Origin of the sequence: Neorhizobium sp. NPDC001467 (assembly GCF_050275975.1) — a bacterium.
Taxonomy (GTDB): Bacteria; Pseudomonadota; Alphaproteobacteria; order Rhizobiales; family Rhizobiaceae; genus Neorhizobium.
In genome coordinates, this window is sequence record NZ_JBNNPS010000007.1 from 1 (window position 1) to 115,343 (window position 115,343).

Consider the following 115,343-nt stretch of genomic DNA (forward strand, 5'->3'; position numbering starts at 1 on the left):
GATTGCGGACTACTTGTTTCATGCCATTGAAGACGCAGGATGCAGTTTCAGATCCGTCTGCCCGAAGTCGCGCCCTTTGAACAGCAGTGGTGCCTTGCTGATCGCCGCCACCGCATAAGAAAAGCAGTCACCCATGTTGAGGCTGGCGGAATGTCGGCCTTTGCCATACCGTTCCAGCGCCAACTCTGCTGCACGGTAATGGTCTGCATCAAACGCCACGGCAGTGATGTTCGGGGCGCTCAAGAGACGGCTGACAATATTGCCGGGATTGGAAAACCGCTTGGCGGTCAGCACGGTTCTCGTTTCGAACACTGTCGGCCAGCCAATAACGATTGACGGCTCTTGCCGCAGCACGGCCTTGAACGTTTCGGCCTCCGGTTCTTCGAGCATGATCGAGACGAGCACCGAGGTATCGAGGGCGATCACTTGGGCAATCCATTCTCGTCATAAAGATCGTCGTGAGCGGATGTCGTGCCGGACGGAACGGTGCGCCTTCCTTCGGCGGCGAGCTCCCATACGGCATCGAGAGGATGGATATGGCTTTGCTGGCGAAGCTCGACATCGTATCGCTCGAGCGCGATTTCGACGAGCTTGTTGATTGGCTGGCCTGTGCGGCGTGCCAGTGCATGGGCCAAGTCCCTGGCCTTTGTGCTACGCACGGAGAGTTGCGGTTCAGACATCGTTTTCCCTTGTCAGATCTGTGCTCGAACATAGCTATTTGTGGGTCAGATGGCAAGAAATGCGCGTCAGATGGCTCACTTCCGATAATGAATACTTATCGATGGTTAGCGCGCCAAGTGCCAGTCATACCATGTGAGGAACCGCAATATCCATGTAGAGTTCCTTTAGCAAATCATTTACCATGATTTCAATGGCTTACGATCTCGCAGAAATCAGCATGAGCGCCCTGATGCGGCCAGCTTTCGAAGCCGGTATCGTGTTCACGCGCCTAGACGAGCGCATCGCCCGCTCGCCGGTCGGTCAGGGGTGGATCGAACGCACCCATTTCGCCGATGCCTGCGCCTCGCTGTGGATCGACGGCGAACTCGTCCATCTCGAAGAGCTGGTGCTCCACGACGCCATCCGCGATATCCGCACCCCGACCCATGAGCTGACAATCGCCCGCGACGTGCTGCGCACTCGTCGGCGGATCGCCGGCCAGTCCCCTGAGTGGGCGCTCTCTGCCGACGGCATCCGCTCGCTGCGGAAAACTTCGGAGATCGGCGCAGGCGGTGCGGACGAGGCTACAACGAACGGAGTTATTCGGCCAGCGATCGCAATCGACGCGGAAGGGGAGGGGGATGACACCGACGAAGCCCAAGATCTCCCCGGCGTCGACTATGCTGCAATCGATGCGCTGCTCGCGCGCTCTGACGCTGCGATTGAACGAGCCAAAAGGCCCGGCCGGGCTCCGGCCGATCCGCTTGTCTACGATCTCGATTGGGACGAGGATGCCAGGCTGGACGAGTGGCGCGGCGTGTTGCGACAGGCAGAAAACTTGCCAGCAGTGCTGCAGGCAATCATCGCCCTCGATGCCTGGAACGAATTGTCCGTGCTGCAACATGCGCCGTGGCTAGGCCGGCTGTTGGCCGCTTCGATCCTGCGGGAAGCTGGCATCACCACCGGCGCGCATCTGGCCGCCATCAACCTTGGCCTGAAAACCATTCCGGTGGATCGACGCCGGCATCGCGATCGCGAAACCCGGCTGCTGGCCATCGCCCACGGTCTGCTTTCGGCCGCCGAGACCGGACTGAAGGAACATGACCGGCTGACGCTGGCGAAAGCGATGATGGATCGTAAGCTGGAAGGGCGCCGGACATCGTCAAAACTGCCGGAGCTGGTCGCGCTGGTGATGGCAAAGCCATTGGTGTCGGCCGGGATGGTGGCGAAGACGCTCGAGGTGACGCCGCAGGCGGCGAGGCGGATTGTTTTGGAGCTGGGCCTGCGGGAGATGACTGGGAGGGGGAGGTTTCGGGCGTGGGGGATACTCTAACCTGCCAGAGAGTCTCGAAGCCGTATGTTCTTTCCAAAACGAGCTGGCGCAAATAGCTTTCGGACGCGATAGTGACACTTGAGTAAAACGAAAGGGGAGGCATGGCGTCTACTTTACCAGCGGTAAAATTCGTGTGCTCCGGATGTGGGGCTACTATTCACACAGTCCTTGAGGAGGTGCCGGCCTACGACCTCATGGCGGATCGCGAATCAGACGCGCAGGGTTTTGTTGAACAAGCCGTTGAGTGCTCCGAGTGTGATCGACAGCTTTCCGTTGGGATCAGAAATACGGGCGCAGGTTTGGTAGCCGCACTCCAGGATGAAAACACACCGGTTGAAGTGATCGATGATTCCACTCAGCGTCCAGATGACGAATGGGATACTGAAGCCTATCAGCGCGAAAACCTGCCAAATGACCCTGGGCAGATCTTTAAGTTTGCGACCTACGACATCGACTTTATTGCCGGCGAGGTGGAGAGCGGAGGCCATGGATCGGTTGCTGCGCTGAACCGCATGTTGCTGGTCCAATACTTTTCCGCGATCGAGGCGTATCTTAGCGACCGCCTGATCCGCCTGGTGCTCGACAATCCCAAATCCTTGGCAGCACTCGTTATCGGCAACAAGGAATGGGCCGGCGAAAAGATTGGTGTCGTTGAGCTTGCATCAAATGCACATGCTTTTCGCGACTGGGTGCACACGCGCTTGCGCGAGCTGATGTACCACAACTTCGTGAAGATCGATCAATACTATCGAAGTGCGCTCGGCTCTACGATATTTCCCGATGAAGCGACGAAAAAAGTACTTATGGAGTTCGTTCCTATACGGCATGATTGCGTCCACCGTTACGGTCGCGATCACGACGGTCGAGAGCGTACAATAAGTAAAGTAGATCTTGATAAGCTGGGTAGCGCCCTTGAAAACATGGTCGCCCACCTTGAGGGATTGTTTGTCCGGCGGCGCACAAACGGGTGAGGCATTGTTGGGTGCCTGCATGGCAAACTCCGGGATAGGTGACTGCGCGAGGCCAAGATGTGGGGGCGGAGAAATGTCCATTCATACCGTGATCGTCGATGGCCCCCTTGCATTGCGGATGCAACGGCTCACTGCTGCACGCGAAAGCGCGATCGGGCGCCAGATACTAACGCTTCCCCTTCTAGCTGCTCGGCTCGCGGGCGGCTTCATAGCTCCAGCTTCACAAGAAAACTTGTATCCCGCGATACGAGCGGCTCTTGCCGCTGGGATGTACGAAGACATCGGACAGGTCTCCGACCTGCCCGGAATGCCATCTGCTGTACTCACCTCACTCCGAAGCTGGTGGGACGCCGGCATCCTAACTGAAATTGCGGACAACCCCCGCCTTCGTGACTTCACTAAGCTGGAACGGCGTGTGAGAGAGGCATTGCCTGCGGGTACACTTGCCCCGCCAGACCTCGTTGACGCGGCACTGAAGCGCCTGCACCACGCTCAAAAACTCTTGGGTTCCGTCACGCTTCAAGAGATCCCCGACATCAAGCCCATCTGGCGCCAGCTCATTGTACAGCTCTGCGATGTTGTTCCAGTGCGATGGGTCGCTCCGGCTCATTGCCAGCGGAACTGGTTCGCGGGAACGGTGGAAGCTTTGCCGGCCGGCCGCAGCCAGATCACCGTCGCCGATCTCTGCGCCGATCCGCGAAGCGAGGTGCGAGAGGCGCTGCGCTGGGCGCGGGCGCTCATTGCGGAAGACGGCATATCTCCGAGTGAAATCGCGATCACGGCCACTTCGCCGAATACGTGGGACGATACATTTTTGGTGCTTGCGCGCGAGGCTGGGCTTCCACTGCATTTTAGCCATGGCGTCCCCGCCTTGGCGACACGCGAGGGACAGAGCTGTGCCGCGTTGGCTGATGTTCTACTGAGGGGCCTCTCGCAAGAACGCGTGCGCCTCTTGTTCGCCCGGGTTTCTCCAGCTCGTCAGAATATCCCTCTCGACTGGGCCAAGGGTTTAAGGCGAAGCGCTGCTCTCTCGACCGCGCAGCACTGGCGGCACGCCCTCAGGCAAGCACGGGCCGAGCGGGCCGATGGAGATGCTGCCGAAAATGCGTTGTTACCGGTTATCGAGCTTCTCGCTCGCGGGCTCCTCGAGGCGGATCGAGCGGGACGACTTCTGTTGCATGGGCCGGCGCTCACCTTGTGGCAGGATGCCCTACGCATGGCGCCTCCCCAAGCAGTGGAGCTCTCGCTCCAGGCACTCCGAGTCGATGACGGGAAAGAGCCCGGCAGCAGCGTCGTGTGGGGACCGGCTCGTCATCTAGCCGGCGCCTCTCGCAAGCATGTCCGGCTTCTTGGCCTCGAGGCAAACGCCTGGCCGCGCCAGGCGATCGAAGATCCGTTGCTGCCGCAGCATCTACTCGGGAAGGTTAGGCTTCCATCAGCTGATATAGCCGACGAGGACCGAAGGATGCACAACCTCCTCGTATGTCAGTCTGACGGTTATGCGCTCTCACGCGGACACAGAAGTGCGACGGGTGCGCTGCAAGCCGCGAGCACGCTATGGCGCCGCGATCAGGAGCGGATCGTGAGCCGGAGCGGCATCCCTAGGCATGCCTTCAGCGAAAGCGATCGCCTGTATGCAAGACCTCCCGATGCAGGCAAGCAACTGCAGGTTCGGTCCAGCCGCGCCTGTTGGCGGGCTTGGCAGGACAGCGAGCGGCATACCATGCACGACGGGCTGGTTCGGGCCAACCATCCTTTGATCCTGGATGCACTCGCGGAGGTGCAATCCACGACGTCCATAGATCGCCTCCTTTGCAATCCGCTCGGGTTTGTCTGGGAGTACGCGCTTCACTGGCGTGAGCCCAATCTGGACCCCCAGCCGCTGGCGCTTGACCATCGCGCGTTTGGAGAACTCGTCCACGCCCTCATTGGAGGCGTTCTCCGCAACGGTGCGCCGAGGAATACCGATGAGATCGAGATCGGTCTAGCGGATGAAGCCAGGCGATTGGGCGATTCGTGGCCAATCGCACGTGCTGTCCCACCGGGTCTGCTATGGCGCCATACCATGACAGTGGCCCGCGAACGCGCATCCCGCGGGTTGAGGGATGCTCTAGGAGAACCTCGTGGCACGAGTTGGACCGAACTTACATTCGGCGAGCCCATCGCCGAGCCTCATCCTTGGACGACGCTTTCGCCCGTCTCTGTGGGAGCGACCGGTGTTGCATTTCGCGGCAGAATCGATCGGCTCGACGAGGACGGGTCTCGAGGTACGGCTATCATAACCGACTACAAGGCAGGTGCGGCGCCCGAGCGGAAGAAGACTATCGTTTTCAATCGAGGAACAGAGCTCCAACGCGTTTTCTATGCCCTGGCCGCCAGATCGTTGCTGCCGGAGGTTCGGAACGTCGAGTCTCGGCTGACCTATCTCAGACATGAGCCCGCCCGCACATTGAGCTTGGTCCACGACGAACTCGCAGCTGCAATTGAGGAAGCGATCACCTTCACAGCCGCTGGTGTCGAACTTCAGAAGACCGGGCAGATTGCGCCGGGTCCCCAGCCAGAGTTTTTCGACCCGATTTCGATCGCGCTTCCATCCGACCTAGAAGTCTATCGTCGTACCAAACAACGTCCCTTCGCGCAGGTGAATAGCCCGCTATCAAAGCTTTGGAGCAGCCCGTGACCGCTGACCTAGATGCTCGTAGACGCGCGTTGACAGACTTCAAATCCAACATCCTGGTCGAGGCAGCCGCCGGCACCGGCAAGACGTCCTTGATGGCTGCCCGTGTTGCGATGATGATAGCGAGCGGGATTGAACCCTCCAAGATCGCCGCGATCACCTTCACCGAACCAGCGGCAAGCGACCTTGAAGCGCGAATTCGTTGGACGATTGCGGAGCTCCGGGCCGGAAAGATCCCGCCGGCGCTCGCGAAAATACTTACTCAGCCGCTTGACGCGGATGCGCTTGCTCGTCTCGAGGCCGCGGTTCCGCGACTCGATGAGATCACGGCGACGACGATCCACGGCTTCTGCCAAGGCATCATCCGCTCGCACGGGCTCGCCGCGGGTCTGGATCCCGGATCCAGAGTGGTTGATGCGACGGTCGCCGAGGCCCTCTTCGACGAAGTGCTCGCCGAGTGGCTGAAGGACAAACTGGCGGACAGCGCCGACGAAGATGGAGCGATCGCTATTCTGGCCAAAGACGACCCGCTTGGCGTTGTCGAGCGCGTTCGCGAGCTTGCCATATTGCGCCGCGACCATCGTACCGCGAGCGCTCCTGCACCTGATTTTTCATCCCGGCCGGACCGGACATTCAACGAAGCCGTCGTGGCGTTTTCCCGCTGGCACGCCGCCGGTCCAGCCGAGGCTGGCACAGCGGATTTGATCAATGACCTGGAGCATCTCGCCGCATTCTATGACGAGACCCTGGCGAATACCGCTTTCCCAGAGCTTTGGCGCTTGACGCAGCCTCCACGCATCGAAGCAATGTTGCCGCGGTCCATCGATCTACAGCCCTATCGCAGAATGGCCGCCTGGAAGAGTGTCCTCGGAGCCGCCGAGGGCCAGCGTCGCGGTAACGAAGCGTCCGCCCGCTACGAGCAGGTAACCGCGGCATATCGAACCATGATTGGGTCGATTGCCCAGAGGCTTGTGCACGAACTTGCTGCAACCTTGAGCGAAGTGATCGACGCGTATGACCTCCGCAAGCGTGATGCTGCGGTGCTGGATTTCGATGACCTTCTGCTTCAGGCGCGCCTTCTTGTCTGCGAGCATACGGAAATCCGCGCATGGCTCGCGTGTCGCTACTCGCATCTCCTCGTCGATGAATTTCAGGACACTGACCCGCTGCAGGCCGAGATCCTGTTTTTCATCGCGGCAACCGCGCCTCCCACCCGCTGGGAACAGGTTCAGCTTCGGCCCGGCGCGCTGTTTCTGGTCGGCGATCCCAAACAGGCCATCTATCGGTTTCGCGGGGCCGACATCGAAGCTTATGCGGTGGCAAAGTCGGTGATCGCAAAATCAACGAATGGCTGCCTGCTTGCCGTTACAGCCAATTTTCGGTCCCGGGCGGAAGTGCTCGAACATGTCAACGAGGTTTTTCAGGAGGTGCTTGCTCAGCCGGGACAGCCCGGCTTCGTAGCCTTGACGGCCACGATGAGCCCGCCGCCGCTGCCAATTCCAGCCGCGGCGAAGCTCACGATCGACGTACCGCGCGATGTCCGCGCAGAGGAGCAGCGCGAGGCGGAGGCGGAGGCAGTGGCCCAGCTTTGCGCACGCCTGATAGGGGCACTTACGATCACCAGGGCAGACGGCACGGAGCGGCGCCTTCGCGCAGGCGACATTGCCTTGCTCGCGCCCACCCATACCGATTTATGGCGTTACGAGCGCGCCCTTGAAGAACACCGGATCTCCGTTGCATCTCAGGCTGGTAACGCACTTTTCCGGCGGCAGGAATTGCAAGATCTTCTGGCTCTGGTCCGAACCTTGGCCGATCCCCTGGACACACTCGCGTTTGGCGCCCTCATGCGCGGCCCTGTTGTTGGACTGAGCGATGAAGAGTTGCTCGACATTACCGCGGCGCTCAAGCCTGACGCGGACGGGCGCCGCCGATTTCAGTTGCGGACGGTGGCTGACGATGTTGTACACTCCCTCGCTCGTGAGGTACTCGTCAAACTCCAGGGTCTGCACCGTCTCGCGGCGGAACTCACGCCCATGCAATTGCTGGCGTACGCGATCGAACGTTTGAACCTCCGGGTGGTGATGGCAGCGCGTCATGGCCAGCGCAACGCCCGAGCACTGACGAACCTCGATGCAATTGTCGAGCTCGCCAGGCCTTACGGAGTCGCTGGCTTGCGAGCGTTTGCGCTCGACCTCCAGCGGGGGTGGGAGCGAAAACGCCGCCACCCTGAGGGACGGGTGGATGTCTCTGGAGACGCGGTCGAAATTGTCACGATGCACAGCGCCAAGGGGCTTGAATGGCCTGTCGTCATCACGGTGAATTCGTCAACTCGTTTCAAGCCTCAGGACCAGTTCGTCTATCGCCAATCAGACGATACCCTTCACTGGATCATCGGCGGCATTGAGCCGCCGGACTTGGCAGCCGCCCGCAGCGAGGAAGAGTTTCGTGAAGCGAGGCAGCGTGAACGGCTGTGGTATGTCGCGATGACGCGTGCCCGCGATCTGCTCGTCATCCCCGATCTGCCAGGAGCCTCGTCGCGCTCGTGGTCCCGGGTCATGGATTTGGGACAGAAGCGCCTGAGTGAGCTTCGAACGGACATGCTGCCTGCGTCCGAAGTGACCAATGCTGATGTCCTCGTCAACGAGCAGACCGACGCGATTTTTCTCGCCGAGCGCGAGCGCATCGATGCGGCCTCGGAGCCCATCCTCTGGGATCGCCCAAGCGAGCGCGATCCAGACCGCAGCGCAGACACAACCGACAGCTTTGTCGTCGACATTACGACCGACGGCCAGCGGATCGTCGGCGCAGGCGCCCTCCGCGGCAACGTTCTTCACAAGCTTATGGAGGAGTTTCTCAACGGCGAACTGTTTGATGGCGAGGACGAGATCATTCGGCGCGCGGCCCAACTGCTTGACCAGCTGCAAGCAGTTGTGGATGACGATCCCAACGAACGCAGGCCGGATCCCTTGGAGATGGGGAGAACGGCACTGCGGACATTGCGCATGCCCGACCTTGAGCCGTTCATCGAGCGGCTCGTGCCCGAAATTCCGCTATGGGCAGCAGCCCCGCCACGCTATCTGGCCGGCCGCGCGGATGCCGCCTGGATCGACGGTGATCGCATCGCCCTGGTCATAGACTGGAAATCGGATGTGAATCCGGATGCGACTGCGCAGGGTGCACACGCGGCACAGCTCCGTGACTATCTGAGCGTGACCGGCGCTGAACGCGGGGCCATCGTTTACATGTCGGCTGGCCATGTCTCCTGGGTCGAACCATGAGTCCCCTGATCACCAGACAGGATTGAGTATCGGGGAAGAGGAGCAAACGATCACCCGGCTAGATCCACGCGTCATCGCGACATAGAGGTTTCGAGCGTTGAGGGCACCAGCGTTAAGAACAACGGAGACATCGGCTTCAAGGCCCTTGAGTAGCAAGGTGCTGCCGACCGAGCGTCGGGCAAGCGGCCGCCCAACCAACCGCGACTGCTCGCGGATCGCAACGGTCGCCTCCCGGAAGGATGGTCCCCCTGGGGAGGCGGCGAGCTGCAGGGCGCGCTGTACTGCGGCAAGCACCGCCGGACGATAACACCGCACCCCGCCCGCCCTGTTGATAGACACCAAAAGGTCTGCAACCGCGCTGAGCGTTCGCTCCTGCTCGAACACAACGGCCGCCTGTTCCATGTCGGACAAGGCACGGCCAAGGCTGCCCGCCCGGGCGGCAGCGATCGACCGCACAAGGTCATCGGCTGAAAAATTGCTCATCAGGTTTTCAGCAAATCCAGCAGCCACGGCCAGCGCTTCCGGGCGGCAGGGATCAAGCGTAGCTCCAAACTCCGTGAGGTCGCGCAAGTCTACGGCTTCTACAGTGACGGCACCGTCGACCTGACGTGCGAACCGGCGCTGCCCGGTCGGGTCGGTGCTGTCGCCGATAATCAGCACCTTTGCGTCGCTCGGGACTTGTACGCCGGCGGCCGCGAGACGAAGCGCATCATCGCGCCGACCATCGAGCTCAATCCACTGAACGGCAGCGGGTGCCATTCGCAGATCGATCGGCTTGCCGCTAGCGAGCTGGGGTCGGAGAGAGAGCAACCAACTCCCCAATTCGGCGGCTCCGGCATTGTTCCACCGCCATGGAGTAGTTAGTTCCCCTACCGCCGGAAAGAACGCCAGAACCTCTGAATTCCAGTCCGCTAGACGGTCGGCCCCGAAGCCGAAGATGGATTGGAAAGGGTCTCCGACGATCGCCGTTGGCAGGCTCTGGGCGAGCCAGGTCACGAGCGCGTGCTGCCGGATCGAGCAGTCCTGGTACTCGTCGACGAACAGCCTTTCATAGCTGGCGGCCAGGATGTCGTGCACGTGCCCGCCTGCGACGAGCCGTGCCGCTGCATCTCGGATGGCCTCATAATTCGGCCGGGCACCGGTTATGATCCGCGGATCGTGCCCCGCGCGCTGCGGAAATGTTGAAATCAGTCGGATGGCAAAACCATCCAACGTGGCTGCTCGATAAGAGCTGGGTTTCACTCCGACCTTTTCGAGCCGCCCACGCAGGGCTGCAACACCGGCATTCGTGTGCGTCAAGACCAAAACCGGTTTCGCGCCGCTATGCCGCGCAAGCGCGTCCGTAATGAGTTGCGTCTTCCCACAGCCAGCAGGCGCTACGACAAGTCCCCGCCCGATTGCATTCAGGTCGATTTCACCGGCTGCCATCTTCAATCCAATCCAACACGCCATCCATCACGCTCGTCAGACTGGCATTGGCGGCAGCATAAGAAGGTCCGACGATGGTCCGTCCAGCGATCTCCATGGTTGTAATGGTCTTAAGCCAGCCGAACCGCGCCGCAGCGTTCCCCAGGAGCGTTCGGCTGGCGGCATCGAAGCCATTAATCAAAGCGTCGGTTTCAAGAACAATCAAAGACGTCGAGCTGTTCGAAATCGTCTTAATATGCGCGTCGATGAGTGCACGATCTTTTGCTTCGACCGCAAGCTCAAGAAGTTGCGCGACGGATGCGTCTGACAAGGCAGAAAACAGCTCCTGCTCCAGCGCCCGCCCGCCGGCCCAGGCGAAAACCTGCCCTCCGCCGGCGAGGAAGGCTGCTTCCGCGGCTGCAGGCGCGGCTTTGTCACTATCACGCAGGATGGCGACGCGGTATCCAAGGGACTGCAACGCGTTGGCGCGGCTGAACGTCTCATCGCCATTGCCGTTGACCAGCGTGGCGCCGCAGGCGGCGAGAGATAATTCACCTGTTCCGGTAAAATGTTGATCCAGCCCGCGCATAAGGCCGATCTCGCTTCCGCCTTCACACACAACGATAGAGGTGGCGAGGAGGGCATGGGCGTGAGTCCGGATGGTCCCCTGGACGTCGCCTGCGTCACTGGCACGGGTCACGGTGTGTTCGTGATCCTTGTGTCGGACAATGTGCAGCTGGTGAGCGCTTAGTTCGGTGACGGTCGTTGGTGAATGGCTGGTCGCGAACACCTGCATCGGAGGAACTTCTTCCTTCGCACCGAGCGCCCCGAGCAAGCGGATGATGCGGTGCGGCTCAAGACCGTATTCCAGTTCATCGATCAGGAAGGTCGTTGCCTTCTCTGCAGCTTTCCGCTGCAAAGCGGCGATCAAAAGACGTGACGATCCCAGGCCGAGCGACCTCAGTGGAATACCGCTCTCGTCGTGCAGCGAGATCGACCCGCCCGTAAAGTTGATCGAACCGGCGTCGATAAGGGCCTGCACCGCCGCACCGACAGGAACGCCCATCTCACCTGCAGCGGCGGTGACGATCTTCAGCGACCCTTCCAACTCCTTGAGTTTCTCCTGATCAAAAGCATCACGCATCTCGCGCGCCAGCCGGGTCAGTTCGCTCGATGTATCTGCCTTGCCTTCCGTGATTTTGCTCAACACCGAGCCACGCCGCCACGTTAGGTGTGAGTCGCCCGCCCCACCAAGCCGCGCTGGGGCGATCCGGGTGCGATCGGCCCAACTGAGGTTACGCATTCGTCCCGCTGCCTGCGCGCGCGGCGACACGAGCGTCCATTCCGGCTCGAGGTCGCTCTGCACGGTGAGTTGCAGGGTTAGAGCCGTTTCCAACCCGGCACCTGGCTCCGCCTCCACGGTTCCTGTCACGGCGCTGAAGCCCACCAGGAAGTCACCATACGCATCGATATTCTTGAGCGGATCATCAAGCGCACCAAGGGTAATAGAAATGCGGATAGGCTGATCGAAGTCGACCTCATGGAAGTCCGCATCGGTGAAAGTCAATGATCGCCTCGCGCCGAGGCATAAGTCGATCGCGTCGAGAATGGTGGACTTCCCGCTATCGCCCGGGCCGACCAGACAGTTTACCCCTGGTCCTGGTAGCCACCGGAGCTTTCTAATCGCGCGAAAATTCGCGATCTCCAGGATTCGAACTACGCTCATGGAGTCCCCCTCATCAACAGCGCTTTCCTCTCTACCCTGCCCTCCGCACGGGCTGATTTCCGCGTCTAGCGCCCCGCGCCAGTCATGGCGGAAGCAAGCGCACTTCAGGCGCTTGATTCCGCTCCGAGTTGCCTCAAGGTACACGCACTCCGGGTGATTGGCGACGACAAGCCTTAGAGCTTGAACCTGTCAAGCTCTGTCGCGAAACTCGGTGCGGATTTCTACCGTATATCAATCGTACCGGTCGCCTTCGCTGTGGTCGGCATAGGGTTGGACCCGGAGGCCGCGCTGGGCAGTCATCGGCCGCATCCGAGCCAAGATTGCATCGGTCGTCATCGCCTCGATTATGTGATCTCGGTGCGCGTCGCAAATGCCGAACTGCTGTGCGACAATCTCATCGAGCTTTTGCTGCACTTCATTGTACTTCACTTGCAAATCGCCAGTAGTAAGCGTCCTGATTGCGTTTGATACGGCGTCCAAATTGACAGGCACGGCATACTCCAAGATATCGCTTCGGCGCAGTTCGGCGTCGGGATTCGCCTCGATTTGACGCGATAACTGGAAGGACACGAACGTTCTGAGATCGGCATCCGGGATCACGAGCTGAAAGAACATGTCGGAGGAACGAATCCGATCACCATCTTCTACGATTTGAACTAGAACGACAGGGTCTTCGGAAACTCCATTCAGGTCGATGTTGAGTGCAGCCGGATTGCCGCTCAGGATTAAATCGTTGATCGTAAGCGCCTTGGCCTTTCCCGCGGCGATCAGAGCGTCGATCTCGCGATAGCGGTTCGCCAGATCACTGTCGGCGTCAAGCACTGCCTGGCCGGCCGCTCTAAGTTCATCCATCCGCTCAGCCGTTCTGTGTGGAGGAATAGGCAGAAGGGGTATCGTCCGCTTGTACCAATGGCAGCCTAGATCCTCGATGATGGAGGAACGCAAAACGCGAGCAGCGTAGAACTGAACAATCCTACTCATCAAAAAGCTGTTGAGGGGGAATGCCTCGGTCAACTCGACTACATAGGCGGTATTCTGGAATCCTTGTCCTTCCGCAATTGGCGCAGCTGTCGGAAGCTGTGAGATCTCTCTTAGCGCAAAGGTATTTTGATAAGATAGGTAATCGGAATAGGTATAGATGTAGCGGGTTGTTTCTCGCCGCGCGGTCAACGACCATCGACCGAGGGGCTCACCAAGGAGGCCTTGGGGGAAAATATTCTGACCCTTGAAAAGAGCGAGCGTATCGCCAGCAACAGGTTCGCCGAGCGCGGTCTGACCGCCAAGCTTCACGCCATAGTTAAATAGAAGCTCAGGGCGATATGAATATCCTTCCGAGGTCGGACGGTCCTGTTGCACGTCGACTACTCGACCTCTGTCGCGTTTTACCCAAACGACCCGAACGATTTCGCCTAGTCTCGGCAATTCTCGCATGGCCAATAATGCGTCCTCGTCGCCCGCGCCGAGTTTCGTCAGTATCGCATCCGATCCATCGTCGTTGGCCCTTAACGCCTGCATCCATACGGGCAAGTCTTGATCGGCAGTCTGGACCATACCGGGGGTTGCCTGACCAGAAACAGTTGCATCAGAATTGAAGGCGGTGCCTTCAGTTGCCGAGGCCTCGTCAGTGTTGTCAGCATTGTCCGGGATTTCAGCCAGTACGCCTTTGAGCGATCGGGGCACATATGCCAGTCGGTCAAGCTTGTCTCGGCGAACTGTCGTTCTTTTTGCCAGGTCGAAGTCAATCACATCGTTGACCAGTGCGGATGTGTCGAGCTGAAGCATCTCGACTTCGTCGTTGGGCGAAGGATCGGCTCGCTCGACGACCATGATGACCGTCGGCCTCTTAATGCCGCGGAATGTAGATTTACCAAGGCCTTCAAGGTCTGCTATCAAAGTTATCCGGAACTTTTCGAGCACGCGACGGAGCAATGTTGCGTAGGCCGCTTCACTCATCCCAATTGGCACGATAAATACTAGGCGCCCGCCTGGTTTCACCCACTGTCGGAGCGCGCGGTAGATGAAATAGATAGAGGTATCCGTGTTTTTATACGAGACTTCGGAATAGGTTGAACCATAGTTCGTCGAACTATTGCGCTCGGCGCGAATATAGGGAGGGTTCATTACAACGAGGTCGTAGTCCGACTTGACGGTGCGTTCAAAACCGGGGGGGATCAAGGTATGACTTCTCCCGCTCCGTTCATGGGTAAGGCGGAATGTCATGCCGATTTGGGCTGCTTCGCCGGCCGAGTGGCCCTCCGCGAAGGTGAAGCCCATCGGATCAAGTGATGACCATCCACCGTACAGAGGTACGGCCGGCAGGATTGCACGCGCAAATTCTCGTGTCTCTTCGATTGTCTTGTCGCGCACAACGTCGATCAGGTGCCAGAACACCTGAATCTGCGCAAGCGCGATCGAGAATGTTGAGATATCCAAGCCATGGAGTTTCCCGATAACCTGGCGCACATTGTCAGCCGTGATGGCGCCGGCTTTCTGCAGATGATCCAATCTCTGCACAAGCGCTTCCACCAAAAAGGTCCCGGTCCCGCAGGCAGGGTCGAGAATAGATTGGGCATCTTGCCATCCGCCAGCCTTGAGCATGAAGCGTGCGATCTCGGGACGCGTATAAACCTCACCCAACCGGCGGCGCTGCGAAACATCGAGATATTGGTCATACACCCCAGAAAGGATATCGCCGCGAACTGATTCGAAATTCCATCGCGAGAGAATGTAGGCAGCGCGTTCAAGTGCCTTCGAAAGAACCGGGTCGTCGCGACGAATCGCCCAATCGAGCAAATTGGCATCGAAGATCGAATGAAAAATATCTCGAGCGTGGCGATATGACTGCCGGAGCAACTCCTGCATTGGCAAACCGAAATGATCGGCGAACTTCCAAAACACCTCTATACCGCCATTGGAAATATAGCGCGTTCTGAAGAGCCCGTAATCCTCGCAGAAACGGATCGTCAGCATGCGTGACAGTATGAGCGATCCGGTCTCGTAAGCGAGCGATTGGAGAAGGCGATTGTTGGGCTTGTCCTTGTCCTTCTCGACTTTCAGAAGACTGGCGTTGGCGATGCCCTGCCGCGCCGCGTATTGTTGAAGGAGATCGTGCTCGAGGCGCAATGCATAAAGAAAAGGCTCAAGCTCAATCATCAGAACTTCGCGGCGCGGCTCATACTCTACGACGAGATCGTCTGACAGAAGTGCCCGTTGTCGAGCGGATAGAAAGTGTTCGAAATCGATGGGACGTTGTGGGTTGGACCAGTCGAAACGAGCAGGTCCGTAGTCGGCTTGCATCGGACCCAGCGCAGCAGTCGCTTTTTGAAGATCGCTGATGCCGCGCAGCTCGATGATCTCAAGCACCGCTTCGCGTAATAATTCTGACGCTTCGCGCACAGTAGCAGCGAATTGCCTGCGACCATCCCCTGCTGCGTCCAAATATGCAAAAGGTGTCTTATTCTGACGAAAATTTTGAAGTTCAGCTTCCAGCTTCAGCTCGGCGACGGACAAAACACCAAAGCAACTTGCAAAGACTTCAGGTTCTTCGAGGTCGGACCATCGCCACGTTTCTACGATTTCTGCATCATGCAATTGGCGCATCGCCAACGCGGCAGCAAATGCCTCTCGGTCAGCAATATCGATACGGACGACGACGCGCTGGTCGATCAAGAAAAACCAACGCGTACCAGATTGGATGTAAGAACGTTTTTCTCTCAACACCGAACGGCAATTTGTCTCAATCTGCTCATCAGTCTTCACCTCGAAGACTGCATAGGCATAATCTCCGCCTCGCAGCGGCTTACCATCTGCTGTTCTATATACCACGAGGTCAGGCCGCCGCCGCGAACCATCGAACTTTGAGTCGATGACCACCTGTTTGGTGTCAAGACCAATATCGAAGGTACTCCTTGTCAGGAGATCCCGGATATAGGCGTAAAGATCGGGCTCGTCGGCCTCATTGGCGACGATCTCTTTGATCTTCTTTTTCAACGCTGCAGATGACCCCAATATACTTCCCCTACCACCTCGGTTCCTGACTTCAAGCGCGGACACGAATCCCGCTGTTCGTCCAAGAACTTAATCTCGTAGTATGCAATCTACGTTTGGTAAAGAGATCGAGGCCGATCCCGCGGCTTCAAAGAACAAGATTGCCTTCGAGGCCAGAGTAGCTCCGTTATTGTGCTACCCCGAGGTCGTCCTTAGCGTTTCTTTTGAGAGCCAGGTGGATCAAGAAACATTGGAAAGAAGCTTCGCTGCTGCTTCAATCTCAGAACATCAGTTGGGACGATTGTGTTTGCCGCCCGCCGTGCACCGCCGGCTTCAGTTACAATCTCCAGGTCGGGATTACTCATAACACTCGTGTGGATGTCGTCCATGTGAGCTGGCGTCATGTTGTAGATGCCACGATAGAAATCACTAACCTGAATGGCGTCACCATACTCGTTCACAAGTCTCGGTATATCGTCATGCAACTGGTCGCGCGCCCGCGCCCGGTCGGCGTCCTCGAAAAGATACAGGCCACTTGAAGGATCGGATACGGTATAGGAGAGCATCCTTAAACCAGATCGTCCGAAATGGGCCTGCATAGTGCTGTTGCGATGCAAGACGTTATTGTACTCCTGCCTTGCCCGATAATTGTTGGCAAAATGGATCAGCCAATACCGCCAACCCTTCGGATTGTTTATCGAGAACGGGCTGACGAAGGCGGCGCAATCGTGGAAAGATTCAAAGACGACCTTTTCCGCCGAACCGAGCCAGCTGTGGTTACTCATTTGCGCTCCCAGCGCATCAAAGGCTTCCGGCGTTAGATTAAGGTGAGCAAGCTGCTTCCTGTAGCGCGATGCATCACCTTTCCGCAGGAAGGCGATGAGCGATTCAATCATGAATGTGTAGAAGATCTCGGGAGCTCGAAACGACCGCATGATGTCAGTCAGCGTCGAGCTATGCACTTGTGAATGCCCGCACTGATCCAGATTAAAAAGGACGTTTGGATAACTGCCTCGGTCGAGGAGGGCTTTAACCTCCGGATAGGCGTCCTCGAAAGGTCTATTGAGAAAGACGACCTGAATATGGAGTTTAGGTTGAGTTTCCTTGATCGAAGCCAAGACCGGCGAAACTTGGCTTTTGAGAAATTCTACGACTTCGGGATCTTCATCGTTCAAAATCAGCAAGCACTCGATCGAGAGCTCGGCCATTTTGTCAGCAGCCCGCTGGATATTAAACGCGGTTGTCGCGGTCGCCAATGCTTCAAGGAATATGAGAGGGGAGCCTGGGCTGCCATCTTCGTAGCGGCCACCACCGGCAAAGCCATCTACGATGGCCACACGAAATTTCGATTGTTGCGGCAGCCGGCATCGAACCCAAAGGTAGCGGTCGAAATACTCCCGTAGAATCTTGTGCTTTTGTTTTGTGTGATCCTCAAGCTTAGCCCCTTTCGCAAACGTATAAGGCTTAGCAACCATTGAGAATCTCCTGTGATGTGATCAAATCGAACTGGCAGCCGAAGGCATCTCATCCCATACGCGGTCACGATAGATTCTACCATTCGCCTTTTTAGACCTACGTTTGTTATCCTTACCCCATGTACCCCACTGCTTGAAGAAAAACGCGGTTTCAGATTCTTGGCACTGCTCGTAGATCTCATCGATCCATGCCTCGCGTATGGGGCGCGCAGAGCGGCCGCTTTCTCCTCCTACGATCGCCCAGTGGATGCCTCTAAGATCGACATCGCCCACGCTACCGATTAGGGGCTCAAACGATATAAACCTTATAGCCGCAGGCACGCGTCGCAGGGCATCGATCCGGCCGGCAGCATCAGCATTCTCAACACTGGTGCCCAACCAAACATTCGGCAGGATTTCAAAGCTGCCTTCCGAAAGAAGCTCGGACATTCGTTCGGGTCTCTTGGTCAGGATCTGATAGTGATGGTGAGGCGTTTGCCTCATTATCTCCCAGACTTCGGAAATGAAATCCACCTCAACGCCTTCATGAAAGAGGTCGCTCATTGAGTTCACGAAGATCTTGCGCGGCCTTTTCCACTTCAGCGGGATCTTAAGCGCCTCCCGGTCCTCGCGAACAATCCCTTTCCACACGACGCGCTGCCCGGATTTTCTCGTTAGGCCCGCATATTTCTCGATCTTCATTGCATCAAGACGGCGCGCCATTTCCATAGCGTAGCAGTTTGTACATCCAGCGCTTACGATTGTGCAGCCCGCGACTGGGTTCCATGTGGCGTCGGTCCACTCGATCTGGGTTTCGGCCATGTGTTGCGACACTTTCCTGTTGCTTGGTTTCTGCGGGATCCGGCCCTATGGTACAAAATTATAGTTAACACATTAGATCTTTGCTAAGAACAAAAAAGGAACATTGCATTTGATGATCTGCCAATCGGCGACCGGCAGCTCATGCACAGTCGACACGAAGGTAGATAGGCGATGAGATCGGATGTCTCGCCAAAACTTAGTTTTTCGTAGTGGGTCGAGGGTTCGATCCCTTTCAAGGCGAACTGATCGGAGGTCGTGCCGACGGTCCAGCCCATCGAGCACCGAGACGACGGAAGCAACCGGAGCCAAAGGCAATTCAAGCTCGGCGTCCAATTGAAAACAGTTGCCTCATACTCACGACGTGACCAGCAAATCACCACATCCGAACTGGTACACCGCAATTGATCGCATTTTCCTGCGGACAACCACCGCCTCGATTTGCGCCTGCGCTCAGGACGCTATCAATGTAAGCTGTTGATTTCCTGCATAATGTAGAGAGCTGGAAAATGCGAAAACTTGACGAGAAGGCACGGCTCCTCCAGGCAGCCCCGCTCCGCATCGGCATTTCGACGCGCGCGTTGTTCGACCTTGAGGAAGAACACGCCGTGTTTGTGCGTGACGGAGTTTGGGCCTATTCCGACCTGCAATTGCAACGCGAGGGATTACCGATCGGCAAAGGGACCGGCTTCGACGTCATCGAGCGCCTTCTGCGGCTGAATATCGACGGCGAACGGCCCTTTGTCGAAGTCGTCCTGTTGTCGAGAAACTCGCCCGATCTTTCGCTCCGCGCCTTCAACTCGATCCAGTCCTATGGCCTCGGGATCAAGACCGGCAGCTTCACAAGCGGAAGGCCGATTGGCCCCTATGTGTCTGCATGGGCGATCGATCTTTTTCTCTCGAACGAAGACGATGATGTGCGAGCAGCAGTCGAAGCGGGGGCGGCGGCGGCAAGGCTCGGATCGCCGCCCGCCAATCGCATCGAAATCGCCGAGGACGAGGTCCGGATCGCCTTCGACGGCGACGCCGTGGTCTTCAGCGCGGAGTCCGATCAAATCTATAAAGACCAAGACCTAGCGGCATTCTTAGCACACGAGAAAGACAATGCTACCAGCCCAATGTCCGGTGGTCCATTTGGTAATTTCCTTAAGAAGCTTTCGCTCCTGCGCGAAATCTATATGGATGGAAACGGCTTCAGCAAGGTGAGGATTGCCATTGTCACGGCACGAAACGCTCCTGCGCATGCGCGTGTGGTGCACACGCTACGCGCTTGGGGAACGCCCGCTGACGAGGCTCACTTTGTCGGCACATTCGAGAAGGCTCCGATCCTGAAAGCATGTGGCGCTCATATCTTCTTCGACGATCAGGAAAAGCATGTTCTCGGCGCTTCCGCGGTTGTGCCGGCGGGTCATGTCCCTGGCCCACACCAGGCAGATACCCCGATCATCCCTGCTGCATAAGCACTCCAGCAAAAACGGGCTCCCACCGAGGTGCAAGCCCGTTCCTGGAAGCGTGATTGTAGGTCATGGGATCGTGCTTTGCCACGGTGGGACGTTGCCCTAGCAGGACAGCGCGAAACCGCTGCAGTCAGAAATCCCAGTCCTCGTCCTCGGTCGCCACTGCCTTGCCGATGACATAGGACGACCCGGAGCCCGAGAAGAAGTCGTGGTTCTCGTCGGCATTGGGCGAGAGCGCCGAGAGGATCGCCGCATTGACCTTGCAGGCCTCGGGTGGGAACAGCGCCTCGTAACCGAGATTCATCAGCGCTTTGTTGGCGTTGTAATGCAGGAACTTCTTCACGTCCTCTGTCAGGCCGACGCCGTCATAGAGCGCTTCCGTATACTTGGCTTCGTTGTCGTAGAGCTCCATGAGCAGATCGAAAGCGAAATCCTTGATCTCCTGGCGCCGCGCCTCCGGCAACCGCTCTACGGCGCGCTGGAACTTGTAGCCGATGTAATAGCCATGCACCGCCTCGTCGCGAATGATCAGCCGGATCATGTCGGCGGTGTTGGTGAGCTTGGCGCGGCTCGACCAGAACATCGGCAGATAGAAGCCTGAATAGAAGAGAAAGCTTTCCAGGAAGACGCTCGCAACCTTCTTCTTCAGCGGATCGCCGGAGGCATATTGCTCCATGATCAGCGCCGACTTGCGCTGCAAAAACTCGTTTTCTTCCGACCAGCGATAGGCATCGTCGACATCGGGCGTCGAGCACAGCGTCGAGAAGATCGAGGAATAGGAGCGTGCGTGCACGGCTTCCATGAAGGAGATGTTGGAAAGCACCGCCTCCTCATGCGGTGTTGCCGAGTCCGCCATCAACTTCACCGAGCCGACGCCGTTCTGGATCGTGTCGAGGAGTGTCAGCCCGGTGAAGACGCGAATGGTCAGCTGCTGCTCCTCCGGTTTCAGGGTGGCCCAGGAGGGGATGTCGTTCGACAACGGCACCTTTTCGGGGAGCCAGAAGTTTCCTGTCAGGCGGTTCCAGACCTCGAGATCCTTGTCGTCCTCGATGCGGTTCCAGTTGATGGCGCGCACGGCGGCAACCGTCGAGGTATTGGTCTTCACTTGAATGTTCATCTTGGTCACCGGGATCAGAGGGCGCAGGAGACGCAGCCCTGCACTTCCGTGCCGGTCAGCGCCATCTGGCGAAGGCGGATGTAGTAGATGGTCTTGATGCCCTTCTTCCACGCATAGATCTGCGCCTTGTTGATATCGCGCGTCGTCGCGGTATCGCGGAAGAACAGCGTCAGCGACAGGCCCTGATCGACATGCTGGGTCGCCGCCGCATAGGTGTCGATGATCTTCTCAGGCCCGATCTCGTAGGCATCCTGATAGTAATCGAGATTGTCGTTGGTCATGAAGGCGGCCGGATAATAGACGCGGCCGATCTTGCCTTCCTTGCGGATCTCGATCTTGGAAACGATCGGGTGGATCGAGGAGGTCGAATGGTTGATGTAGGAGATCGAACCTGTCGGTGGGACAGCCTGCAGGTTCTGGTTATAGAGACCGCTTTCCATGACAGCCTGCTTCAGCGCCCGCCAGTCCTCCTGCGTCGGGATATGGATGCCCGCGGTTTCGAACAGTTCGGCGACGCGCGCCGTCGCGGGCGTCCACTCGGCTTCGGTGTATTTGTCGAAATACTCACCAGATGCATATTTCGAGTTCTCGAACCCCTTGAAGCTCTGGCCGCGCTCGACCGCCAGCCGGTTCGAGGCGCGGATGGCGTGATAGGTCACCGTGTAGAAATACATGTTGGTGAAATCGATGCCCTCATCGGAGCCGTAGTAGATGCGTTCGCGGGCGAGATAGCCGTGAAGGTTCATCTGGCCGAGACCGATCGCATGGCTGTCCTCGTTTCCCTTGGCCACTGAGGGAACCGAAGTGATGTTGCTCATGTCGGAAACGGCCGTCAGCGCCCGGATCGAGGTTTCGATCGTCTTGCCAAAATCCGCAGAATCCATCGCCGCGGCGATGTTCAGCGAGCCGAGATTACAGGAGATATCCTTGCCCATGCGATCGTAGGACAGATCGGCCGCATAGGTGCTGGCATCGCTGACCTGCAGGATCTCCGAGCATAGGTTGCTCATGGTGATACGCCCGGCAATCGGGTTCGCCCTGTTCACCGTGTCCTCGAACATGATGTAGGGATAGCCACTCTCGAACTGGATCTCGGCAATCACCTGGAAGAAGTCGCGTGCCTTGATCTTCTTCTTCCGGATGCGGCTGTCGGCCACCATTTCGCGATATTTCTCGGTGACCGAGATCTCGCTGAAGGCGACGCCATAGACGCGTTCGACGTCGTAGGGCGAGAACAGGTACATGTCCTCGTTGTTCTTAGCGAGTTCGAAGGTGATGTCAGGGACGACGACGCCAAGCGACAGCGTCTTGATGCGGATCTTCTCGTCGGCATTCTCGCGCTTGGTATCGAGGAAGCGCATGATGTCGGGATGGTGGGCATTGAGGTAGACCGCTCCCGCGCCCTGCCGCGCGCCAAGCTGGTTGGCGTAGGAGAAGCTGTCCTCGAGCAGCTTCATTACGGGAATGACGCCTGAGGACTGGTTCTCGATCTGTTTGATCGGCGCGCCGGCTTCTCGCAGGTTCGTCAGAGACAGGGCGACCCCGCCGCCGCGCTTGGAAAGCTGCAGCGACGAATTGATGCCCCGCGCGATACTCTCCATGTTGTCCTCGATCCTGAGCAGGAAGCATGAGACGAGTTCGCCGCGCTGCTTCTTGCCGGCATTGAGGAAGGTCGGCGTCGCCGGCTGGAAGCGGCCGGAAATAATCTCGTCGACCATATCGCGGGCCAGTGCTTCACTGCCCTGCGCCAGCGCCAGCGCCACCATGCAGATACGATCCTCGTAGCGCTCCAGGTAGCGCTTTCCATCGAAGGTCTTCAGCGTGTAGCTGGTGTAATATTTGAACGCCCCGAGGAAGGTCGGGAAGCGGAATTTCTTGGCATAGGCGTGGTCAAACAGGTCGCGGACGAAATTGAACGAATACTGGTCCAATACCTCCCTCTCGTAATAGCCCTCGGTCACCAGATAATCGAGCTTCTCCCTGAGATTATGGAAGAACACCGTGTTCTGGTTGACGTGCTGCAGGAAATACTGCTTCGCTGCCTGCCGATCCTTGTCGAGCTGGATCCTTCCGTCCTCGTCATAGAGGTTCAGCATCGCGTTCAGTGCGTGGTAGTCGAGCGTTGCGTCCGCCACCTTCGTATCCGCCGCCTTCACCGGGCGTTCGAGAACTGCCGTGTCCAAAATCGTTCCAATCCGTGTGTGACATTGGCGACATCCTCGTCCGTGCCCAGAAGCTCGAACCTGTAGAGGTATGGCACCTGGCATTTCTTCGAGATGATGTCGCCGGCAAGCCCGAAGGTCTCGCCGAAGTTGCTGTTGCCCGCGGCGATCACGCCGCGAAGGTTCGAACGGTTCGCCGCATCGTTCAAGAAGCGGATGACCTGTTTGGGAACGGCCCCCTTGCCACCCTCGCCGCTATAGGTCGGGACGACAAGCACATAGGGCGACCCTGCCTGCAGGGTCTCGCCGGTGATGGGGATGCGCCGGGCGGGAAGGCCGAGTTTCTCGACGAAGCGATGGGTGTTCTCCGACCGGCTGGAAAAATAGACGATCTCGCCCATCGCAGTAGCCGATCAGGCGAGCGCGCTGATCATGTCGGGGCGGAAGCCGGCCCAATGCTGCTCGCCGGCGATGACGACCGGAACCTGGCGGTAGCCGAGGCCCTGCACGAGCTCGTAGGCAGCGCTATCGGTGGAAACGTCGATGATCGTGTAGTCGATGCCCTGACGGTCGAGGGCTCGGGTGGTCGCGGTGCACTGGACGCAGGCAGGCTTGCTGTAGACGGTAATGCTCATTGGGAATACCTCGTGACTGGAAGGCAGGGGATGTCGGTCGGGCGTCCGCCGACGCCCGCACGAAAGATCAGGAATGGAATGGCGCGCACCTACAGGGCGCGGATCGGCGCTACTCGCGCTTGCGATGAACTGAATGACTGGTCATGGACTTCACCCCGAAGTTTGCTCATGCGGGGGATCAAGGGCGGCGTGAACGCGCGACATTGCGCGTATCGACGCGACCAACCGGACACCCCGCCCGTGGACGTTACGCTCTGAGGCAGGTCTCCTGGCTCGCGGGTCGTCGCATCCATCCTCGCCTTCCCGAAGCATGAGGCTCCAGTGGCTTTTTCGAACAGATGCTCGCCGCTTACAGTTGCGGGGGCAGCTCCGGCATTGCTGCGCCCCTCATGGACGCCGCACCGTATTCCCGTCTTAGCTCCGATCCTTGCGAATCGAGAGAACCTCGAACACTAGATATAGTATACGTGGTGAAAATTCCGTCAACGAATATGAACGCAGACCACGAAAATGAATGGGGATTACGCCCACGAGAAGGTTGCCAGAATAGGGGGCCCAACAGTCAGGCCGATATTCTGGATGAGGTCGCGAGAAACCCGGCAATAAAGTCGATGGTGTCGTCGCCATCCCTCAAGCCAAGATGGATGCTTTTCTGGATCCCGCTCTGACCGATGCGGACGGGACGGACGCCGAGTGTTGCGGCCTCCCGGCGCACTAGCCAGTTCGGAATAGCGCTGACCCCGCGGCCAGCTGCCACCAGTTGAAGCATCATTTCCGTGGTCTCGACATTGCGGTGGTGGCGCGGGCGGCAATTTGCGGGCACCAAAAATTGCGTGAACACATCCAGCCGTTCTGGCGCAACAGGATAGGTGAAGAGCGTCTCATCGAGCAGGTCTGCCGGTTCCGCATGGCGCTTGAGTGCCAGCGGATGATCTGCTGGCACGGCAAGCACCAGCTCGTAATCGAACACAGGGAGATAATGAATGCCGGGTGTCTCGATCGGATCCGGTGTGATCAGGATATCGATTTCGTAACCCGTCAGCGCCGCGACACCGCCGAAGGCAAATGATGTCGTCAATTCGAGGTCCACGTCCGGCCATTCCGTGAGATATGGCTTCGTGACACCCATCAGCCATTGATGGCAGGGATGGCACTCCATGCCGATCTTGAGCGAACCCCGCTGGCCGTGGCGGTAATCCGACAGGACATCTTCGGCCCGTTCGATCTGTGGCAGAACGCGCTGCGCCAACCTCACGATGTAGCGGCCGGCTTCGGTGAGACGAAGGTTGCGGCCGTCCTTTTCCCACATCGCCACGCCATAGCGTTCTTCCATCTTGCGGATCGTGTGGCTGAGAGCGGACTGGGAGACGTTCAGCCGCTCCGCCGCAGCCGTCAGGCTGCCCAGGCGGTCGACTTCACGCAGGATCGACAGATGCTGCCTGTCCAACATGGTTATGCCCGCCCGTTCTCAAAAGGAATTGCTTCTTCGGTGACGCTGTCGCGCACCGGAATCGGACGGTGGTCTTTGTCCACAGCAACCATGGTGAAATGTCCGGTCGCTGTGATGTTTCTTTCGCCCGTCAGAAGGTTCTCGGACCAGAGTTTCGTTTCGATCGACATGGAACTGCGGCCCACATGCTCGACGCGTGCCTCCGCCTCAACGATCTCACCAATCGCGATAGCTCTTGCGAAATCGATACGTTCGGATGAGGCCAGCACCACCAGCTTGCCGCAGTAGCGGGACGCTGCGACGAAAGCGGCTTTGGTCATATAGGCGATGGCTTCACCTCCGAACATCCGGCCGACGCTGTTTGCCTGATCCGGAAAGATGATCTCGACCATCGCAACAACGTCGCTCGCATCCGATCTCTCTTCAGAAAGGAGTTCGGGCAAGACATAACCTGCGGCATCCTCGCCCTCCGGTATAGCAACCATATGGAACATGCCGCGCGTACAGCTGTGCCGCTGACGGCCGACGATAGTCTCGGCCGCCATTTCGACCTCGACTGTCAGGGACCGACGGCCTGCCTTCACCGGTCGCGCCGCGAACTCGATGATATGCCCTATGCGGGCCGGTTGCTTGAAATCGATGCGCTCACAGGAGGCGGTCACGAATGGCGCCCGTCCGAACCGCGTTGCTGCGATGAAGGCAACGCGATCCATAAGCGCAAGCCCGGTTCCCCCGAAGAGGATGCCGTGGTGGTTGGTGTCTCCGGGAAAGACGATATCGATGAGGCGGGTTATCGAGCCGTGCTGAGCAAGCTTTCCTATCGTCGCGTTTTCTGTCATCGGTACTGCCATCAGGTTGCGGCAGGGAAATGACATGACGCAGAGGCGACGGTCCAGAAATGCCGTTCGCAAAAGCGGCACACCGGGACACCCCGCCCGTGGACGTTATCTATCGCGGCAGGTCTCCTGGCTTACGGGTCTTCGCTCCGGTCCGTCTTCCCGAGGCAGGCCTCAGTGACAGGTTTGGACTTTCGCTCACCGCTTACAGTTGCGGGGGCAGCTTCGGCTTCAGGCTCCGATCGAAGCCTTCACCGAATTCCCTCTTAGCTCCGATGCATTCGCGCACCGCAGAACCACGATGACACACCAATGTCGGATGCCGCCGAAACGGTCAAGGCATGGATCGTCGATCTTGTCGGCATCCGCATGCTTTCTGACCCGCGCGCATTTCGCAAAGCTTTCAAAGCAAGGAGAACGGCTTTCGAACTGCCGTAAATCATGAACGCGGCTCATGCTTCAATGAGATAAAACCATTATTTCTCGTTGCATCGCTCGGGCATAAAGCATTCAGCGCTTTTGATAATAGCCAACCCGAAGAAGGCTGGCTGAAAAAATCATACGGCGACATGTCCCGGTACCGGAAAGACAGGAACTGTTCTGCGCCGGGAATGAAGAAAGACGGACCGCGATGAACGACGATTTCAGATTTTCCATCAAGAGCATTCGTTTTGACGAGGATTACCATCCCTCGGTCAATACCCGTGCTACAACCAATTTTGCCAACCTGGCCCGCGGGGAGAACCGCCGGGAAAATCTCCGAAATGCGCTGAAGATGATCGACAACCGCTTCAACGCCCTTGCGCATTGGGACAACCCGAAAGGCGATCGATACTCTGTAGAACTCGAAATCATTTCGGTTGAGATGAGCCTTGGCGATAACGGCATCAACGATGTCTTTCCTCTGATCGAGATATTGAAAACGAGCATTATTGATCGCCAGACAAACGAGCGTATCGAAGGCATCGTTGGCAACAACTTCTCGTCCTACGTCCGGGATTACGACTTCAGCGTGGTGCTGCCCGAATACAACAAAGGACGCCCCGCATTCGGCGCGCCCGACAATTTTGGTGTGCTCCATGGAAACCTGTTCAAATGTTTCGTGAACTCGCAGTCTTACAGGGAACATTTTCATAAACCTCCGGTCATCTGCCTGAGTGCCTCAAGCAGCAAAACATATCGTCGGACTGGAAATCAGCACCCGGTATTGGGCGTCGAATATCACCAGGACGAGCTGTCGGCGACAGATCTCTACTTTCAGAAAATGGGTCTGCAGGTTCGCTTTTTCATGCCGCCCAACAGCGTTGCGCCTTTTGCGTTCTATTTCCTCGGCGATCTGCTCGACGATTACACCAATCTCGAACTCATCAGCACCATCAGCACGATGGAGACTTTTCAGAAGATTTACCGGCCCGAAATCTACAACGCTAATTCCGCGGCAGCGGCCTGTTATCGCCCGAGTCTCCAGCACCAGGACTACTCACTGACGCGTATCGTCTACGATCGCGAAGAGCGTAGCCGGCTGGCTGTCGAGCAGGGAAGGTTCGCTGAGGAGCACTTCATCAAACCGTACCAGACCGTTCTTGAGCAATGGTCTACCAGCCACTCCCATTGAAGTACTAGAAGCATAAGGTTGCCTGACATGAAGAGACTGTTGCCCACGTCAACCGCCGGCAGCTTGCCCAAACCCTCGTGGCTCGCGCAGCCCGAAAAGCTGTGGTCGCCATGGAAGTTGCAGGATGAGGAATTGGCCGAGGGCAAGCAGGATGCGCTGCGTCTGTCCCTCGACGACCAGCGACAGGCAGGTATCGACATCGTCAGCGATGGTGAGCAGACACGCCAGCATTTTGTCACGACATTCATCGAGCATCTCGGCGGGGTCGATTTCGAAAAACGCGAGACCGTCAGAATTCGGGATCGCTATGATGCGAGTGTCCCGACAGTTGTCGGCGCTGTATCTCGCCAGAAGCCCGTTTTTGTCGACGACGCCAAGTTCCTGCGTCAGCAGACCAAGCAGCCGATCAAATGGGCCTTGCCGGGTCCGATGACCATGATCGATACGCTCTTTGACGACCACTACAAGAGCCGGGAGAAGCTTGCTTGGGAGTTCGCCAAAATTCTCAATGAGGAAGCGCGGGAACTGGAAGCCGCCGGGGTCGATATCATCCAGTTCGATGAGCCCGCCTTCAACGTCTTCTTCGATGAGGTGAATGAGTGGGGTGTTGCCACCCTGGAAAGAGCGATCGAGGGGCTCAAATGCGAGACCGCCGTGCATATCTGCTACGGTTACGGCATCAAGGCCAATACGGACTGGAAAAAGACACTCGGCTCCGAATGGCGGCAATATGAGAAAAATTTTCCGCAACTGCAGAAATCCAGCATCGGCATGATCTCGCTCGAATGCCACAATTCCCATGTTCCAATGGATTTGATGGAGCTTGTCCGGGGTAAAAAAGTCATGGTCGGAGCCATCGACGTGGCAAGCGACAGGATCGAAACGCCGGAGGAAGTCGCTGCCACGCTGCGCAAGGCACTGCAATTTGTCGATGCCGACAAACTTTGCCCCTGCACCAATTGCGGCATGGCGCCTCTGTCCCGTCGGGTGGCGAGGGGCAAGCTGAACGCGTTGAGCGCAGGCGCGGAAATTGTCCGAAAAGAACTCGTCGCCCAGGCTTGCTGACCTGGTCAGCCCCAGTAGCGTCGGCCTCATGTCGCCACTACCGGATGGCTAACCGGTTCCTGCCGCAAGCCCTTCATCGCCTTGGATAAGATCATTAGATCGGCGCCATCTCGGTTCGCGCGTCACCGAACATGTCTGGAGGCTGACATGAATATCATGACCCATCGGTTGGATGTTGTCGAAAAAGCCGCCTTTCGAAACGGCATGTCGCGCCTCGGCACGTCGGTCAGCGTCGTCACCACCAAATCTGCCGGCATGCGATACGGTTTTACAGCCTCTGCGGTCTGCAGTGTCAGCGATACGCCGCCGACACTGCTCGTCTGCATCAACCGCGCAAGCTCCTGTTTCCATGCATTCGAGAACGCACGCAATTTCTGCGTCAATACGTTGATGCCGGGGCATGAAGACATTTCCGACGTATTCGGCGGAAGGACGCCTGCTGCCGACCGGTTCGTGCTTGGCGAATGGAGGGAGGGGCTTTCAGGTGTCCCGGTCCTGGCCAATGCGTCGGTCAGTTTCGAATGCGAATTCACCAGTGCCGTAGACGAGGCAACCCACCGCATCATCTTTGGGCGCGTCATTGACATTCGTGAGAACGAAAAGCAGGCAACCTTGCTCTATTGCATGCGTCGTTATCTCAACGGCTGAAGAAATTCCGTGGCGTTGGTCGCGTGCGCATATTTGCGTCATCAATATCCAGGAATTAGTGGCGTCACCGGCTTTGTGCATTTCCCCGATAATGGGTAGGTTCGCATCTCTTCAGGGTCCGGTATAATGCATTCGGCCAACGTGATAATATCCCTCATTGTCTGTTTCGGAGAGCCATAGCAACTATTGGTCCAACCGTTTTCTTGGGTCATCGAGACGGCTAGCACGGATACTAATTGGGAGTTCGGGAGAGGTCGTTGAGTAATTTTCCGGTCATTGCGACGGTTCTTTCGATGGTCCTTGGGCTGTCTGTTACGCGCCTTCTGCTTGGCCTCGTGACGATCTTCCGGATCCGGAGGACATCGCCGGTTGACTGGGTTCCGCTCGTGTGGGCACTGGTGCTATTCGTCACTCAGCTCGAATACTGGTGGTCGATCAACCAGCTGCCAACGATCAAGCCGACCTACTCCTTCCCAGAGTTTGCATTTCTGATCCTTCTTACACTAATGCTATTCTTGTCGACAGCATTGCTGCTGCCAAGCCGGGGTGAAGACGAGCAGCAGGGACTTCGGAGTTATTTCGAGAAAGACGGCAGGTTCGGCGTTTTGGCATTCGCCGCGTTCCTGACTCTGGGCTTCGTGGTCAACCTCTTCTTCTTCAACAGCCCGATTGCGTCGGAGTGGGCGTACAGTGACGTCGTCATGATCGTCGGATCGCTTGCTACGTTCGCCGCCAGATCCAGGCGCGTCTACGCCGCGCTGACACTGCTTTATCTGCCGTTCGCGATGTTCGATACAGCTGTGTCTCTCGCATCTTGACGGATGCGACTGGCGAGGGCGTCTTGGATTTCGCAGCAACCATCCAAACATAATCAAACTAAAAGTTGACATTCATGCGCATCGCACTATCTCTGGTTTATCGATCTTTTGCTTGTTGAGCTTTGCTTGTTGCGCGTCTGGCACCGCGTCCTGAACGATTTTCCCTCTCAAAACATCGCTACAGACTTCCCGCGAAACCGTCGGTTCCGCGGTCGATCAACATTGCTTTGAAAGGGTTCATCATGACCACAGGCACAGTAAAATGGTTTAATTCCACAAAAGGCTTCGGCTTCATCCAGCCTGACAATGGCGGCGCCGATGCGTTCGTCCATATCTCCGCTGTCGAGCGCGCCGGTATGCGCGAAATCGTCGAAGGCCAGAAGCTTGGCTACGACATGGAGCGCGATATGAAGTCGGGCAAAATGTCGGCCTGCAATCTGCAAGCTGCCTAATCGAACAAGCCTCTGCCTGCCGGTGACCACGGATGTACTGGCACCAGGCAAGCGGGGGCGTTCAAGGCCGGACACGCGTCCGGCCTTTTGTTTTCTCAGAGAGATCTGGAGGCCAAAAATGGCTCAGACATATTCAAAGCTTCGCCAGCAGGCGGAGATCGCGTTTCAGAAAACGCAAGCCTCCATTCCTGGCGACGATCAATTTTCCAAGAGCGATACCGAGGCAGACAGATTGCGTGCCAAGACGGCGAGGCTTCGTCATGCTCGGCTTGAGCGGGACGGCGTCGACTCCGGCCAGCCCTCGTTTCACTGATTTTGGCTCCCTTAGGAACAGAACGGATTCCCGATGCAAAATCTTCAACAGTTCGCCATGAGCTCCAATGGAGATCGCTGGTTTCTGGGCAAACGCGCCGGCGACGGCGAGGCGATCGTTCTTCACCGCGCCAATCCATCTTCAGGCGGCCATGAGACGGAAACGCTTGTCGCAGACTTCCTGAACATTCGGCCATTCGGTCCGGAGCGGGAAGCGCTCATCGAACTGCTCGGTGTTGGCGACGACGCGGGTGATCCCAAGCAGGAGAGCTACACGTCCTCGTCACAGTAGGGGTTCCGCTTTCTCAAGCGGGCGGGTTTAACAAGTCAAAGCAATGAACCCGTCGGTCATTTCTTCGGCCCGGATGTCGGCTTTGGTTGATAGAGACGCCGTTTCACGTTCGGGCGAAGAGCGTTGCGAACATCCTTGTCCGTCATTGACTGGTCGAACCATTCCGGATCGAAGTAGCCACCGCACCACCGGAGTGTTTCGGCATATTCGGGATCTCCACGGTCCGCGATGATCTCCAGAAACCGCTCATATCCAGACACGCCACCAACATCCTCGGGCGGTCGCGCCCTGGCGCCGGCAACGCAGCTACCGTGTTTGGGCGCAGAAGCGAGCGTAAAGAAATCCTCGATCGCGACGGTATGCCGCCAGCCATCTCCGAAATCATAGTGGTAACTGAAGACCGCACCTTGCTCGAAGTCCAGCAAGCGAACCTCTGTCTGATCGAAGACGCGAGGATCGTCATCGGTGGCATCCTCCGTGAGGATCTCGACGTCGCCATACCGCAGGCCGCCGATCCGGAATTCATAAAGATGATAGTTCCACCAGTTGAAGGCGGCCTGGATTCCAAGATGCAGATGCTCCAGGTCCCAATGAACCGGCAGGACCAGACGGCGCCAGACGTCCGGCTCGATCTCGTCGATGGAAACTCTGATCTGCACGGCGTTTGCGGGCTTGAACATCGCCCAAAAAACAAGATTGGCGGAAAGCCGTCAAGATAGACAGCTGCACTCGAAGGCGTAGTCGATCTTTCGACCGACACTAGACGGGCAAGGTTTCCGGCTCAGCTCGGCTGATGATTCAAAGTGAAGCGACGTGGAAAACGTCCAGCTTCCACCGCCGCAAATCCGCTAAGCCACCATATCCAACATTGCCGCCGAGACCGCGTCCGGCTGATGGGGTTTCCCCATGAAACGGCTCCCTGGGGGGATCTCGTCTGATTTCACGCTGTGCAGGCCGGATGTCACGATGATCTTCACGGCCGGCCATCGAATATGTGTTTCTGCCGCAAGCATGAGGCCGTTCATTTTTCCCGGCATGTCGATATCGGTGAACAGCAACTGGATGTCTGAGTGGCTTTCCAAGAGCAGCATCGCCTCGTGCGCATTCGGCGCCTCGAGTACGTGAAATCCCCTATCGGACAGGTCGTCAGCGATTTCCATACGAATTAAGGGTTCGTCTTCAACAATCAATATAGAGATGGGGATGTTCATCAGTCGCCTTCAATATGTGCGAGGCCAGCTACAGCGACTGACAACATCGAAATGGTCTGGAGGAACAATTGTTCCTGATTACCACGAAATAAATGTAGAGACCCGATTGCCAAACGCCTGCCAAGACGCGAGAACGTGCTAAAGGGTTAGTTATGTCGGTCGCCGAACGCAACAACATTCGTCTTCAAGGAGCCGGCGACCGCACTATGGTGTTCGCTCATGGGTTCGGCTGCGACCAGAACATGTGGCGATACGTAGAGCCGGCCTTCCGGAATCGGTTCAAGACGGTTCTCTTCGATCATGTGGGAGCCGGCCATTCTGATCTGGCCGCCTACGATGCGGCGAAGTACGCCTCTCTGTCAGGATACGCCGAGGACGTTGTCCAGATCGGGCGTGAGCTCGATCTTCAGAATGCTGTGTTCGTCGGCCATTCCGTCAGTGCGATGATTGGAGCGCTGGCATTGAAACAGGCGCCGGAGATGTTCGCCGACCTGATTATGGTCTGCCCGTCCCCGCGATACATCGATGACGGCGACTACGTCGGCGGTTTCGCCGCCGACGAGATCGAAGAACTTCTGACATCGCTGGCTGACAACCATATGGGTTGGTCCTCAGCAATGGCCCCGGCTATCATGGGCAATCCTGACCGACCGGAACTCGGCGAGGAGTTGACAAACAGCTTTTGCCGCACCGATCCTGAAATCGCCAGGCAATTTGCGCGGGCAACCTTCACGTCCGACAATCGGGCCGACCTGCCGAGCGTGAAAGCCAGGACGCTGATCCTGCAATCGAGCGACGACATCATCGCGTCCGAGCAAGTCGGCGAATACGTACACAAATCGATACCGGGCAGCCGGATTGTCTATTTGAAGGCGAGCGGCCACTGCCCGAATTTGAGCGCACCTGATGAAGTCATATCCGCGGTTGCCAAGTTTGTCTGACGCCGAACCCTCCGACGATCTGGAAGACCTCTTTGAGAACGCGCCTTGCGGCTATCTCTCCATGCGTCCGGACGGACGGGTCGCCAAGGTCAATCGCACCTTGTGCGGATGGCTCGACAAACAGCCCGAAGAGATCGTTGGGAAGCGTTTTCGCGATCTCCTCAACGTTCCCGGTCGAATCTTCTACGAGACCCACTTCGCCCCGTTGCTTCGCATGCAGGGATTTTTCAACGAAGTCGCCCTCGACCTAAAAACATCGGACGGGAGCACCATTGCAACCATTGCGAACGCATCCGAACGGCGAGGGGATAAGGATGAACCCCTGTTCACCCGGCTGACGATATTCAAGGCGACGGAAAGACGACGGTACGAACGCGATCTCGTCGATGCCCAGTCTACGGAACGCGAGGCGCGGCTGCGGCTTGAGGAAAACAACGCTGATCTGACGGCCGATGTTGCTGAGCAGGTTGCCAGTCGTCTGCTTGAGAAGCAGAACGCCGATTTGCGAGAGCAGTTCATCGCCGTGCTTGGCCACGACTTGCGCAACCCGTTGGCGGCAATCAATGCCGGCAGACGGATGATAGAAAAGACGCACCTCGACTCCAAGACAGCGCGAATTACCCGCCTCATGGGGGAGAGTGTCACACGGATGAGCGGGCTCATCGACAATCTGATGGATTTTGCACGCGGTCGTCTGGGGGGCGGTATTGGGGTAGAAATCAGACACGGCGATCGGATAGAGCCTACCCTTACCCAGGTCGTGAACGAGATCAGAGCTAGCCATCCGGACAGAGAGATTGAGCTGCGGTTCGATGTGCCCCAACCCGTGGACGTCGACCACGCGAGGGTCGCCCAGATGTTTTCCAACCTGCTCGGCAACGCGATCGCGCATGGATCGAAGGACCGTCCCATTGTTGTCGACGCCGGCATCGTCGATGGCGTGTTCCATTTGGCAGTTTCTAATGGCGGTGAGCCCATACCGCTTGCGGCCATGGAGCGCCTGTTCCAGCCTTTCTATCGCGGCGACGTCAGCCCTAGTTCGCAAGGATTGGGGCTCGGGCTCTACATTGCCTCACAGATTGCAGAAGCTCACGGCGGTCAGCTTCATGTAAAATCTGACGATGTGGAAACGAAGTTCAGTTTCAAGCTCCCGATTGCCTGAGTTTACCTGACATTCACACCGCCAATAAGCGCGGAAGGCTCGGTCGGCCGCCGCCAAACCAGCGCTCTGGCCCGGATGAGAATGTCCGTTCGGGTAACGTGCCGGGCTGATATGCCTCGACGAAGGCAGCGTGAACAATAGCAACGGTGCGGACCTATCCCAAGACCACGCGATGCTGATATTTCAGGAGGTTAGCTCCATTCACAGAGCAATGCAGCGGTTCGATTCCGCTCAAGAGCTTACGATCGCCGGCCGTTCTAGATCGCGTTCGCTCGAATAGGGTTGATGATTTCGATCCCTTGAAAATCTCGCTCATTGTCGGTGACAACAACGCGGCCAATGGATTGAGCGACGGCGACTACGATTGTGTCCAAGGCGCTCCGCGAGCGGCCATCTGCCTTTCCCTGTGCCATGAGCTCTCCCCAGGTCAGAGCGGCCTTTTCGTTGAACGGGAGGACGCGACCTGCAAAGAGTGCTTGTGGCCCGTCATTGCCCGCGAACCACGTTTCGAGAGCGGCTCGCCTTTCACCGACCGGCTTTTCCAGTATTCCTCGATGTATCTCGGCGACCGTGGGCGATGCGATGAATAAATCAGTGTCAGCCTGCTCGGCCATCTAGGTCAAAAGTGACACTGACGGTTCTGGTTTGGTGATGTTGCTGAGAATGTTCGTGTCGAGCAAGTAGCGCATTAGAGATCGATCTCACGACCTCCTCGCGTGAGCGGCTCTGCCGTTACTTGTTGGTTCGATAGCCGCTGGACCGCTGGGCCGGCGTTGTGCAGGCGCCGCGGTGGGTGGCATGAGCCATGGTCAAACTTCTTGCATAAAGGCTAACAGCAGATCTGCGATTTTCTCTGGTTGGTCCTCTGGAGCGAAATGCGCGCACTTGTTGAGTACTGTCAGCTTAGAGTTTGGAATTGCCTCATGGAGGCGCTTCGCCCAGTCGAGCACCTGCCAGGTATCCTCAGCTCCCCAGATGAGCTGCACCGGCAAACGTCCCAGTTCAGGAAGCCTGGCCGCAATCTCAAGTGTATGAACCGGATCGTAGTGCCGGGCCTGATGCGTGAAGAAACTAGCTTGGCCGAGGGGACCGGAGATGTAGTCAAGATAGGTCTCGAGGGGCCCCGCGGCAAAAGCGTCCTTGTCGTGCACTGCGCTTAGCAGCCATTCCCTGAAGTGAGCTCGGTGCACGGCGTCCGGAGCCTTGATCAAAGCCTCCAGCCCTTGTTGCATCTGCTGGCGCGTGCGGGGCGAGGGATAGCTGTCATAGCTCACGACGTCGATCATCGTCAAAGACCTCAGTCGATGAGGATTGAACACCCCGTACCTTTGCGCGATCCCGCCTCCAATGTCATGTGCTACGAGATGAAAGCGATCTAGCTGCCAGTGCTCAAGCATCTTATCTAAAATCAGGACTTGCGCGGAGATCGAAGTGTCTGTTTCAGGGTTACATGGTCGCTCAGACAATCCAAAGCCGAGGAGGTCAAACAAGTGGATCCGATAACCCGCATCGACGAGACGTGGTGCGACTTTTCTCCAGATCAGCGATGATGACGGTGTGCCATGAAGAAGAACCACCGGTTCACCTTCTCCCTGGGAACCGCAGGCAATGCGATAACCATGCACCAGCACGTGCTCGGAGATGAGGTTGTTGTCCATGTCTGCTCCTTCATCAACGTACCGGGTAAAGCACGGAACCTAAGGCGATCCTCTGGCTTAACAACAGGCTCGGATCAGTACCTTCGACAGCACAAAACAAGATTTTAGCGTCATAGGGATGGCAATAGCCTCAAGAGATGATTTTGACGGTCGGGAGTCATGTCTGATGTGGCACGGCCGCCTCAGCCATCCGACTGTATGCTCGTTTATGATCTGGAGGATGACCTCATCGACATCTCTGCGAGCTCGCTCATCAAGAGCAGCGTAGGGTGCCATGAAGTTGTGGAGGTCTTGTAGTTCCTCTAGGTAGGAGTTGCCGGCACGTCCACGCCATTCCGCTTTGACCTCTTCCACTTGGATATCAACCAGGGCGGCCAACTCCATCTCGGCGACCACCTGAAGTGGATCGGAGAGTGTGGCAAACCCCGCCGGTGGCGCGGGCGGCGCTCTATCCGGAAATACTGTACGAATGGCTTGAGCCATGACCATGGACGGACTACCTAGCCCCGGTGTGGATGGAGCAACGAGGTGCAAAAGCCTTGTACCTACAGCAAGCCGCTAGGTAAGCGGCATGAACGAGAACGCGGACCTGTGTCTCGTGACCTTGCCGATGCCGGGAAAGTCGAGATGCATCCCAGCAACAAGATAGTTTGGACCAGAAGCACGACCGAGAATCTCCAGCCTCGCCTTGAGCGCCTCCTCCTGATCACCGTCAAGCTCCCAAGTGACTTCAGGGCGGTCGAACTGCAGAGACGGGACATGGATGATGTCGCCCATGACCAGGAGACGTTCTTCACCCGCCTCCACTTGATAGGCAGTGTGCCCTATGGAATGGCCGAAGGCGTTGACTGCAGTGACCCTATCGCTGATCGGAAAGTTGTTATCGACTGGGACAACAAGTTCGCGCACGGCAGCCAAACGACTGCTCGTTTCGAACATAACTGCTTCGTCTTTTGGCACGAAAAGCCGTTCCAGACGTGGAAAGGCTGGTCCTCCACCGGCAGCTATGAGGCCGTTGACATGATCGGTGTGGGTATGGGTCAAGGCAACGTTTGTGATAGCCTCTCGAGGAATCCCGGCCTCGGCCAGAGCGTCCAGCAGCAATCCCATAGTCGGTTCCCAGCTGTCGGACGCCCCGGTGTCGACCAGCAGATGCTGATCATTCTCGATGATCAAGTAGGCGTTGACGGACAATCGAAGCTGACCATCGACCAGCGCGACCTGTGAGGGCAAGACATCGAAAGGTTCACCACCGGCTTGCCTTAACCGGCTTGGTGGCATGTCGACGTAACCGTCGCAAAGCGCCACGATCGCGAGGTCGCCGAACTGGCAGCGTGCGAAGTGCTTGCCGCGCTCGATGATCGAGAAGGGTGATGTTGGATCGGACGCAAACGCGTTGATCGGAGCAGACATAGCGGCTGCGGTTGCTACGGCGCCGACCTTCAGCGTTGCTCGTCTCGTCAGGCTCGTCATGAACTTCCTCCAATACATTGTGATTAACGGCGGTGATGGCCACCGGCGCTGCGATCTCAGGCCGGGGTTTCCTCGTCACCGTCGTCTGTAAGCGTGCCCGTCGCTGCTGACAGGGTCCGGTAGCGCGATGGCGTCAGTCCGAAGCGGCTAGCGAAATGTCGCGCAAGGTGGGAAGACGATGCAAAGCCGGACAAACGTGCAATTTCAGAAACAGAAAGATCTGAAGTGAGCAGCATCCGTTTTGCTGCTCGGACCCTGATGTCGGCCAAGTGTTGGATCGGCGACTGCCCAGTTTTCTCTTTGAAGAGGCGAAGAAAATGAAACTTGCTGATGCAGGCTTCTGCTGCAAGCTGTTCCAGCGTCAGCGCCTGCCCGTAACTCGCGGACATGAACTCGATCACTCTCGCCAGACGAGGGTCGGACAACTCACCTGCTGAACGTTTATCGTCGCCTCTTCCAGCCGACCCATAGCGACTAACGACATGTGTGGCCAACCAGGTTGCCACCGCTTGGGCATAAAGCTCTCCTCCTTCCTGCTCCATGGCGTCAACCAGAGCATAGGCGACCTCAAATATTGCGCGGTCGCGGCCTGGTGCTGAGCGAAATTCGGGAAGATTGGAAGCAACGCCGATCCTCCTGAATTCTTCATTTGCAGACAGCACCAAATCTTCAGGTACGTAGATCAGCGCCAGCTGGAAATTTTCATTCCGAGGTTCTGGGAAGCGGTAATTTGTTTGCTCAGGCGTGTAGTGGAGCATTATCGAGCCAGGTGCGAACGTATCCTGTCGCCACCGATCCTTCTCCTGGGAATCGCATAGGAAGGTCCCGGAAAGGGTAACACCGATGCGGATATCCGGAGTCGGTACTGAGGTGTACCTGTCATTGGAGGAGACGCCGCTGTGCACATCAACAAGAAGCGATCGCCAGCCAAAGTCCCGGCTGGATCTTTGACTAACCGAAGGGATGACCGTGCGCGCCAGTAGACTAGCGGGCGCCACTTCGTAGCCGCGAGAACTAGCTTCTCCTAAAGCAGTGTTATGCACCATCCGACATGACCTTTCTCACCTTGCGCACCGAACACTGCTGCCGGAGGGCTTGGACGAGAGCTTCGCTGAAGAAGGGAATGTCCTCAGGCATTCTGCTGGTCAGAAGATTGTCGTCTTTTACCACCGGCTCATCCCAAACCCTGGCGCCAGCGTTCGTGAGGTCAGTTCTGAGTGAGTGCCATCCGGTTGCCGCCTTTCCTTTGACGGCGTCCGCTTCGATCAACATCCACGGCCCATGGCAAATCGACGCCACCAGCTTGCCGGCGGCAATGAATGCCCTGACGACTGCAACCGCTGACGGAATGGTGCGCAACGTGTCGGGATTGGCTAGGCCTCCAGGAATGAAGAGCGCGTCGTAGTGCTCCACGTTGACGTCCTCCAGAACCAGATCGGGCGAAACGAAGTGCGGAGACATGTTCGAGAGGTCGGTGCCTGCGACTCCCCGAATGGTGTCCAGAGACGGCGAAGCGAGATCTACCACGACGCCCGCGTCGATCAGCGCCTGCCGCGGTTCCGCTAGCTCGGCAAAACCATTGGTCGCTATCGTAAGGACGCGTGCGTCTACGAACATGTGCATGTCAATCTCCCACTGATGCCGGCGAATGCCTTGAAAATGCCGCGGCCGTCGTCGCGCACCGAATAATATATGGCTGCGTCCGGCAGAGCTCTAATCACCAAGTTGCTCTTGAGTCTGTCCTTCTTGCTTTTGTACCTGCTGCCATCCAGTCGGCTTTTTAGGCGTTCACGTCAGACTCAGAGATTGCCAGACAGATTCATCTTCAACCTGCCGCTAAAACAGATTAGGGGATGGGGAAGCTGGCAAGAACAGCGACTTCCCCAACCTGCTCACTAGATGACTTGCCCGCCTGAAACTTCGATGCGTTGCGCCGTGATCCAACGGTTTTCCGGACCGAGCAGGCTCGCGATCATAGGACCGATGTCGTCAGGAACACCAACGCGTCCAAGAGCAATCATTCCGGCGAACTGCGAGTTGAGATCAGGCATATCGCGCACGGCGCCACCTAAAAAATCCGTCTCAATTGCGCCTGGAGCAACAGTATTTGCCGTTATCCCGCGGGTCGCCAACTCCTTGGCCATGTAAAGGGTGAGGATCTCCACGGCGCCTTTCGCCGCGGAATATGCAGAGAAGCCAGGGGCTGATACTCGGGTCAAACCGGAAGAGAAGTTGATGATGCGACCTCCATCGGCGATCAACGGGAGAAGCGCTTGCGTCAAGAAGAAGACACCCTTGACGTGAGTATCGAATAGGGCGTCGAACTGCTCTTCCGTGGTATCGGCGAAGCCTGCCATGATGCCTTGCCCCGCATTGTTGACCAGATGGTCGAAGTCGGTGCGGCCCCAGGTCGTGGACAACGACTGTCGGACCGCCTCGCCAAACACTGAAAAGGATGACACATCGGTCACGTCAAGCTGCAGCGCGACCGCCTTGCGTCCCAAAGCCTCGATTTCGGCGACGACGCTTCTCGCTTCTTCGGAGCCGGTTCTATAGGTCAAGATGACATCGCCGCCATGTCTAGCGATGCTGACAGCGGTGTTTCGGCCAAGACCGCGGCTTGCGCCGGTTACGATTGATACAGTCATTATGGGCTCCTTGATCAAAATGGGCGGCAGAGGTCGAGTCTGCGGTCTCCACCACCTCTTTTTCCAGTCAGGCTTTGGCGAGTGGCATCGCCACTTGCCCGCCTGGATCAAAAGGTTACCGCGAGCTCGCGGCCTGCGCGTTGCCGTCACGTCTCAAGTTCTTGCCTAATCCGCCGCCGTGACTGTCCGGGATCGCTGTCGAACTGGGTTGATCAGCTGTCCTGCCCGTACGTCCGACGAGAGCAGCCGGCTGAAAGCTTACAGCTAGAGCATCGCCTCAGGGTCGTGAGATCTGCGGTTCAGGTAGCCATGCCGGCAGACGCCAATGGGAAATGTGGGATGTCGATGTAGCGCTGCTCGTGCTTGTGCCTTGATGGCGGTATTCCGAAGACGCGGCGATACTCCCGAGAGAACTGCGATGGGCTGGAATAGCCTACTTCATAACCTGCGCGGGCTGCATCGAAGTCCTCTGTCAACATCAAGCGCCGGGCTTCCTGGAGCCGCAGCTGCGTTCTGAACTCGAGAGGGCTCATCAACGTTATCGATTTGAAGTGCAGGTGGAAGCTGGATCTGCTCATGTTGGCGACTTCTGCCGCATCTTCGACCGGGCAGTTCTGTCGGAAGTGTTGGCGCATCCAGACGATGGCCCGTGCGATCTGCTTCAGCTTGCTCCCGCTGTCGAGTAGTCCCCTGACGGGGCCGCTGCTTGGCCCAGTTAGCAAACGATAAAGGATTTCCCGTGTTGCAAGAGGCGAGAGGCCCCTGATGTCCTTGGGCGTGTCGAGTAACTGTAGAAGACGCCACGCCGCATTGAGGATGCCGGGATCCGTTTCATGAAGGAGCAGGCCTGCGGATCCTGGACCATCAGAGGCCTCCTTTGGAAACTGGACAGCAAGTTCGGCAAGCTCCACCATGTCGAGGTCAAGCTGCATGCACAGGTAGGGCGCACTGGCGGTTGCCTCGATCACTGACCCCATGACCGGAAGATCGACGGAAGCAACCAGGTAGCGGGATCTATCGTAGACATAGGTTTGCGAACCGAGCATTGCCTGTTTGCGCCCTTGAGCGACCAAACACAGCGTGGGCTGATAGACGACCGGCATAGGCAAGAAGGGTTCAGACCAACGGATCAAGGTGACGCCAGGCAGGCCGCATTCGAAAGTCCCGTCGGAGGGAGCATGTCGCATGATGGCATTGATGATAAGCGTACGTTCTTCCATTCTTCCTCAAGATTATGCTGGAGGTTTCTGCGAACCGTTAACTCCCTTAATGTTGATGTGAGATTGCCTTGTGCCGGCCAAATAGCAAAGGCCCGGCTATGCAATAAAGCAATCACAGCGTGCAGAATAGCAACCTCGCCGCTAACGCACCGGGCCGCTCGACTTTAGGCTGGGGTCTCCGAATTGCCTTTGGCTAGTCCGGCCAGCACCGCGTCTCGGCAACGGCAATATCATCTGGATCTGCGCCAGAACTCACGCCTATGGCGCCGATGACGACATCATCTACGATGATCGGGATACCGCCGGGCAGGTTGATGGACCGGCTACCCGTGGCTAGCGCGAGATCAACGCCGAACTGAAGCCCGAGTTGGCCCGTTGGCATCATCAACGAGGCCGCCGTTTGCGCTTTGGAATATGCGGAATGTTGGGCCAGAAATCGTGCACCATCGAGACGAGCGAAAGCCAGAAGATTGCCGCCTGAATCAACAACCGCGATGTTCTCGGGCGCGTTAATCGCCTTGGCTTTGGCGATCGCAGCCTCCAACGCCAAAGCAGCACCATCATACGTCAACTGGCTTCTCAGTCGTGTGATCTTCATGATCAGGAGCCTCCTTATCGCCCCTGATCATGAACAGGACCGAGCGCAGAGGCGGGTATGTTGGGGTACCAGCCAAGTCTGGCGCCAAGGACACGAACGTCGAACTCTTCTTCTCCCGAGTAGCGGGGGGCGTAGGTGGCGTAGGCACGTTCGATCTCTTTCGTTCGCTGATCGATGCGCGCCATGTTATAGGCGTGGTAAACTATATGCTCTCACCCGCCTCCATCTGCCTCATTACCGATTCAGCAAAAACATCGGCTGACATGCCATGTACTGTTTCCTGCGACAGCTCCGAACGAACAAGGCCGGGGCAGATAAGAGCCACATCGATGTGTTTGGGAACCTCCTCCCTTAGGGCCATCGTCATCGCCAAGAGGGCATGCTTGCTGGCGATGTATCCTGCGCCCTCCGGCACCGCGTTGAAGAAGCAGTTTTCTGATCCCACGTTGTAGATTGAAGAAGGTGTACCCTGCTCGATGAATCGCTTGCCGAACACCGATACGCCATTCCAGACGCCGAAAAGGTTCACGTCGAGAATGCTTTCGATATCTTCCCGCTTCGCATCGATCACCTTGCCTGCGATCGGACCAATCCCGGCGTTGTTAACGATGACGTCGGCCCTCCCGAAGGCGGTCCATGCATAATCTGCGAGAGCTTCGACTTGCTCACGTTGCGTGACGTCGCACTCGACGATACGCACGTCCGGCGTGATCGGCGAAAGCGAGGCGGCGGCCTCCTCAAGCCGAGTTCGACGGCGTGCCGCGAGAACCAGCTTTGCTCCGCGCTTTGCGAATTGTTCGGCAAGGGCAAAGCCTATGCCTGTCGCGGCACCAGTGACGACAACGACTTTTCCCTTAAAGTCCTTCATGTTTCACTCCACTTCCTGCAACGTCGGATGATCAGATGGGCGCAAGCTCAGGATGAGGCTTACGGACATCGTCGATGGTGAGGGTATGTCCGAAGACGCCCCAGTCCCTCGTCTCGACCTCACGCAAAATAATGTAGACAGGAACACGTGCTCCCTGTGGAGCATTTGCATGTTTCTGGATTACGTCTGTAAAATGTTGGTAGAGATAGAGCTTGCCTTCGGTAGTCGGCAGACCAGCAAAGCTGTTGACCTCTAACGAGATGACCTTGGTGCCGCCCGGCTTGCCGCCGTGATAGATGCTGCCATGGGGATAATCCCGAAAGTAGATCCAACACGTGCTTCTGTCGAAGGGATGTTGCGGCAACTTCTCTGAATCGAGACCGATCGTCGTCAGCTTTTCTGCTAACGCATCGCGATCTTCAGGAGAGAATGTGCCCTCAGGCGCGTTGACGTAGATCAGAGGCATAGATCGAAACCCCGGTTGAGCGGAAATAGGTTCGAAAACGTGGGCGCGAAAGCGCTTCTTAGGCTTAGGGGCTAGCGCCGATGTCAGAGATAATGATCATGAGGGCTCTCCTCTCGGTTCACGACATGCAGCCTGCGGCATGCGCTCGTATTCAAGATCAAGTGTGCGAACTTCGTCGCCCTCGAGCATGCTCTCAACGTTGCGACACCCTCAAGCTAGCCTGACAAGTCCTGCAAAGCATTGCCTTAACGTCTCGATATCTTGCTCTATTGTCCGGTTCCAAAGAGCCTCAAGGACAAAGAGAAAACGGACGATGCAGCAGCGTGGTGATGGGCGGCCGCTTCGGAAACTGCCAGTCAGTTGCTGCTGCACAGAAGCCCTCGTCAGCCGACCTCCACGCAGCTGTGCGAAGAAGGGCGCGAGTTGGTGACATGGCCAGCTATTCTGTTCGTGTTAGACAGTAACCACCGGAACAGGTAGCGTCTTCTCAAAGAAGCAGGTCGAGGGTTCATATCCGGTCAAGACCGTAACTTTGGCGGTGTCCATACCGGAGACATGGGTACCATCTTGTACCTAAGACATGGGTGACAACCTCGTGCCGAACGGGTTGTCGATTGTTTGTAAGGTCTTCTGTTCCAGGTCGATGTAACCGAGATCATAGTGCATGAAGCTGACAAGCCAAATGCCGTCATCGACTTCTTTTATTCCCAGTCTCTGGCCTGCCATGACGATCGAGATGTTGATCTTCTTTCGGTACATGCATATGCGCCCGCAATTGGTGACGAGCGCATCCCTGTCGTGGAAGGGATAGTCCACGTCCGGTAGTCCGTTATAGCGTCGCGCTGCGGCTGAATAGACGTCCTGCGGGTTCTGCATGCCAAGTGCCTCGTGCGGTCGTTCGGTATTGATTCGTTGAGAAAGGCATCGAAACGAGCCTGCTGCTGGAGCATGTTCATTTGGGGTGGCCGGGTGGCTTCTTTCTTGAGCGTCAGATGCATGCGCTCGTGGCAACCATTCTGCTGCGGATGGCCCGGCCTGATGCGTTCGATGGCAATGCCAAGCCTGAGCCACCAGACGGAAAGCTTCGACAGATTATAGAGACCGTTCGGGCTGGCGAATGGGACGCCGTTATCACTTCGGATTGCGCCCGGCAGGCCACGTTCGGCAAACAGTCTTTGGAAGGCCTCGAAGACGGGGACTTCCTTCGTCGATCCGAAGGCTTCGCAGGCAAGAAGATAACGCGAGGCCTGGTCGGTGACCGTCAATGGGTAACAATATCGCCCGTTGCCAAGCTTGAATTCCCCCTTGAAGTCGACGCACCACAGATCGTTTGGATAAAGCGGATGCGACAGCGCCGTGCCTTCTGCCTTGTGACGATGGCGCTTGCGGGCATGAGTGACCAGTCCGTAGCGGTCAAGAACCGCATGCACCGTGCTGGTCGCAGGAATGCGGACATCACCAGCCAGCTTGCGGATCAGCAATTCCCGGATCTTGCGGGCACCCCAATGCGGCTTGTCCCTCTTGGATGTGACGATCAGCGTTTCGATCTGGGTCGGGAGCTGGTTGGCATAGCGTACAGGACGCCGGGATCGATCCGTCAGCGCCTCCAGCCCGTCGTCCCTGTAGCGATTGAAGATCCTGTCGCCGGTCTTGCGCGAGATGCCGAAATCCCGGCAAACCTCGCTCATCCCTTCGCCCTCCAGAAGCCGAGCGACAAAGCGTAGACGTTCCTCCATGACCGAAGTCTCTCTCCACGGCATCAACACCTCCCGCAAAGCGAAAAGTGTGACCCATGTCTCCGGTACAAAACGTCACCTATCTCTCAAGTCGGACACGGAATGAGCTCAGGGCTTATGGCAGCGCAAATACAAAAATCGGAACGAGCATGCTCCATCACGTTTAAAGCATCGATTTCCCACGGATACGCGCGGCCGTCCGATAGGCGCGCGGGGTCAATCCGGTTTCCATTTTGAAATACCGATTGAAGTTGGAGAGGTTGTTGAAGCCGGCCTCAAAGCATACATCGGTGACGGCGATGTCCGATTCCGCGAGCATCGTGCGGGCACGCCATACCCGGACGGACCGGCTGTAGTCAGAAAAGTTCATCCCCGTGAGGCGTTTGAACGCGCGTGAAAATGCGGAAGGTTCCAAGCGAACCGCCTCGGCAACTTCGTTCATCTGGGTTCTGGGATTTGACTGAAGAATTTGGATCGCCTGATCGATCCTGCGATGCCGCTTGTCAGACATCTCATTGTAGAACGATATGAAGTGTTCGCTGGCCAGCAGTCTCTTCTGGCCAGCGGCCTCGATGTCGTTGAGGATCTCCAGGAACAGACTAAGACCGCCGCTGCCCTGTTTGGCGTGCAACCTGAGGATCTTGGCGCCGATTTCGGACGCTTGCGGCCCGACAACCTCGACACCGCGCTGAGCGAGCATTCTCAGCCTGTAGATGATGTCGAACTCGGGACATACATTGCGAATGTTCATGAGAGCATCGGCATCGAACTGCAGCACCAGATCGCGGCCCGGCAGCGACGGTGCTCCGGGCGTGATCCAGTTGTGGGGGAGGTTGGTTCCCGTCAGGACCAGATGGTCTGATTTGAACGGCCCCACATAGTCTCCGACATAGGCGAAACCCTGTCCCTCCGGGATGTAATGAATCTCCCATTCAGGGTGGTAGTTCCAGATGCATATCGGGTTGGGATAGTCGTCGCGCCTGATGAGGTACGACATGCCACCAGGCAGGATGATCTGTTCGCGGGTGGCTGAATAGGAACTCGGCTGGGACGTGTTCTGTTGGTTTGTTGTCACGAGCTGGCCGCATCTGTTGGCATTTGTCAAAATAATATCATTTTCACGCAAGAAGGGAACTATTTCCTTTTCGTCTCCGCGTCAAAATACCCTCGTCCACGGCATGGGAGATGCCGAACCTGGGAGGGAACAATGGGACGTATCACGCTTCGCGCAGGCTGCGCGGCCATCGCAATTTTTGCCGCATCGAACGCAATTGCCGCTGCCGTATGCAGTGACGATCTGCGGATCCTTGCGCAGCCGAGAGATGGTCTGACATTGCTGGAAAGCCATGTCGACGAGTTCGAAGAACTGTCCGGCGCCGGCTTCGAGATCAGTTACCTCAACGAAAACGATCGCCGTGCCAAGTCGCAGGCGGATGCCTCGACGGTTGGCAGCTTCAACGTCTATTACGTCGACGAAGCCAACCTGGCGCTTTTCGCATCTTCCGGCTGGATTGTGCCGCTCGCAGGCTTCTATCCCACCGAATATGATTATGATGACTTCGATGCCGGCATGCGTGCTGCGGCAACCTATGACGGCAAACAGTGGTTTGCTCCGATCCAGGGCGGTGGCGACCTGATGGTCTATCGCACTGACCTTCTGGAAAAGGCCGGCGTGGCGCCGCCGAAGACCTGGGACGAATATCTGGCTGCGGTCGAGAAACTGCACGATCCCAAGAACGGCGTCTACGGAACCGCCTTGCGCGGTCAGCGCGGTTCGGGCGCCAACGTCTGGCGGTGGATGCCGTTGTTCAAGGCCAACGGCGGCGAATGGTTCAAGGACGGCAAGCCGGCCTTCAATTCCGAAGCGGCTGTCAAGGCGACGCAGACCTATCTCGATCTGTTCAAATACTCGGCGCCGGGAACCCAGACGGGCTCCTGGGACGAGTCCACCGGTGCCTTCCGCGCCGGAAAGGTCGCGATCATCGTGGAATCCGCACCGCTCGGCGGGATGTCGGTCGACAAGGCGCAGAGCCAGGTCGCGGACAAGGTTGCCTTCGCCGTGCCGCCGACGCCGCTGCCGGGCGCCGGTTATGCTCACGGTTTCGCAATCGCCTCGAAGGCCAACGCGACTGACGAAGAGAAGACATGCGCCGGTTTGTTCGTTGCATGGGCGACGTCCAAGGAGCAGGAGGCACGCCGTCTTGCCGCTGGCCAGCCGGGTGAACTGACACGAACCAGCACCTATCAGAGCCCCGAATACGCCAAGACTTTTGGGCAAAACCTTGCGGACGCGATGGCGGCGACCGGCAGCCGGACACAGGTGACGTTCTGGCAGGATCCGCGCTGGCAGGAACTGGGCAACCAGTGGGGCATCATGCTCGAGGAACTGATTACCGGTAGTCGCACCGATATCAAGGCGACGCTGAATGACCTGCAGGCGTTCGCCGAAAAGCTCTAGGCGCTGCACAGCGAGGGCGCGCCGACCAGCGCGCCCACCCACTCATTCGAGGTTTCCATATGCGTCGCGGACGTTCGCTTCCCTACGTCTTTCTTGGGCCCACGCTGATAATCCTGATTATCCTGGCGCTGGTACCGACGGTTTATGCCGTGAATATTTCGCTGCAGAACCGAACACTCTCACAACCGGCCGCCGACTATGTCTGGCTTGCCAATTACATTGCGCTTTTCTCCGACGCCCGGTTTCTCAACGCTCTTTGGGTCTCCTTCAAGTGGGAGATCATCAGCGTAACTGCGACGATGATGGTCGGTATCGGTCTCGGCATTGCGATGTTCGAGGCGGCAAGCCAGCGAACCCGCAACATTCTTTGTCTGCTGTTCATCATCCCGGTCCTGTTGCCGCGGGTTTGCGCAGCCTTCGTCTGGAAATTTGCATTTCACCCGCTTTATGGCGCGCTCACCTGGCCGGTGCGTGAATTGACCGGAGCCACGCCCGATATTCTGTCCACACCGATCGGCGCCCTGCTTGCCGTCGCCTTTGTCGATGTCTGGCAGTGGGGACTGTTTTTCGCGGTGATCGTGTTGAAACTGATGGAATCCCTTCCGCCGCAGCCGCTGGAGGCTGCTCGTATCGACCGCGCGAAGCGCTGGGAAATCCACAGATACGTCACCCTCCCGATGTTGAAGGTGCCGCTCATCAGTCTGCTTCTGGTCAAGGCGATCGAGAGCCTTCGTTCCTTCGATCTTGTCTATGTCATGACCCGTGGTGGTCCAGGCATCTCGACCGAAACGCTTGACATGTATGCCTATTCGCAAGGTTTCATCGAGTCCGGAAAGATCTCCTACGCGTCGTCCATGGCTGTGATCATGATGGTCCTGACCGTCGTTGCCTTCACCATGACGTGGAAGAGGTTGAACCGATGAAAATTTCCCTTTTTCTTCTCAGGTCCGTCCTCTTTCTCGCTGCTGCTCTTGTCGTGCTGCCGCTGTTATGGACGTTGCTCAATGCCTTCAAGACCAATGCCGATCTGCTGGTCAGTACGCCAAAACTGTTTTTCCAGCCGGTGTTCGACAATATGAGCTATGTGCTCAACAGGCGTTCCGTTTCACGGGCGCTGACGAACTCGGTCATCATCTGTTCGTCAGCCGTCCTGCTGGGCGCCATTCTCGGAGTTCCGGCAGCCTATGTCATCGCACGGTTCAAAAACCGTCTGACCGCTGAAGCGCAGTTTTTCGTGCTGTCCCTGCGTTTCCTGCCGCCGGTTGCCATAGCGATCCCGATGCTCGTGATCTGGCTTGGACTGGATCTCTACGATACCCGCGTCTCGCTGATCGTCACCTACCTGATCGTCACGACGTCGATCACCATCTGGTTGTCGGTACCGGCGTTCGAAAGGGTGAGCCTGCACGTCGAAGAGGCTGCCCGTGTCGATGGCCTCGGGCCATACGAGACCTTCTTCCGGATTGCGCTGCCGATCGCACGGTTCCAGATTTTCGGCGCGATCGCCTTCTCCTTTGTTCTCGTCTGGAACGAGTTCCTTCTGGCGATGATGCTGACCACGTCTTCGGCCAAAACGCTGCCGATCATTGCATCGGAGATGTCCCAGCTCGGCATGAACGTACCCTGGGGCATCCTCAACGCTGCCGTTGTCCTTTTATCGCTACCGCCACTGATCTTGCTCGGCTTTCTCGCGGGCGGTCTCAACGCGGCATTCTCAAAGAAATCTGACCAAGGTTGAAGATGATGAGAGCACTTGTACTCGAACGTGTCGGCGAGCTTTCCCTGCGCGAAATTGACCTGCCGCAAGAGGTCGGTCCCGACGATGTTCGCATCCGCCTGCATACGGTCGGCGTGTGCGGCAGCGACGTGCATTATTACACCCACGGCCGCATCGGCGATTTTATCGTCAACGAGCCGATGGTGCTGGGGCATGAGGCGGCCGGGACGATCATCGAGGTCGGCAGCAGCGTCACGCATCTGAAGCCTGGCGATCGCGTCTGCATGGAGCCGGGTATTCCCGATCCTCGTTCCCGCGCATCGCGGCTCGGCATATACAATGTCGATCCGGCGGTCACCTTCTGGGCAACGCCTCCGGTTCACGGCGTACTCACGCCCGAAACCGTGCATCCGGCCGCGTTCACCTACAAGCTTCCCGACAATGTGACGTTTGCCGAGGGCGCGATGGTCGAACCCTTTGCGGTCGGCATGCAGGCCGCGTCCCGTGCACGCATCACCCCCGGCGACACGGCGGTCGTCACCGGATGCGGCACGATCGGCATCATGGTGGCGCTGGCTGCCCTGGCTGGGGGATGCTCAAGAGTATTTATCTCCGATCTGTCGGACACCAAGCTCGACCTTGCCCAGACCTATGACGGGATTACCGGCATCAACCTGCGGCAGACCGACATCGTTTCCGCCATCGACGAGGCGACCAACGGTTGGGGCGCCGATATCGTTTTCGAATGCTCCGGCGCTCCGGCGGCAGTGCGTGACCTGTTCAGGATCGTTCGCCCCGGCGGCACCGTGGTGCTTGTCGGTTTGCCGCCGGAACCTGTCCCAGTCGACATCGCTGCCGCCTGCGCGCGCGAGTGCCGGATCGAAACGGTATTCCGTTATGCCAATGTCTTTGATCGTGCTCTGGCGCTCATTGCTGCTGGCAAGGTCGATCTGAAGCCGCTCATCTCCGATAGCTACACGTTCGACCAATCGATCAAGGCTTTCGAGCGCGCGGCCGAGGGACGTCCCGATGATGTCAAGCTCCAAATCCTCATGGACGGGGAGGCAATCTAATGGCGACAGTTGAGTGCCGGTCCATAAGCAAGGCTTATGGTTCGCTCGAGGTCATGCGTGATTTCAGCCTGAACATTGCCGATCATGAATTCGTGGTCTTCCTCGGTCCATCCGGCTGCGGCAAATCCACGATGCTGCGCATGATCGCCGGACTGGAGGAGATTTCAGGTGGCGATCTTCTGATCGGCGGTCAGCGGATGAACGATCGTGATCCGGGCGACCGGGGCATTGCGATGGTCTTCCAGAACTATGCCCTTTATCCGCACATGACGGTGCGCGAAAACATCGTTTTCGGCCTCGAGCGGGCAGGGGTTGCCAAGGCGGAAATTGAAAGCCGCCTTGCGCCGGTCGTCTCGGCTCTGGGGCTGGAAGTCTATCTGTCACGCAAGCCGACCGAACTGTCGGGTGGCCAGCAGCAGCGCGTTGCGATCGCGCGTGCGACGATCAAGACGCCGCAGGTATTTCTCTTCGACGAGCCGCTCTCCAACCTTGATGCCAAGCTGCGCGGAAGCCTGCGTGTCGAGATTGCCCGGCTGCACAAGGAGCTGAAGACCACCAGCATCTATGTCACGCACGACCAGCTCGAAGCCATGACACTGGCGGACAGGATCGTGCTGATGAAGGACGGCCGCGTCGAGCAGATGGGAACGCCCGAGGAAATCTATCAATCTCCCAAAACGCTTTTTGCAGCAGGGTTCATTGGAACCCCAAACATGAACTTCATGGAGGTGGATGCGGTGGAGGGAATGCTTTCCAATGGGAATATGCAGTTGAGTGCGCCATTCGCCGTCCGGCCCGGCCGTGTGACGATCGGCGTTCGTCCGGGTGCCTTGAAACCGTGTGGGGAAGGCGGTCAGTTGAGGGGGCGTGTGCAGCGCAACGAGTTCCACGGCGAGACAAGGCTGGTCACCGTCGAGGTCGGACGCGACGAGGTCAATATTGCCGTTCCAGCGACGATGCCGCTCAAGGAGGGGCAGACCATCGGCTTGAACGTGGACGCCTGTGATCTCCATCTTTTCGATCCGGCCAGTGGAGTGCGACTGGAGGAGATGGCTGCGGTTTAGACGCTCGTGATAGTGGGGCGCGCAGAAGTCCATATCCACACAGTCTGCTAACCCTCCGGCGATAGGAGCCAGAAAATTTGACGCTGTTCTTCGAAAAGGACAGGGACCGAACAGCAAGAGAAGAGATAATGTTCGAAGTCATTTTCCATTGTGAGTTCGAAATTCTCTTCGGATGTCCTTCACAAGGAATTGGCGACAAAGCACGGGGGCCGGGCTTTTCAAACCTCTGACGTAAATGAAAGTTGGCATGAGATCGACGCGAAGCAGCAGTGGGTTACAGGTTCAAACCCACTCAGGAGAAGGCTCCGGATCTTTGACCTCTTTGTGTGCAGTACGGCCGTAACTCGCGGCTCCTGCACTGGCTGCGTCACTGCTGGCACACAGTTCGCCCAAATGGCGAGGCTTTTGTAAGCTGACGCGGCCGGGCAGTCGCTCTACGGGTGCGTATATCTCGGTCGCGTAAACCCAACCAACCACGAGGGCTGATGGTCGGTGCGCTTCAAGAAATGGTAGACAGTTTGTAAGGTTGTCTGATAACTCTTCGCGAGGTAATCTGTCGGGGCGTTGAGGGAGGTTGGGTATTAGAGATACGTCTGATCTCCCGGCCTTCGCGACTGAGCCTAGAAAGAAGGGTGACTTGAGCAATCGTAACAGCTCGGTCGATGAGAAGCGTCTTTCACTGCGCGCCGTTCTTGGCGAAGACGTGGTTCTCACCCAAGCCGACGACATGAGGCGCTACTGCACTGATTGGCATGGGGACGTCACCAGTGGTGCTGTTGCGGTCATCAGGCCACGGACCACGATGGACATCCAGGCAGCCGTTAGGGCCTGCGGGGCGCTGGGCCTTGCGATCGTACCGCAGGGCGGCAATACCGGCCTGGTGTTGGGCGCTACGCCCGATCAGCCCGATCATCAGGTGGTGCTCACTCTCGAGCGTATGAACCGCATCCGCAGCATCGATTCCGACGATTTTTCAGCTGTGGTCGAGGCGGGCTGTGTCCTTGCGGAACTAAAGGATGCGATTGCCGAAAAGGGCATGTTCTTTCCACTCGCGCTCGGCGCCCAGGGCAGTTGTCGCATCGGCGGCAATGTCTCCACCAATGCCGGCGGTATCAATGTTCTGCGCTACGGCATGACGCGGGAACTCGTGCTCGGCCTCGAAGTCGTCCTGCCCGACGGCAGTGTCTTTGACGGTCTGTCGACATTGCGCAAAGACAATCGCGGCCTCGACCTCAAGCAGTTGTTTATCGGGGCCGAGGGTACGCTCGGCATTATCACCGCGGTTTCGGTGAAGCTCACGCCCTATCCCGACCATGTCGCAACCGCCCTCCTGGCGCTCGGTTCGCTGGATAACGCCATCACGCTCTACCGCCGCGCGCGACGTGACTGCTGCGACCTGATGTCGGCTTTCGAATTCATGCCCCCGCTCGCCTTGACCCTGGCGCAGGAGGCCATGCCCGACCTGCCGATCCCGCTTTCCCCACAATACCAGGCCTATGTACTGATGGAAATTTCCGGATCCGGACTGGTGGATATCGACGACCTCATGCAGCGCTTTCTCGAAGGTGTCATGGCGGACGGGCTGGTGGTCGACGGCACTATCGCCTCGTCGCAGACGCAGGCCCGCAATCTCTGGCTGATCCGGGAAGGCATGAACGAAGGCCAGGCCAAGCGCGGCAGCCATATGCGCACGGACATTTCCGTATCGCTGTCGCAGCTCGCCTCTTTCGTGGCCGATGCGGAGGCGGCCGTTTTGGGGGCCCTGCCGGACTGCATCAGCGTCTCCTACGGTCACGTGGGCGACGGCAATGTCCATCTCAACGTCCTGCCGCCCGCCGGTTTGACGCCAGACGAGCGTCTTGATCGCATCTACGAGGCCAAAAAGGTCGTCAACGTGGTGATCGACAGATACCAAGGCAGCATCAGCGCCGAGCACGGCATCGGCCGCCTGAAACGCGACGACTTCGATCAGCGCGTGTCGGACACCAAGCGCAATCTGCTCGTCGCCATAAAGAAGGCGATCGACCCGGATCTGCTGTTCAACCCCCACTGCCAGATCAACCTCGACGCGACCTTTTGCAAGCCGGCTTAAGCCTAAGGAACCGTCATGGCTGATTTCACCCAGATCAAGAGAAACGAGCACCTGCCGGTCCGCATCGCTGCGGAGATCAGCAGGGAGATCGCTGACGGCAGCATCCGGCCGGGACAGAAACTGCCGACCGAACATATTCTGGCGAGTTCGTTCGGCGTCAGCCGTTCTGTCGTGCGCGAGGCGATCGCGCAGCTGCGCAATGAAGGCCTCGTCGAGACACGCCAGGGCGTGGGTGCCTTCGCCACTGAGATCCAGCAGCGCCAGTCGATTAGGTTCGAGGTCGCTCATCACGGAGACCAGGCGGCGTTTTGCAGTCTTTTTCAGGTCCGCTTTGCACTGGAGACAGAAGCGGCGGGCCTCGCCGCCCTGCACCGGTCGGAAGCCGATCTTGCCAGGCTTGACGATGCCCTAGCGCAGATGACGGGCGCGGATAAATGGACTGACCAGGGAATTGTTGCCGATCTCGCCTTCCACAAGACCGTCGCTGCCGCCACCCATAACGACTATTTTCTGCAATTCGTCGGCTTTATCGCCGAGAAAACACATATCGCGATCAATGCGGCGCGCGCCTCTGCCATTCTGGAGGAAATTGTTGAGATCACCATTGCCGAACACGTTGCCGTCAGGGATGCAATCGAGGGCGGTAACCCGATGGCGGCCAAGACGGCAATGCGGCATCACCTGGAAGGTGCTGCAAAACGGCTCAGTCTCGAACTCGAAATGTAGGCAAGGTTGCGACGCTAAGTTCCTTCAATAGCGGCTTTCAGGGCGCTGCTGGACTCGCGTCAAATGTCATACTAATAACGTCGTGACCTTGTCAGACATCTGACAAGGTCGGAGAGAGAGTGGAGGCTCTCTCTTGAAATGGGAGGTAATCGTGGCGCATCAGCATGCCATTTCATCTGATATGATATTGCCTGGCGATGCGTCAAACGCAGTGCTGGTCGGACGCGTGTGGTCCAGATCAGCCGGAGGCCCATGCCCCGTCCTGGTGTCGAATGAACGCCTTGTCGATCTCTCCTCCTTGGCGCCGACCCTGTCCGCCCTGCTTGAGATCGACGGTATCACACAGACGCTTCAACGCACGCCGTCCTTGCCCGAACTCGCCAGCCTCGAGGATTTTCTCAGCGGCTCGGCCGGCCATCTTCTCGCGCCCGCCGACCTGCAGGCAATCAAAGCTGCCGGTGTGACATTTGCTGACAGCATGCTAGAGCGGGTCATTGAGGAACAGGCCCAGGGCAATCCGCTGCGTGCCCAGGACATCCGCGGCCGCCTCGCTCCCGTCCTCGGCGATAATCTCAAGGGCCTCGTTGCGGGGTCCGAGGAAGCTGCCGAGGTAAAGCGCGTTCTGCAGGACATGGGCCTGTGGTCGCAATATCTGGAAGTCGGCATCGGCCCTGACGCCGAGATCTTCACCAAGGCCCAGCCGATGTCGTCGGTCGGTTGTGGTGCGGCGATCGGCATCCATCCGAAGTCGGACTGGAACAACCCTGAACCCGAAGTGATGCTGGCAATCAGCTCCAAGGGCGAGATCGTGGGCGCGACACTCGGCAACGACGTCAATCTGCGCGATTTCGAAGGCCGCTCGGCGCTGCTCTTGAGCAAGGCCAAGGACAACAATGCCTCGTGTGCGGTCGGCCCTTTCATCCGCCTGTTCGACGGCAGGTTCACGATCGACAACGTCAAATCGGCCGAGATCAGTCTGACCGTCAGAGGCGAGGACGGTTTCGAGATGACCGGCTCGAGCCACATGCAGGCGATCAGCCGCTCGCCGGAAAACTTGACGTCGCAACTGTTGAACCGCAACCATCAATATCCGGACGGAGCGTTGCTGTTCCTCGGCACGATGTTCGCGCCGGTGAAAGACAGGCGTGGTGCGGGCCTCGGCTTCACCCATGAGATCGGCGACATCGTCGAGATCGCCAGCCCGAGACTCGGGCGGCTGATCAATCGGGTGGAACACAGCGATACCTGCCCTGAATGGAAGTTCGGGATCATGGCGCTGATGCAGAACCTGGCCCAGCGGGGGCTGCTGTAGGAGGGCTCGGGGAGGAGAGCATGAAAAAAACGGTCGATCTATTCTACAGGTTCCTTGAGCTCCTGCTGATCCTGCTTCTGTCGGGCATGGCCCTGATGGTGTTCGGCAACGTCGTGCTGCGCTACGGCTTCAATTCCGGCCTGACGGTCTCCGACGAAATGTCACGTTACTTCTTCGTCTGGCTGACCTTCATCGGCGCCGTCGTGGCGTTTCGTGAGCATGGCCACCTCGGCGTGGAAACCCTGGTTGCCATGTTCGGCCGCAGGGGGCGCATCATCTGCATGATCCTCTCCAACCTGACGATCATCCTGTGTTCCGCCATCTTCTTCTGGGGAACCTGGGTCCAGCTCCCGATTAATTCCAGCATGGCGGCTCCGGTCACGGGTCTTTCCATGGCCTGGGTCTATGGCATCGGCTTCTTCACCGGCGCAGGCTGCGTGCTGATCTCGCTCGAACGGCTCCTTCGTCTCCTCACGGGCCGGGTCACCGACGACGAAATCGCTGCTTTCGCCGGCGAAAACATGACGATCGAAAAGATGGCGGAGCGCACCTGAATGACCCTTTTCGTTTTCGTTAGTTCGCTTCTTGGAGCTATGGCCATCGGCGTACCAGTCGCCTTCTCGCTGATGTTCTGCGGCGTCATTCTCATGTGGTACATGGGCATGTTCAACAGTCAGATCATCGCTCAGAACATGATCGGGGGCGCCGATACGTTCACGCTGCTCGCCATTCCTTTTTTTATCCTCGCCGGCGAATTGATGAATTCTGGCGGATTGTCGAAGCGTATCATCGATTTTGCCATCGCACTGGTGGGCCACATTCGTGGCGGTCTCGGCATAGTGGCGATTGTTGCCGCTGTCATCATGGCTTCGATTTCCGGTTCGGCCGCGGCCGATACGGCAGCACTTGCCGCAATCCTCATCCCGATGATGGCCAAGGCCGGCTATAACATCCCGCGATCGGGCGGCCTGATCGCCGCCGGCGGCATCATCGCCCCGGTCATCCCGCCATCGATGGCCTTCATCGTCTTCGGCGTCGCTGCCAACGTCTCGATCACCCAGCTGTTCATGGCCGGCATCGTGCCAGGCCTCCTGATGGGCGTATCGCTGGTCGGCACCTGGCTCTACGTGATGCGCAAGGACAATATCCAGCCGCTGCCGAAGGCGACCGGCAAGGAAAGGCTGAACGTTACCGGCCGCGCCCTTTGGGCGCTCGGCATGCCGGTGATCATTCTCGGCGGCATCAAGGCCGGTGTGGTCACCCCGACCGAAGCCGCCGTCGTTGCAGCCGTCTATGCAATGTTCGTCGGCATGGTTATCTACCGGGAGCTCAAGCTCAGCGAATTGCCGCAGGTGATCCTGCGCGCGGCAAAAACGACGGCCGTCATCATGTTCCTCGTCTGCGCCGCCCTCGTGTCGGCATGGCTGATCACCGCGGCGAACATTCCGGCCGAGATCACCGGCTATATCGAGCCGCTGATCGATCGTCCGAAACTTCTGATGCTGGCGATCATGATCCTCGTGCTAGTCGTTGGCACCGCACTGGATCTGACGCCCACCATCCTGATCTTGACGCCCGTTCTAATGCCGATCGTCAAGCAGGCGGGTATCGACCCGGTCTATTTCGGTGTGATGTTCATCATGAACAATTGCATCGGTCTCATCACGCCGCCGGTTGGTGTCGTGCTCAACGTCGTCAGCGGGGTCGGGAGGATCCCGCTGGGTAAGGTCACAGGCGGCGTACTGCCGTTCCTGCTCGCTCAAACGGTGCTGCTGCTCCTGCTTGTCGCTTTCCCCGAGATCGTGACCGTGCCGGCGCGGTGGCTGCGTTGATCGGGCGGCGTGCAACTCTGTCAATTCAACTGTCCATGGGAGGACCATCATGAAGAAGCTTCTTTTCGCAACCACCGCACTGGCGATTGCGGTGTCGGGGTCGGCTCCGGCATTCGCCGAATTCAACAGCCGCAACATCCGCGTCTCGAACGGCATCAATGCCGATCACCCGGTCGGCAACGGCATCAAGGCCATGCAGGCGTGCCTGGATGAGAAATCCGACGGGAAGCTGAAGATGACTGCGTTTTGGGGTGGCGCGCTCGGCGGCGACCTGCAAGCAACCCAGGCGCTGCGTTCCGGCGTCCAGGAAGCAGTCGTGACATCCTCGTCGCCGCTCGTCGGCATCATTCCGGCGCTTGGCGTTTTCGATCTGCCCTTCCTCTTTTCCAGCCAGGCGGAAGCCTACAAAGTGTTGGATGGCAAGTTCGGCGATTCCATGAACCAGAAGCTTGACGCCTCCGGCTTGGTCAATCTCGCCTATTGGGAGAATGGTTTCCGCAATCTGTCGAACTCCCAGCGCCCGGTCACCAAATGGGAAGATTTCTCGGGGTTGAAGGTTCGCGTCATGCAAAACAACATCTTCCTCGACACGTTCCAGAACCTCGGCGCCAACGCCACCCCGATGGCGTTCGGTGAGGTCTACTCGGCGCTTGAGACCAAGGCGATCGACGCCCAGGAAAACCCCTATGTGACGATCGACACCTCGAAATTTTTCGAAGTGCAGAAATACATCACAGAGACGAACCACGCCTATACGCCATTCCTCTTCCTGTTCTCCAAGGCGATCTTCAACACCTATACGCCGGAAGAACAGACCGCTCTACGTGATTGCGCGGTCGTCGGCCGCGACGTCGAGCGTCAGGTCATCGCCGACCTCAACAAGAAGTCGCTGGAAAAGATCAAGGATGCAGGCCTGGAAGTGAACCAGCTTTCTGCGGAGGAGCAGGCCCGCATCCGCGAAAAGTCCATGGTGGTCTATGAAAAGCACAAGGCAGAGATCGGTGAGAATGTTGTCGACGGCATCCTGGCCGAACTGAAAACCATCCGCGGCAACTGATCCGAACAGCGTTTCGCCCAATAGCCACGAGAGAAAGCCCACGCCACGCCGGCGTGGGCTTTTTCTTACTCGGGAAAAGCCGGCAAGACCTCTTCCCGCTTTTTCAGCATCTGCTCGCGCACGAAGATGAACAGGCCAGATGCCACGATCAGCGCCGCGCCGATCACCATGCTGAGCCGCGGCACGTCACCGAAGAACATCCAGCCGAACAGGACCGCCCAGAGCAGCAGCGTGTACTGAAGCGGCGCGACGGTCGCCGCATCGGAAATCTTTAAGGCGCGATTGACCAGCATATGGGCCGACATCGCGACGATGCCGAGAAGCGCGAGCAGACTGAGATCAAAACCCGACTGGACGGGGGCCCAGTCGAAGGGCGCAAAGGCCAGGCCGGCCAGACCGGCGCCGCCTACCTGGAAGAAGACCAGCGTCGAATCCGGCGTTGCACGCAAAAAGCGTCCGGAAATCATCATGAAAGCGAAGGCGCCGCTGCCGATGATCGAAATCAATGCCGGCGCTGTGAACATCGCAGCTGACGGTTCCAGCGTGATGACCACACCGACGAATCCAATCGCGATGGCCGTCCACCGCCGCCACCCAACCGTGTCGCCGAGCAGAAGCGGCGAGAGCGCCGCGACATAGATCGGCGCCGCCAACCAGTAGGTCATGACATCGGCAAGCGGCAGATACATGACTGCGTAATAGAAGCAGAACACTTCTGCCGTCGAGCAGACGACGCGGGCCAGTTGCATCCACGGGCGTTCGGCCTTGGCGATCGCCGGAAAGCCCACCACCCAGACAATCGGTACGAGAATGACAAGTGCCGCAAGGCTGCGCAGAAGGACGACCTGCCCGAGCCCGTAGCTGGCGACCAGCCATTTGCCCATCGTGTCGTTGAGTGCGAACATCAGCATACCCAGGAGCATGATCGCCGGACCGGCGACCGAAACCCTCTTGACGCCGGGGAGAGATGAGGCCTGCATAGGTTGTGCCCTCACAGGTTGGAAGCGTTTGAAAGACGCCTGCTGACGGTAAAAGCCTTGTCGAGGTCGGGATTGAGTTCCATCCCGAGTCCCGGGCCGGGGGGGACGGTGATCATGCCGTTCTTCACCTGCGGCAGTGCCGTGACCAAATCCCGATACCAGGTGTAATAGAAGGCCCGCACGCTTTCCTGCACCAGGGCGTTCGGTGCGTTCAGCGAAAGATGTGTCGACGCGCAAAGGACCACGGGGCCGGTGCAGTCATGCGGCGCGACTGGCGAGTGCCAAGCTTCTGCCATGGAGGCGATTTTGCGCGCCTCGGACAGGCCGCCGCACCAGGAGATGTCGAGCATGACGATGCCCGCCACGCCCGTTTCCAGATAGTCGCGGAAACCCCAGCGGGTGGCAAGCGTTTCCGAGGCCGAGATCGGCGCCGGCGACACCTCGGCATAGCGCTTGAGGCTGGACAGGCTGTCCATCTTGATCGGGTCTTCGTGCCAGAAGGTGCCGAAGGGTTTTAGAGCCTTGGCTATCTGCATAGCCGGCAACAGCTGCCACATGGAGTGAAATTCGACCATGATGTCTATTCGGTCGCCCACTGCCGTACGGATCTTCTCGAACGGTTCGAGCGCCGCCTTGAGGTTGGTTGAGGAGATATACTGGCCCCTGGTCATTTCCGCCGCCGCATCAAAAGGCCAGATCTTCATCGCCGTGATGCCTTCGCTGAGAAGGGAATCCGCCAGTTCGTCGGCGTGGTGCAGGAAGCCGTTCAGGTCATCGTAGTCTTTACCGGTCGACAGGCCATAATTGGCGGTCGTCTGGCCGGTCCCCTTTTTGATATATTCGGTCCCGGCGCAGGTATTGTAGGTGCGGATTTCGCTGCGAGAGAAACCGCCAAGCAATTGGGCGATCGGCTGACCGGTGACCTTACCGAAAATGTCCCAGAGCGCAATGTCGAAGGCGGAATTGCCCCGAACCTCGGCACCCGACGAGCGGAAGCCGACATATCCGACAAGCTCTTGAGCGAGGAGGTCGATCGCCAGCGGATTGCGACCGATCACACGAGGCGCCACGTACTCGTGGATATAGGCCTCAACCGTTTCCGCTCCGAAGAATGTCTCGCCAAGGCCGGTGATGCCCTCGTCGGTATGCACCATAACCCACAGCAGATTGCTTCGTTCGGCTACGCGGACCGTTTCTAGTTTTGTTATTTTCAATCGAACCTCCCAGTATGATGCCAGGCCGTCTTGCAAATATTGGGTCACACTGTTCGTAAGCCAGTTCTCTGAAAGATTGAAGCTGGTGCGAAGAGCATCTTTAGACCAACTAGGCTTTCGTTCGTCGAGAAGGGGCATGCTAGAGGATGCTCGTTCGCTGAGTTGACGACCGACGGCAGGAGAGACAGCTTCCGGTGCCCCGGCATTTCCTGCGCGAGTATTGGGGCATGCTGCAAGCAATACCTTTTTGGGTTAGCTTTTCTACTCTCGCACCGCAGAGCACGGCCGCTCCCTCGGGTATCGCTTCAGCGGATGGGGCAGTAAGAGTGCAGTGTCCTATGAACGGGTTAGCTGATATCGCTATCGGATATCAAAACCAACCCGGGGTGTCTTGCGCGGCCGTGGCGGAAAAAAGCTTGCAGCGATCTCTACCCTCCTCATAACATAGAAGGTGATCCGAGAAGTGATAGCAGAAACCTATTTTAGCTGATCAATGATCAGGGCCGGCCATCGGCCCCGACAACATATTAAGGTCGCGGAAGTCCTAAGTTATGCGACACCGTGGCCGTGGGCGGCAGTTCAACGGTTTTGGCCGTCGCATAACTCTGTCGCAAATGCTGAAGGATTTGCGACATGAGGGTCGCATATGCACATCGCTTACGCGCGCGTTTCGACACAAGGACAGGATCTCGAACAACAGCGCGCTGCCCTGCTGGCGGCCGGATGCAAGCGCGTGTTCGAGGAAAAGATTTCCGGTGCCCGTAAAGACAGACCGGAGTTAGCAAAAATGCTCGACCACCTTCGACCAGGTGACGTGGTTAACGTCACGCGGCTTGATCGTCTCGCGCGGTCGACAACTGACCTGCTCCATATCGTTGATCGGATCAAAGAGAAGGAGGCTGGCCTTCGCTCTTTGGCCGAGCCTTGGGCTGACACTACTTCGCCAGCCGGCAAGATGATCATGACCGTCTTCGCCGGCATTGCGGACTTCGAACGCTCGTTGATCTTGGATCGAACAAGCGTTGGACGAGCGGCCGCCAAAGCTCGTGGTGTTCGGTTTGGACCACCGAACGCGCTCAGTCCCGAACAGGTAGCGCATGCACGGCAGCTGATCGATTCGGAGCAGAAGTCTGTCGCCTCGATTGCGCGGTTACTCGGCGTTCATCGAGCGACGCTTTATCGTGCTCTGGCGAACTGAAGGTGCGCTACGGCGGTTTGTCCGAGACTGAATTGGAAATATTGGCTATCCGATCAAAGCGTATTTACGGGGCGAACAGTTCATTACGCGCTTAAATGCGGTGCTAAATGCTGCTTCGGATTCATAGCCCAGGGACAGCGCGATCCTTGAGACAGGTTCCGACCCGCTGGTTAAGCGTTGGCAAGCAAGCATCATCCTCCAACGTGTCAGATACGCAATTGGAGACGTACCGGACACGCTTTTGAATTTAAGCGCGAACTTTGATCGAGACATCCCGGCTCTTCGCGCCAATTTAGGCAAGGTCCACTGGCTTCCCGGATTAAGGTGGATAGCAGTTATGGCAGCAGCAATCCTTTCATCGCCGAGCGCGAAGAGCCAGCCTACCCCGTCTCTCGAACCTTGAGAAAGGTAAAGCCTAAGAGCTTGGACCAGCAATAAGTGAGCGAGGTGCTGCACTACGAGCTTCGTGCCGGGCTGTGCTTCACACAGTTCTTGGCGCATTCGATCGAGCACCCATCTAAGGCCCGCCTTATCGGCTTCATCACGGAGGGCTATGATTGTAGGCATTGATCCCAGAAGGATATCGACATGGTCACCAGCGAATGCGAAGTGACCGCCAAGCATGGTTGTTTCTCCACCGCCGTTTACCGTCGCGATACCCCCGTTCCAGTCCTCCTCTCGCAAAGAGACAACTTCAATCGGATCGACCGCGAGGTCTTGGGCGAGGAGGAACCGGCGTCCGTTTGGTAACAGGATGCAATCTCCTGCCTCGAGCCGGATCGGAATCTTGTCGCCATCGACGGCAACCCAAGCGCTCCCAGTAACAAGTGCAAAATACTTGAGCCCCGAATGCTTTTCGAACTGCAATGCCCATTGCTCCCCCAGATCGAAACCACCCGCGATATAGGTTTTCGGGGTCAACAATGAGAGGACATCAGACAAAGGGTCAGTGACCATGGGACAATCTCGAAAATATTTGGGACTTCAGAAGATAGATCGTCCCAGAGATCATGGCTAGTTTAGTTAGGCACCGCACGCGGCGCCAACATAAAGGAGATTTCATGATCAAGGTCATTATCGGCTTCAAGCGCAGGCATGGTATGGGCATCCAAGAATTCCAGGACTACCGACGGGACATTCATGCTCCCATGTTATTTAGCATTCCTGAAGCAAAGAAGATCAACCGCTTCGTCGTTTCCTATCCTGTGGACTATTCTGCCGCGGAGGAACCGCAGTTCGACGCCGTCGTAGAAGCTTGGTTCCAGAACGAGGGCGACATGAACGCATTGTTTCTGTCAGAAAACTTTGCAGCCCGAGTGGATCCGGACCACGAAAACTTCATAGACTTGAGTTCCGTAGTCCGCCTTGTGACCGAAGAGCTCATTGTTGTCCCATAACCGTCCGGCGGGGATTGTTGGGCAAATGCTTTGTGGACCCCAGGCTGCGTAGAGAAGACAACCGAGGTCCACACCGTCGTTGAAGCGGGAAATCGCTCACCGTCGCTCGTCGAAATCATGCAAAGACAACGTGCCGCGACTGAACCTGTATTCCGCGCGAAGTTGGTCTCCATGGATGACGTCATCACCCTGCCGTTTAACTCAACGGCTACCGACGTTCTTTCGGTAGCTCTATCCGCGCGCCTTTGAGCAACAAATCTATGAGCGCTTCAGTTTGCCGTCTCCACACCGGGGACGGCCGGATAGTAGCAACCCCGACGATGGCGCGCAGAAGGTTGAGAGGCTCGATTGCCAAATCGATTTCCCCGGCTTCGTTGGCAGCAGTGACGAGGGCCGTAACCGGCGGCGAGAGCAGGCTGGGAGTGTTACTATAAAGTTTTTCGGGCCCACCTATGAGACTTTCCAAGACGTTGCCGAGATTCTGTTTGGCTTCGAGAAAATCCACGAACAGCATAAGCCAAGCTCTCAATGCGTCGACAGGGGAGTTTGTCTTAGCGAGGTCGCTTGCAGCGTCTTGTAGCCGATCCGTTTCGTGTCGGTAAACGCCTTCGATCAGAGCGTCTTTCGTTGGAAAGTGACGGTATAGCGTCCCGATTCCCACACCAGCGTCGCGAGCTATTTGCTCCAAGCTGGCAGACAGTCCATGCGCCTTAAAGCATTCCTTGGCTGCGGCTATTAGTGCCGCTTTGTTACGCTCGCCGTCTGCGCGAGGTCGTCTTGTTCTCGAACCTTCGCCATTTGGTGCCATATTTCTACCCTTGCTAAACGGAGGATGCCTCCGTAATGATAAAGGCGGAGGAGCCCTCCGTCTACCACATCGTTACCGGATGAAAGTGAACATTATGCTGAACAACGTAAGTACAGCGGCGCAGCTGCTCGAGCTGCGAGATGCACCAATCGAAAAAAAACTGGACTATCTCATTGATCATATGGCCATATGTGACCTAATCCAAAGATATGGCCAGGGTACCGACACGCATGATTTTCAGCTGCTGAGAACGTGCTACGGGGACTATATCGAGGTGGATCACAGCCCGACGATTGGAATGGGACGTATTCGGGTATCGGCTGACAAATGGTGCTCTCTCGCGGAAAAATTCCATAGTCAGCTCGATGGCGACGAGCATGTTATGATCCCGCAGAGCATCGTTATTCACGGGGACACCGCCAGTTGCCGCGTGTTGATGCATGCGAGCCATTTCTATCGGGATGCCGCGGGCAGCCCTTACCAGACGCTGGTCGGCAGTTATGACCTGAAGTTCGTCCGAAGCGACGATGGCTGGAAGATCTCGGAATCTGTTCAGAGTGTAAGCTGGACAGAAGGAAACTGGCAATTCCATAACGACATAAAAAATTCGTTGGGCACACCGGACCTCGATTAAGGAGGGAGTGAGTGGCGGGGACCGAGTTGGACTAGACACTCGGTCCCAACAGGAGGCGCAGCTTTTTTCGAACCCCTTGTTTCGATTCCTATCTCCGGCAGGGTTGTCTCAGTCTTTGCAATAAAATCTTCTGTCTCTGACCCGTGGGTTGGTGATCAGAAAGAAAGACTAGGTGGTTTCAGCTTACCCTCGTCGGGAACAATGCCAAGGCCATGACCAAAAGGCAGCCCTATGTGACCTGCCTCGACGCCGACGCCGTTCTCTCCATCGTAGTAGTGACCATCGATGTACGGGGCGGCGATCCAAACCCCTTCCAGTAGTGCCGGGTCGACGGTCGCGCCCATGTGTACGCACGCTGCCGCGATAATATCACCGCCCCAGGCGTCGTCGCACGTATGTGGGAGGCGCATTGCTCCGCAAACGTCCCGGAATGATGCCATACGTTGAAGACCGCCAATACCAGTTATCTTCATTCCAAAACCATCGATGATTCCTAGTCCAGCAGCAGAGATAGTCGTGGCAAGGTCGGTACCGTTCTCATCCATGTGTATCCCATGGGAGACCTGGGGCCTAATTTTACGAAGATCCTCAATGGTGCGGCAAGGTTGCTCAAAAATGAATGGAATATCTGGACATTCTCTGCTCACACGTAAGGTATCTCGGGTCGTCCAGTTACGGTTGCGTCCACCACGAGCTGAATGCCGCTACTGGAAATGACCTCCCAAACTCTACGAATAGTCTCGATATCCGTTTCAACCGAACGACCACCAACTTTAACTTGGAGACGTCGGTAGCCTTCATCACGTTTTTCCGCAGCGGCACGCGCGGTTTCGCTGGGTTCACCAATCCCGAGCGCATAGTACGACGGAACCCGACGAGTAAGGGCTCCGCCCAGGAGGTCGCAAACTCTGACCTTCAAATGTTTTCCGAGAAGATCGTAAACGGCAATATCAAGCGCTGCCTTGGCATAGTTGTGACCGGCTAAGAGCTTGTCCATCTGTCGATGCAGCGTCAGGGGCAGTGCCTCAATCCCCACCAGTTGCGGGGCCATAAGTTGGAGAGCAGCTCGGGCTCCTCCTGCATGCGCTTCTGCGTATGTTGGCCCAACTGGACAAGTTTCTCCCCACCCTGTCAGGGCGTTATCTGCCACGATTTTCACAAGGGTTGTTTCAAGCGTCGATAATTCTGTGCCTGCGATATGGAAGGGGGCGCCGTTGACGGGCAGATCGTGCTGATAGATGTGGATTTCGACAATTTTCATAAGTTTAAGGGGCTCTTGGCATTATCGAGGTGCAACGCGCGCACGCACCTCGCTACAACACACTCAACGTAAGGTGACTGAGGGCGAGGGCAAGTGCTGAGGCGGTTCTTTAAAAGGCATAAATTCAGGTGGCGCCACGCGACGGCCGAGTTGATGCCGGACCCGGTAGCTATTTCTCACGAGTAACCGTCGGCGATCGCCTGCCGTTATCCCTCCAGATTGGTTATCGGCTTCACCGCCCACCTCACGAAATCTGAGAGAAATTCATTCGAGCCTTCGGCGTTTGCTCTCATAAAATCTTACAAGACCTGAAAGCTGATTTTCAGTTTCCTCCTTAGGATGTCGCCTACATTTTTCAGAGCAAGCCACGCCCGGGCGGTCCGTACGTGGCGAGGCAATGTATTAATTGATAGAGCTCTCGATGAGGAGAAACTATGTATAAACTTGCTTTGGCGTGGCTGGCCGCCATGATGCTGGCTAGCCCACTCAGTGCCGCGGACGCGGGTAAACCCACGGTGGTTCTTGTTCACGGCGCTTTTGCCGATGGCGCTAGTTGGAACCATGTATTGAAAATTTTGCACGATGATGGGTATCAGACCATTGCCGTCGCAAACCCGTTACGAGGCGTTCAGTCCGACGCTCGTTACGTCGCATCGATCGTCGACAGTATCGACACGTCGGTCGTTCTCGTCGGGCATTCATACGGTGGCTCGGTCATCTCCGAGGCTGCTGTGGGCAAGGATAATGTGAAATCGCTTGTCTTTGTGGCGGCCTTTGCACCCGATAAAGGAGAGTCGGCCGCCGAACTGTCCGGAAAGTTTCCTGGCGGCACCTTGGCGTCAGCTTTGGCCAATCCGGTCACACTTCCGGACGGAGGGGCTGATCTCTACATAGACCAGAAGAAGTTTCGTGAGCAGTTTGCGCATGATGTTAGTGCCGAAGAGGCCTCTCTCATGGCTGCCACACAACGGCCGATCGCCAAATCAGCACTCGACGAGCCCGCCAGCGCGGCCGCGTGGAAGTCTATCCCGTCATGGTTTGTCTATGGTGACCAAGACAAGAATATCCCGCCTGCGGTTCAAAAGTTCATGGCCGAACGCGCTAAATCCAAGAACACTGTTGTGATCCCAGGCGCCTCACATGTTGTGATGATTTCAAATCCGAAGACCGTCGCCAGCCTTATCGAGAACGCTGCTCACTGAGATTCGATGGACGGGAACGACCCGTATTGTTCCCGTCTTCGGCCATTCAATCTATATTGAGATAAGAGACGAGGAGGATGCCCTATTGTCCGCGCCACAATCGCTTTCGGTTGGTTTCTTGCTGTTCCCGCGACTCACTCAGCTTGACTTGACTGGGCCTTTCGAAGTCTTTGCGCGCGCACCTGGCGCGGCGGTGCACCTCATTTGGAAAAATCGCCGACCTGTCGTGTCGGATCGCAATTTGGCAATTGTTCCAACTAAGACATTCGCGACCTGTCCACCACTCGACATCATATGCGTCCCAGGCGGCCCCGGGCAGGTGGAACTGATGGAGGACGATGAAGCGCTCGCGTTCCTTCAGAAGGTCGCGGGGGAAGCGAACCTGGTGACGTCGGTTTGTACAGGATCGCTTGTGCTTGGTGCGGCCGGGCTTCTGCGGGGATATCGGGCGACATCACACTGGACTTCTGTAGACCAACTATCTCTTCTCGGCGCTGAACCAGTATCTGAACGCGTTGTTTGGGACCGTAACCGCGTTACGGGAGCTGGCGTTACCTCCGGAATAGACTTTGCACTCACTATCGTCTCGTCGCTCTATGGGAGCGAAATCGCGAGCTCCATCCAGCTTCAGATGGAATACGACCCAAAGCCGCCATTCGAGACTGGATCGCCGAAAACGGCGCCAGCTTCCTTCGTCGATGCCGCAAGAGCTGCAATCGATGATTTTATCGCGGAGCGGCGTGCGGCGACCGTACGTGCCGCGGCGCGTCTTCGGTAGAGCTTCAACGCGAAGAGCAGTGACGGAAGTGTTGCGACTTGAGTAGCAATGACTGAAGCACATGGCGCAATGAAAAAAAACCGGTCTCACTCGTTAGATCTCGGTCACTTTGATGGCCTGAGAGGCCCGTATGTATTTTTGTAGCTCATTGGGCCAAGTATTGGAAAAAGGATGGTGCGCAGGTACGCAGGAAGTCTAGCAACCCTCGATGCGCGATCCGTCATCGCCTGCACGTGACGGACCCTGGTTTGTCGGATGCTGGCGAGCTTTTCCGTCAAGACGCTTGGATCTGTTTTCGATTCAAGAAGAAGGGCCAACGCCAAGCTGTCTTCAAGGGCCAGTGCTGCTCCCTGAGCCCATACGGGAGCAGTTGCATGGGCTGCATCTCCGATGAGAACGCCTCGGCCGCGACCCCACTGTGACGGCCGTATTTCCGTCAGTGGCGAATGAAAAACGGTATCTGGTTTTGCCATTGCCTCTACAAGGCTTTGCCTTACGGCTATGGGGAAATCTTTTGAATGGTGGAGAAGCGCGTCGACATTATGATTGTCAGCGGCCCCGCTCTTAATCGTAGCCCAGCCGTAGACCTCGTTTGGCCCGCACGGTATCAGCAGGAATATGGCGTGTTTGCCCATCCAAACTGTCCAACAATCAATTCCGGGATTCGGCGCAATATATCTCCAGCTCGCTTCGCCAAGAGTGGCAATCGATGTTCCGTCGCCAGGAGAACACCACTTTCTGACGCTTGAATTGACGCCATCAGCGCCGACGAAGTACCTAGCTGAAAGGAAGTCTCCCGCAGAGGTCGCGATTTCTACGTCATGTTCACCAATGGTGGCGGAAGTCACTGCGCGATCGTACAGGATATTGTCGTTAGGAATACCTTGCATGAACAGTCTAGCCAAGTCGGAACGGCGCACACATCGGGGCGTGTTTTCAGTTCCCCAAAAGGAAGCTTCGTCTACCGCGAACAGCAGACGGCCGCTGCCGGATCGATACTCGCGTCGTCCAATAGAGGCGCCGCAGGCTTTCAATTCATCGCCCACACCAATTGTTCTCAACGCCGCAATGGCATTGCCCGGCAGATTTATAGCGAGACCAGCATCTACTAGGGCCGTCCGGTTTTCCAACGCGACGCAGGAGACGTTCATTTGTCCGAGCAACCTTGTCAGCGCAAGGCCTGCAATACCCGCCCCAACGACTACGACATCGCGTGAACCCTCGAGTTTACGTCCTCTCTCAGTCATGATGTTGCGACCTTTCTAATGTTGCGTAGGCAATCGATGCGACACAATGTTCACAGACTGCTTATCGGGAGGCTGAGTGGTTGGTGCCGGCCTTAACCGCGACATATTCTGTGCGACGTCAACTGTTTGGAATGGCAAAATTTCATACAGCGGCAGAAGCGAAAATGGCGAAACACCGTCTAGCTCATATCCCTGACGCAGGCTAACTAGACCGGTGAAAGTAAGAGGCATACCACTATAGAGCTTGTGATCCCTGTTCTCGCCAGTCTCCGCTCCGATACGCGAGCGAAGGCGCAGGACGCAACCGCAAATTACGAAGCGATGCGCAATATGGACAACTCATGGTCTTGGGATGACCAAAAGTATTTTCTTGCAGTTCTCGAGCTAGGAAGTTTTGCAAAAGCGGCGCGCAAGCTGGGTGTCTCGCATCCCACTGTTCGTTCGCGCATTGGTGCGCTCGAAACTTTGGTAGGGACCGTTCTGTTTGTAAGGTCAGGATCTGGCCTCGTTCCAACTGCGTCGGCTAGAGCTCTCCGCGAGCCTGCCCAGGCGATGGCGGATGCTGCTCACCGCTTCGCGCGACACGCTACTTCATCTGATACTACCGTATCAGGCAGAGTTAGGCTGAGCGTTCCAGAGGTTGTCGGCACGGACGTGTTGCCAAGGATGCTACGCTCTTTGCGGGACGTATATCCAATGGTGAGCGTTGAGCTGGTCCTAACCAACGGCCTATCGAACCTTCTCACCAACGAGGCTGACATTGCTGTCCGAACTGTGCAGCCGGAACAGGAATCGCTAGTCATCCGTAAGGTCGCCGCGGTCGCGCTAGGCTTGTTCGCCGCCCACGATTATATATCTCGTCGTGGGAGCCCAACATCGGTCGAGGATCTTAGAAATCATGACCTCATAGGCCCAGATCGTGGCCGCGCCGAGTGGGAACTCGCGTCAACGCTAGGTCTGAATGAGGGAATGCCTACCTTCGTCATTCGCACCGATAGTCATCCCGCCCAGATCGCAGCAGCCAGAGCGGGCATAGGGATCGTAGCATGTCAGGTCCCGCTCGGTATCTCTGACGCAGGTCTATGTCACATTCTCCCGGAAGTCGTCGTACATACGATCGACACCTGGGTAGTTGCACATGAAAATGTCTTGAAAATCCCGCGTGTTCGGGCCGTCTACGATCATCTTGTAAACTCGTACAAACTTTATGCGAGCGGTAGCCCAAGTGCGGGTCCCTTCCTATCCGCCTGAGAGAAACCCCGCCCGTTTTGGTTCGCGTACCCGGTCGAGCTCTTCATATTTAATCGCATCGAGGCATTGAGCTTTGCGCTATAAGGGTAGCCTTGACTGCCTCAATCAAAGGGGTCATGGGTTCCTCCCCAATCTCGGACACGAGCTTTGAGTTATTCATCCGCAATGGGATTTTCCACAGGTATTGCATCTCGAGGATCTCTCTGAAAAGGGGAGAAATAGGCGACCCTAGCCGTAGCAGCCACCAAGGGAAGCGCTTTCGCGCGACTTTATATCCCACCGCTTTCTCTATAGCGTCTGCCATTCGCGAGTTATCAGGGTCCCATACGCCTTCCATATGATACCTTGCAAACGTTGGTAGCTTGTGCCGCCTTTCGATGAGCCGAGCCATAGTTTCCGCAACATCTGGTAAGTATGCCCATTGATGTCCCACCCCCTGTGCATTGGGCGATACTATTTTCTTTACAGCGATGCCTGGTTTAATGAGGCCCTGCGAAAACCAATTATTGCCAGCCAATGGGCCGAAAAAGTCCCCGGCGCGGACAATCAAAGCCTTTGCGCCTTGGCCAGAGGCTTTTTCCAAGCGTCGCTCGAGCTCGACTCGGATTTTCCCCTTCGCTGTGACCGGCTGTTGTGGGCTTTCCTCATTTGGCTCTGGGAAAACATCCGGGCCAAAATTGTATACCGTGCCGGGTAGTACGATGCGCGCTCCCTCGTGCTTTGCCGCAGCGATCGTATTGTCCATCATTGGCAACACGAGTTCGCTCCATTCCCTGTAACCGGGCGGGTTAACTGCATGCACGATCAGTTCGCATCCTAGGGCGGCACGAAGCACGTCGTCGATCCGTAAAGCATCACCTTGGATCCACTGATACTCGGGCAAGAGTTGTGAATTTCTCCGCGCATCGCGATGGAGCGCTCTGATACACCAGCCTCTATCGTTGAGCTTTCTCGCTAGGTGTCCGCCAATCCCCCCAGTCGCTCCTAAGACGAGAGCGACGCCAGGCTCTGAACTATGTTTTGCAGCACTCATCGTCGACCACTCCTTTGTTTGTCGATGGAGTGTCACTCGATTGCATGGTATACGGAATTAGCTTTTTTCGTAGGGCGGATATTCAAAAATGAATGGGCCATCGTGGGATCACTATCGCACATTTCTAGCGATTGTGCGCACCGGGTCGTTATCCGCCGCGGCCCGTGATTTGGGACTGACACAACCAACGGCAGGTCGGCACATTGAATCACTTGAATATTCGCTCGGACACAGTTTGTTCACGCGGTCGCGGCACGGCCTTATCCCAACGGAAGTCGCCTTTCGCCTTGTTCCTTATGCGAAAGTGCTCTCGGATACCACAGGCGCAATACTGCGTCTGGCATCCGCAGATCTGAAGGCACCCGCAGGCACAGTTCGGATAGCCGCCAGTGATGTCATGGGTACAGAAGTGTTGCCACCAATTTTGAAAAGACTTCAGGACAGCTACCCCGGAATCGCGGTCGAACTCTCAATTTCCGACTCAGTTGAAGATTTGCTTCACCTGGAGGCAGATATCGCCGTGAGAATGACGCCGCCAACACAAGAGGCGCTCGTTATCAAGAGCGTCGGTTCAGTTGTGATCGGATTGTACGCCCACCGCGAGTATATAAGGCAACACGGAATGCCTGAAACGGAAGCGTCCCTCCAAGAACACCGTTTCATTGGCTATGATCAGCAAACAGAATTCATAAGGTCGGCGATCAAAACGATCGGTAGGCAAATGCCGGACTTCCCGCCTGTCGATACGTTGAACTGGATCTATCGTTGCGACAGCAACGTGGCTCAATTCGCGGCCATACGCGCTGGCGTTGGCATAGGTTTCGCGCAAGTCGGTCTTGCGAAAAGAGACGCAAATCTAGTTCGCGTTCTACCTACTCGTTTTCAATTTTCCATGCAGACATGGATAGCAATGCACGAAGACCTGAAAGCCACGCCGCGCTACCGGGTGGTGTTCGATGAGCTAGTTGGTGGGCTCGACGCTTATTGCCGTTCTCAGGCTACGACAATTTAGGTTATGTCGGAAGACCGGAACTCGTCGCGCCGCTGTTGTTTCAAGATCGTCTGTTCCGCTGAGCCGGCTGTCGCCTCCCATTCGCCGCAGCAAGGTTCAGTGATATTTTTGTGGTGTCTTGCTAAAGTTCTTTGGACTTATTCCCACGACCTGTCGAAAGGCGTACGAAAAAGCGGCAGGGCTAAAGAGTCCCGTACTGGAAGCCGGAACTTTGCGACTAATAGCATCGTTCCTGCCACATTTTATGAAGCAAAAAGAGACCACTGTACTGGTAGCGACATCGTCTCTAGCCTTTGTACCTAAGGCTATTTTTCCAACTTACTGCGGAACCAAGGCGTTTCTCCATTCAAGGGTGCAATCGCTCCGCCGACAGCTGCGAGACGTTCCAGTAGAAGTTTTAGAGTTGGTTCCGCCCTACGTCCGGACGGAACTGAACGGGCCAAGCCAAGCCTCGGATCCTCGCGGCATGGACGTCGAAGAATTTGTTTCTGAAGCTTTGGGCCTGTTGGAAGCTCGTGATCATGCGGGAGGTGAAGTCTTGGTTCAGCGAGCTCGGTTGGAAAGGCAAGCGGAACGGGATGGCATATACGATGCGATTTACGGCGCAGCGAACCCCTGACACGCAAATGCGGTGGGCTTGCTACTGCGAAGGGGCAGCCGATCGAAACTACACAGTACGGCCCGCGCTTCGAGCACGAGTGCAACAATGTGTTCGCTGTCTGGAGCCAACTCCATAAGGTTTAATTTTGGCTCCCAGCATGCGTTGGATGGCATCACAGGTCCAAGTTGTCGTGGACGCTCCGTAAGATTTCATCCGATAACGACGGATCACCGTTCCTGACGGCACGCGACAATATGATGCCACCGACCAACATTGACAATGTCGCGATCGCGTCTTTTCGACTGAGGTCTAGCCGGGTCGTGTCGCCCTGTATAAGTACCAGGTAGCGTTCCAAACCGTCCGCAAATGCTTTCTGAGATTCCTTTGGTAGGCGCGCGACATCGACAGGCAGGCTGCCGGTTGGGCAGCCGCCGTCTGGGTCATCGCGGTGTTCGCTAGTACAATAGCTCGTAAGCCGTTCCGCTACTGAGTGTTTTCCCTGTCGAAGGCCGGACTCAATTTCGCAGAGCGCTCGTTTAAAGGCATATCGTACAACCTGTGAAGTCAGATCAGCCTTCGATTCAAAGTGATTATAAAAGCCGCCATGCGTGAAACCCGCGGCTTTCATGAGGTCTCCGACTGAAACATTCTCCGCCCCCTGGGTCTTGAAGAGTTTCGAAGCGGTTTCCAGAATGTTCCGTTTATTCTCCTCGGCTGCTTCCTTCTTTATCCGCATGGTGACTCCTTAGGAGGCTTGACAAAAGGTACTTTGCGAACCCAATAATGATAAGCATCATCATTAAGGCTTTCGCCTGCATAGAGCAAGATATCACGGGAGTGCCCTTATGAAGGCTGTTGTTCAGATTGATACCGGCGAACCGGCGACGGCGCTGCAGCTTATGGAGATCGGCGCAGTCGATACCGTCCTACAGCCAGATTCCGTGGCGATCGACGTGCTGCTCACCCCCGTTCACTACGGCGATCTTGTTCTTATTCGATCTGAGCTCAATAAGCCTGAACATCCCCCGCATATTCGGCGGGGTTCGGAGGCTGTCGGGATGGTCAGGTCGATCGGTGCGAATGTCTCGGGCTACTCAAAGGTGGCGGTTGGTGACCGTGTGATTGCATTCCCTGCCAGCGGGTCCTGGGCGGAAACAGTAGTGGTTCCGGCGGCAGCGTGTATTCCGGTGCCGTCGGACATAGAGGATAATGTGGCTGCGCAACTTCTGATAAATTTCGTCACGGCGCGAATGGCCATTCGTGGCTTGCGAAAATCTGTTCCGCAAATCGATCTTTCTCAAGGCGCGGTTCTCGTAACCGGCCCCAACACGGTTGTGGGCAGTTTGCTCCTTCATTTACTTCGAGAGGAGGGGATAGAAGGCATCGGTCTAGCCCGAACTGCTGCCAGCGCCGCTCGTATCAAGGAAGTCCTTGGGGACGTGGTAGTCGCTGCGATGGACAACCCGACATGGCGGTCCCAGGTTACCGATACTTGTGCTGGAAAAAAGATTGTAGGGGTTCTGGACTGCGTCTCGGGCAAGATTCTTTCAGAACTCGCAACACTTCTGGCCGATGATGCCGCAATCATCAGCTACGGAGCTCTCGGTGGCGGTACGCTAGACATCAACACGCTGGAGGTCGTTGGTCATCAGTTCGTCATCCGAGGAGTAGTATTTACGCGGTGGTTCTCTGAGTTATCGCTGGAACAGCAGAGCGAGGATATCAGATCGGCATTCGAGGTGTCCCGCGCATTTCCGTCGCTGTTCAGAACACATAAAATCTTTGAGTTTGGAGACATACAAGCAGCCGTCGCTGCTGTGGAAGCTCCGGGCCGAAATGGTTTTGTCTTCCTTCGCCCCTAAATTCGGAGTGGCACAAATCGAGAGACTACTCGTCTAACCAAACAAATTTCAGCGCCTTCATTAGGATTAGAGAATTATGTCAAGCTCACCGTCGAATAATGGAACGTGGCTGCCGGGACGCACGACCCCCGCAAGCAATCCTCACATGACCGACGACTTCGCACGCGTCTATGAAATGACAGCGAACCGGATAACCGGTCCAGTTGCGGTCGAGGCACTCAAGCGGGTAGGAGGCGTCAAATCTGGAGCTCGGGTGTTGGATGTAGGAGCCGGGACGGGCGCATTAGCCATCCCTGCAGCCTTCAGTGGAGCCCATGTTCTGGCAGTAGACCACGCCCCCGGGATGATAGATCTTCTTTCAGACCGGATTGCCGCGTTTCCCGACGCAAAAGCAGACCTAATGGACGGTCAGGCCCTAAAGATGGAAGACGATAGCTTCGATTTCGCCTTCTCAATCTTCGGCGTTATTCTGTTTGATGATTGGCGCCGCGGACTTTCAGAAATGGCGCGGGTAGTACGTCGCGGCGGCAAGGGCTGCGTTGCCACATGGAAAACTCTTCCAGGAGGCGGTCCTTTTGTTGTGATGGGGAGGGCTCTACGTACTCTGTTTCCTGACCGAATGCCTCCTGCGCCCCCAGAGGGCTTGGTTGTTCTCTCAGATCCAGTTCGTTTGGCCGCTGAAATGCAATCTGCAGGCTTTACCGATGTTGCTGTGACAGAAGTCGACGCCCTTTGGACCGGCCCGGCAGGCACCGCTTACCTTGATGAAATGGCCGCGTTACACGGCTACATGGCACCATACGCTCTCCTGGACGGCGCACAGCGCAGTATGGTCCATGAGGTCATTCTGGAGATAATCGAAGAGTTCAGCCAAAATGGCAGGACAGAACTACCTGCGACGGCACTGATAGCTACGGGAACAAAGACGCTTTGAGCTGAGGTGGGCATCGAGTTCATCAGACTACGGGATGTCTGCACTGCTATCTTGTGAGTGCGGCGGCCCTGCGCGCACGACGTCGATGAAAGCGCGCAGTGCCGGCGCCATTCGGCGCTGTTGGGGATAGCAAAGGAAGAGCCCTGGAAAAGGCGCGGACCACTGGTCGAGAATACTAACAAGGCTTCCCTTTCCAATGTATGCTGACACCGCATCCTCGACTGGGAACCCGATCCCGATGCCTCTTAGGGTCGCGTTTAGTGCACTCTCCTTATCGCTGAATATGAGCGGGCCATCGACCGTCACGCTGAACCATCCGTTCTTGTCGAAAAACTCCCAGGCATAGGGTGTTGCCCGTCCGGGCCAGCGCCAGCGTATGCAGCGATGGTTGACGAGATCACGCGGATGCTCTGGGTAGCCGTAGCGTTGGAGATAGCCGGGCGTAGCGACTGCGACCTGTCGAAGTTCCGGTCCGAGCCGTACGGCGACCATATCCTTCTCAATGACTTCACCTATACGCAGACCTACGTCGTAGCCGCCAGCAACAATGTCGACGACTTCGTCGTCTAGCGTCATGTCCAACACGATATCCGGAAAGGCTTCTGTGAAAGCCTCGACTATCGGCTCCACATGTTTTTGGTACGCGGATCTAAACGTGTGGACACGGACGGTTCCCGCGGGTCTTTCACCAGACTGTCGAACCTGAGTCACCGCAAGCCCAAGCTCGAATGCGGCCGGCCGCACACGTTGAAAAAGATTTTCACCTGTCTCGGTGAGAGAGACATTGCGGGTTGTTCGGTGCAGCAGCCGCATACCAACCTCATCTTCGAGGCTTTTGATCATCTGACTGAGTGCGGACGGAGAGACGCCGAGCTGGTCGGCCGCTCGGCTGAAGCTGAGGCATTCTGCAACCGCGATGAAAGCACGAAGCCGATTGTATTCCTGGCTTAAGAGAAGACCGTTCATCACCCACCCTTTAATTTGTTAGCTAATCTAACAACGGCTGTATGTTTTTCGAGCATTATAACTTTTTTCCTGGCGCGCTAACTGATGGGCATCGCGAAGAACAGGGAGCATCAGATGAAGACCTGGTTTATCACAGGGATCTCACGCGGGCTGGGACGCGCCTTGGCAGTGGCGGCGCTTGCCGAAGGCGATACGGTCATCGGAACTATTAGGTCAGGCCAATCTGACATAGATCACGAAAATGGCATTTTGCATGTTCTCAACGTCGATCTATCGGACGGTCCAAAAATCGAGAAGGCTGTAGCTGACGCGTTCGGGCTCGTTGGGGAAATTGACGTGATCGTCAATAACGCGGGATACGGCCTTTTGGGTGCTCTGGAGGCCGCTACAGATGCCCAGGTCGAGCACTTATTCACTGTGGACGTCTTTGCACCATTCCGGATTATCCGAGCAGCCCTACCGCACCTTCGCAGGCAGGGCAAAGGCCATATTGTCAACATCACGTCGATCGCTGGGCGCGCCCCCTCAACGGGTTCGGCATTGTATAGTGCGGCAAAATCAGCGCTAGAAGGTCTTTCTGCCGCTCTTGCGCTCGAGGTCAATGCGCTTGGGATCAAAGTAACGGCCGTTGCACCGGGCGCCTTCAGGACAGATTTCCTGTCCTCACATTCTATCCGCAAAAGCGACGTAGCCGACGTGGATTATGCCAATACAATCGGACGGAGCAGCGCTGCTTTTGACGCCGCAGCCGGACGACAGGCGGGCGATCCCCAACGTGCGGCCAAGGCGATCATCACGCTTGTTAACGCCGAAAAACCGCCTTTACACCTGCTTTTGGGAAGCGACGCGCTACGGCGTGCGCGCGGCAAAATCGATCAGCTCGTTGATGAAATTGATGCCTGGGACGCAGTCACGCGTAGCACCGACTTCGCGGAGGAAGAGAAATGTCGCTAATCAAACCAGATAATTGGGATTTAACAGGGAAAGTCGCTGTCGTGACCGGTGCGGCGCGCGGGATTGGCCATGCTACCGTATCGTTATTAGCGGCGAGGGGTGCTCGCATCGTCGCAAGTGATGTCAATCCGGCGGTGGCCCAGATCGCCTCAACCGAGATTGCTACGTTCTGCGGAGATGTTGCTGATGAGGCGACGGCAGTAGGTGCGATCGCGCTGGCAAAGGAACGTTTCGGTGCGGTTGACATCCTAGTCAACAATGCCGGCCGGACCATGAACAAGGCCTTGATCGACATGAGCGTTGACGACTGGGATGCGATTATGACCGTCAACGCCCGCGGCAATTTTCTGCACTCAAGAGAAGCCGTTAAGGTCATGATTGATCAGGGGGCGGGGGTCATCGTCACCGTGGCTTCAATCGTATCGGCGGTGGGCATGAAGGACACGTCTGTATATGCCGCCTCCAAGGGCGCGATCGCCCAGCTCACCAAAGTTATCGCAGTCGAATATGGTGATCGCGGTATCCGGGCAAACGCCGTCGCGCCAGGCGTCGTCGTTACTGATATTCTCGACGGTATCGTCGAAGACAGCAAGGCTGCCCTTTCAGGCTACAGCGGCGCCCATCCCATCGGGCGTGTCGCCCTGCCGGAGGACATCGCAGAAGTCATCGCCTTCCTCGCATCGCCCTCGTCGGCTTTCATGACGGGCGCATTGGTAATGGCGGACGGCGGCTACACGGCAATCTGATTGAAAAGGAAACCAGCAATGACGAAAGCAATCCTAATTGTGGCCGCTGAACGTGGTCTTGGCCTTGGGCTCGCGAAGCAGTTTTTCGATCGCGGATGGACTGTAGTCGGAACCTCAAGATCTGGCGCCGACACTGACGAGCTTCGTCGCGTGGGCGAAGCGGACCCGGATCGCCTTGCGATCACTAACGTCGACGTCACGAGCGCTGACCAAATCCCGTCCTTCCTCGAGTCACTTGGCGACCGCCGCTTCGACGTGATTTTCATGAATGCCGGCATCTGGGGCGCACCGCATCAGAGCGTGCTTGAGGCAACCGATGAAGAATTTGCCGAAATCATGCTGACGAACACGTTCGGTCCTGTAAGGCTCGCTCGCCGCCTTCTGGGCACACTAGTGCCCGATGGTACGCTGGCCTTCATGTCATCTCACCGCGGTAGCATCACCATTAACCTCGAAGGGGGGCTCGAACTCTACCGCGCAAGCAAGGTGGCGACGAACATGCTGGCTCGCGGGATCTATGCCGAGAACAGGAAAAGTAACCTCACTGTTCTGTGCATTCACCCTGGCTGGGTTAGCACGGCAATGGGTACGCTAAACGGCACAGTTAACGCTGAAATCGAACTGGAACCAAGCGTCCGTGGGATCGCAGATGTTGTCGAAATCCATATGAGCTCGGGTGAAAACCTTTATCTCGATTACCGGGACGAACGTCTCGATTGGTAGTGCTGAAACGAAGCCGGATATTGAGGAGCCATGCGGTTTTCTGCGTTCACCATGTGGATTCCTCTATCCGGCAAACTCCATTTTTTTCTTATCCGACGCGCTCGAGAGTCAACGTATCATGGAGGTCCATAGGATGATTAATCGAAGAACATTCACCGGTTCGGTGCTGGCCCTCGGCGCAACGCTTCAAGCGCCTGAAGCTTTTGCCGCACCCCGAAAGGCAGTACCGGCAAGCAACGTGGTGTTGGTCCATGGTTTGTTTGCGGACGGCTCGTCCTGGCTGGAGGTTATTCCCTTCCTGCAGGCACAGGGGCTGAATGTCACATCCGTTCAAAACCCGCTAACGTCACTAGCGGACGCGGTTGCCGCTTGCACTAAGGTGCTCGATCGTCAGAGCGGTCCGACCGTGTTGGCTGGCCATTCATTCTCGGGCATTATCGTCACCGAAGCCGGCGTCCACTCGTCCGTGTCGGCGCTAGCCTACGTGGCCGCTCGCGCACCCGATGCGGGCGAAGATTATAAGGAACTTGCCGCCAGATATCCAACGCCTCCAGCCTCCGCCGGAATTGTCTTCGACGGCGACGAAGGGAGGTTGAGCGAAGAAGCGTTTCTCCACGACTTTGCTCCAGATCTGCCGCCCGCGAAAGCGCGTGCGCTCTTCGCTGCCCAGTGGCCTTTCCGTAAGTCGCTGACCGACGCGAGGACCAGCCATGCTGCTTGGCGTGAGAAGCCGAGCTTTTACGCGGTCTCATCCCGCGATAGAGTGATCGATCCTGAGCTGCAGCGCTTCATGGCCAAGCGAATGGGCGCAGAAACGGTCGAGCTATCCGCCAGTCATGTTTCGCTACTGTCGCATCCGCGCGAGATTGCTGGCCTGATTTTGAAGGCAGCGGGACAGGGCTGATTCATCAAGGCGATAGCTCGGCCGGGGATAGCTGGACCTCCTATATTTCCCGCGACAAGTAGCAGCCACGTTGCAGCCAAGCATATACCAGGCAAGAGCATTGTAGCTTAGCCGGCTAAAGAAAGTCGCGTAAGCTAGATTATGGAACTAGTTATACTTCTAATGAAGTATGAGGTTGGAGTGACAGGGCCGAAAAACGCGACCCTGCCAGCACACATCGTCTACTCCACAGCCGGTTCGAATGCTGAATGCGCTGCCTCATCCGGCGCCAAGCTCGCGAGCGCTCGAGCTACTCCGCACGCGTAGAGCGGATCTGCCATAGCGCAATTGGCTATATGGCGGTCGATAATCGCTCGGTCTGCACCTTTCATTGCTCGCGCAGTGTTCTCAAACAAGATCGCGCGTTGCCTTTCATCCATCAGACGGAACAGGTTTCCTGGCTGGGTGAAATAGTCATTATCCTCACGATGATCCCAACGTCCCGCCGCGCCCCCGCTCCTCAGTGGTGGTTCTGAGAAGTCTGGCTGGTCCTGCAACACTCCAAAGCTGTTTGGAGCATAGTGCGTACTGCGACCTCCGTTTCCGTCCACACGCATGGCACCGTCTCGATGATAAGAATGGACAGGACATTTCGGTGCGTTCACTGGAATCTGCGCATGGTTGACGCCAAGTCGGTAACGTTGGGTGTCTCCATAGGAAAAGAGACGGCCCTGAAGCATTTTGTCAGGAGAGAAACCTATACCCGGAACAACGTTTGCCGGGGAAAATGCGGCCTGCTCGACATCTTGGAAAAAGTTCTCAGGGTTCCGATTCAGCTCAACGTAACCTACCTCGATAAGAGGGAAATCCGCCTTGGGCCAGATTTTGGTCAAGTCGAAAGGGTTAAACTTACAAGACTCCGCTTCATCCTCCGTCATGGTCTGTATGAACATTTTCCACCGAGGAAAATTCCCAGATTCGATGTTTTCAAATAGATCTCTTTGATGGTTTTCTCTGTCGTTACCAATGATTACCGCAGCCTCGTCATTGGAAATGTTTTCGATGCCCTGCTGCGTGCGAAGGTGAAATTTAATCCAGGTCCGCTCGTTCTGGGTATTGACGAAGCTGAATGTATGGCTGCCGAACCCATGCATGTGGCGCCAGGACTTAGGGATTCCGCGCTCGCTCATGATGATCGTGACCTGATGCAAGGCCTCCGGTAAATGGGTCCAGTAATCCCAATTGTTATTTACGCTTCTCATCCCGGTGCGCGGATCGCGTTTCACCGCGTGATTGAGGTCTGGAAATTTCAGAGGGTCACGAATGAAGAAAACTGGGGTATTATTACCGACGAGATCCCAGTTCCCCTCTTCGGTGTAAAACTTCATTGCAAACCCGCGGATATCACGTTCCGCGTCCGCTGCGCCGCGTTCGCCGGCCACGCTGGAGAAGCGCACGAACATCTCGGTTTGCTTGCCAACCTGCGAAAAAATTTTGGCCCGCGTAAGGCGAGTGATATCATGTGTTACGGTGAACGTTCCAAAAGCACCGGCGCCTTTGGCGTGCATACGGCGCTCCGGAATAACCTCCCTATCGAAATGCGCCAGCTTTTCCAGAAACCAGACGTCCTGTAGAAGCGCAGGGCCGCGGCGGCCCGCTGTCATCGTGTTGTTGTCGTCGGCAACAGGCGCGCCGAATACAGTTGTTAGTTTAGTCATGTCCCATCTCCCTCATGATGGCCCAATGGCCATCAGGCTCTTCTGAGCAGTGGCGGGTACTTTACCCACTCCACCAGACGGCGCAGCGTGCCGGGTTCGTAAACAAAGCTGGGCCACACGAGCGCATCCGGCCTATTGCCGCGAAACAATCCGGACGGTGAGGAAAGTTCTAAAATCCGAGATCTTCCCGGGTACGCAGATACGCGGTTCCTTGCGTGCATTGGGAGGATGAAAATGAAAAGTCTAAACCGTCATGTAGCGGCGTTGATAGGTGGCCTCGCCGCTGTCGCATACACAGGGTTCGCACATGAAGTTGTAGCTGCGGATGCTAAAAGTATCGTTGAGGCACTCAAGACTGTCGCTGGGAATCCTGAAGGCTTCCGAGCTACATTTGCGAAGGGCCAGTGTGTGCATGGGACCTACACCCCCGCACCGAACGTCGATCGTGTCACAATCTCTAAAAGCTTCACCCAGCCTTGGCCTGTGATCGGTCGGTTCTCGGTCAGTGGCGGTAATCCCAAGGTCGCCGACACATCAAAGACGGCATTACGAGGATTCTCCATCAAGATCCTGTCAGAAAACGACGAAACTCATTTGCTTTTCGAAAACGCACCTGTCCATTTTGCAAAGACGCTCGATCAGATGCTTGGCTTCCTTCAGGCACGTGCGCCGGCTGCAGATGGCAAACCTGATCCAGCACGGATCGCTGCCTTTACGCGTAACAACCCGGAAACGATGCGTCAGGCTGACTTCATCAAAGAAAAGCTGTTGCCTGCAAGCTATGCCGGTATCGTTTATTGGGGCGTTCACGTTTTCACTGGCACCAACAATGATGGATCCAAGGTGCCGTTCAAGTTCAAGGTCATGCCCCGCGCTGGTGAATTGACAGTTTCTGACGCCGAAGCTGCGAATAAACCGGCGTCTTTCCTGGTTTCCGAACTAACAGATCGCTTGGGGGACGGTCCAGCAACTTTTGACATTATTGCCCTGTTGGCTCAGCCTATTGACCGTAGGGACGACGTTACGCTTCGGTGGAATGAAGAAGATACGCACCCGACGGTCACGCTTGGAAGCATTGCTGTTACTGGGTTGGAACCAAACACTACCTGTGACGAAACTATATTTGATCCTGGGCTTCTAGCTGCCGGAATAGACGCCCCGACCGATGAGATATTTTCAGCGCGCACGACAGCTTACGCAATTTCCCTTGGGCTGCGTTCAAAGTAGCTCCCCTCCATTGCGTTGAGGAAGACCGGCTTGCTAGCCGGTCTTTTGCTCACCAACGGGTTCCGTGTCCAGGGCTTGGGTGATACTCGTTGGGAAACAAGACAGGTTCATTTACTCCCGCATGTTCTGTCTGCTCGTGATCATATAGGTGCGAACAATCGCAGCTAGAATGGATTTGCGAATATCGAGTCCTTTCGCTCCATTTACGGCAATGAGGGCAGTAAGTGGGCCACCTGTCCCGCAAGGTCGGATGGGCCGCGGGGTTGCTACCGCACTTTCCTCTACACCTTCCAGTACCGCTCGCACGAGAACTGTATAGAAGACTTCCCCACGAAACGCGAGGTACTGAGGACGATTAGAAAAAAGGGCAGTGGGAATTGCAACAACCGATATGCCTTGCGATTGCATTGGGTACAGAGCGGCGCTGTTCCAACGTGACCGACAATCGCTTGGGTCCTGATCGTTATGGCCAGCAAGAGGACCTTAGCCCAACTGGGTAAGCCACTCGCTAAGCATTCTTCGACCAGCGTCGCGCAGAACCGGACCGTATCGCTTGGCATCGGCGCGGATTGTACGCGGATCAACCCCTGCAGCCGCCAATTCAAATGCGTGGCCTACGAGCCATTCCTCCATTCCACCACACGCGTCTATTTCAGGATGAAATTGCACCCCTAAAACCGACGATCCAATGGTGAAAGCCTGATTGGAGCATCTTGACGTGGTGGCGAGATTGGTCCCTCCCGGCGGGATATCGAACGCGTCGCCATGCCAGTGGAGAACTGGAGTGCCTGCCAGATGTCTAAGTGGGCTTTCTGCACCTTCCTGAGTAAGGTTTAGCGGTGCGAATCCTATTTCTTTCAAACCAGTGGGAGCGACTTTTGCACCCAATGCCGCCGCTATCTGCTGGGCACCAAGACAAATACCAACCGTCGGACGACTGGCGCGCAAGCGCGCCGATATCAGCGCCTGCTCCTCCGATATGAATGGATAAAGCGCCGCCTCATACACGCCGACGGGGCCACCTAAGATGAACAGGAGATCAGGCCCAACAGGATCCAACGCTGCCAAGTCATCAACACCCACATCATGGTAATGCAGTTTGTAGCCTGCCGGCGGCAAAACGGCTTCGAACGCTCCCAAATTTTCGAAATACACGTGTCGTATCGCCACTGCGGTCTTGAGCATTTCGTATCTCTTTTGAAGCCACCGGACTACAGTCAATCAACCGGTTTGGATAATGGAGGGCCGGATTCCGAAGAAGATGTGGACCAGGTGAACGATGGACCGATACCGGCCTACCGAACAATAAAAAACCGGCCGATTAATCCATGCATACGGCGTTGTAATTCCTCCCAGTCCCCGAATACCGGAGGTTGGTCCTGTGCCGACGAAAGTTGATGAAATCTTATTGGGCGCTGTCCGCCCGTTCGGGGAATGTGGGGTATCTTCGGGCATCGATAAAGCTCCAGTCGCCGGCCCCGTCGAGCTAACGGTCAACGGGTTTGTCGGTGATGGGCAAGGCGACACGGTGCACCATGGCGGTGCTGACAAAGCAGTTCACCATTACGCCTCGGAGCATTATCACCAGTGGCGCGAAATAATCGGAGACAAGGATGTACTGCGACAGCCTGGTGCTTTCGGCGAGAACCTGTCGACCGAGGGTCTAACCGAATTCGATGTCGCAGTTGGCGACATATTCAGGATCGGCAGTGCTATCTTGCAGGTCAGTCAAGGACGGCAGCCATGTTGGAAGCTCAACATCAGATTCGAAACCGACGATATGGCGCGGAAGGTCCAGGATAGTGGGATGACAGGCTGGTACTACCGGGTTCTGCAACCCGGAACCTTGAAGTCGGGTGATCAACTGGACCTCATCGATCGAATTGCTCCGGCGTGGACTGTCCACCGTTTATGGAATGCATTTTACGTAGACCGTCAGAACATCGACGAGCTCCGACAAATCAGCACTCTATCCGTTTTGCCGGAAAAATGGCGATCGTATGCTGCCAGGAGGATTGAGACACGAGCGGTCGAGGATTGGACGCGGCGGCTGCAAGCTCAGTAGGGAAAGCACGGCTCGTGGAGCGATGCGGACGAGGTTTTGATGGGTAAAGGGACAGTCTTGGCTCTTCACGTGGTTCGAGACGAACGCGAGCCGATTTTTCTTGCTCTCGCGCGATCTATCATCGGGGAAATCGAACGAGGAAGGCTGAAGCCCGGCGATCCGCTTCCCGGTACGCGATCGTTGTCCAAGTCACTGAAGCTCAATCGAAACACCGTGGATGCAGCCTATCAGGAATTGTTGACGCAAGGTTGGCTCGCCGCGACTCCATCTCGAGGGACCTTCGTTGCTCGTGCATTGCCGGATTTCGGCAGGGAAACGCGCCTGTCTCCACCCGCTTCCCGGAAACCGATATACGGACAGGCGGTGCAGCCGCCTAGTGTGCGGTTTTCGGACGGCATACCAGACACGCGTCTTGCACCCACCGTCGCGCTCGGACAGGCCTTCCGCCGTGCGATCGTTTCGCCGACATTCATTTGTGAAAATGCGTATGGCGACCCGATGGGTACGCCATTTCTCAGAGAGGCTTTAGCGTTCTATCTTAAGGATGATCGTGGGCTTAACGTTCGGGCTGCCAACGTCTTTGTCACGCGAGGTAGCCAGATGGCACTCTTTCTCGCGGCAAGTGCGATTGGAGAGCGGGGTATGAGCATCGCCGTCGAGACGCCCGGTTATCCGCTCGCATGGTCGGCATTTCAAGCGGCGGGCGCCAATATCAGGGGCGTGCCGGTTAATGAAGAAGGGCTCGATGTCGATTATCTCGAAGAAATGGCGCGCTCGCAGCCGGACCTCAAGGCAGTCTACGTCACGCCGCATCATCAATACCCAACCACTGTGACCATGAGTTCTTCCAGACGCAGTCGGCTGCTGGAGATTGCTTGCCGCTATCGTCTAACGATTATCGAGGATGATTATGATCATGAATATCGGTTCGCGGGGCCACCGATCCTGCCACTGGCGGCCGATGAAAACAGCGGACCGCCAATCATTTATCTGGGCTCACTGTCGAAGCTTATCGCGCCGGGCATCCGCATTGGTTACGCAGTTGCTCCGCGTGCGACGCTGCAACGAATGGCCGACCTTCGGGAGGCTATCGACCGACAGGGCGACCTACCTTTGGAGCAGGCGTTGGGCGATCTCATTGCGGACGGAACAATTCGCAGGCATGCCCGGAAGGCTTGCCACATCTACCATCACCGGCGTGACGTGGTAGCCGGGTTACTTCGAGAAAACCTCGGCAGCCATGCTCATTTCGACCTTCCGGTCGGCGGTCTAGCAATCTGGCTTAGACTTCGTGCCGGATTGAGCGCTGAAACCTGGGCAAAGAATGCAGCCCGGATCAGCCTATCGATTTTGCCGGGCATGAAGTTTGCGCTCGATATCGCTCGTGCTCCCGAGTCGTTCCGCCTGGGATTTGCGGCTCTCGATGACCGCGAGCTCCACAGGGCTGTCAATCTTCTGCAGGCCTCGATGCCGGATGAAGGCAGTTAGTTGAAATTAAAATACGAGGTCCAGGAAAACACTTGCAATAGATAGGAGTCCTATGTATATATGACGCATGGAAACACCGAAAAACCCGCTGAGCATCAACTACCGTATTAGAGAAGGTCTGGGACGTTTGGCTACAGCCCTGCGGATGGACGACTGGGCCAAGGCTAAGACGATCGGCGTCAATCCCGCGCAACTAGCCATTCTTACTCTTCTTGAGAGCCGAGGCCGAAATGGTGTTGCAGTTAGAGAGATCTCGTCCCAGTTGGGTGTCTCTCAACCGAGCGCGACTGACTCGATAAATGCGTTGGAAAGGAAAGGCCTTCTTAGAAAACAGCGAGGGCTTGCTGATCGTCGTAGCGTCGATATCGTCCTCACTGAGGAGGGTGCAAACGCTCTCGTCGCTGCGGATACCTTACCGACGATAATTGAACGGTCAATCGGCAGCCTCGAGAAAGATGTTCAGGTCGAGTTACTGGTGACCCTTGTGCAAATGATTCGGCAGATGCAGCAGACTGATGGTTTTCCGCTCCAGCGGATGTGCGTCACCTGCCGATTTTTCGACCCATACATTCACGCGGACGATCATTCGCCGCACCACTGCAACTTTGTGAATGCCTCCTTCGGCCAGCGTGATCTGCGGGTCGATTGTCGCGATCATGAACAAGCCGATCCCGCTCGCCAGGCTGCCACCTGGAAAGCTTTCACACAGGGATAGTCCCAACCTCCAGGCCACCAAGAAGGAACAAACACCATGCACCCGAAATACCTAGCCGGCGCGCTTGTTGCCGGAACGGCATTGCTTTGCCTTTCTTCCGCCCATGCCGACCCGATAGCCGCAAAAGCCAAAGACGATGTGACGGCCTCTTTCGACATCGTTGAAACGGCGATTACAACGAAGGGCGACAGCGTTGTCTTTTCAACCCGCGTCAGAGGCGAGGCTGGTAAAGATAAGCCGGACGCGACCGGAAAGTTCGAGGGATCGGAGGTCTACGCCTATGTCTGGCCGACAAGCCTTGACAGCAGCGAAATCGGCTTTGAGAAGACACAAGGCATCGTGGCGCTTGCTGTCACCTTCCACCCGGACTTCGACGACGCCGCGAACGGCGCCAAGAACCGTCATATCTGGCATCCGCACTGGGTGGTCCTGACAAAGGACAAGGCATGCGGCGCCGGTTTGAAAGTTGTCGACATTCCGAAAGGTACAAAGCCGAAGGTGCCAAAGACCTGGCCCGGCGTCCCGCTCCTTATCGATAGTCCCGAATATCCCACGACGTTCACTGGCGATACGGTCGATGTCGAGATTCCGTTATCGCTCATCAACGGTATCAAGGGTGCGTCTTTTGATGGCGTGACCGCGGGTCTGAAAGTCAACGGAAACCTGCATGCACCACTTTTGTGCGTGACTGATGTCTTCAAGATTGCTTCCGGCGACCTCAGCCTGCCCGGCAAGGTTCCGTCCACAAAGTAATCCTTGCAAGCGCCGGCTCGCCGACTGCCATCGGCGAACCGGCATCATTCTCCCCTCCAGGCTAACAGAGAGTAAGAACATGACCAGAATTACCCTTATTGATCCTTCGAATGCAACAACTGAAGTCACACCTCAGCTGGATCAGATCAAGAGCACGTTCGGTGTGGTGCCGAATATGTTCAAGGCGGTCGCCAACTCGCCGGCGGCATTGAACAGCATGTGGGGCGCTTTCGGCGCACTCGGTAGCGGCCGGCTAGGCGCTAAGTTGGGCGAGCAAATCGCGGTTGCGGTCGCAGACCGTAACAACTGCCACTATTGCCTTGCCGCCCATACGGCGCTCGGCCGGAAAGCGGGTGCAACGAGCCAGGAAATGGCCGCGGCTCAAGCTGGCCGGTCAGAGGATCCGCGTACCGCCGCGGCTCTGGCCTTCGTGGTCAAGACGGTCGAAGAACGCGCCGAGCTGAGCGATGCAGATTTCGACGCGTTGCGCGCGGCTGGGTTCGACGACGAGGACATCGTTGAAATCATCGCGCACATCGCTCTGAACCTGTTTACCAACTACATCAACGTCGCTCTGGACGTTCCGGTCGACTTTCCAGGGGTGAAGCTCACTCGCTCCGCCGCCTAGTCACTGAGCCTGAAGGCGGGCCGTTGAGCGGCCCGCCCTTTTGGAGAACTGTCCAATGCCTACATATACCACCAAACGTGCTCCCGAGCTTGTTGTCGACAAGTGGTTCAATAGCGAACAACCAATTACTTTGGAGGCGCTTCGCGGGAAGCCAGTTTTGCTTCATGGTTTCCAGCTCCTGTGCCCAGGATGCGTTTCCGATGCACTTCCGCAGTTGAAGCGTATCCAGAAAGTCTTTGGCGGCACCGATCTGCAGATCATCGGTCTTCACACCGTTTTCGAGCATCATGCTGCCATGAGCCCGGTTACGCTCGAAGCATTCATCCACGAGTACCGAATAACGTTTCCGATTGGAGTCGACCGCAATGCATCAGGACTACCTGTAACGATGCAGCTTTACGGAATGCGAGGTACTCCTTCTTCCGTGCTGATTGGTCGTGACGGTACGATCCATCACCATGCATTTGGCGTGGAGGACGATCTGGCAACCGGTGCGCGTATCGCAATGGCACTTGCAGGCCATCTTGTTCCGCTTGAACCTAACAAAAGTGAGGCGAGGAATGCTGCGTGCACTGATGGCCAATGCGAAGCCGTTATGAAGCCGTCCAGCACGGCTTAACCCACAAAATTTCATGAATGAAGTCAGCCCATACGTTGCCAACGTCGGCGACGGGTTCTCCAATCGTGCCCGTGAAAAGGACAATCCGATGCCCAAGGCTCTTTCTGCACATACTATTTCGGCCATCAGGGCGAGCGTTCCAGCACTCGCCGAACATGGGCCCGCGATCACCAAGACCATGTACGACCGGCTCTTTCTCGAGGATCATATCCGGGCTCTTTTCAACCACTCCAATCAGGGAGAAGGCGGTTCCCAGGTCAACGCACTCGCGACTGCGATCCTCGCGTACGCGCGAAATATCGATAATCTGGAACCGTTATTACCCGTGGTCGAGCGTATCGCGCAGAAACATATCGGCTACAACATACTTCCGGAACATTATCCCTTTGTCGCCACGGCCTTGCTTGACGCCATCGCGGATGTTTTGGGGCCGGCAGCTACTCCGGAACTTTTGGATGCATGGGGAGAAGGATATTGGTTTCTTGCCGATCTATTGAAGGAACGCGAAGCAAGCATTCGCCTAGATCTCGAGAACAGTTTAGGTGGGTGGACGGGCTGGCGACAATTCCGCATATCGGAACGGATTAGAGAAAGCGAAGTCATTACGTCCTTTATCCTCCGTCCGGTTGATGGAAATCCTGTAGTTCGCCATCAACCAGGTCAGTATCTTACACTACGCTTCGATATCGATGGCGGCATTGAGGTAAAACGTAATTACTCAATCTCAAGTGCGCCAAATAGCGAGTCGTACCGCATTTCCGTGAAGCGGGAAGCCGCGGGTTCCGGCGGATCACGCTACCTTCATGATGTTGCAACAATCGGCGATATCGTCGATCTCGCGCCACCTGCCGGAGATTTTTTCTTGGAGAAGGATCAGGTTCGACCCGTAATCCTTTTATCCGCCGGCGTCGGTCTCACTCCGATGGTTAGTATGATTGAGACGATTAACGCTGAGCGCCCGGCCCTTGAGGTGCACTACATCCACGCCGCGCTCAACAGTTCCACCCACGCAATGGACCGCCACGTTCGCTCTCTCGCTCGACTACATGGAAGCATTGCAGTCTCCACCTTTTACAGCGAGCCCGGTGAATTGGATGTTGCTGGCCAAAGCCATGACTATGACGGCTTCATCTCAGTCGACTGGCTTAGAAGCCATACGCCCTTTGCGGATGCCGACTTCTTTCTCTGTGGCCCAAAGGCTTTCCTCCGGTCGTTGGTTAATGGCTTGTGGGAAGCAGGGGTTGAGCCTTGCCGGATACATTTCGAATTCTTTGGCCCCTCTGATGAGCTTCTCGCGGCTTAGCAACGCCCATCATTGGCGCCGGTCATGTTTCTCGGGCGCCCGCCACAGGAGTGAGCTAATCAAAATGCACAAAAAGCAAAAGATCGGTCACGCACCAATCTGCGTTTTCGTCACCAGTGAAGAGGATTCAGAGGACTTGGTTGAGTTAGCCCGTTCGAGACAAATATCTAGTACTGTATTGTCATCGACGGCAGAGATGCAGTTCGACATTCCCCTTCCGTTTTTTAGGGGAATGGACAGACAGTTAGCCGTCGAGCTGGATTTTGCGACCCATTTATTCGTTATACTGGACACCGGATGCGGGATGAATAAAGGCGATACTGAATAGCTCGACAGTGAAGATATGCCGCATATGAATGGGAGAATACGGCTCAAGCGATCTTGAGACGCGTAACCCACCAGGTCGGGCTCACGCTGACCAAAAGCGACCGTCGGGAAACGAAGTGCGAGATCGTCAGCGGCTTATCAGGATTGTATTGACTACAGAAATGGAAAGCGCGGCATTCTCGCCGCAAGCCCAAAGAGATAGATCCGTGAATGGGAGTAAAAGAAAACCATCCGACGGAACCGTCGTACGGCACGAAGTCACCGCTTCAACCGTGCGGACTGCGGTCCGAAAGCCTGCTGTTCTGCAGGGAAGTGAAAACATCGAGGTCCTCAGCGAGTCCGGCCCAACGTCGCATTACGGCGTTGCTGTCGCCCTAGTGAGTTTCAAAAAGGGCACGTTCACTAGCGCTGTGGCAACGCATCATATGATTGGTATCGGTTGCTCGCTGCCGACACCGGTTGAACATATGATCGACGGAAAACATCTTCGACATCATATTACACCGGGATCGCTTTGCCTGTGCCCCGCGCAGGCGCGACACGCTACCGCTTTCAGCGGCTCGATGTCCGGAATTGTTCTGCGGATTTCGCCGGAATGCCTGGCGCTCGCGACAAACGATCTGCTCGGCTACAACGCTGGTCTGATCGAGCAGTTCAATGGAAGAGACGGTTTCATTGCGCACGTTGCTCATGTGCTGAAAGCGGAAGCTGCGGCCAGTCATCCGAACGGTATGCTGTTCTGGAACGCGGCGACGGATGCACTTCTGGCGCATCTGGTGCGGCAACACCTGGACCGACGCCCTCCTCCTAATCGTGATCAGCTGGCGTTAAATATTACCAATCGTCTGGATAGCTTCATTCGCGAAAACCTGGATGAAACGCTGGATTTGGATAGCCTTGCGGCAATCGCCGGCTGCGGGCGTTTCCAATTCGCACGCCTTTTCCGGTCAACCGTGGGGATAAGTCCCTACAGATATATCGTACGCCGCAGGCTGGAGATGGCACGAGCGATGATCCGGGCACGCAAGGTGTCGCTGGCTGAGATATCTGCGGCCACGGGCTTCAGTGACCAAAGCCATATGACAAAATGGATCAAGCGCGTATATGGCGCCACGCCCACTCAGCTAGCCGCCTAGACTTTCCAACCGACGCCGGAAACGATCGAGCCGCTGCAAGGACGTACAATACCAAAACCGCACAAGCCTTAAGACTGCCGTCATCAGATACAGGACGTAAGGTTTAAATGCATCATGTCGATCATCCCCGAGACATCAAATACACCGAAGCGGCGCGCAAGTACGCCAGCCATCGACTACACCAGCGACGAATTCGCGCGGGTTTACGAGCTGACCGGCACTCGGGTGACTGCTCCGATAGCGGTCGAAGCTCTTCGATTGATGCAGCCGATCCCATTCCACTCCCGAATTCTCGACATAGGTGCCGGTGCAGGTGCCCTCAGCATTCCCGCAGCTTATGGCGGTGCAACCGTCCTTGCGGTCGATATCGCTCCCGGCATGGTCAATCTATTATCAGATCGTCTCGCACCGTTCCCGTTAGCGTCAGCACGCGTCATGAACGGCGAAGATCTTTGCCTGCCGGACAATTCATTCGACTTGACGTTCTCCATCCTAGGGATCAGCCTTTTTCACGACTGGAAAAAGGGTCTCAGGGAAATGAGCCGGGTTCTGCGCCCCGGCGGCAAAGCATGCATCGCAAGCTGGAAGACGCCACCTGGCGGAGGGCCGTTCATGGTTATGGCGAAGGCGTTGCGGACAGTCTTTCCCGATAGCCCGCCCCCTCCCGCTTCAGAAGGCTTCCTGACATTCTCTGATCCGGTACGGACCGTCATGGAAATGCAAGCGGCCGGCTTTACGGATATAAAGGTCGTTGAATTCGAGACTATTTGGAAAGGATATGGTGGGCGCTCGTACCTTGATGCGATGCAGGACCTTCACGTCTATATGGCGCCCTACGCGGCCTTGAATGAAGCGGATCGTCGTAAAGTGGACGATGCCATTCTAGCAATCATCGATGACCATATCGTCGACGATACCGTTGAATTCCGCTCACCGGTGCTGTTGTCCATCGCGACTAAGATGTCTCAACGATAATCAACGGCATGGGCATTCGCTCTATCGAGCAATGCTGGCCGAAAACGCGACAGCGCCGCTGTAGGCCATCTACAAGGGGGACCTCGCCCCTACCCGACAGGCAGATAAGTAGTGGAAGGCAGACCATTAATCCGCTGTTTATAGCGGTGCCATACGATCATGTGGGATCAATGCTTTTACGGGCCTGCGTCGCAAACGTCGGGGCAAATAGGCGCCAGCGACTAGCAGGGTCTTTGCGGTTCGAGCTGCGCAAGCCGTGGACTGAGTCATAGCCTTGTTGGGGCGGCTGGTTCTCAGGGCTTCGTTCACTTGCCAATCAGTTATGCCCGCAAGTTCAAAGGGCTTCGGAGCAGTTCAAATTTGACGCTCTCGATTGGGTTTGAACCGCCGACACCTTATTTCGGAAGCCCGAACAGGAGATAGAGGATTATTCCTCCGTGGTCATCTGCGAGCACGACCTGAGCGCCATTAACCACGATCCATAGTCTTTCTCCAGAGTCGGGTCTCAAGGTAGACCTTCAATTTGGTCTTTCGGGAGGAAGGCGTTTCTTTGCTACTGCGAAGCCGACGCCAGAGTCAGTGCATAACAATGCCCGGCAGATCGTCAGTCGAGATTGTCGTCAACGATCCGCACCCGTAGTCCCCCTCCCCCCGCGCTCGACGCTCCTCGACTATCGACCAACCTGCTGCCGCTCATTTGAGCTGCAGGAACGAAGGCACTGTCAGACGGAGGGACTGAAGATGCCTACGTCATCTTGCCGGTAGCTGTCGAAGGTTGCTGCGACCAACCGTACAAATGGCCGTCCCCGGTTGCTCAAGCGGATATGGCTACCAGAAACGGCAACCAGCCCTTCTTGAACCAAAGGCCGGAGAAGGGCGATCTCATCCACGTACTTCCGAGATTGACTTTCGATATTCACCTCGAAGTCACACATGAGCCTCTCAATTATCCAGCCACGCTCATCATCGTCCTCGGCCATCTCATGACCGCGCAGGGCCGGAAGTTGTCCAGCCATGGTTAGTTCCTTGTAAGCCTCGATCCCGGACACCGACTGAACGTAGCCGCTCGGCAGGCGCGAGATGGAGGAACAGCCGAACCCCAACAGAGTGCGATACCCGTCATCGGTATAGCCCTGGAAATTGCGATGCAGCCCGCCGCTGCGGCCCGCTACGGCCAGCGGATCGTTAGGCTTCGCGAAATGATCTATACCGATCGGTTCGTAGCCCTCCCCGGGGAAGAAAGTCGCAATCGTTTCGGCGAGCCGCATCCGCGCGTGGGAGTCCGGAAGCAGGCTTTCGTCGATCAGTCGCTGGTTGGCGCGCCGGGTCGGAAGATGCGCGTAACCGTAGAAGGCGATGCGATCGGGCGAAAGTGCAGCTACCGAGCGACAGGTGGCGAGCAGTCCTTCCTCGGTCTGGTTCGGCAGACCGTAGATCAGGTCGAAGTTGATGCGGGAGATCCCAGCCTCGCGAAGATCATAAACCGCCTGCGCCACCTGCTGTTCCGGCTGGACGCGGCCGATCGCCTGCTGCACCATCGGATGGAGATCCTGGACGCCGAGGCTTGCGCGGTTGACGCCGAGCCGGGCAAGAGCCCGGGCCAGCGAAGCATCCAGCATGCGCGGGTCGAGTTCGATGGAATGCTCGAAGTCGGTAGCGAAATCGAAATGATCCTTTAGAACCTCGACAACCGACTTCAGACCGTGTTCGCCGAGAATGGATGGCGTGCCGCCACCCCAGGCGATGCGGCCGACCGTCATGCGGCCCGGAAGCCGGGCGGCAACCAAGGCGATCTCGGCTTCCAGCGCCTGCCGGTATTCCTCCACCGGCCCATCCTTGCGCACCGCCTTGGCATGGCAGCCGCAGTAATGGCAGAGCTGGCGGCAATAAGGGACGTGCAGGTAGACGGAGATCGGTTCCGCCGGATCGAGTTGAGCAAGCCAGGTGGCTTGCTCCTTTGCTCCGACCTTGTCCGTGAAATCGGCCGCGGTCGGGTAGGACGTGTATCGCGGAACGGTGATTTCCGCGAAACGCTGTCCAAGGGAGATCGCGGTCATGCTGCCTCGTCTCCCAAAGCCCGTCCCGCTTGAACGTTCGGGACGTCGGGAAGTGCCGACAGCCGACGATCCTCCTTCATCTCGAACCACATCGCGTTGAAGATGGCGAACGCACAGGCAAGCCCGATCCCCAGCACCCAGGCAAAGTACCACATGTTGAACTCCTTCAATAAGCGTTGGGATTGCGGCCGATCGAGGTCGCGTTCACCGGCCCGCGCATCACCCGATACACCCAGGCAGTGTAGGCAAGGATGAGCGGCAGGAAGAACACGGTCGCCAGCAGCATGATGAACAGCGTGAGGTGGCTTGATGAGGCATCCCAGACCGTGAGGCTGGCTTCCGGGTTGATCGACGACGGCAGGAGGAACGGAAACAGCGACAGGCCGGCAGTCGAGATGATGCCGAAGATCGCCAGGCTCGAGCCGGCAAGCGCGGCCCAGTAGCGGCGGGCGGCGAGCGCCAAAGCCGCAAGCAGCGGACCGACAACGCCAAGCGCCGGTGCGATGGTCATCCATGGATAAGCGCGGAAGTTATGCAGCCAGGCCCCGCCTTCCGTCACCACGGTCTTGGTGAGTGGGTTCGACGGACCGGCGGTCTGCTGCACGCTGGTGACGACGTAGCCGTCGAGGCCGAAGGCGACCCAGAGACCCGCGACTGCAAAAAGGACGGTAGTGGCGAGCGCCGCCAGCATGGCATAGCGGCGCGCCCGTTCGGCGACCGGTTCGGCACAGCGCATGGCGGCAACTACGCCACCATGGCTGACCAGCATCGACACGCTGATCAGGCCCGCAACCAGCGGGAACGGACGCAGAAGGCCGAAGAAGTTGCCGTCGTAGTAAGCGCGCATGGTCTGGTCGAGCCGGAAAGGCACGCCGAGCAGGACATTGCCCACAGCCACACCGAAAATCAGCGCCGGAACGAAGCCGCCGATGAAAAGGCCCCAATCCCACATGCTGCGCCAGCGCGGATCCCTGATCTTGCCGCGGAACTTGAAGCCCACGGGCCTCAGGATCAGCGCCAGGAGGATGGTGATCATTGCCAGGTAGAAGCCCGAAAACGAGGCGGCATAGAGCGCCGGCCAGGCAGCGAAGATCGCACCGCCGCCGAGCACCAGCCAGACCTGGTTTCCTTCCCATGTCGGGCCGATGAGGTTGATCATCACGCGGCGTTCCTCGTCCGTCTTGGCGGCGAAGGGCAGCAGCGCCCCGACGCCCAAATCGTAGCCGTCGGCGATCGCGAAGCCGATCAGCAGCACGCCGAGCAGCAGCCACCAGATGAGCCTCAGGGTTTCATAGTCCAAAGGAATGTTTGTCATAGGATTGTTTCCAGTGAGAAGCGATCAGCGGTCGGGAGCGGCTGTGGCGCCATCGGGAATGCGGCTCGATCCGCCGATGCCGTCGATCAGAACGTTCTTTCCGCTCGGGCCGGCCTTGATGACCTTGAGCATCAGGATCACCATGATGATCGCCAGGACGGTATATACGGTGAGGAAGAAGCCGAGGCTGATCGAAAGATCGGTCAGCGTCAGACCCGAGGCCGCGTAGAAGGTCGGCAGCACGCCTTCCACCACCCAGGGCTGACGGCCGTATTCGGCAACCAGCCAGCCGAGCTCGATGGCGATCCACGGAAGCGGCAGGCTCCACAGAGCGATCCACAGAAGCGTACGGCTGTCGCCGAGCTTGTGCTTGGAGGCCAGAACGAAGGCCACCGCGAAGAAGGCGATCAGGTAGATGCCGATCGCGACCATGAAGCGGAAGCTCCAGAACAGCACCGGCACGTTCGGCACGGTATCCCAGGCCGCGTGTTCGATCTGCTGTTCGGTGGCGCTCGGTACGTCCTCGACATAGCGCTTCAAGAGAAGCCCATAGCCGAGATCGTGCCAGGTATTGGCCAGGGTCTCGCGCGCGGCGGCGTCGCTCGCATCGACACGGATGCGGTCGAGTGCCGCGTAAGCCGTCATGCCGTTGCGGATGCGGCTTTCGGCAAGCTCCACCAGTGGCAGGATGCCGGGCACTTCCGTGTTGAGGCTGCGCGTGGTGATGAGGCCCATCACATAAGGAACCTTCACCTCGTAGGTGTTCTGACGCACACCCGGAATGGCGAAGATGTTGAGACCAGCGGGGGCCTGTTCGGTTTCCCACATACCTTCCATGGCAGCGATCTTCATCTTCTGGTGTTCGGTCGCGACATAACCGCTCTCGTCACCCAGAACCACGACGGAAAGCGCCGAAGCAAGACCGAAACTGGCGGCAACCGCCATGGAGCGTTTGGCCAGTTCCAGATGGCGACCGCGCAGCAGGAACCAGGCGCTGATCGACATGATGAACATGGCGCCCGTGACGTAACCGGCACTGACCGTGTGAACGAACTTGGCCTGCGCCACCGGGTTGAAGATCACCGAAGTGAAGTCGGTGATTTCCATGCGCATCGTGTCGGGATTGAAGGTCGAGCCGACCGGGTTCTGCATCCAGCCGTTGGCGATCAGGATCCACAAGGCCGAGAAGTTGGCGCCGAAGGCCACCAGCCAGGTCACGACGAGGTGCCCGACCTTGGACAAGCGGTCCCAGCCGAAAAAGAAGATGCCGATGAAGGTGGCTTCGAGGAAGAAGGCCATCAGGCCTTCGATGGCCAGCGGCGCACCGAAGATGTCGCCGACATAATGGCTGTAATAGCTCCAGTTCATGCCGAACTGGAATTCCATCACGATGCCAGTGGCGACACCCATGGCGAAGTTGATGCCGAACAGCGTGCCCCAGAACAGCGTCATGCGCCGCCAGATTTCGCGGCCGGTCATGACATACACGCTTTCCATTATGGCCATCAGAAACGAAAGGCCCAGCGTGAGGGGAACGAAAAGGAAGTGATACATCGCCGTTGCCGCGAACTGCAGTCGCGACAGGTCGACAACCGTTAGGTCGATCATAGGGGTAACCCGCCCTTGCTCAGGATTTGCCGGCGCCAATGCCGGTCTTGCTGCGGCCTACGCCACGCCAGAGGCTCCCGCCTTGATTTGGATCAATGCCGGGATTGAGCAGGCATTGCATTGCAACTGAAGAGAACAGGGTTGGGCGCGGGAACAGTCATGCGAGGATCAACAAGTGGAAAAACTCCCACGGGCCAAAAGCTGGCGCGGGCCATTCTGTCGAGGCTGTCCCGCTATGGCGGCAAGCGCCTGATCGCCGCAATTACCCTGCCGGTGATCTCGGGACTGCTGCTGATTGCGCAGGTCATGGTGCTGTCGGACGTGCTCGGGCGTGCCATCGCCGACGGGGTTCCGCTGGTTGAACTGTGGTCCTCGCTCGGATGGTTGGCGATGATCCTGCTGGCCCGGATCAGCCTTTCGACCTGGAGCGAGCGTCTGTCTTCCGCCGCATCGGAAGCCATCAAGGCGCGGCTGCGCGACGAGTTGATCGGCCGTCTTCTTGAGCGCAAGGGGGAGTGGGTCCGCTCCCGTTCGTCAGGCTCGCTCGCCGCGACGCTCGTAGAACAGGTGGAAGCGCTGGACGGCTATTTCGCGCGCTTCCTGCCGGCCATGGTGCAGGCAATGATCTTGCCGCTTGCGCTGGCAGTCGCGGTGATGCCTGTCGATATCGTGGTGGGACTGCTGTTCCTGCTGACGGCCCCGATGATCCCGCTGTTCATGGCGCTGGTCGGCTGGGGTGCGGAAGCCGCCGGCAATGCGCAAGCCGGCGCCTTGTCGCGGCTGTCGGCTTATTTCGGGGACAGGCTGCGCGGCCTCAAGACGCTGAAATTGTTCGGGCGCATGGAGGCGGAAGAGCAGGCGATGCGTCGCGCAACGGAAGAACTGCGCCAGCGCACCCAGCGCGTCCTGCGCATCGCATTCCTGTCGTCGGCCGTGCTGGAATTCTTTGCCGCCCTCGGTGTCGCCGGTGTCGCGCTCTATGTGGGCCTCACCTATCTCGACATGCTCAGCCTGCGCGCCGAGCCCTTGACCCTGAACGCCGGCCTGCTGTGCCTTCTGATCGCGCCGGAAGTCTACCAGCCATTGCGGCTTCTTGCCGCCCATTATCACGACCGGGCGAACGCCATGGCCGCGGTGGGAGAGATCGACCGGATGTTCGGCGCGACGGAAGAAACCGCAGCGGAGCAACAGGTCCAGCCTGAAGCACAGTCGACACCGCACTGGCATGGGACACTACCGGTCGTGTCTGCCGAAGCCCTCACGCTGCACGCTCCTGGGAGCGGGACGGCGCTGCTCCTTGATGCCAGCCTCGCACTTACGCCGGGTTCGCGCACAGCGCTCGTCGGAAGCAGCGGTATCGGCAAGTCGACGCTGTTGAAGGCTTTGGCGGGAATGATCCAAGCGACCGGTTCTATCCGCCTCGCTGGTCGTTCCTTGGCTGAAATCGACGACGACGAACTTCCCGGTCTCGTCACGCTCATTGGCCAAAAGCCTTACCTCTTCCATGGTACGATCGCTGCCAACATCCGCTTCGCGCGCCCTTCGGCTACGGAGGAAGAGGTCATCGCCGCTGCGCAATCGGCCTGCGTCAGCAGCTTTGCGGTCACCTTGCCGGATGGTCTCGACACGATGATCCATGATGGTGGCGTCGGCCTTTCCGGCGGAGAAGCGCAGCGCGTGGCCCTTGCGAGGATGTTCTTGATCGACTCTCCTATCCTTCTTCTTGATGAACCGACCGCCCATCTCGATCCGCGAACGGAACAGGACGTGCTCAACAACATCCTCGCCTTCGCAACGGGTAAGACGCTTCTCGTGGCAACCCATTCGCCCGCCGTGGCACGCCGCATGGATCAGGTGGTGCTTTTCGCCGACGCCAAGCTTGTCGCAAACCCTTCCCCTGCCTCCGCCCAACGGGAGCACGCCGCATGAAATCGCTTCTTTCCTTCCGCCCCCTATTCGGCCGCCATGCTGGTGGGTTTGCCGTTACCCTGACGCTGTCCCTCCTGACCCTAATCTGCGGCATCGCCCTCTTGGGGCTTTCCGGCTGGTTCCTGACGGCAGCCTTTCTCACCGCTGCGGCGATGAGCTTCAACCTGTTCGGCCCGTCCGCTGCGGTGCGCCTCCTGTCCTTCCTGCGCATCGCCTTCCGCTACGGCGAAAGGGTCACCGGGCATGACGCGACGCTTAAGGTTCTTGCCGATATCCGCATCTGGGTCTTCACCCGCTTGAAGCCGGAACAGATCCGCGCGCCGCATCTGCGCCGCGGCGATATCATATCGCGCCTGACCGCCGACGTGGAAGCGCTGGATTCCGTTTATATCGTCGCCGGCGGCCCCCTACTGACTGGCCTCTTGGCCAGTGCCGCGACCACAAGCGCGCTGGCCCTGCTCCTGCCCGCGGCAGCCCTGCCTTACGCGGTGCTGTTCGCCTGCGCCGGGATTGTGGTGCCGTTCCTGTTGTGCACCGCCACGCGAGAACGGGGCAAGGCCATCGTCCGCCACATGACGGCGCTGCGCATCGCGACGCTGGACATTATCGAAGGCCAGGATGAAATCGCAACTTTTGGAGCGGCCATGCGGGTGCGTGTCGAAGCCGCGTGCATCGCAGATGACCTGGCCCGCGAACGCCTGTATCTGGCGAGGATGTCGTCGCTGGCCTCGGCCGCCATCTCCGCGTGCGCCGGCCTTGCTCTGCTGGCCACGCTAGTAAGCGGACTGCAGGCCTTCGAAGCCGGCACGCTCGGCGCAGCGATGGCGGTTGGCCTGCTGTTTGCCGTTATCGGCAGCTTCGAAGCCACCGCCCAAGTGGTGCGCCTGGTGGCCAAACTGACAACGGCCATGGCCGCGGCTGAGCGGCTGCAGGAGATGGCGCAGGCACCCGCTGCCGTTCTTGAGACTGTCGAGCCAACTGCCCCCGCCCCGTCGGCAATGATCAAGCTGGACAGGGTCGTCTTCGGTTACTGTGACCGACCCGTATTTCACGCCGTCGACATGACACTGCACCCGGGCGAACGGGTTGCGATCAAGGGGCGTAGCGGCAGCGGCAAGTCGACGCTTGCCGCCCTCCTGCTGCGTCTGGCCGATCCCCTGTCGGGCACCATCCACATGGGCGGTGTCGATATCCGGGAGCTGGCGATGACGGACCTGCGGGAGCGAATCGCGCTTCTGGAACAGGACGCGCCCGTGTTCATCGGGAGCGTACGGGAGAACCTGATTATCGGCCGCGCGGATGCCGATGACCAGGCCTGCTGGGCGGCACTCGAGACCGCGTGCCTGGCAGATCTTATTCGCTCTTCACCGGCAGGTCTCGACATGCAGGTCGGCGAAGCGGGCCGCACGCTGTCGGTCGGCCAGGCGCGGCGACTTTGCCTGGCCCGCACGCTCCTGTCGAAGGCGCCGATCCTGATCCTAGACGAGCCTACCAGCGGTCTCGACCGTGATACGGCAGGAGCCTTCTGGACCGACCTGAAGCATGCGATGGCGGGGCGGACCGTGCTCCTGATCACCCATGCCGAACCGCCGGCCGACACCGTCGACAGGACGTACGAGATGCGCAACGGCCGCCTGTTCGCCGTTCCCAGCGGCGGATGATCTAGTATGCGCCCTGGCCGGCGATGGCCTGGAGCCCGCTCTTGTTGACCAATTCCACCAGATGTGGATCCGGTAGCCGGATCAAGCCGTTGTTGCGCAGCTTGGTGAAGGAGCGGCTGACCGTCTCGATCGTCAAACCGAGATAATCCGCTATATCGGTGCGCGACATGGCAAGCAACAGCGGATTGCCGGGAAGCTTGTGTTCTTCGGCGCGCGCCGACAGGCCGAGCAGGAAGCTTGCAAGCTTTTCCACCGGCGCCAGCCGCCCGAGGATCATCTGGTTGTCGCGCGCCTGGCGCAACGCTGCCCGGGTGAAGCGGTGCAAACGGTCCTTTAGCTTCGGGAAGCGCTCGATAAGCATCGCTATTTCGCGCGCTGAAAACGAACAGAGTTCCACCGGACCGATCGCTTCGGCGGTGGAGGAATGGGTGTCTTCATCCGCAAGCCCGAGATAATCGCCGGGCAGAAGGAAGCCGGTGATCTGACGGCGCCCGTCGGGCAGCGCCACCGACAGCCTCAGCATGCCGGAAGTCAGACTGAACACGCGGTTCAGCGGGTCCCCTTCGCTCACCAGCATTTCTTCGGGCCCGAGCGACCGGGAGGTCATGATCCGCTCGAGTTCGGCGACCTCGTCGTCGTCCAGGGCGGCACAGATCGCGAGGCTGCGGACGCTGCACTTTTCGCAGGCGCTGCGTGGCTTGCGGTACTCGATCTTCGTTGTCGGCTGAAGCTGCTGGTTCACGATCACGGCCTTTCAGCCACCACGTTTAGCCGTTGCTCGGGCAAATCACAACCAGACCAAAGGTCGCGCAACGTCCAGTGGGTCCGTGTGCAAACCAATTCCTCCACCCTGCGAGACGTCTGATGGAAGGAAAACGCTGCTGTTGATTTGGATCAACCCGTCTTCGGTCCGGACCGTCTAGATGTCGCGACGAAACATTCACACGACTCGAAGGAACAGGCTCCATGATTACCCAATGCAGGCTCCAACCGCGTGTTGCCCTCGGCATCGGCGCAATGTTCTTCGCCTACGGAGCGGCGGCCGCGGACCCGACGGCCATCTCTCCCGTCCCTGTGGCGGAAGAACAAATCCAGCAATCCAGCCGATGGCAGGTCCGTATCCGCGCACTCGGCGTGATCACCGAGGACAACGGCTCGGTTGACGGCGTTCCTGGTTCGGATCTGTCCTATTCGGACACGGTCGTGCCGGAACTCGACATCAGCTATTTCTTCACCGACAACATCGCCGCCGAACTTATCCTTGGCACCACCTACGCCAACATCAATGAGGACGGCGCGGTCGGCGTTCCGGTGGGCAAGTCCTGGCTTCTGCCGCCGACGTTCACCCTGCAATACCACTTCACCGATCTCGGCGCCTTCAAGCCGTATATCGGCGCCGGCGTGAACTATTCGCTGTTCTTCAACCAGTCGGAAAAGGACGGGTTCAGCAATCTGGACGTCAAGAACCACTTCGGCTGGGCCCTACAGGCCGGCTTTGATTACATGCTTGACAGGCACTGGGGCCTGAACTTCGACGTCAAGAAGATCTTCCTTGAAACGGAATGGTCGGCCGATCACGACGCGCTCGGGCAGCTTTCGGGCAAGGCCAAGATCGACCCCTGGCTGATTGGTGCCGGCGTCACCTACCGCTTCTAAAGTAGGGCGTGGCCACGGTGCTATCATGCAAGTACCTCGGAGAGGCGGTCAAGAGCCGGCAGGGCAACGTCTAGTTCCTTCCGGCTTGCCATCTCACGACGGAACGGCTTCAACTGAGCCGCGAAGTTCGAGGAGTATCTCGCTGTTGGAACTGCCACGAGCTCCTTAAGATCTTGATTGGATACGAACCTACGCCCTGAATAAAGGCTTCAACTGCTGACCGAAGGTGAGAGCCTCAGCGACTGCAGATTGTCTCGCTCGCGACGGGCGAGGCACGGGGCGCTAGCCAATCTCACTTCAAAACGTCCAGGGCCGCCGGCGGCCGCCGCCTTCGGCGGTTACTACCTCAAGGACGGTAGGTTTACGGATTGTCGTTCCGCGCGAAAAGGCTATTGCTTGGCCTTCGGTCATTGGCGGGAAAGCGAACCATAACATCCATGGTCTTGAGACAGCTGAAACAGGCGGGCGTATTTCCTATTCGTGCCTTAGCAATGTGGTTGTTGATGAGTCTTGCCGCCATCGGCCTTCTGGCCGCATATCAATACGCGTCCGGTCTTTCCGCTCTGTCGGAGCGAACAAGGAGCATGGAGATGCTTCTTGCCGAAAGGCTGGCCCAGCACGACGCCCACCTGTCCGGGCTTGGGGCCGTTGTTCGCATGTCAGCAGACGAGCCATCGAACAGTATCCAGGGCTTGGCCGAAAACATCATTACCCGCTATCCCCGAATTACCGACATAACAACCATCACTATCGGCAATGGAACTGTGCGGGCGATATCTTACGGAAGACCTCAAGGCCCCGAGATCACTGACCTGCAGCCGAATTTGGATCTGACCGGCCTCGAAAAGTTCGGCAATACGTCAGCCCGTTCTGCTGCCACACCGCACTCTTACGAGATTTTCAAGCTGGTTGCCCCCAAGCGGCTGCTGCGCCTGCGTATCGATACGGACGCCTTGCTGGATATGGGCAACGAAGCTCCAGAATATTCGGCCACCCTTTCGCTGAACGGCACGGTGCTGTTTGAGACATCCCGCGGCGCCGGTGCATTGCTCACAGCGTCCAATGCGCTGGACACGAGCAATCACAGCCAGCTCCTGCATCTGACGGTCAGCCGCGGTTTCAGACTGAATGAACTCTCTCCCCCGCACCTGGCCTTGGCCCTGCTGGCAGCATTGGCGGTGATCACATGGCTGATCATGCGGTATCGCCATGCCAGCCGGGAACGCCAGTCTCAGGAGCGACGCGCCATGTTGTTTGAACAGGAGGCGAAGCTTGCCCAGGCCGGTCGCGTGAACGCAATGGGGGAAATGGCGTCGGGTATCGCCCATGAACTTGCTCAGCCGATTGCCGCCATGCTCAGCCAGAGCCAAGCGGCAAAACGTGCATTGGCGATCGATCGCCCCGACATCCTCGAAACTGCGATCGATGCGAACATCCGCGACGCCAAACGTGCCGGAGATATCCTTGCCCGCATGCGCGCCTACGTTTCCGGCGAGCCGGCCCGGATCGAGGACGTATCCCTCACCGAGGCAGTCACCGACGCGCTGCGGCTCGCCGAAGCCGATTTGGCACATCGCGGCATCACCCTCGTCGTGACGCAGTCCGGCGACGTCGGAACCTGCTGCATCGATGTGATCTCGTTTCAGCAGGTTCTTCATAATCTGGTCCGCAACGCTGCCGATGCGGTTGCAGATAGGCAGAACCCGACGATAACAGTCGATACCCGGCGCCATGGAGATGAGGTGCTGATCATCGTTGCCGACAATGGCCCCGGCATCGACCACCCCTCGCTTGGCCGCATATTCGATCCGTTCTTTACAACCAAGACGGACGGCATGGGCCTCGGGCTGCCGCTTTCCGCCCGTCTTCTGGAAAAAATGAACGGTTCGATCGAAGCATGTAATGATGGCGGTGCCCGTTTCACCATCCATCTCACAACCGGCGTGTAACGATGATCCATCTGGTAGACGACGATCCTTCCGTGCGTGAGGCTCTGACGCTTCTGCTTGCGACCTATGGCAGGGAAGTCACGTCATATCCGGATGCGGCCCACCTGCTGGCGAATATCGAAAAGGCACAACCCGGTATTCTCATCCTGGATTTGAGGATGCCGACGACGAGCGGTCTTCAGCTGATGAACAAGCTGGCGGATCTGCGCATCGGATGGCCCAAGATCATGATTACAGGGCATGGCGACATCGAAGCGTGCCGTCGTGCGTTCAAAGCAGGCGTTTCGGATTTCCTGACAAAACCTGTCGATGAGCATGTCCTGATGGAAGCGATCACCGCCTGCGAGGCAATGCTCGGCGAATTCCTGGCGTTTCGAGAAAACAACCATTTGATCATGCTTCTGACGGCACGCGAACGGGAGGTGATCGAGCTGGTATCAAAGGGGTTTGCAAGCAAGGACATCGCAGCCGCGCTCGAAGTTTCCGTGCGGACGGTCGACAGCCACCGCGCCAACATTGCCACGAAATTCGGGACCTCCGCTGTCGCCGAACAGACGCGCATCTGGCTTGCCGCGCATCGGTAATCTTACCGAGACTTTTCAGTGGCGATGCGAATTTCGTGGTGTCCTTTGTCCGTCTAGGTTGGCTGCAGTCCACTCACCAACCGAAAGGCTGACACCATGAAAACCGCCCTGCTTTCGCTTGCACTTGCAACGTCTTTCACCACGTCTGCTCTAGCGCAGGATGTCGTCCAGCAAGCCAGCCTCGGAACACCGTTGGCTGTCGAACTTGCCCAGGCTGCCGTGGCTGCGTGCTCCGCAGACGGGTACAATGTTGCCGCGGCCGTGACCGATCGCTCCGGCGTGCTGCTCGCGCTCGTTCGCGCAGAAAGTGCCGGTGCGCATACGGCAAATGCTTCCACCGCAAAAGCCTTCACGTCAGCATCTTCACGCACGCCAACGAGCACGATGGCCGAAAACGTCGCCAAGAATGCCGGTGCGGCCGGCCTCGTTGACATTCCGGGCTTCCTTGTTCTTGCAGGCGGCGTTCCCGTCAAGGCTGGTAGCGCAACAGTCGGTGCAATCGGCGTCGCAGGCGCACCCGGCGGCCATCTGGACGAAGCCTGTGCCAATAAGGCGATCGAAAAAGTCTCTTCCCGTCTGAAATAACTCGCCCAAGCACTCTGCCGCCCTAGGGCTGTTAGCTCGGGGCGTTGCAGTTTAGGTCTGCGATGGCGGAGAGATCGTTGCTCGAAGTCCGGTCGAAATTTAACGGGGCCCTCCACCGGGAAACGCCAAATGAATACCGATGTGCGTCAGGTGTGCGGCTCGCCTAACGGCGAATACTGAAAGGTCACAATTAGGGGAAAGTCAGGTCCAGACCTAACGTTCGGCTCACAACAAAAGCCATTAGTCCTACCATAAGAAGCGCCAGCAAGAAGGCTGCGGTCATCTTGATGCCCGTTCGCAACATCGCGAGCGTTGCTCCTTTCTCACCCTGATCGTAGTGCCATTTGATAGCGTAAAACATGGCGATGGCGAGAGCCATCACCTTAAAAATCAGGAAGACTATAGGTACCCAATTCATAATTGAACTGTCTCCTTTCCCATCAGTCACGCGCCGCATGGGTTCGGACTGGATGCGTTGCGCACTTTTTCAGCAGCAAAAGGGGCAACAGACAAACCAGGACTGCAGGTAGAGCGACAAATAGTTGCGCTGCAACTGAAGCCGAGTAGACGATCTGGATCATGCACACCAGCGCCAACCCTACAGCGCATATGACGCCAATCACGAGCATCGCTGCACGATCCCAGGTTTTGACGGAGGATTGTTCAAGCCCTTCGCCGCATTCAAAGCCGCCCAACCCCGTCTGTGTCGGCATGACAACCGGATTACCGCTGGTCATCGTCTTATCTCCAACAATTGATTGCATGGTTGCGTACATACAATAATCCGATCAAAATACGCATATTACAAATTGGCGCAGGCCGCCCGGGACGTCTCGAGATCTCTGAAACAGACCGCATACAATGATTTTCACGCGCTGGTTCGATGGTCGCACAGTGTCCGCTAAAAATTGACACCACATACATAGCCCATATAATGGCGCGCAGTTGAATGCATTTATCGGTTTGGCAATGACGGAAACTATCTGGACACCTCAGCTCAGCACTCGGGAGGGGCCCATATATCTGTCCATTGCAGATGCTTTGGGCCGTGACATCGCGAACGGGCGATTGGCAGAAGGTGCCCGGCTCCCAACGCAGCGCAAACTTGCCGACAGCCTTGGTATCGACTTCACCACCGTCAGCCGAGCTTACGCTGAAGCCCGCGACCGCGGACTCATTGAAGGTAAAGTGGGTCAAGGCACATTTGTGCGCTCAAGGCGCGGCGTTCGAGCAGCGCAGCAGCCCTCCGGCGTTGTCGACATGAGCATGAACCTACCGCCGCGCTTTTCCGATCCCGTAATTGAACGCAGGATGTGGGAGGGCATGAATGAGCTTCAGCAGCACGGTATGGATCTCATGGTTCGGTACCAAGAACCGGGAGGCATCATGGATGACCGCACTGTTGCTGCGTCCTGGCTATCGAGGCGTATGCCGGGAGTATCGCCGCATCGCGTCTTGATCGCGTCCGGCGCACAGGGAGCCCTCCACGCTGTTCTCAGCGTGTTAACGGAACCAGGCGACGTCATATGCGTGGAAGAGCTCACATATCCCGGGTTACGGTCGATCGCCTCCCACCTTAGAGTCGAGATGGTCTCACTAGAAATGGACGGTGAAGGGCTAGTTACGGAAGCCTTTGAGCAGGCATGCAAGGACAAGAAGCCCAAGGCTTTATATTGCATGCCAACGCTTCATAATCCCACAACGCGGACGATGCCCATCGACCGGCGGCGGAGCGTCGTCGATATCGCTGAGAGATACCGCGTGCCAATCATCGAGGACGACGCGTATAGTAGCCTCATCGCGGAACCGCTGCCATCTCTGGCTTCAATGCAGCCCGAGATCGTCTACCATGTAGCCAGCTTGTCCAAATGCTTATCGCCTGCCCTCCGGGTCGCTTTTGTTGCCGTCCCCGAAGTCTATACACACGTGGTCGCTAACGCGATCCGGGCGTCAGCATCTATCGTTTCTCCGCTCACGAGTGCGCTGGCCTGTCAGTGGATAGAGACTGGGGTGGCTGATGCCGTCAGAGGGGCAATCGTCAAGGAGACGATGAAGCGCCTCGATATCGTCAAGACGTGCCTCCCGTACGACTTCGAATCTTCTCCAGGCGGTTTCCATGTCTGGCTAAACGTCCCCGAACCGTGGACGCGGAATGAGTTGGCTACCAAACTTCGTTTGATTGGGACCGGCGTCGTTACAAGCGAAGCATTTGCAATCGAGTCCGCTCCTGAAGCCGTGAGGCTGGCACTCGGTGCTCCCGTAAACTTGGAGGACCTTACTCGTGCCCTGCGGGGAATGTCGGACCTGCTCGCCAAGAGGCCCGCGTTTTCGAGGATGGTGGTCTGAGGGGAAACCGAATGTGCTCGATAAATGGGCCAAACAAAGTTTACGCTAAGAACGTATGGGTTCCGCTTCCGCAGATGTCCTGTCGGTAGTGCCGTTGTGTATTTCACTTGGCTGAATCAATTTCCTGTCTTGACAGGGGTAACATGGACGAACGCATTGACGGCAAGAGCCCCGACACAAGCGCAGTTGCTCGTTCTGGTCAAGCCCTCAGTTTCTCTAATCGCGCTCGCAGCGGTAAGGCCATCGCGATAATCCAGCTCTTGAAATGATCCAAACCATTGACCCATCATTGTCGCTTAGTCGTCACTAATTTCATTCAACAAACTATCAAGACGCTTCTTTGGGCCAAGCCTCACAGCTTCCAGCAAAAGTATCTTGGCAAAGGTGTATTACCAACCTAGGAGGCATCGCAGAGCGGGTGTTAAGCGCGCGGGCAACCTCTGAGATTGAAAGAGTTTGTTACTTTTCACCATTATCCGGGAGATTTCGCGCCGACTTGAAGTTCGCCATAACTCTCAACGTTGCAAAGGTCACGATGGTGAGCACGATAGCTGTATCGTAAGCGCCCAAGCCGACCGCAGTTCCAATTGCACCCGTTGCCCAAATGCTCGCGGCTGTTGCAGTTCCGCGGGTTCCGAGCTTGCCAACGAGGATGGCTCCGCCACCAATAAATCCAACACCGTTGATAATGCCCTCCACGATCCGGGCGGTAGCCTCGGCGCTGCCGACGGTCACTGACTCGGTGGCCTGAACGAAGCCGCAAGCCGCAATTGCGACCAACGGAAAGGTGCGCAGCCCTGCACTTCTTTCGTTACGCTCGCGGTCCCATGCAATCGGCAGCGCCAAAACATACGCAACGAGCAAAGCAACGAGGTGCGGGACGATATCCAGTTCCACGCCCAGCGAAGCAAGCCACTCATTCAATCGCGGTCCTCCTTGTAGGTTGCAACACGATAAATGTAGAGCGCAAGCGGAATGAAAAGAACCGCCGTCTAGACAGGATCAACGTATTTTTCAATAACGTCGTAGTCCTGCCCCAACAGGAAACCGTCCAGAGCCAATGCCGCGGTCCATAGCAATGTGCCGCCGTAGAGATGGATTCATCGAGCGGGAGGGTGTTCGTGCCTATACCAACCTCCGCCTTGAACTACTGTCGATGCGAGGCGATAAAGTTGACCACGGCAATGGGTACGTCGAGGATGTCCGCAGCCAATTCGGCTACGTCGTCGAAGGCATCTTCCCCGCCCATGTCTAGGATCGTACCGTTCAATCGCGGCCAACGGTCCGCGTCATTCCAATGCGGTTCACCAGTTTTTATTCCGGGGGGAGCGCTTGGTAAGGCATGGTGGGGCGTTCTCCAGTTCTGCGTTCTCAAACGCGCTTCCGGACACGGGTGGAGCGTAGGCAGAACGTCATTTTGGATAATATACCGACGTTTTGATTGCATCATATCGTAAGACGATGGACCGATTTCACCAGAGGAAACTGCGGGGGAAAAAGAAGTGCTTTCCAAAACAGCCGGAACCATGGAGCACAAGGACGACCAAAAAATTGCGTCACCCCACGGAACGTTCTACGCCGAAATGCGTTCCGGGGCTTGATGTGAGGCAGTATCAAAAATGAATGAATTCGGACTTCTTTCGATCGGCTCGGTCTATCCAACATTTTCCCCCATAGTAATTCGTAGCACCCGTAGGCGCTGCTGCGTCAACGATCAACGGCAGGTGGCCCATGACACGCGTGCGTTCGGTGTCCAGAAACCTGCCAACCTTTGCTTATGATGCCTTACGTTGCACCGACGGCATATTCCGGCTAACGATATCGCCCTCTTCTACGCTCCTCCACTTTCGAGATTTTCATGAAAACGTCCAATGCTGCGGCGCCTTCTCGGCGGACCCTCGGCCTCGACCCGTCGGTCTCCTTCAGTCTACTGACCGCGCTGGCGTTTTTCGTCATCAGCGCCGGGGTTTCCTGGTATAATGTGCAAACCCTGCGCTCGAACAATCAGCGTGTCGTTCATTCGCATGAGGTCATCGTCGGGCTGTCGGACCTTCTGTCTTACATCCAGGACGCCGAAACGGGCCAACGCGGCTTCCTGCTGACAAACAGCGACCGATATCTTGAGCCTTACAACACGGCGATCAATGCCATTCCAAGGCGCCTGGAGGCGCTCGCCGGCTTGATCAGCGACAACGCTTCGCAACAGCAGAGGCTCGTGACGCTGAAATCGCATGTTGATGGCAAACTGTCCGAGTTACGTGAGACCATTGAGCTTCGGCGCACACAAGGCGCCGAGGCTGCGCTTGCGGTCGTCAATTCAGACCGCGGCAAGGTGGAGATGGATGCCGTGCGCACGCAACTGACCGCGATGCGGCAGGAAGAGGCTCGCCTGCGAGGATTGCGGCTCAGCGAGATGGAGAGCGCATACACGACAGCTTTCGCCAGCAGCATTCTCGCTGGTCTGCTCGGCGTCCTTCTGACGATCGCAATCGCAGTCCTGGTGCGTCAGGCGACACTATCGAGGCGACGGCAGAACTGGCTGCAGTCCGGTGAAGTCGCATTGAACACTGCCGTGACGGGCGATCGGCGAACCGAAGACCTTGGCGACAGCATTCTCGATTTCCTCACCCGCTATACCGGCGCTGTTGCCGGCGCTATCTTTGTGAAGGACGATGATCAATTCCAGCGCGTCTCGACCTGGGGCGTTCCCAATAGTGCAAGCATACCGGAGCATTTCAAGGCGAAAGAAGGCTTGCTCGGCGAAGCGGTCGCAGCAGGCAAGCCGATCATCATCGAACACCTGCCGGATGGATATCTTGCGTTCGGATCAGCGCTCGGTGCCGACAAGCCACGTCATCTGATGATAATACCGGGCAGCATTGACGGCGCGGTGAACTCGGTCATCGAGCTTGGCTTCCTTCGTCCGGTCGACGACACCATCCTTACCCTGCTTGACCAGGCATCCGCCTCGATTGCCACGGCCGTACGATCGGCGAAATACCGCAGCGATCTTCAGAACCTCCTGCGCGAGACACAACGGCAGGCCGAGCAGTTGCAGGTGCAGGGCGAAGAGTTGCGGGTCTCCAACGAGGAGCTTGAGGAACAAGGCCGGGCACTGAAGGAATCACAGGCGCGACTGGAGCAGCAGCAGGTCGAACTCGAGCAGACGAACTCGCAGCTCGAAGAACAGGCCCAGCAGCTCGAAGGTCAGCGCGATGACCTCGAGCGGGTCAACGCCTCCGTCCAGCTCAAGGCGCGCGAGCTTGAACAGGCAAGCCGATACAAATCCGACTTTCTCGCCAACATGTCGCATGAGCTGCGAACACCGCTCAACTCGTCACTCATTCTGGCGAAACTTCTCGCCGACAACCCGGACGAAAATCTAACAGCCGAGCAAGTCAAATACGCCCAGACCATCCAGTCGTCGGGCAATGATCTCCTCAACTTGATCAACGACATTCTTGATCTCTCCAAGATCGAGGCAGGCCATGTCGATATCAGACCGGAACCGGTGTCGCTCGAAAGGCTGGTCGGCAGTTTGAGACAGCTGTTCGATCCAGTTGCTAAATCAAAGGGGCTTGGCTTCGAAATCGGGATCGCTCCCGAGGCACCGGCGGTGATCGAGACCGATCCGCAACGTCTCGAGCAGGTCATCAAAAACCTGTTGTCGAACGCATTCAAATTCACCGAAAAGGGTAAGGTCTTCCTGTCGCTCCGAAGTGCCGCCAACGATCAGCTGGCACTGGCGGTCACGGATACCGGCATCGGCATCGCCGAGGATCAGCAACGCAACATTTTCGAGGCCTTCCACCAGGCCGATGGCACAATCAGTCGCAGGTTCGGTGGGACCGGGCTCGGTCTGTCGATTTCAAGGGAATTGGTCCGGTTGCTGGGCGGCGCCATCCATCTGACAAGTCGGCACAATCATGGCAGCACCTTCACGGTGGTCATTCCGACCTCTTATGACCCGTCGCATGTCGTGTCGCGCGATATCCGCACCGCGGATCCCGTCGCCAAGCATCAGCCGGAAGTCACCGAAGAAAAGCCCGCTCCATACGCACACAGTCATCAGATTGTCGAAGACGACAGGGCGGTCGCGGGCGACGGTCGGCGCACTTTGCTTGTCATCGAAGACGACGACACCTTTTCATCGATCCTGCGTGATCTCGCCCGCGAAATGGGGTTCCGCGCGCTTGTGGCGGGAACGGCGCATGAGGCGCTGGAGCTTGCCAAACAGCATATGCCGCACGCGATCGTGCTAGATGTCGGGTTGCCGGACCAATCCGGCCTGTCGGTCCTTGATCGCCTGAAGCGCGATGTCCGCACGCGGCATATTCCCATCCACATCGTTTCGGCAGACGACTATACGGAGACCGCGCTTTCGCTCGGCGCCGTCGGCTACATCATGAAGCCGGTCCAGCGCGAGCAACTGGTCGATGTGTTGCAAAAGCTCGACGCAAAACTGTCGCAGGGCGTTCATCGCGTCCTGATCGTCGAAGACAATGAAGTTCAGCGTGAGGCGGTGGCAAAGCTCCTAACCTCGCATGACGTAGAGACCGTAAGTGCAGGAACCGCGGCCGAATGCTTGACTCTTCTCAAGGAGCAGACATTCGACTGCATGGTGCTCGACCTGTCCCTGCCCGACGCATCCGGCTATTCCCTTCTGGAAACGATCAGCCGTGACAGCAGCCATTCCTTCCCGCCGGTCATCGTCTATACGGGGCGCGTTCTGTCCGCTGACGAGGAGCAGCGGCTGCGCCGTTATTCCAAGTCCATCATCATCAAGGGCGCCAAGTCGCCGGAACGTCTCCTCGACGAAGTGTCCCTGTTCCTGCATCAGGTCGTCTCCGAATTGCCCGACGAACAGCAGAAGATGATCCGCAAGGCGCGCAACCGCGATGCGCTCATGGAAGGTAGACGAATCCTCATCGTCGAGGATGACGTCCGAAATGTCTATGCACTGACCAACATCTTGGAACCGCGTGGCGCTATCATCGAAATCGCCCGTAACGGTCAGGAGGCCCTCGACAAGCTTGAGCAGGCCAAAGGTGATCCGGAAAAGGCTGTCGACCTTGTGCTGATGGATGTGATGATGCCTGTCATGGATGGTCTGACGGCGACACGCGCCATCCGCAGGAATCCAGAATGGAGAAAACTTCCGATCATCACCCTGACCGCCAAGGCCATGCCGGATGATCAGCAGCGCTGCATCGAGGCCGGCGCCAACGATTACATGGCAAAGCCGCTCGACGTGGAAAAGCTGCTCTCCCTCGTACGCGTGTGGATGCCCCGGTGATCGAGACATTCGAAAAGGTCGAGGACATCGAAATCCGGCTACTGCTTGAAGCGCTTTACCTGCGCTATCATTACGACTTCCGGAATTATGCCACGGGATCGATCAAACGCCGTTTGCGCCAGGCGCGGGAACAATTAGGCTTTGCAACGATCTCGGCAATGCAGGAACGCGCCCTGCATGACGAAAACATGTTACCGAAGCTTCTCGGCTATCTGACCGTCCAGGTTAGCGAGATGTTCCGGGATCCGGGCTATTTCCGGGCTATCCGCGAGGTCGTCGTGCCGCATCTGAGGACCTATCCCTCCCTCAAGATCTGGATTGCCGGCTGCAGCGGCGGCGAGGAACTCTACTCAATGGTCATCCTGTTTCGGGAGGAAGGGCTGGAAGATCGGACGATCTTTTATGCCACCGATATCAATCAGGATGCATTGCAAATCGCCGAAGCCGGCGTTTACGATGTCGATCGCATCCAGCTGTTTACCGAAAACCACCGCAAATCCGGTGGCAGGTCATCCCTGTCGGACTATTACAGCGCCGGTTACGGGCGGGTGTCGTTTGACCGGACATTGCGCGACCGCGTGGTGTTTTCCGATCATAGTCTTGTGACCGACGCGGTCTTTGGTGAAATGAACCTGATTTCATGCCGCAACGTCATGATATACTTCGACAAAGTGTTGCAGGATCGCGCAGTCGGTCTGTTTCGTGATTCACTTGCCCGCAAGGGCTTTCTGGGCATCGGCGCTAAGGAAAGTCTTCGTTTTTCGGCACATGCAGACGACTTCAACGAATTTGTCCGCCAAGAAAAAATTTATCAGAGGATCGGCAAATGATACCAGCCGATCCAAAAGCGGTGGTAATTGGGGCGTCTGCCGGCGCGCTGGAAGCTCTGACGAGCATCCTGCCAACGCTGTTAGGGGAGTTTCGCCTCCCCATCATGATCGTCGTGCATATTCCGCCCGACAAGCGCAGTGTGCTGGCAGAGCTTTTTCGCGCCAAATCCAGCATCGAGGTCATAGAGGTTGAAGACAAGGAGCCGATCCGGCCGGCAACGGCGTATTTCGCGCCACCGGATTACCATCTCCTTGTCGAGGACCAAGAGACCTTGGGCCTGACCAATGAAGAGCCGGTCCTGTTCTCCAGACCTTCCATCGATGTGCTGTTTGAAAGCGCCGCAGATGTCTACGGAAGTGCGGTCGTGGCCGTACTTCTAACGGGCGCAAATCACGATGGTGCCAA

103 protein-coding genes, 3 pseudogenes and 2 riboswitches (1 of these 108 running past the window's edge) are annotated in these 115,343 nt (G+C 57.4%); of the genes and pseudogenes, 58 read left to right on the plus strand and 48 right to left on the minus strand.

The genetic code is table 11. The features are described 5' to 3' along the window. Positions 1-18: 18 nt before the first annotated feature. The gene (locus tag ACQKKX_RS14770; protein WP_427571619.1) at positions 19-426 is read right to left on the minus strand and encodes a type II toxin-antitoxin system VapC family toxin; all 408 of its coding nucleotides are present in this window, start codon (positions 424-426) and stop codon (positions 19-21) included. After that, a complete protein-coding gene (locus tag ACQKKX_RS14775; protein WP_427571621.1) occupies positions 423-680 on the minus strand; it encodes a type II toxin-antitoxin system VapB family antitoxin in 258 nt (85 codons plus the stop codon). The genes ACQKKX_RS14770 and ACQKKX_RS14775 overlap by 4 nt, the downstream gene beginning before the upstream one ends. A 182-nt stretch (positions 681-862) precedes the next feature. Here ACQKKX_RS14775 and ACQKKX_RS14780 point away from each other — a divergent pair, with 182 nt between their 5' ends. The 4 genes from ACQKKX_RS14780 to ACQKKX_RS14795 all read left to right on the plus strand — a co-directional run bounded on the left by ACQKKX_RS14780 (position 863) and on the right by ACQKKX_RS14795 (position 8,919). Then, positions 863-1,993 carry an RHE_PE00001 family protein gene (locus ACQKKX_RS14780; protein ID WP_427571623.1) on the plus strand — a complete coding sequence of 377 codons (1,131 nt, stop codon included), beginning with the start codon at positions 863-865 and terminating at the stop codon, positions 1,991-1,993. A 194-nt stretch (positions 1,994-2,187) separates the two neighbouring features. Further along, complete coding sequence (locus tag ACQKKX_RS14785) at positions 2,188-2,964, plus strand: hypothetical protein (RefSeq protein WP_427571624.1); 777 nt, start codon at positions 2,188-2,190, stop codon at positions 2,962-2,964. A 73-nt stretch (positions 2,965-3,037) separates the two neighbouring features. Next, on the plus strand, positions 3,038-5,644 hold the full coding sequence (locus ACQKKX_RS14790; RefSeq protein WP_427571625.1) for a PD-(D/E)XK nuclease family protein: 2,607 nt from the start codon (positions 3,038-3,040) through the stop codon (positions 5,642-5,644). Further along, positions 5,641-8,919 (plus strand): UvrD-helicase domain-containing protein, encoded by a 3,279-nt coding sequence (locus ACQKKX_RS14795; RefSeq protein ID WP_427571626.1) that lies wholly within the window; start codon positions 5,641-5,643, stop codon positions 8,917-8,919. The genes ACQKKX_RS14790 and ACQKKX_RS14795 overlap by 4 nt, the downstream gene beginning before the upstream one ends. A 9-nt stretch (positions 8,920-8,928) precedes the next feature. On the opposite strand, the gene ACQKKX_RS14800 is transcribed toward ACQKKX_RS14795, so the two are convergent. From ACQKKX_RS14800 to ACQKKX_RS14820, 5 genes are all read right to left on the minus strand, one after another. Continuing rightward, the gene (locus tag ACQKKX_RS14800; protein ID WP_427571627.1) at positions 8,929-10,347 is read right to left on the minus strand and encodes a UvrD-helicase domain-containing protein; all 1,419 of its coding nucleotides are present in this window, start codon (positions 10,345-10,347) and stop codon (positions 8,929-8,931) included. Then, complete coding sequence (locus ACQKKX_RS14805) at positions 10,334-12,052, minus strand: ATP-dependent nuclease (protein ID WP_427571628.1); 1,719 nt, start codon at positions 12,050-12,052, stop codon at positions 10,334-10,336. Before ACQKKX_RS14805 ends, ACQKKX_RS14800 begins: the two co-directional genes overlap by 14 nt. A gap of 231 nt (positions 12,053-12,283) precedes the next feature. After that, positions 12,284-16,042 carry an N-6 DNA methylase gene (locus tag ACQKKX_RS14810; protein WP_427571630.1) on the minus strand — a complete coding sequence of 1,253 codons (3,759 nt, stop codon included), beginning with the start codon at positions 16,040-16,042 and terminating at the stop codon, positions 12,284-12,286. Between the two features lie 209 nt (positions 16,043-16,251). Continuing rightward, positions 16,252-17,514: a three-Cys-motif partner protein TcmP gene (locus ACQKKX_RS14815; RefSeq protein ID WP_427571631.1), complete on the minus strand. Its 1,263-nt coding sequence runs from the start codon at positions 17,512-17,514 to the stop codon at positions 16,252-16,254. A 21-nt stretch (positions 17,515-17,535) separates the two neighbouring features. Next, complete coding sequence (locus ACQKKX_RS14820; protein WP_427571633.1) at positions 17,536-18,315, minus strand: phage Gp37/Gp68 family protein; 780 nt, start codon at positions 18,313-18,315, stop codon at positions 17,536-17,538. A gap of 506 nt (positions 18,316-18,821) precedes the next feature. On the opposite strand from ACQKKX_RS14820, the gene ACQKKX_RS14825 reads away from it, so the two are divergent. Then, positions 18,822-19,772, plus strand: a complete 951-nt coding sequence (locus ACQKKX_RS14825) for a 5'-nucleotidase (RefSeq protein ID WP_427571635.1) — start codon at positions 18,822-18,824, stop codon at positions 19,770-19,772. A gap of 127 nt (positions 19,773-19,899) precedes the next feature. On the opposite strand, the gene nrdF is transcribed toward ACQKKX_RS14825, so the two are convergent. The 6 genes from nrdF to ACQKKX_RS14855 all read right to left on the minus strand — a co-directional run bounded on the left by nrdF (position 19,900) and on the right by ACQKKX_RS14855 (position 26,008). After that, the gene (gene nrdF, locus ACQKKX_RS14830) at positions 19,900-20,886 is read right to left on the minus strand and encodes a class 1b ribonucleoside-diphosphate reductase subunit beta (protein WP_427571637.1); all 987 of its coding nucleotides are present in this window, start codon (positions 20,884-20,886) and stop codon (positions 19,900-19,902) included. A 14-nt stretch (positions 20,887-20,900) separates the two neighbouring features. After that, the gene (gene nrdE, locus ACQKKX_RS14835; RefSeq protein WP_427571639.1) at positions 20,901-23,069 is read right to left on the minus strand and encodes a class 1b ribonucleoside-diphosphate reductase subunit alpha; all 2,169 of its coding nucleotides are present in this window, start codon (positions 23,067-23,069) and stop codon (positions 20,901-20,903) included. Continuing rightward, on the minus strand, positions 23,039-23,449 hold the full coding sequence (nrdI, locus tag ACQKKX_RS14840; RefSeq protein WP_427571640.1) for a class Ib ribonucleoside-diphosphate reductase assembly flavoprotein NrdI: 411 nt from the start codon (positions 23,447-23,449) through the stop codon (positions 23,039-23,041). The genes nrdE and nrdI overlap by 31 nt, the downstream gene beginning before the upstream one ends. 12 nt (positions 23,450-23,461) lie before the next feature. Continuing rightward, positions 23,462-23,683: a glutaredoxin-like protein NrdH gene (gene nrdH / locus ACQKKX_RS14845; protein ID WP_109462202.1), complete on the minus strand. Its 222-nt coding sequence runs from the start codon at positions 23,681-23,683 to the stop codon at positions 23,462-23,464. 241 nt (positions 23,684-23,924) lie between these two features. Continuing rightward, a riboswitch (cobalamin riboswitch) is annotated at positions 23,925-24,146 on the minus strand. A 99-nt stretch (positions 24,147-24,245) separates the two neighbouring features. Continuing rightward, the gene (locus ACQKKX_RS14850) at positions 24,246-25,133 is read right to left on the minus strand and encodes a LysR family transcriptional regulator (protein ID WP_427571642.1); all 888 of its coding nucleotides are present in this window, start codon (positions 25,131-25,133) and stop codon (positions 24,246-24,248) included. Between the two features lie 2 nt (positions 25,134-25,135). Continuing rightward, positions 25,136-26,008, minus strand: a complete 873-nt coding sequence (locus ACQKKX_RS14855) for an acyl-CoA thioesterase (protein WP_427571643.1) — start codon at positions 26,006-26,008, stop codon at positions 25,136-25,138. A 63-nt stretch (positions 26,009-26,071) separates the two neighbouring features. Further along, a riboswitch (cobalamin riboswitch) is annotated at positions 26,072-26,284 on the minus strand. 316 nt (positions 26,285-26,600) lie between these two features. On the opposite strand from ACQKKX_RS14855, the gene ACQKKX_RS14860 reads away from it, so the two are divergent. From ACQKKX_RS14860 to ACQKKX_RS14885, 6 genes are all read left to right on the plus strand, one after another. Continuing rightward, complete coding sequence (locus ACQKKX_RS14860; protein ID WP_427571645.1) at positions 26,601-27,584, plus strand: DUF1852 domain-containing protein; 984 nt, start codon at positions 26,601-26,603, stop codon at positions 27,582-27,584. Between the two features lie 27 nt (positions 27,585-27,611). Continuing rightward, positions 27,612-28,649 (plus strand): methionine synthase, encoded by a 1,038-nt coding sequence (locus ACQKKX_RS14865; RefSeq protein WP_427571647.1) that lies wholly within the window; start codon positions 27,612-27,614, stop codon positions 28,647-28,649. A 147-nt stretch (positions 28,650-28,796) separates the two neighbouring features. Next, a complete protein-coding gene (locus tag ACQKKX_RS14870; protein WP_427571649.1) occupies positions 28,797-29,297 on the plus strand; it encodes a flavin reductase in 501 nt (166 codons plus the stop codon). Positions 29,298-29,554: 257 nt separating this feature from the next. Further along, positions 29,555-30,115 carry a hypothetical protein gene (locus ACQKKX_RS14875; RefSeq protein WP_427571651.1) on the plus strand — a complete coding sequence of 187 codons (561 nt, stop codon included), beginning with the start codon at positions 29,555-29,557 and terminating at the stop codon, positions 30,113-30,115. A 242-nt stretch (positions 30,116-30,357) separates the two neighbouring features. Continuing rightward, a complete protein-coding gene (locus ACQKKX_RS14880; protein WP_047512450.1) occupies positions 30,358-30,567 on the plus strand; it encodes a cold-shock protein in 210 nt (69 codons plus the stop codon). A 346-nt stretch (positions 30,568-30,913) separates the two neighbouring features. Next, the gene (locus tag ACQKKX_RS14885) at positions 30,914-31,171 is read left to right on the plus strand and encodes a hypothetical protein (RefSeq protein ID WP_244763754.1); all 258 of its coding nucleotides are present in this window, start codon (positions 30,914-30,916) and stop codon (positions 31,169-31,171) included. A gap of 56 nt (positions 31,172-31,227) precedes the next feature. Here the strand turns inward: ACQKKX_RS14885 and ACQKKX_RS14890 are convergent, their stop codons facing one another. Together ACQKKX_RS14890 and ACQKKX_RS14895 are read right to left on the minus strand one after the other, a co-directional pair. Beyond that, positions 31,228-31,851, minus strand: coding sequence for a plasmid pRiA4b ORF-3 family protein (locus ACQKKX_RS14890; protein ID WP_427571652.1), 624 nt, complete (start codon positions 31,849-31,851; stop codon positions 31,228-31,230). A 168-nt stretch (positions 31,852-32,019) separates the two neighbouring features. Further along, positions 32,020-32,382, minus strand: coding sequence for a response regulator (locus ACQKKX_RS14895; protein ID WP_427571654.1), 363 nt, complete (start codon positions 32,380-32,382; stop codon positions 32,020-32,022). A gap of 152 nt (positions 32,383-32,534) precedes the next feature. Here ACQKKX_RS14895 and ACQKKX_RS14900 point away from each other — a divergent pair, with 152 nt between their 5' ends. Both ACQKKX_RS14900 and ACQKKX_RS14905 read left to right on the plus strand, forming a co-directional pair. Beyond that, complete coding sequence (locus ACQKKX_RS14900) at positions 32,535-33,323, plus strand: alpha/beta fold hydrolase (protein ID WP_427571655.1); 789 nt, start codon at positions 32,535-32,537, stop codon at positions 33,321-33,323. Next, positions 33,289-34,485: an ATP-binding protein gene (locus tag ACQKKX_RS14905; RefSeq protein WP_427571656.1), complete on the plus strand. Its 1,197-nt coding sequence runs from the start codon at positions 33,289-33,291 to the stop codon at positions 34,483-34,485. The genes ACQKKX_RS14900 and ACQKKX_RS14905 overlap by 35 nt, the downstream gene beginning before the upstream one ends. Positions 34,486-34,742: 257 nt before the next feature. On the opposite strand, the pseudogene ACQKKX_RS14910 reads toward ACQKKX_RS14905, so the two are convergent. The 12 genes and pseudogenes from ACQKKX_RS14910 to ACQKKX_RS14965 form a co-directional block, all read right to left on the minus strand. After that, a pseudogene (locus tag ACQKKX_RS14910) lies at positions 34,743-35,174 on the minus strand (PIN domain-containing protein). A 120-nt stretch (positions 35,175-35,294) separates the two neighbouring features. Continuing rightward, on the minus strand, positions 35,295-36,143 hold the full coding sequence (locus ACQKKX_RS14915) for an alpha/beta fold hydrolase (protein WP_427571658.1): 849 nt from the start codon (positions 36,141-36,143) through the stop codon (positions 35,295-35,297). Between the two features lie 558 nt (positions 36,144-36,701). Further along, a complete protein-coding gene (locus tag ACQKKX_RS14920) occupies positions 36,702-37,616 on the minus strand; it encodes an MBL fold metallo-hydrolase (RefSeq protein WP_427571660.1) in 915 nt (304 codons plus the stop codon). Positions 37,617-37,672: 56 nt separating this feature from the next. Next, positions 37,673-38,662, minus strand: a complete 990-nt coding sequence (locus ACQKKX_RS14925) for a helix-turn-helix domain-containing protein (protein ID WP_427571661.1) — start codon at positions 38,660-38,662, stop codon at positions 37,673-37,675. Then, a complete protein-coding gene (locus tag ACQKKX_RS14930; protein ID WP_427571663.1) occupies positions 38,652-39,239 on the minus strand; it encodes a type 1 glutamine amidotransferase domain-containing protein in 588 nt (195 codons plus the stop codon). Before ACQKKX_RS14930 ends, ACQKKX_RS14925 begins: the two co-directional genes overlap by 11 nt. 272 nt (positions 39,240-39,511) lie before the next feature. Then, positions 39,512-40,264, minus strand: a complete 753-nt coding sequence (locus ACQKKX_RS14935) for an SDR family NAD(P)-dependent oxidoreductase (RefSeq protein WP_427571665.1) — start codon at positions 40,262-40,264, stop codon at positions 39,512-39,514. A 299-nt stretch (positions 40,265-40,563) separates the two neighbouring features. Then, positions 40,564-41,484, minus strand: a complete 921-nt coding sequence (locus ACQKKX_RS14940) for an AraC family transcriptional regulator N-terminal domain-containing protein (RefSeq protein WP_427571667.1) — start codon at positions 41,482-41,484, stop codon at positions 40,564-40,566. A 193-nt stretch (positions 41,485-41,677) separates the two neighbouring features. After that, positions 41,678-42,082, minus strand: coding sequence for a GlcG/HbpS family heme-binding protein (locus tag ACQKKX_RS14945; RefSeq protein WP_427571668.1), 405 nt, complete (start codon positions 42,080-42,082; stop codon positions 41,678-41,680). A 202-nt stretch (positions 42,083-42,284) separates the two neighbouring features. Next, positions 42,285-42,950: an SDR family NAD(P)-dependent oxidoreductase gene (locus tag ACQKKX_RS14950; protein WP_427571670.1), complete on the minus strand. Its 666-nt coding sequence runs from the start codon at positions 42,948-42,950 to the stop codon at positions 42,285-42,287. Positions 42,951-42,981: 31 nt separating this feature from the next. After that, positions 42,982-43,416, minus strand: coding sequence for a tautomerase family protein (locus ACQKKX_RS14955; protein ID WP_427571671.1), 435 nt, complete (start codon positions 43,414-43,416; stop codon positions 42,982-42,984). Positions 43,417-43,989: 573 nt separating this feature from the next. Next, positions 43,990-45,176, minus strand: a pseudogene (locus ACQKKX_RS14960) (integrase core domain-containing protein). A gap of 139 nt (positions 45,177-45,315) precedes the next feature. Then, positions 45,316-46,227, minus strand: a complete 912-nt coding sequence (locus ACQKKX_RS14965) for an AraC family transcriptional regulator (protein WP_427571840.1) — start codon at positions 46,225-46,227, stop codon at positions 45,316-45,318. Between the two features lie 132 nt (positions 46,228-46,359). On the opposite strand from ACQKKX_RS14965, the gene ACQKKX_RS14970 reads away from it, so the two are divergent. The 11 genes from ACQKKX_RS14970 (at position 46,360) to ACQKKX_RS15020 (ending at position 58,483) form a co-directional block, all read left to right on the plus strand. Continuing rightward, positions 46,360-47,610: an ABC transporter substrate-binding protein gene (locus tag ACQKKX_RS14970; protein WP_427571673.1), complete on the plus strand. Its 1,251-nt coding sequence runs from the start codon at positions 46,360-46,362 to the stop codon at positions 47,608-47,610. Positions 47,611-47,669: 59 nt separating this feature from the next. Continuing rightward, positions 47,670-48,533 carry a carbohydrate ABC transporter permease gene (locus ACQKKX_RS14975; protein WP_427571674.1) on the plus strand — a complete coding sequence of 288 codons (864 nt, stop codon included), beginning with the start codon at positions 47,670-47,672 and terminating at the stop codon, positions 48,531-48,533. After that, positions 48,530-49,348, plus strand: coding sequence for a carbohydrate ABC transporter permease (locus ACQKKX_RS14980; protein WP_427571676.1), 819 nt, complete (start codon positions 48,530-48,532; stop codon positions 49,346-49,348). The genes ACQKKX_RS14975 and ACQKKX_RS14980 overlap by 4 nt, the downstream gene beginning before the upstream one ends. Positions 49,349-49,353: 5 nt before the next feature. Continuing rightward, the gene (locus ACQKKX_RS14985; RefSeq protein ID WP_427571678.1) at positions 49,354-50,400 is read left to right on the plus strand and encodes an NAD(P)-dependent alcohol dehydrogenase; all 1,047 of its coding nucleotides are present in this window, start codon (positions 49,354-49,356) and stop codon (positions 50,398-50,400) included. Next, on the plus strand, positions 50,400-51,464 hold the full coding sequence (locus tag ACQKKX_RS14990) for an ABC transporter ATP-binding protein (protein WP_427571680.1): 1,065 nt from the start codon (positions 50,400-50,402) through the stop codon (positions 51,462-51,464). Before ACQKKX_RS14985 ends, ACQKKX_RS14990 begins: the two co-directional genes overlap by 1 nt. A gap of 637 nt (positions 51,465-52,101) precedes the next feature. Next, positions 52,102-53,556, plus strand: coding sequence for an FAD-binding oxidoreductase (locus tag ACQKKX_RS14995; RefSeq protein ID WP_427571682.1), 1,455 nt, complete (start codon positions 52,102-52,104; stop codon positions 53,554-53,556). A gap of 15 nt (positions 53,557-53,571) precedes the next feature. Next, positions 53,572-54,282 carry a FadR/GntR family transcriptional regulator gene (locus ACQKKX_RS15000; RefSeq protein ID WP_427571683.1) on the plus strand — a complete coding sequence of 237 codons (711 nt, stop codon included), beginning with the start codon at positions 53,572-53,574 and terminating at the stop codon, positions 54,280-54,282. Positions 54,283-54,463: 181 nt separating this feature from the next. Next, positions 54,464-55,594, plus strand: a complete 1,131-nt coding sequence (locus ACQKKX_RS15005) for a fumarylacetoacetate hydrolase family protein (protein ID WP_427571842.1) — start codon at positions 54,464-54,466, stop codon at positions 55,592-55,594. Positions 55,595-55,614: 20 nt separating this feature from the next. Then, on the plus strand, positions 55,615-56,148 hold the full coding sequence (locus ACQKKX_RS15010) for a TRAP transporter small permease (RefSeq protein ID WP_427571684.1): 534 nt from the start codon (positions 55,615-55,617) through the stop codon (positions 56,146-56,148). Beyond that, the gene (locus ACQKKX_RS15015) at positions 56,149-57,426 is read left to right on the plus strand and encodes a TRAP transporter large permease (protein WP_427571685.1); all 1,278 of its coding nucleotides are present in this window, start codon (positions 56,149-56,151) and stop codon (positions 57,424-57,426) included. 49 nt (positions 57,427-57,475) lie between these two features. Next, positions 57,476-58,483: a TRAP transporter substrate-binding protein gene (locus ACQKKX_RS15020; protein WP_427571686.1), complete on the plus strand. Its 1,008-nt coding sequence runs from the start codon at positions 57,476-57,478 to the stop codon at positions 58,481-58,483. A 65-nt stretch (positions 58,484-58,548) separates the two neighbouring features. On the opposite strand, the gene ACQKKX_RS15025 is transcribed toward ACQKKX_RS15020, so the two are convergent. Both ACQKKX_RS15025 and ACQKKX_RS15030 read right to left on the minus strand, forming a co-directional pair. Then, positions 58,549-59,406, minus strand: a complete 858-nt coding sequence (locus ACQKKX_RS15025) for a DMT family transporter (RefSeq protein ID WP_427571688.1) — start codon at positions 59,404-59,406, stop codon at positions 58,549-58,551. Between the two features lie 68 nt (positions 59,407-59,474). After that, complete coding sequence (locus ACQKKX_RS15030; protein WP_427571844.1) at positions 59,475-60,677, minus strand: mandelate racemase/muconate lactonizing enzyme family protein; 1,203 nt, start codon at positions 60,675-60,677, stop codon at positions 59,475-59,477. 646 nt (positions 60,678-61,323) lie between these two features. Between ACQKKX_RS15030 and ACQKKX_RS15035 the strand changes: the two genes are divergently transcribed. Next, on the plus strand, positions 61,324-61,875 hold the full coding sequence (locus tag ACQKKX_RS15035) for a recombinase family protein (protein ID WP_427571690.1): 552 nt from the start codon (positions 61,324-61,326) through the stop codon (positions 61,873-61,875). A gap of 45 nt (positions 61,876-61,920) precedes the next feature. Here ACQKKX_RS15035 and ACQKKX_RS15040 read toward each other — a convergent pair whose 3' ends face one another. Then, positions 61,921-62,832 (minus strand): AraC family transcriptional regulator, encoded by a 912-nt coding sequence (locus ACQKKX_RS15040; protein WP_427571691.1) that lies wholly within the window; start codon positions 62,830-62,832, stop codon positions 61,921-61,923. A gap of 104 nt (positions 62,833-62,936) precedes the next feature. On the opposite strand from ACQKKX_RS15040, the gene ACQKKX_RS15045 reads away from it, so the two are divergent. Beyond that, positions 62,937-63,272: an EthD domain-containing protein gene (locus ACQKKX_RS15045; RefSeq protein ID WP_427571692.1), complete on the plus strand. Its 336-nt coding sequence runs from the start codon at positions 62,937-62,939 to the stop codon at positions 63,270-63,272. 208 nt (positions 63,273-63,480) lie between these two features. Here the strand turns inward: ACQKKX_RS15045 and ACQKKX_RS15050 are convergent, their stop codons facing one another. Both ACQKKX_RS15050 and ACQKKX_RS15055 read right to left on the minus strand, forming a co-directional pair. Further along, complete coding sequence (locus ACQKKX_RS15050) at positions 63,481-63,786, minus strand: hypothetical protein (protein ID WP_427571860.1); 306 nt, start codon at positions 63,784-63,786, stop codon at positions 63,481-63,483. A gap of 105 nt (positions 63,787-63,891) precedes the next feature. Next, a pseudogene (locus ACQKKX_RS15055) lies at positions 63,892-64,080 on the minus strand (TetR/AcrR family transcriptional regulator); the annotation flags it as partial. Between the two features lie 94 nt (positions 64,081-64,174). Here ACQKKX_RS15055 and ACQKKX_RS15060 point away from each other — a divergent pair. Beyond that, positions 64,175-64,714 (plus strand): nuclear transport factor 2 family protein, encoded by a 540-nt coding sequence (locus ACQKKX_RS15060; protein ID WP_427571694.1) that lies wholly within the window; start codon positions 64,175-64,177, stop codon positions 64,712-64,714. 155 nt (positions 64,715-64,869) lie between these two features. Here ACQKKX_RS15060 and ACQKKX_RS15065 read toward each other — a convergent pair whose 3' ends face one another. Further along, the gene (locus ACQKKX_RS15065; protein WP_427571695.1) at positions 64,870-65,361 is read right to left on the minus strand and encodes an enolase C-terminal domain-like protein; all 492 of its coding nucleotides are present in this window, start codon (positions 65,359-65,361) and stop codon (positions 64,870-64,872) included. Then, the gene (locus tag ACQKKX_RS15070) at positions 65,358-65,975 is read right to left on the minus strand and encodes a mandelate racemase/muconate lactonizing enzyme family protein (RefSeq protein WP_427571696.1); all 618 of its coding nucleotides are present in this window, start codon (positions 65,973-65,975) and stop codon (positions 65,358-65,360) included. Before ACQKKX_RS15070 ends, ACQKKX_RS15065 begins: the two co-directional genes overlap by 4 nt. A gap of 434 nt (positions 65,976-66,409) precedes the next feature. Here ACQKKX_RS15070 and ACQKKX_RS15075 point away from each other — a divergent pair, with 434 nt between their 5' ends. After that, positions 66,410-67,177 (plus strand): alpha/beta fold hydrolase, encoded by a 768-nt coding sequence (locus ACQKKX_RS15075; RefSeq protein ID WP_427571697.1) that lies wholly within the window; start codon positions 66,410-66,412, stop codon positions 67,175-67,177. 118 nt (positions 67,178-67,295) lie between these two features. After that, positions 67,296-67,955, plus strand: coding sequence for a DJ-1/PfpI family protein (locus ACQKKX_RS15080; RefSeq protein WP_427571845.1), 660 nt, complete (start codon positions 67,296-67,298; stop codon positions 67,953-67,955). Between the two features lie 104 nt (positions 67,956-68,059). Here the strand turns inward: ACQKKX_RS15080 and ACQKKX_RS15085 are convergent, their stop codons facing one another. Continuing rightward, the gene (locus ACQKKX_RS15085) at positions 68,060-69,202 is read right to left on the minus strand and encodes an FAD-dependent monooxygenase (protein WP_427571699.1); all 1,143 of its coding nucleotides are present in this window, start codon (positions 69,200-69,202) and stop codon (positions 68,060-68,062) included. Between the two features lie 330 nt (positions 69,203-69,532). Here ACQKKX_RS15085 and ACQKKX_RS15090 point away from each other — a divergent pair, with 330 nt between their 5' ends. Beyond that, on the plus strand, positions 69,533-70,453 hold the full coding sequence (locus ACQKKX_RS15090) for a LysR family transcriptional regulator (RefSeq protein ID WP_427571846.1): 921 nt from the start codon (positions 69,533-69,535) through the stop codon (positions 70,451-70,453). A gap of 49 nt (positions 70,454-70,502) precedes the next feature. On the opposite strand, the gene ACQKKX_RS15095 is transcribed toward ACQKKX_RS15090, so the two are convergent. Beyond that, positions 70,503-71,486 (minus strand): NAD-dependent epimerase/dehydratase family protein, encoded by a 984-nt coding sequence (locus tag ACQKKX_RS15095; protein ID WP_427571701.1) that lies wholly within the window; start codon positions 71,484-71,486, stop codon positions 70,503-70,505. Positions 71,487-71,574: 88 nt separating this feature from the next. Between ACQKKX_RS15095 and ACQKKX_RS15100 the strand changes: the two genes are divergently transcribed. Next, positions 71,575-72,498 carry a LysR family transcriptional regulator gene (locus ACQKKX_RS15100; protein ID WP_427571703.1) on the plus strand — a complete coding sequence of 308 codons (924 nt, stop codon included), beginning with the start codon at positions 71,575-71,577 and terminating at the stop codon, positions 72,496-72,498. A 211-nt stretch (positions 72,499-72,709) separates the two neighbouring features. After that, entirely contained in the window at positions 72,710-73,117 is a 408-nt protein-coding gene (locus ACQKKX_RS15105) for an SDR family NAD(P)-dependent oxidoreductase (RefSeq protein WP_427571705.1), read from the plus strand. A gap of 154 nt (positions 73,118-73,271) precedes the next feature. Here the strand turns inward: ACQKKX_RS15105 and ACQKKX_RS15110 are convergent, their stop codons facing one another. Next, positions 73,272-73,835, minus strand: coding sequence for a TetR/AcrR family transcriptional regulator (locus tag ACQKKX_RS15110; RefSeq protein WP_427571706.1), 564 nt, complete (start codon positions 73,833-73,835; stop codon positions 73,272-73,274). 109 nt (positions 73,836-73,944) lie between these two features. Here ACQKKX_RS15110 and ACQKKX_RS15115 point away from each other — a divergent pair, with 109 nt between their 5' ends. Beyond that, positions 73,945-74,961, plus strand: coding sequence for an alcohol dehydrogenase catalytic domain-containing protein (locus tag ACQKKX_RS15115; RefSeq protein ID WP_427571708.1), 1,017 nt, complete (start codon positions 73,945-73,947; stop codon positions 74,959-74,961). A gap of 145 nt (positions 74,962-75,106) precedes the next feature. Continuing rightward, on the plus strand, positions 75,107-75,895 hold the full coding sequence (locus tag ACQKKX_RS15120; protein WP_427571709.1) for a class I SAM-dependent methyltransferase: 789 nt from the start codon (positions 75,107-75,109) through the stop codon (positions 75,893-75,895). A 27-nt stretch (positions 75,896-75,922) separates the two neighbouring features. Here the strand turns inward: ACQKKX_RS15120 and ACQKKX_RS15125 are convergent, their stop codons facing one another. Next, positions 75,923-76,861: a LysR family transcriptional regulator gene (locus ACQKKX_RS15125; RefSeq protein ID WP_427571711.1), complete on the minus strand. Its 939-nt coding sequence runs from the start codon at positions 76,859-76,861 to the stop codon at positions 75,923-75,925. 114 nt (positions 76,862-76,975) lie between these two features. Here ACQKKX_RS15125 and ACQKKX_RS15130 point away from each other — a divergent pair, with 114 nt between their 5' ends. The 4 genes from ACQKKX_RS15130 to ACQKKX_RS15145 all read left to right on the plus strand — a co-directional run bounded on the left by ACQKKX_RS15130 (position 76,976) and on the right by ACQKKX_RS15145 (position 80,188). Continuing rightward, positions 76,976-77,815, plus strand: coding sequence for an oxidoreductase (locus ACQKKX_RS15130; protein ID WP_427571712.1), 840 nt, complete (start codon positions 76,976-76,978; stop codon positions 77,813-77,815). Continuing rightward, the gene (locus ACQKKX_RS15135; protein ID WP_427571714.1) at positions 77,806-78,561 is read left to right on the plus strand and encodes an SDR family NAD(P)-dependent oxidoreductase; all 756 of its coding nucleotides are present in this window, start codon (positions 77,806-77,808) and stop codon (positions 78,559-78,561) included. Before ACQKKX_RS15130 ends, ACQKKX_RS15135 begins: the two co-directional genes overlap by 10 nt. Before the next feature lie 18 nt (positions 78,562-78,579). Beyond that, positions 78,580-79,284 carry an SDR family NAD(P)-dependent oxidoreductase gene (locus tag ACQKKX_RS15140; protein WP_427571715.1) on the plus strand — a complete coding sequence of 235 codons (705 nt, stop codon included), beginning with the start codon at positions 78,580-78,582 and terminating at the stop codon, positions 79,282-79,284. 133 nt (positions 79,285-79,417) lie between these two features. After that, a complete protein-coding gene (locus ACQKKX_RS15145; protein ID WP_427571847.1) occupies positions 79,418-80,188 on the plus strand; it encodes an alpha/beta fold hydrolase in 771 nt (256 codons plus the stop codon). Between the two features lie 221 nt (positions 80,189-80,409). Here the strand turns inward: ACQKKX_RS15145 and ACQKKX_RS15150 are convergent, their stop codons facing one another. Continuing rightward, complete coding sequence (locus tag ACQKKX_RS15150) at positions 80,410-81,885, minus strand: catalase (protein ID WP_427571717.1); 1,476 nt, start codon at positions 81,883-81,885, stop codon at positions 80,410-80,412. 234 nt (positions 81,886-82,119) lie between these two features. On the opposite strand from ACQKKX_RS15150, the gene ACQKKX_RS15155 reads away from it, so the two are divergent. Next, a complete protein-coding gene (locus tag ACQKKX_RS15155) occupies positions 82,120-83,112 on the plus strand; it encodes a catalase (protein ID WP_427571719.1) in 993 nt (330 codons plus the stop codon). 483 nt (positions 83,113-83,595) lie between these two features. Here the strand turns inward: ACQKKX_RS15155 and ACQKKX_RS15160 are convergent, their stop codons facing one another. Further along, positions 83,596-84,297, minus strand: a complete 702-nt coding sequence (locus ACQKKX_RS15160; RefSeq protein ID WP_427571720.1) for a glutamine amidotransferase — start codon at positions 84,295-84,297, stop codon at positions 83,596-83,598. Positions 84,298-84,493: 196 nt separating this feature from the next. Here ACQKKX_RS15160 and ACQKKX_RS15165 point away from each other — a divergent pair, with 196 nt between their 5' ends. The 9 genes from ACQKKX_RS15165 to ACQKKX_RS15205 all read left to right on the plus strand — a co-directional run bounded on the left by ACQKKX_RS15165 (position 84,494) and on the right by ACQKKX_RS15205 (position 93,121). Further along, complete coding sequence (locus ACQKKX_RS15165; RefSeq protein WP_427571721.1) at positions 84,494-85,177, plus strand: MOSC domain-containing protein; 684 nt, start codon at positions 84,494-84,496, stop codon at positions 85,175-85,177. Between the two features lie 57 nt (positions 85,178-85,234). Next, the gene (locus ACQKKX_RS15170; RefSeq protein ID WP_427571723.1) at positions 85,235-86,665 is read left to right on the plus strand and encodes a PLP-dependent aminotransferase family protein; all 1,431 of its coding nucleotides are present in this window, start codon (positions 85,235-85,237) and stop codon (positions 86,663-86,665) included. 67 nt (positions 86,666-86,732) lie between these two features. After that, positions 86,733-87,380: a MarR family winged helix-turn-helix transcriptional regulator gene (locus ACQKKX_RS15175; protein ID WP_427571724.1), complete on the plus strand. Its 648-nt coding sequence runs from the start codon at positions 86,733-86,735 to the stop codon at positions 87,378-87,380. A 36-nt stretch (positions 87,381-87,416) separates the two neighbouring features. Beyond that, positions 87,417-88,133 carry a hypothetical protein gene (locus ACQKKX_RS15180; RefSeq protein ID WP_427571726.1) on the plus strand — a complete coding sequence of 239 codons (717 nt, stop codon included), beginning with the start codon at positions 87,417-87,419 and terminating at the stop codon, positions 88,131-88,133. Between the two features lie 79 nt (positions 88,134-88,212). Then, positions 88,213-88,761, plus strand: a complete 549-nt coding sequence (locus ACQKKX_RS15185; RefSeq protein WP_427571728.1) for a carboxymuconolactone decarboxylase family protein — start codon at positions 88,213-88,215, stop codon at positions 88,759-88,761. A 55-nt stretch (positions 88,762-88,816) separates the two neighbouring features. Continuing rightward, the gene (locus ACQKKX_RS15190; protein WP_427571730.1) at positions 88,817-89,380 is read left to right on the plus strand and encodes a peroxiredoxin family protein; all 564 of its coding nucleotides are present in this window, start codon (positions 88,817-88,819) and stop codon (positions 89,378-89,380) included. Positions 89,381-89,468: 88 nt separating this feature from the next. After that, entirely contained in the window at positions 89,469-90,683 is a 1,215-nt protein-coding gene (hmpA, locus tag ACQKKX_RS15195; protein ID WP_427571848.1) for an NO-inducible flavohemoprotein, read from the plus strand. A 533-nt stretch (positions 90,684-91,216) separates the two neighbouring features. Continuing rightward, a complete protein-coding gene (locus ACQKKX_RS15200; RefSeq protein ID WP_427571732.1) occupies positions 91,217-92,146 on the plus strand; it encodes a helix-turn-helix domain-containing protein in 930 nt (309 codons plus the stop codon). A gap of 114 nt (positions 92,147-92,260) precedes the next feature. After that, positions 92,261-93,121, plus strand: a complete 861-nt coding sequence (locus tag ACQKKX_RS15205) for a class I SAM-dependent methyltransferase (RefSeq protein ID WP_427571733.1) — start codon at positions 92,261-92,263, stop codon at positions 93,119-93,121. Positions 93,122-93,843: 722 nt separating this feature from the next. Here ACQKKX_RS15205 and hemN read toward each other — a convergent pair. The 4 genes from hemN to ACQKKX_RS15225 are packed head-to-tail and all read right to left on the minus strand — an operon-like array spanning position 93,844 to position 98,101. Further along, positions 93,844-95,178: an oxygen-independent coproporphyrinogen III oxidase gene (gene hemN, locus ACQKKX_RS15210; RefSeq protein WP_427571735.1), complete on the minus strand. Its 1,335-nt coding sequence runs from the start codon at positions 95,176-95,178 to the stop codon at positions 93,844-93,846. Then, positions 95,175-95,333, minus strand: a complete 159-nt coding sequence (cydX, locus tag ACQKKX_RS15215) for a cytochrome bd-I oxidase subunit CydX (protein WP_427571737.1) — start codon at positions 95,331-95,333, stop codon at positions 95,175-95,177. The genes hemN and cydX overlap by 4 nt, the downstream gene beginning before the upstream one ends. Positions 95,334-95,344: 11 nt before the next feature. Beyond that, entirely contained in the window at positions 95,345-96,493 is a 1,149-nt protein-coding gene (gene cydB, locus ACQKKX_RS15220; RefSeq protein ID WP_427571738.1) for a cytochrome d ubiquinol oxidase subunit II, read from the minus strand. Between the two features lie 24 nt (positions 96,494-96,517). Then, positions 96,518-98,101, minus strand: coding sequence for a cytochrome ubiquinol oxidase subunit I (locus ACQKKX_RS15225; RefSeq protein WP_427571739.1), 1,584 nt, complete (start codon positions 98,099-98,101; stop codon positions 96,518-96,520). 159 nt (positions 98,102-98,260) lie between these two features. Between ACQKKX_RS15225 and cydD the strand changes: the two genes are divergently transcribed. Continuing rightward, positions 98,261-100,030, plus strand: a complete 1,770-nt coding sequence (gene cydD / locus ACQKKX_RS15230; RefSeq protein WP_427571740.1) for a thiol reductant ABC exporter subunit CydD — start codon at positions 98,261-98,263, stop codon at positions 100,028-100,030. Continuing rightward, positions 100,027-101,691, plus strand: coding sequence for a thiol reductant ABC exporter subunit CydC (gene cydC, locus ACQKKX_RS15235; RefSeq protein WP_427571741.1), 1,665 nt, complete (start codon positions 100,027-100,029; stop codon positions 101,689-101,691). Before cydD ends, cydC begins: the two co-directional genes overlap by 4 nt. Position 101,692: 1 nt before the next feature. Here the strand turns inward: cydC and ACQKKX_RS15240 are convergent, their stop codons facing one another. Continuing rightward, a complete protein-coding gene (locus tag ACQKKX_RS15240) occupies positions 101,693-102,433 on the minus strand; it encodes a Crp/Fnr family transcriptional regulator (RefSeq protein WP_427571742.1) in 741 nt (246 codons plus the stop codon). A 224-nt stretch (positions 102,434-102,657) separates the two neighbouring features. Between ACQKKX_RS15240 and ACQKKX_RS15245 the strand changes: the two genes are divergently transcribed. From ACQKKX_RS15245 to ACQKKX_RS15260, 4 genes are all read left to right on the plus strand, one after another. Beyond that, a complete protein-coding gene (locus tag ACQKKX_RS15245; RefSeq protein WP_427571743.1) occupies positions 102,658-103,347 on the plus strand; it encodes an OmpW/AlkL family protein in 690 nt (229 codons plus the stop codon). Positions 103,348-103,715: 368 nt separating this feature from the next. Continuing rightward, positions 103,716-105,296, plus strand: a complete 1,581-nt coding sequence (locus tag ACQKKX_RS15250; RefSeq protein ID WP_427571744.1) for a sensor histidine kinase — start codon at positions 103,716-103,718, stop codon at positions 105,294-105,296. Between the two features lie 2 nt (positions 105,297-105,298). After that, the gene (locus ACQKKX_RS15255; protein WP_427571745.1) at positions 105,299-105,880 is read left to right on the plus strand and encodes a response regulator transcription factor; all 582 of its coding nucleotides are present in this window, start codon (positions 105,299-105,301) and stop codon (positions 105,878-105,880) included. Positions 105,881-105,976: 96 nt separating this feature from the next. After that, entirely contained in the window at positions 105,977-106,465 is a 489-nt protein-coding gene (locus ACQKKX_RS15260) for a GlcG/HbpS family heme-binding protein (RefSeq protein ID WP_427571747.1), read from the plus strand. 190 nt (positions 106,466-106,655) lie between these two features. Here ACQKKX_RS15260 and ACQKKX_RS15265 read toward each other — a convergent pair whose 3' ends face one another. Continuing rightward, on the minus strand, positions 106,656-106,883 hold the full coding sequence (locus ACQKKX_RS15265) for a hypothetical protein (protein ID WP_427571748.1): 228 nt from the start codon (positions 106,881-106,883) through the stop codon (positions 106,656-106,658). 22 nt (positions 106,884-106,905) lie between these two features. Beyond that, complete coding sequence (locus ACQKKX_RS15270; RefSeq protein WP_427571750.1) at positions 106,906-107,241, minus strand: DUF983 domain-containing protein; 336 nt, start codon at positions 107,239-107,241, stop codon at positions 106,906-106,908. A gap of 193 nt (positions 107,242-107,434) precedes the next feature. Between ACQKKX_RS15270 and ACQKKX_RS15275 the strand changes: the two genes are divergently transcribed. Further along, positions 107,435-108,811, plus strand: coding sequence for a PLP-dependent aminotransferase family protein (locus ACQKKX_RS15275; RefSeq protein ID WP_427571751.1), 1,377 nt, complete (start codon positions 107,435-107,437; stop codon positions 108,809-108,811). Positions 108,812-109,270: 459 nt separating this feature from the next. Here ACQKKX_RS15275 and ACQKKX_RS15280 read toward each other — a convergent pair whose 3' ends face one another. Beyond that, a complete protein-coding gene (locus ACQKKX_RS15280) occupies positions 109,271-109,735 on the minus strand; it encodes an MgtC/SapB family protein (RefSeq protein WP_427571752.1) in 465 nt (154 codons plus the stop codon). A gap of 934 nt (positions 109,736-110,669) precedes the next feature. On the opposite strand from ACQKKX_RS15280, the gene ACQKKX_RS15285 reads away from it, so the two are divergent. The 3 genes in view from ACQKKX_RS15285 to ACQKKX_RS15295 are tightly spaced (each overlapping or abutting the next) and all read left to right on the plus strand, a layout consistent with a single transcriptional unit that may run on beyond the window. Then, complete coding sequence (locus tag ACQKKX_RS15285) at positions 110,670-114,107, plus strand: response regulator (RefSeq protein WP_427571754.1); 3,438 nt, start codon at positions 110,670-110,672, stop codon at positions 114,105-114,107. After that, positions 114,104-114,937 carry a CheR family methyltransferase gene (locus ACQKKX_RS15290; protein WP_427571755.1) on the plus strand — a complete coding sequence of 278 codons (834 nt, stop codon included), beginning with the start codon at positions 114,104-114,106 and terminating at the stop codon, positions 114,935-114,937. The genes ACQKKX_RS15285 and ACQKKX_RS15290 overlap by 4 nt, the downstream gene beginning before the upstream one ends. Further along, on the plus strand, positions 114,934-115,343 hold the 5' portion of the coding sequence (locus tag ACQKKX_RS15295) for a chemotaxis protein CheB (protein ID WP_427571756.1). The gene runs 160 nt beyond the window's last position; only the first 410 of its 570 coding nucleotides appear in the window; the start codon lies at positions 114,934-114,936; its stop codon lies beyond the right edge, outside the window. The genes ACQKKX_RS15290 and ACQKKX_RS15295 overlap by 4 nt, the downstream gene beginning before the upstream one ends.

Coding starts and splice junctions, on each gene's coding strand:
- ACQKKX_RS14805 (WP_427571628.1), bottom strand. CDS start 12,052: ATGAGCGTAGTTCGAATCCTGGAGATCGCGAATTTTCGCGCGATTAGA.
- cydD (WP_427571740.1), top strand. CDS start 98,261: ATGCGAGGATCAACAAGTGGAAAAACTCCCACGGGCCAAAAGCTGGCG.
- ACQKKX_RS14940 (WP_427571667.1), bottom strand. CDS start 41,484: ATGGAAGAACGTACGCTTATCATCAATGCCATCATGCGACATGCTCCC.
- cydX (WP_427571737.1), bottom strand. CDS start 95,333: ATGTGGTACTTTGCCTGGGTGCTGGGGATCGGGCTTGCCTGTGCGTTC.
- ACQKKX_RS15015 (WP_427571685.1), top strand. CDS start 56,149: ATGACCCTTTTCGTTTTCGTTAGTTCGCTTCTTGGAGCTATGGCCATC.
- ACQKKX_RS14865 (WP_427571647.1), top strand. CDS start 27,612: ATGAAGAGACTGTTGCCCACGTCAACCGCCGGCAGCTTGCCCAAACCC.
- ACQKKX_RS15255 (WP_427571745.1), top strand. CDS start 105,299: ATGATCCATCTGGTAGACGACGATCCTTCCGTGCGTGAGGCTCTGACG.
- ACQKKX_RS14970 (WP_427571673.1), top strand. CDS start 46,360: ATGGGACGTATCACGCTTCGCGCAGGCTGCGCGGCCATCGCAATTTTT.
- nrdI (WP_427571640.1), bottom strand. CDS start 23,449: ATGGGCGAGATCGTCTATTTTTCCAGCCGGTCGGAGAACACCCATCGC.
- ACQKKX_RS14860 (WP_427571645.1), top strand. CDS start 26,601: ATGAACGACGATTTCAGATTTTCCATCAAGAGCATTCGTTTTGACGAG.
- ACQKKX_RS14950 (WP_427571670.1), bottom strand. CDS start 42,950: ATGAAGGACTTTAAGGGAAAAGTCGTTGTCGTCACTGGTGCCGCGACA.
- ACQKKX_RS14780 (WP_427571623.1), top strand. CDS start 863: ATGATTTCAATGGCTTACGATCTCGCAGAAATCAGCATGAGCGCCCTG.
- ACQKKX_RS14815 (WP_427571631.1), bottom strand. CDS start 17,514: ATGGTTGCTAAGCCTTATACGTTTGCGAAAGGGGCTAAGCTTGAGGAT.
- ACQKKX_RS15150 (WP_427571717.1), bottom strand. CDS start 81,885: ATGACTAAACTAACAACTGTATTCGGCGCGCCTGTTGCCGACGACAAC.
- ACQKKX_RS15100 (WP_427571703.1), top strand. CDS start 71,575: ATGAATGGGCCATCGTGGGATCACTATCGCACATTTCTAGCGATTGTG.
- cydB (WP_427571738.1), bottom strand. CDS start 96,493: ATGACAAACATTCCTTTGGACTATGAAACCCTGAGGCTCATCTGGTGG.
- ACQKKX_RS15115 (WP_427571708.1), top strand. CDS start 73,945: ATGAAGGCTGTTGTTCAGATTGATACCGGCGAACCGGCGACGGCGCTG.
- ACQKKX_RS15110 (WP_427571706.1), bottom strand. CDS start 73,835: ATGCGGATAAAGAAGGAAGCAGCCGAGGAGAATAAACGGAACATTCTG.
- ACQKKX_RS15050 (WP_427571860.1), bottom strand. CDS start 63,786: ATGCTGTTCGTGGATTTTCTCGAAGCCAAACAGAATCTCGGCAACGTC.
- ACQKKX_RS15005 (WP_427571842.1), top strand. CDS start 54,464: ATGATATTGCCTGGCGATGCGTCAAACGCAGTGCTGGTCGGACGCGTG.
- ACQKKX_RS15070 (WP_427571696.1), bottom strand. CDS start 65,975: ATGAAAATTGTCGAAATCCACATCTATCAGCACGATCTGCCCGTCAAC.
- ACQKKX_RS15000 (WP_427571683.1), top strand. CDS start 53,572: ATGGCTGATTTCACCCAGATCAAGAGAAACGAGCACCTGCCGGTCCGC.
- ACQKKX_RS15260 (WP_427571747.1), top strand. CDS start 105,977: ATGAAAACCGCCCTGCTTTCGCTTGCACTTGCAACGTCTTTCACCACG.
- ACQKKX_RS14895 (WP_427571654.1), bottom strand. CDS start 32,382: ATGAACATCCCCATCTCTATATTGATTGTTGAAGACGAACCCTTAATT.
- ACQKKX_RS15120 (WP_427571709.1), top strand. CDS start 75,107: ATGACCGACGACTTCGCACGCGTCTATGAAATGACAGCGAACCGGATA.
- ACQKKX_RS14945 (WP_427571668.1), bottom strand. CDS start 42,082: ATGAAGATCACACGACTGAGAAGCCAGTTGACGTATGATGGTGCTGCT.
- ACQKKX_RS15185 (WP_427571728.1), top strand. CDS start 88,213: ATGACCAGAATTACCCTTATTGATCCTTCGAATGCAACAACTGAAGTC.
- ACQKKX_RS14855 (WP_427571643.1), bottom strand. CDS start 26,008: ATGTCATTTCCCTGCCGCAACCTGATGGCAGTACCGATGACAGAAAAC.
- ACQKKX_RS15090 (WP_427571846.1), top strand. CDS start 69,533: ATGGACAACTCATGGTCTTGGGATGACCAAAAGTATTTTCTTGCAGTT.
- ACQKKX_RS14935 (WP_427571665.1), bottom strand. CDS start 40,264: ATGACTGTATCAATCGTAACCGGCGCAAGCCGCGGTCTTGGCCGAAAC.
- ACQKKX_RS15205 (WP_427571733.1), top strand. CDS start 92,261: ATGTCGATCATCCCCGAGACATCAAATACACCGAAGCGGCGCGCAAGT.
- ACQKKX_RS14785 (WP_427571624.1), top strand. CDS start 2,188: ATGGCGGATCGCGAATCAGACGCGCAGGGTTTTGTTGAACAAGCCGTT.
- ACQKKX_RS14930 (WP_427571663.1), bottom strand. CDS start 39,239: ATGCACATGTTCGTAGACGCACGCGTCCTTACGATAGCGACCAATGGT.
- ACQKKX_RS15275 (WP_427571751.1), top strand. CDS start 107,435: ATGACGGAAACTATCTGGACACCTCAGCTCAGCACTCGGGAGGGGCCC.
- ACQKKX_RS14880 (WP_047512450.1), top strand. CDS start 30,358: ATGACCACAGGCACAGTAAAATGGTTTAATTCCACAAAAGGCTTCGGC.
- ACQKKX_RS14955 (WP_427571671.1), bottom strand. CDS start 43,416: ATGCCTCTGATCTACGTCAACGCGCCTGAGGGCACATTCTCTCCTGAA.
- cydC (WP_427571741.1), top strand. CDS start 100,027: ATGAAATCGCTTCTTTCCTTCCGCCCCCTATTCGGCCGCCATGCTGGT.
- ACQKKX_RS15140 (WP_427571715.1), top strand. CDS start 78,580: ATGACGAAAGCAATCCTAATTGTGGCCGCTGAACGTGGTCTTGGCCTT.
- ACQKKX_RS15010 (WP_427571684.1), top strand. CDS start 55,615: ATGAAAAAAACGGTCGATCTATTCTACAGGTTCCTTGAGCTCCTGCTG.
- ACQKKX_RS14920 (WP_427571660.1), bottom strand. CDS start 37,616: ATGACGAGCCTGACGAGACGAGCAACGCTGAAGGTCGGCGCCGTAGCA.
- ACQKKX_RS15075 (WP_427571697.1), top strand. CDS start 66,410: ATGTATAAACTTGCTTTGGCGTGGCTGGCCGCCATGATGCTGGCTAGC.
- ACQKKX_RS15175 (WP_427571724.1), top strand. CDS start 86,733: ATGGAAACACCGAAAAACCCGCTGAGCATCAACTACCGTATTAGAGAA.
- ACQKKX_RS14790 (WP_427571625.1), top strand. CDS start 3,038: ATGTCCATTCATACCGTGATCGTCGATGGCCCCCTTGCATTGCGGATG.
- ACQKKX_RS15180 (WP_427571726.1), top strand. CDS start 87,417: ATGCACCCGAAATACCTAGCCGGCGCGCTTGTTGCCGGAACGGCATTG.
- nrdF (WP_427571637.1), bottom strand. CDS start 20,886: ATGAACATTCAAGTGAAGACCAATACCTCGACGGTTGCCGCCGTGCGC.
- ACQKKX_RS15095 (WP_427571701.1), bottom strand. CDS start 71,486: ATGAGTGCTGCAAAACATAGTTCAGAGCCTGGCGTCGCTCTCGTCTTA.
- ACQKKX_RS14975 (WP_427571674.1), top strand. CDS start 47,670: ATGCGTCGCGGACGTTCGCTTCCCTACGTCTTTCTTGGGCCCACGCTG.
- ACQKKX_RS14870 (WP_427571649.1), top strand. CDS start 28,797: ATGAATATCATGACCCATCGGTTGGATGTTGTCGAAAAAGCCGCCTTT.
- ACQKKX_RS14800 (WP_427571627.1), bottom strand. CDS start 10,347: ATGGCAGCCGGTGAAATCGACCTGAATGCAATCGGGCGGGGACTTGTC.
- ACQKKX_RS15270 (WP_427571750.1), bottom strand. CDS start 107,241: ATGTACGCAACCATGCAATCAATTGTTGGAGATAAGACGATGACCAGC.
- ACQKKX_RS14825 (WP_427571635.1), top strand. CDS start 18,822: ATGCGAAAACTTGACGAGAAGGCACGGCTCCTCCAGGCAGCCCCGCTC.
- ACQKKX_RS14775 (WP_427571621.1), bottom strand. CDS start 680: ATGTCTGAACCGCAACTCTCCGTGCGTAGCACAAAGGCCAGGGACTTG.
- hmpA (WP_427571848.1), top strand. CDS start 89,469: ATGCCCAAGGCTCTTTCTGCACATACTATTTCGGCCATCAGGGCGAGC.
- ACQKKX_RS14890 (WP_427571652.1), bottom strand. CDS start 31,851: ATGTTCAAGCCCGCAAACGCCGTGCAGATCAGAGTTTCCATCGACGAG.
- ACQKKX_RS15225 (WP_427571739.1), bottom strand. CDS start 98,101: ATGATCGACCTAACGGTTGTCGACCTGTCGCGACTGCAGTTCGCGGCA.
- ACQKKX_RS15085 (WP_427571699.1), bottom strand. CDS start 69,202: ATGACTGAGAGAGGACGTAAACTCGAGGGTTCACGCGATGTCGTAGTC.
- ACQKKX_RS14990 (WP_427571680.1), top strand. CDS start 50,400: ATGGCGACAGTTGAGTGCCGGTCCATAAGCAAGGCTTATGGTTCGCTC.
- ACQKKX_RS15265 (WP_427571748.1), bottom strand. CDS start 106,883: ATGAATTGGGTACCTATAGTCTTCCTGATTTTTAAGGTGATGGCTCTC.
- ACQKKX_RS15160 (WP_427571720.1), bottom strand. CDS start 84,297: ATGCTCAAGACCGCAGTGGCGATACGACACGTGTATTTCGAAAATTTG.
- ACQKKX_RS14980 (WP_427571676.1), top strand. CDS start 48,530: ATGAAAATTTCCCTTTTTCTTCTCAGGTCCGTCCTCTTTCTCGCTGCT.
- ACQKKX_RS15190 (WP_427571730.1), top strand. CDS start 88,817: ATGCCTACATATACCACCAAACGTGCTCCCGAGCTTGTTGTCGACAAG.
- ACQKKX_RS15135 (WP_427571714.1), top strand. CDS start 77,806: ATGTCGCTAATCAAACCAGATAATTGGGATTTAACAGGGAAAGTCGCT.
- ACQKKX_RS15245 (WP_427571743.1), top strand. CDS start 102,658: ATGATTACCCAATGCAGGCTCCAACCGCGTGTTGCCCTCGGCATCGGC.
- ACQKKX_RS15155 (WP_427571719.1), top strand. CDS start 82,120: ATGAAAAGTCTAAACCGTCATGTAGCGGCGTTGATAGGTGGCCTCGCC.
- ACQKKX_RS14900 (WP_427571655.1), top strand. CDS start 32,535: ATGTCGGTCGCCGAACGCAACAACATTCGTCTTCAAGGAGCCGGCGAC.
- ACQKKX_RS14925 (WP_427571661.1), bottom strand. CDS start 38,662: ATGGTGCATAACACTGCTTTAGGAGAAGCTAGTTCTCGCGGCTACGAA.
- ACQKKX_RS15040 (WP_427571691.1), bottom strand. CDS start 62,832: ATGGTCACTGACCCTTTGTCTGATGTCCTCTCATTGTTGACCCCGAAA.
- ACQKKX_RS14915 (WP_427571658.1), bottom strand. CDS start 36,143: ATGGACAACAACCTCATCTCCGAGCACGTGCTGGTGCATGGTTATCGC.
- ACQKKX_RS15145 (WP_427571847.1), top strand. CDS start 79,418: ATGATTAATCGAAGAACATTCACCGGTTCGGTGCTGGCCCTCGGCGCA.
- ACQKKX_RS15025 (WP_427571688.1), bottom strand. CDS start 59,406: ATGCTCCTGGGTATGCTGATGTTCGCACTCAACGACACGATGGGCAAA.
- ACQKKX_RS14905 (WP_427571656.1), top strand. CDS start 33,289: ATGAAGTCATATCCGCGGTTGCCAAGTTTGTCTGACGCCGAACCCTCC.
- ACQKKX_RS15035 (WP_427571690.1), top strand. CDS start 61,324: ATGCACATCGCTTACGCGCGCGTTTCGACACAAGGACAGGATCTCGAA.
- ACQKKX_RS15020 (WP_427571686.1), top strand. CDS start 57,476: ATGAAGAAGCTTCTTTTCGCAACCACCGCACTGGCGATTGCGGTGTCG.
- hemN (WP_427571735.1), bottom strand. CDS start 95,178: ATGACCGCGATCTCCCTTGGACAGCGTTTCGCGGAAATCACCGTTCCG.
- ACQKKX_RS15285 (WP_427571754.1), top strand. CDS start 110,670: ATGAAAACGTCCAATGCTGCGGCGCCTTCTCGGCGGACCCTCGGCCTC.
- ACQKKX_RS14820 (WP_427571633.1), bottom strand. CDS start 18,315: ATGGCCGAAACCCAGATCGAGTGGACCGACGCCACATGGAACCCAGTC.
- ACQKKX_RS14985 (WP_427571678.1), top strand. CDS start 49,354: ATGAGAGCACTTGTACTCGAACGTGTCGGCGAGCTTTCCCTGCGCGAA.
- ACQKKX_RS14850 (WP_427571642.1), bottom strand. CDS start 25,133: ATGTTGGACAGGCAGCATCTGTCGATCCTGCGTGAAGTCGACCGCCTG.
- ACQKKX_RS15045 (WP_427571692.1), top strand. CDS start 62,937: ATGATCAAGGTCATTATCGGCTTCAAGCGCAGGCATGGTATGGGCATC.
- ACQKKX_RS15130 (WP_427571712.1), top strand. CDS start 76,976: ATGAAGACCTGGTTTATCACAGGGATCTCACGCGGGCTGGGACGCGCC.
- nrdH (WP_109462202.1), bottom strand. CDS start 23,683: ATGAGCATTACCGTCTACAGCAAGCCTGCCTGCGTCCAGTGCACCGCG.
- ACQKKX_RS15125 (WP_427571711.1), bottom strand. CDS start 76,861: ATGAACGGTCTTCTCTTAAGCCAGGAATACAATCGGCTTCGTGCTTTC.
- ACQKKX_RS14885 (WP_244763754.1), top strand. CDS start 30,914: ATGCAAAATCTTCAACAGTTCGCCATGAGCTCCAATGGAGATCGCTGG.
- ACQKKX_RS15060 (WP_427571694.1), top strand. CDS start 64,175: ATGCTGAACAACGTAAGTACAGCGGCGCAGCTGCTCGAGCTGCGAGAT.